Source organism: Actinomadura chokoriensis, assembly GCF_041463665.1.
Lineage (GTDB): Bacteria > Actinomycetota > Actinomycetes > Streptosporangiales > Streptosporangiaceae > Spirillospora > Spirillospora chokoriensis_A.
On sequence record NZ_JAXCEJ010000002.1, the window covers coordinates 397955 to 511147 of the forward strand.

Sequence of the window (113193 nt, forward strand, 5' to 3'; positions counted from 1 at the left end):
CACCGACCCGGACACCTGGGACGAGCCGCCCCTCACCCGGCTCTGCAAGATCAACGTCATGCAGCAGCTCGACAACCTGCTCACCTACCCGTGGCTCCGGGAGCGGGTCGAGGCCGGCGAGATCGAACTGGTCGGCCTCTACCTGGACCTCTCGTCCGCGGACGTCGAGGTCCTCGATCGCTCCACCGGCACGTTCGCCCGCGTCCCGGACGAGGCCCCCGGCTCCCGGACCCTCACCTGAGCGGGTGCGGGCCGTCCCCCCGTCCGGACGACCCGCACGTCTCCGCTCCGCCGCCGACTCCGGTCAGCGCCGGCTCCGGTCAGCGCCGGCTCCGGTCAGCGTCGTGCCCGGGGCCTTGCGAGACCCCGGCCCCGGGGACGCTGACCGGAGATCTCAGCTCGGTCATGGACTTCCTGTCAGCGTCCGACCAGTTCCTCGTCCCGGCGCGCGTAGTCGCGCACGTACATCCCGGTCACCCGGCGTGCGCGTCGCGCGCGACCGTCGGACGCCGGCAGGAACAGCGCGTCGCGCCTGCTGGCGCGCGAGAAGTCCCACAGGTAGGCAAGGCCCCCAAGCAGCCCGGCGAGCGCGAGGGCCATGAACACGATGATGAACATCTGCGCTCCTCTCAACGGGACCCAGCACCTGGTCCCGCCGCATCACCGATCAAGGCGATCAGCTCTTACCAGGACGGTAAGCGCCTTGTTTCTTACCTTCTGTGTCCGGTGACCTGATTCCGCGGAGTCGCGTGCCGCAGCCGGGAGACGTCATGCCGCGGTCGGAGAACGGGTTTCGACCGTGGTCGGATGACCGGGAGACGCGGGCGGCCGAAGCTGGGCGCCATGACATCACGGACGAAGGCCACCCCGGCGATCAGGGTCGAGGGGCTGACGAAACGGTACGGCCGGCGCACGGTCGTCGACGATCTGACGTTCACGGTCAGGCCGGGCGCGGTGACGGGCTTCTTCGGCCCGAACGGCGCGGGCAAGACCACGGCGCTGAAGGCGGTCGTGGGACTGGCGCGGCCGTCCGCGGGCGCGGTATCGGTGCTGGGGGCGCCGGTGGCCTCGATGGCGCCGGACGCGCGCCGGATCGGCTTCCACATCGAGCCGTGCGGCGCGCACCCCGCCCGGTCGGCCCGCGCGCATCTGCGGGCGCTGGCGCTGTCGGCGGGGCTGCCGCGGCACCGCGTCGAGGAGGTCCTGGAGGTCGCCGAGCTGACGGCGGCGGCGGGCCGCCGGGTCGGCGCCTTCTCGCTGGGGATGCGGCAGCGGCTCGGGCTCGCCGCCGCGCTGCTCGGCGACCCGGAGATCCTGGTGCTGGACGAGCCGGCCAACGGGCTGGACCCGCAGGGGATCCGCTGGCTCCGGACGATGCTGCGGGACCGGGCGGCGAACGGCGGCACGGTGCTGCTGTCCAGTCACCTGCTCGCGGAGGCCGCGCAGACGGTCGACGACGTCGTCGTCATCGACCGTGGCAGGCTGCTGCACGAGGGACCGATCAGTGAGGTGGAGTCGCTGGAGGACATGTTCCTCGAGCTCACCGGAGGGTTGGAGCGATGATCGGCCTGCTTCGAGGGGAACTGCTCAAGTCGGTGACGACCCGTGCCGTGTGGGGTTTCGCGGCCGGGGGGACGGCTTTCGCCGTCCTGAACGCGGTGCTCGTCGCCGTGGCGTCGGGAACGCTCGACGAAGTGCCGGAGAAGAAGGAGGCGCTGTCGGGGCTCCCGGTCCTGCTTCTGCTGTGGGGCCTGGTCGGCGCGGCGGGCGAGTACCGCCACCGGACCGCCGCGCCCACGGCGCTGGTGGCCCGGCGCGGCCGCGGAACCGTCCTGGCGGCGCGGATCGCGGCGTACGCGCTGACGGGTCTCGGGCTGGCGCTGCTGATCAACGCGGTCGCGGTAGGCGTGGCGCTGCCGCTGCTGGCGGACCAGCCCGGCCCGGACCTCACGTCCGGGCAGGTGGCCGGGGTCGTGGCGGGCAACGTCCTGGCGCTCGTGCTGGCGACGGTGCTGGGCGCGGCGCTCGGTGCGCTGATCCGCGGCCCGGTCGTCGGCGCGGTGGTCCTGCTGATCCTGGACCTGGTGGTGCAGCCCCTGGTGGGCGGGGCGTGGGAGCGGGAGGCGAACCTCTCGCCGTTCGGCGCGGCGGGCATCATGACGGGCGGGACCCACAACACGACTCTCACGGTCACACAGGCCGGCGCGGTGTTCGCGGTCTGGACGGTGCTCGTGGTGCTGGTGGCGGTCGAGTGCGAACGACGGCGTGACCTGGCGTGAACGTCGCGGAGAGGATCCGGGCGGTGCGGGGCCTGCGGGCCGCGCACCGCGCGGTGCTGTTCGACATCGTGCTCGCCGTGGCGGCGACCATCGTGGAAGTGGGGCTGCTGTTCAACGACGGGACCCAGGCCGCCCCCCTGCCGATCGCGGTGACCGTCCTCACCGGCGCCGTGCTCTTGGCCCGCCGCCGGTTCGGTGTGGCGGTGACCGCGGTGACGGTCGCGGCGGCGGCCGCGGTGACCGCGGCCGGGTACTCGCCCGGAGGAGCGCCGGCCGTCGTGACGCTGTGGTCGCTCGCCGAAACCCGCGAACGGCGCGTCTCGCTCGCGGTGCTGGCGCCGGTGGCCGTGTTCCTGGAAGCCGACAGCGTCTGCAGCCCGCCCGTGTCGATCGGGGCGTGGATGCTGGGCGCCTACATGCAGACGCGCCGCCGCTACGTCCAGGCGGTGGAGGAACGGGCCGCCACCCTCGAACGCGAGCGGGAACAGCTCGACCTGATCGCGGCGCAGCGCGAACGCGAGTCGATCGCCCGCGAGCTGCACGACATCGTCGCCCACTCGGTGACGGTGATGCTGATCGGGGTCCGCGGCGCCCGGGACGTCCTGGAGAGCGAACCGCAGGTGGCCGCGCGGACACTGGAGCGGGTCGAGACCAGCGCCGAGCAGAGCCTGGCCGAGTTGCGCCGGATCCTCGTCCTGCTGCGCGGACGGCATGCGGCGGAGACGCGACCCCAGCCGTCCCTGGCAGACCTGGACGAACTGGTCGCCGGGTACCGCGCGGCGGGAATGCCGGTCCGGCTGGAGATCGCCGGGGAACCGCTGGACCTGCCGAGCGGGGTGGAGTTGTCCGCCTACCGGATCATCGAGGAGGCGTTGACCAACGCACTGAAACACGCGGGGGCGACACTGGTCACGGTGCGGCTGAGCTACGGCGGAACGGAACTGGAGGTGCGGGTGCACGACGACGGGACGGGAACCGGCGAGCCGGGTCCCGGCGGGCACGGCCTGGTGGGGATGCAGGAGCGGGCCGCGGTGCTCGGCGGCGAACTGGAGGCGGGCCGGTCCCCCGGCGGCGGGTTCCGGGTCGCGGCACGGCTGCCGATCGGGGGGCCGGTGTGACGATCCGGGTGCTGATCGTCGACGACCAGGAACTGATCCGGATCGGTTTCCGGCTGTTCCTGCAGACCCGGGCCGACCTTGAGGTCGTCGGCGAGGCCGCGGACGGCCGCGAGGCCCTCGTGCGGGCGGCGGAGCTACGTCCCGACGTCGTCCTGATGGACGTCCGGATGCCGCGGATGGACGGCGTCGAGGCCACCGCCCTCCTCACCGGTAGGGAGCATCCGCCCCGCGTGCTGATCCTCACCACCTACGACCTCGACGAATACGTGTTCGGCGCGCTGCGTGCCGGGGCGTCGGGATTCCTGCTGAAGGACGCGCCCCGCGAGCGGCTCCTGGAGGCGATCCAGGTCGTCCACCAGGGCGAGGCGCTGCTGTCCCCGTCGATCACCCGCCGCCTGATCGAGGACTACGCGGGCCGCACCGACCCGGTCCGGCCGTCACCGGATCTGCTGTCCGCGCTGACCCCGCGCGAGCGGGAGATGCTCCTGCTCGTGGCCCAGGGCCTGTCGAACCAGGAGATCGCGGCGCGGCTCGTCGTGACCGAGGCCACCGTCAAGAGCCACGTCGGCAGCGTGTTCGCCAAGCTCCACCTCCGCGACCGCGTCCAGGCCGTGGTGCTGGCCTACGAGCACGGCATCGTCGTCCCGGGCCGCCGCCCCGACCCTCTCTGAAAGATCGCCGAACGCTCGATTCGCCAACGCCACCGCCTCGCCGGGACCTCTGGCCGTCGCGGGCGAGGGCGGGCAGCTAGCCGCGTCGGTCGCCCCGGGCTGCCGCTACGGGGGGGTACCGATGGCGGCGCAGTTGCTCATCGTCCCGATCACCGATGCGGCGGGCGGGCACGCCGATCCCGGCGATGCTGGCAACGAGCAATGCTCGTGGCCCGGAGTCACTATGAGTGACTGGACGAATCGTCGGCGTCCGGCCCGTCGGTACGACCGTGCTCGGGCGGCCGGGTCTCAGCGGAGGACGCCGTGAGGTCGAGTGCTGTGCGGACGAGCCGGGCGATCCAGGGCGACCGGCTGCCGGACGGCCAGAGGACCAGAGTCTGGTATGGCGCCGCGTCGAGCACCGGGCGGTAAGTCACGTCGGGCCGGACATTCCTCGCGGCCAGCGACGCGGGCACCAGCGCTACGGCCTGGCCCAGGGCGACTACTTCCAGCAGTTGAGCGCTGTCCTGCACATCCGGGCCGTCGGCCGGTCGATTTGGGTTTCCCAGCCAGTAGCCGCGGTCGACGACTGTCGAGTCACGGTACCGGGGCGCCGGTTCGGCGGCCAGGTCGGCGCTACTGAGGGCATCGCGCTCGGCCGGTTCGTGTCCCGAGGCGAGCGCGGCGACGCGTGGTTCGGTCCTCAGCAGCTCCGAGTCCAGGCCGTGGCCGTCGACACAGGCTGCGATCGCCACGTCCGCACGCCCGTCACGAACCATATCGGCCTGCTCACCGAATCCGCTCACCACGACCTTGATCTCAGGCGCGTCCGGCTCCACGCGGAACTGCCCGCGGATAAGGTGCAGCAACTCCGTGGCCACTCCTGGGTAGGCGGTGACCACGAGCCTGTGGCCGGGCAGTCCCGCGCGCTGCGTCCGGCGTACCGCAGAGTCGAGGGCGCCAAGGACGACGGCCGCCTCCTTGACCAGGGTCTCGCCGGCGTGGGTCAGCGCCAGCCGGTGCTCGGTGCGATCGAAGAGCGCAACCCCCAGCCTGCGCTCCAGTTGCCGCATGGCTCGGGATAGCGGCGGCTGGGCGATGCCGAGCCGCGCGGCCGCGCGGGTGATGTTCAGGTCCTCGGCGACCGCGCAGAAGTAGCGCAATTCGCGAATCTCCGGATCGGGGCATACCTCCAGGGTATGAAGCGGCATTCGATCGGTCCTGGCCTTCGGGCGCTCGGACGGCTGGAGTGGGGGCATGGACACGAACGACGTGGCACGAGAGGTAGCGCTCGTCACCGGGCCAACAAAGGCATCGGCCGGGAAATCGTCCGCCAGCTTGCCCTACAGGGCTTCACCGTTTACCTCGGCACCCGCGATCCGGAGCGCGGTCAGGCGGCCGTCGAAGATCTGAGATCGGTGAAGCACACCGGGGAGTCGACCACCCGGCTGCCCTCGATCGATCGGCCGTCAAGGTTGGCCGACAGCGGGGAGCTGCGGCGTGGCAGCTCAGTCAGGACCCGGGCGGACAGGCCACACATCCAGCTTTCGATTCAAGCGTCTTGCGTCAGGAAACACATGCAATCCGAGTTGTGGTGAGCGGCTAAGGGTGCCGATTGTATCGCTTCATTCGTTTTTGGATCTTTTGTTGTGTTGCGGCACCACTTGCAGTGTCTAGCCTGTCGATCGATGGCGGAACCGATTGCCGCCTCGGCTGGTCAAACCGGGGGAAGCGCGCAAGAGAGCGGCAGCCTGGACGCGTGTTCGCGACACCACGAGAGAGGCGACAGTGAATTATCAGACCATAGTATCGGCGTGCGCAATTCTTATCGCAGTATTATCGCTCGCCGTTTCCATTTTTGAGGCACGGGCGGCACGCGCCCATAATCGTTACTCGGTGAAACCGATGCTACAGCTTCGGCACGTCGCAAAATACGGAAGCTCTGAGGCCGGCGTTAAGATCGCGAACATCGGCCTGGGTCCGGCCGTCATCGACGAAACCATTGTGAAGCTTGATGGAAATCATCTCGGCGAGTGGAATCTCGATACTTATCATGCGATATTCGACCAATTTCCGATCCAACCCCAGGTGAGCACCCTGTTTCATGGAGGCTTGATACCGGCCGGACATCAATATTTTCTCGTACGCATAGAGGATTTCGACGAGAAGGAACATGCCTGGTTCTGGGAACTTGTCACAAATCGGCTTTATATCGAAGTTCGATATAAGTCGTTGTATCGAGACGAGGAGCTCTGCGTTGGCCGCGGAGGCGGGTTTCCTCAAATTTTTGCCACTTGAGATTTAAGCCTCTTGGTCTCACCGACGCGGTCTTGGCCTGCTTTGATGTGACCACCGGGGACGCCCCTCCCGTTCAGGCTGATGATACGAACGTCGACCTGGTCGGCCCAAGCCATTGGCCGTGCGTGTAGCGCGCTGGGTCGGGCATTCAAGCCGATGCTCGATGCGCCCTGAGCGATCTGCCCCTAAAACGCCCTTTGAAGGCTGTTAGAAGGCGGACGAGTCGGCCTGTAAGCCGGGTTCTGTGCCCGCCGTCCCTTGCGGGGCGGCGGGTGACGGCCATCCATCTCGGGCCGCCGTTGCCGACGGCCTCCAGCGGTCTACCCGCAGGCTCGGGCGGGCCGCCCTCAGGCACCTGCGCGGGGCCTCTTGCGGGGCCCCTTCTTGACCTTGCTCCGGGTGGGGTTTACCGAGCCGCCCACGTCACCGTGGGCGCTGGTGAGCTCTTACCTCACCGTTTCACCCTTACCACCGGCGAAGCGGTGGCGGTTTGCTTTCTGTGGCACTGTCCCGCGGGTCGCCCCGGGTCGGCGTTACCGACCACCCTGCCCAGTGGAGCCCGGACTTTCCTCGACGGGGATCGCTCCCCGACGCGGCCGTCCGGCCGGCTCGTCCGCCGTACGACAAGGTTAGCGGGTGCGTAAAGCACTCACGCACCCCGTCGGCGGGGCCTCGCAAGGATGCCTCGCGAAGCCCCGGGGAGGACGGTCAGGGCCTCCCCGGCGCCCGTGGGGTCAGCAGGAAAGGTGGTGGACGTCGTTGAAGCCGCGCAGGGTGGCGGGGCCGTCGGCGTACCAGTCGATGGACGAGATCGCCGCCACCTCCAGGTGCATCCGGTAGAGGGACGACATGGGCGCGCCCAGGGCGTCCTTCACCAGGAGCTTGATGGGCGTGACGTGCGAGACCACCAGCACCGTCTGCTCGCGGTAGCGGATCTTGAGCTTGTCCAAGGCCGTGCGGACGCGGCGGGACACCTGGGCGAAGCTCTCCCCGCCGGGCGGCGCCACGTCGGGGTCGGCCAGCCACGCCCTCATCTCGGCGGGCCAGCCCTTGCCCGCCTCGGCGAACGTGAGGCCCTCCCAATCGCCGAAGTCGGTCTCCCGGAAGGCGTCCTCGACGCGGACGTCCAGGCCGGTGGCGGCGGCGACCTCGGCGGCGGTGTCGCGGCAGCGGGCGAGGGGGGAGGTGACGATCGCGTCGAGCCCGCGGTCCTTCAGGGCGAGGGCGGCGGCGCGGGCCTGGGCGACGCCGGTCGCCGTGAGCGGGATGTCGCCGATCCCGGCGAAGCGCTTCTCGCCCGACAGGGGCGTCTCGCCGTGCCGCAGCAGGACCGTGGTCATCGGGGTGGACGACGGGGGCCGCGGCGGCGGCTCGGGCTCCCCCGGTGTCTCCTCGACCTTGCGAGTCCAGTGCTCGCCGCGGGCGGCGGCGTCCATGGCCTCGTTCGCGAGCCGGTCGGCGTGCGCGTTCCGGTTGCGCGGAATCCAGCCGTAGGACACCGAGCCCAGCGTGGAGGCGAGTTCCTTCGCCTCCAGCGCCAGCGGGATCATGTCCGGGTGCTTGATCTTCCAGCGGCCGGACATCTGCTCCACGACGAGCTTGGAGTCCATCCGGACCTCGACGCGGGCGGACGGGTCGATCCCGGCGGCGGCCGTCAGCCCGGCGATCAGGCCCCGGTACTCGGCCACGTTGTTGGTGGCGTGCCCGATCGACTCGGCGACCTCGGCGAGGACCTCGCCGGTCAGCGCGTCCCGGACGAGGGCCCCGTACCCGGCCGGTCCGGGGTTGCCGCGCGAGCCGCCGTCCGCCTCGACGACCAGCTTGCGGGAACCCCCGCGTCCCGCGCCGGCTGCGTTCACAGGCCGGACTCGGGGGTGCGGACGAGGATGCGGCGGCATTCCTCGCAGCGGACGACCTCGTCCTCGGCGGCGGCCCGGATGTTGTTCAGGTCGACGGTGTTGAGGGCCAGATGGCAGCCCTGGCACGCCCCGCGGAACAGCTTGGCGGCGCCCACGCCGCCGAACTGGCCGCGCAGCTTCTCGTAGAGGGCGAGCAGATCGTCCGGGACGTCCTTGGCGACGGCGGTGCGGGCGGCACTGGTCGTCCCGGCCTCCTCGTCGATCTCCCGCTGGGCGGTGTCGCGCCGTCCGGTGAGCCCGGACAGCTCGTCCTGCGCGGCGGAACGGTCGGCGCGCAGGGCGGCGACCTTCCCCTCGGCCGCCTCCGTCCGCTCCATGATCTCCAGCACGACCTCCTCCAGGTCGGACTGGCGGCGATGCAGCGACTCGATCTCCGCCTGCAGGCTGGACAGGTCCTTGGCGGAGGTCACCTGCCCGGAGTCGAGCCGCGTTCGGTCGCGGTCGGCGCGGGTGCGGACCTGGTCGACGTCCTGCTCGGCCTTCTTCTGCTCCCGCTGCAGGTCGCCGACCTCCGTCTCGGCCGCGACGATCGCGTCGCGCAGCTCGGTCAGGCGTCCCTCCAGCCGCTCGATCTCCGCCAGCTCGGGCAGCGTCCGGCGGCGGTGCGCCAGCCGGTCCAGCGAGCTGTCGAGATCCTGCAGGTCGATCAGGCGAAGCTGGGCTTGCGGTGCGGCTTTCACAATGCTCCTTCTGCGTGAAGGCGCCACGCGTCGGTGACGAGCGTGGACACCCGTGTCTCCAACTTGCCCGCTTCCGGGGAGGACGCGGCCAGCCGGCGTTCGGCGTCGGCGAGCCACGGCCATTCGGTCGCCCAGTGCGCGGCGTCCACCAGGGCGGGCCCGCCGTGCTCGGCGAACTCCGACGCGGGGTGGTGCCGCAGGTCGGCGGTGAGGTAGGCGTCGACACCGGCGGCCTGCGCGGTGCCGAGGAGGGAGTCGCCGGCTCCGCCGCAGACGGCGACGGTGCGGACGACGGCTTCGGGGTCGCCCGCCGCCCGGACGCCCCAGGCGGTGGCCGGCAGCCCGGCGGCGGCCCGCTTCGTGAACTCCCGCAGCGTGACGGGCTCGTCCAGTTCCCCGATCCGGCCGAGGCCGCGGCGCGGATCGTCGTCGGCGGGGACCATCGGGCGCAGCTCGCCGGTGAGGCCGACCGCCCGCGCCAGTGCGTCCGAGACCCCGGGATCGGCCCGGTCGGCATTGGTGTGCGCGGTGTGCAGCGCGACCCCGTTAGTGATCATCCGGTGGATCAGCCGTCCCTTGGGGGTGGTGGCGGCGACCGAGTGCACCCCGCGCAGCAGCAGCGGATGGTGCGTGACCACCAGGTCGGCCTCCCACTCCAGCGCCTCGTCGATCACGGCCACGACCGGGTCGACCGCGAACAGGACCCGTCCGACCTCCTGGTCGGGGTCGCCGCAGACCAGGCCGACGGCGTCCCAGGGCTCCGCCCACCCGGGCGGGTACAGCTCCTCCAGAACCGTGATGACATGGGATAGGCGCACGTCCCGCAGGCTACCGCGCCGAGCCGCTCCCAACGAGCCACCGAGCGTCACCACGGAGCGCCGCGGTCTGTAACGATATGGACGGGACAGTGCACGATGGAGGGGAGAACGCCATGTCGGCCACCGGCGCCGCCGAACCGGAGCCCGTCGGACCCGTTGCGGAACGTCCTTACATGCCCGGGTACGGCATCCAGGGACCGGACGAGGGCAGTGGGCTGCTGCCATGGTCGTGGGCCGTGGAACGGTTGCGCGCGGCGCGCAACTTCTGGGTGTGCACGGTGCGGCCGGACGGACGTCCGCACGCCATGCCCGTGTGGGGCGCATGGTCGGGCGAGGCACTGCTGTTCAGCAGCGCCGTCCCGTCCCGCAAGATGGTGAACCTGCGGGCGAACCCGCAGGTCGTGGTGACCACCGAGGAGGCCGAGAACCCGGTCGTCATCGAGGGGCGAGCCGAGATCGTCACCGAGGCCAAGGATCTTCAGCGGTTCATCGACCTGGTCAACTCCAAGTACGCCACCCGCTATCGTGTCGACTTCCTGGACCCGGAGGTGAACGCCACCGTCGCGGTGCGGCCACAGTCGGTGTTCGGGCTCCGCCAGGGAGATTTCACCGGTTCTCCCACCCGGTGGTCGTTCACGACCTGAATGTCCGCTGGGATCAATCTGGAGACTCATCGCGTTGGAGCCTGTGTGAAGTCACCCTTTCGGCGCCGCAAGCGCGTCAAGGGCCGTCCGATGGGCAACCGCCCCGAGGCGGCCGAGCCGGAGATCGTCGAGTGGCCCCGCGAGGGGACGGGCAAGTCGTCCCTAATGGGGGCCATCCGCGGCGACGGAGAGACCGGCGCGGGCTTCGGCGGCGGCATGTTCGAGGATCTCGCGTCGGCGTTCGAGGGCTCCAAGAAGGTCAAGGTCGAGGAGCAGGAGCGGCAGAAGCTGCTGCGCCAGGACGACCACGAGCAGACCGGGAGCGGCGCCTCCCGCGACGATCTCGACTCCGGCAAGATCCGGATCCGGCGCCACCGGCCCGACGAATAGTGTCCGATTTGTATCGAACATAGGTTCGATTACCGGTTATCCTGCCCTCGTGAGCACCTACGTCCCGCCCGGCTGGCCCTCGCAGGTGCACCCACCGGGCACCGACCGTTTCGAGGACACCGCCCTCGGCTGGCTGCTCGAGCTCGTCCCGCCCGAGTACCGACGCTACGGAGTCCTCCGCCGCTACCCCATCGCCCTCGCCCGGATGGCCCGCCAGCACGTGAGGGCGTCCGTCGAGGCGGCCCGCGAGGGCTTCCGCACCGCCCGCGTCGACCTCGGCGACGCCGTCCCGCCGCACGGCGTCGAGTCCGTCCTGGAGGCCTACCGCCGCGAGGGCGCCCGCCTGGTCGCCGTCCTGCGGGCCGTGGAACTCGTCGAGACGGCCCTGCGCGGCCTCGCCGAGCCCGACGATCCGGCCCACCGCCGCCCCTTCACCCCGAAGCTGTGAGCCCGCCCCCTGGGCGGTGACCAGGTTTCGAAAACTGGACGGGCTCTCCCCACCGCGTCAGCGTCTTTCATCTCCGCCCAATGGACGCCGACTCATGCACCATGGACCCATGGGGATTCTTGAGCAGGTGGCACCGAACCTTGTCGACGTCCTCCGCCGCGACGCCTGGTGGATGGGCTGGAACACGTTACTGGCCTGGATTCCGGTCGGTCTCGCCTTCCTGCTCTTCCGCGGTCACCGCCTTTCCCGGTCGCCGTTCTGGTGGGCGGGTCTCATGCTTTTCATCCTGTTCCTGCCGAACGCGCCCTATGTCGTCACCGACCTGGTCCATCTGCGTCACGACATCATGCTCGCCGACCGCGGCGGCCCGGTGGTGACCGCGATCCTGCCCGTGTACGCGCTGCTCGTCGGGTCGGGTTTCCTCGCCTACCACCTGGCCCTGTCAGCCGCGACCCGCCACCTCACCCGGCTCGGCCTCGGCGCCTGGACCGGCCGGGTCACCGTGGCGGCGCACGCCCTCTGCGCGATCGGAGTCTTCCTCGGCCGCTGGGCCCGGCTGAACAGCTGGGAGCCCGTCGTCGACCCGGGCGCCACCATCGAGCGGATCGTCGTCCACCTGACCTGGACGTGGGCGCCGGTGCTGATCCTCGCCACCTTCCTGGTGACCTGGGCGTGCCATTTCATGACGAAGGCCATCGCCGACGCCTCGTTCGACGCCACGCTGAGGAGCGCCCGCCGCCTGCACGCCACGCTCACGTCCTGACCCGGAGGGGCCCTCAGGCGGCGTAGTTGCGCAGGACGCGGAGGGCGTCGGCGGCGCGCGGGCCGTCGGCGGTCAGCGTGGTCTCGCCGGGGGCCACGCGGCGGGCGCCCACGCGGCAGAACTCGGCGGCCGGGCCGGTGATCCGGGAGGGCGCCGCAGGGTCGCCGAACGTCCAGTGCGCGCCGTCCGGGGCGCTGAGGTCGCAGAACACGGGGGCGTCCGGGAGGCCCTCGACGGAGAAGGCGTAGGGCAGCGAGCGGTGGGCCAGCCAGGCGATGTGCCGGATCCGGTCCGTGTCGGGGTAGGGGATGCCCAGCGGGACGACGATGTCCTGGGCGTGGGCCCAGTGCTCGGCGATCCTCGTCGTGGCGAGCGTGCGGGGAGACAGGGGCGTCCTCACCCAGGACAGGCGCGTGCCCGGCGGCTGGGCGCGCAGGACGTTCACGGTGGCGAAGGCGGCCGTGCGCCAGCGCGCCAGCAGGTCGGCCGGCGGCATGCCGCGCTCGGCGGCGACCATGCCGTCGACCACGCCGTCCACCGTCTCGGCGCCGGACGAGAGGAAGGGCGTGCCCTCGGCGATGGACGGTTTGGTGATCACTTCGTTGGTCTGCGCGAGGTGCAGGACGACGTCGGAGACGGTCCACCCCTCGGCGCCGGAGGGGTGCGCCCACTGCTCCGGGGTCAGGGACGCAAGTGTCGCGTCCAGCTGGTGGTACTCCGCGTTCAGGTCGTCGAAGACATCCGCCATGCCGCCACGATACCGAATCCCATTCGGTTTACTCTGTCCGCAGTCGGTCAGGCGAGCTTCTCCAGGCGGTCCGCGGCCTCGGCCGCGCCCCCGGCGGAGGTGAAGGTCGCGCTCGCGGCCTCGGCCGCGGCGCGATGCGGGCCGTCGGCCAGGACGGCCGCGAGGGCGGTGCGCAACTCGCCCGGACGGACGTCTTCGAAGCCGACCGCGATCCCCGCGCCGGCGGCTTCCACCCGGCGTGCGATGACCGGCTGGTCGCCCCGGACCGGGGCCACCACCAGCGGAAGGCCGTGGGAGAGGGACTCGCAGACCGCGGCGTGGCCGCCGTGGCAGACGACGGCCGAGAGCCGTTCGAGGAGCTTGTGCCTCGGGACCCGCTCCCGGACGAGGACGTTCGGCGGCAAGTCGGCGACAGCGTCCGCGGGCGCCACGAAGACCGCCTGGACGTCCATGCCGCGGACGGCCTCGGCGGCGGCCCGCAGGAACCGCGCGGCGGACGGCCCGGCGATCCGGCCCAGCGAGACGAGGACGGCGGCCCGGCCGTCCAGCCGGTCCCACGGGAACGCGCACGGGACGGGACGGGCCGCCACGGGCCCGACGAACGCGAAATGATCCGGGAAGAGGGAGGTGTCCCCGACCAGCGCCGAGGTCGCGAAGATCAGCGTGAGGTGGTCGGAGAAGCGCAGGTCGAGCAGGTCGTCGATGCCGTGGTCGAGCTGGAAGCCGCCGATCAGGTCGCGGATCTGCGCCTCGGCCTCCGGCATGCCCGCGAGCGGGCGGGTGAACTCGGCGGGCGACACGGCGGCGGTGGCCCAGGGGATCTCCCGGCGCCGGGCCGCGACCGGCGCGGCGAGGACGAGCTGGTCGGAGACCACCGCGTCCGGGCGGAACCGGTCGATGGCCTGCTCGACGCCCGGCATCATCGCGTGGCCGAGCGGGACGAGGAAGTCCGCCCACAGGAGGCGGAGCGCGTCGAGGCCGCGCAACTCCAGCCAGCGGTCCCGCATCGCCGTGCAGTCGTCGCCCGCGGCGGTGAAGATGCGGGAGCCGGGCCGCAGGAGCGGTTCCAGGGACGGCCGGTGGCCCGTCCAGGCGATCTTGTGTCCGCGCCGGGCGAGTTCGGCGGCGACCGCGGCCACCGGGGCGACGTGGCCGCTGAGCGGCGGGACCGCGAACAGGAAGCGGCGCTCCGGTGCGCGCGCCCGCCTGATTCCCGGGTCGCCGAGCAGGGACGGTACCTGGACGCGGCGGACGTTCGCTCGGCGCTGGGTCATACTCGGCTTTCCTCCATGTCCGTTCCGCCGGACGCGGTCGTCCAGGCGACGACGTGTCCGTCGAGTTCGCGTGTCTGCACCGTGGTGACCGTGCCGTTGGCGGCGATGAGGAGCCGTTCGGCGTCCGCGACGGTCACGACCAGTTCGGGACGCTCCGCGCTCGTGTTCATCGCGCTCGGCTTCATCGACTGGAGCACCGCCTGCTTGGCCGCACGGACCCTGGCGTTGTGCTCGTTGACGGCGAGCCCGATTCCGGCGGTGTCGCGGCCGGGTCGCACCAGCGCCACGCCCAGTTCGGCGTCCGAGGCGATCGAGACGGTCAAGGGCTCGTCGAAGGGGCCGGTTACGGTCGGCCCGTCTTGGACGGCGAGTTCGGCGGGGAACAGGGGCCCATGGCCGTTGCGCCATAGGTGGTCTCTGACGGCGTCCTTGGCGGCGATCCGTCCGAGCAGCCACGGCCCCTGCGCGACCGGCGGGAGCGCGTCGTACTCGGCGCGCTCCCGGGCGCAGAGGTACTGGCGCATCAGCAGGTCACGGGACGCGGTGCCGTCCCAGCGCTTGCGGGCCAGGGTCCAACCGCCCGGTTGAGGCTCCCCCGTTCCCGACACCTCGGGAGTGAACTTCATCCGCCAGAGGGCTTCGTCCGTGTAGAAGCGGTGCGTCGTCCATCCGTCGATGCGTCCCCATACCGTCCCGTTCTCGCGGACGATCTCCGCCGAGCAGCGCATGGTCGTGTCCGTCAGCGACTGGTTCCAGATGGTCGTCTCAAGGCGCTCCCCGGCGGACGGCAAGGGCCCGTACAGCAGGATCCGTTCGATCCCCACCGGGAACACGGTCTGGTTGGTGTCGCCGTACACCTGGATCCAGTGCGTGCAGAGCTGCCCGGCGCTGTCAAGGAGCGCGCCCGGCGCGGGCAGCGAGGTCAGGACGGCGCGTACCCCGTCCTCGGCCAGGGCCGTGATCTCGCTGATGCCGCGGAAGAGCGGGCCTTGGAACATCCAGCGTTCCTCGTACAGCCGCTCAGCGGTGACTATGGGCGGCCCCTCGATCGTGAGCGGCGTGCGGTCCAGGGCGGGCGGCATGGGGTAGCGCTCGGCGAGCAGGACCGTCCCGTCCACGTGGTCTGGGATGACGACCTTCACCCTGCGCGGCAGGTCGCCGTCGTCGGCGAGGTAGGCGCGGATGTCGACGGTCGTCGGCGGGCTGGCGACGACCCACCGGACGGCGCGGACGTTCTCGAATCCGACGACGACCATGTCGGGCAGCAGTTCGCGCGCGGTTTCGGCCATCACCTCGACCAGCGTGGCCAGCGGGACGATCGGAAACCTGTCCGACATGTCAGGCCAGCCGGGGGCCTGCGGGACCAGGCAGTGGTCGGCCAGATGGGGCATCGCCTCGACGGAGAAGACCCGGGGCACGCTCAGCTCGGCCGTCACCGGGGGCGCCTCGCCCGCCGCGGCCGGCGCCGGCCCGCCACCGAGCGCCTCCAGGACGGACTGCGCTCCGGTCGTCGCGTCGTTGAGCAGCGCCTCCAGCTCCGCCAGGACGGGATCGTCGGCCGGAAGGGACGGGACGCCGGGCATGAGGTGGATCGGCTCCACGGCCCCGTCCAGCCTGACCAGCGGCGTGCCGAGGTCGAGGCGCATGCCGGTGGCGGGCGGGGGCGGCGTGGACGCGCCGTAGCCCTCGGCCCACAGCGCGGCGACGACCCGGCGCAGCTGCGCCATCCCGTCGCGTTTCGGCACGTTGACGGCCATCGCGAGGTGCTCGCGGTCGCCGAGCCGGTCGGCGACGAACTCGGTCAGGCCGCCGGGCCCGATCTGGACGAACGCCCGCACGTGCGCCGCGCCGTACAGTTCCTCGATCAGTTCGCTGAACCGGACGGGTTCGAACAGGTGCCGGACGGCGAGGTCGCGCACCGCCTCGGCCCCGCGCGGGAACGGCGCCGCCGTCGACGCCGACCACAGCGGTACGCGGGGCTCGCGAACGTCCAGGCCCTCGAACGAGTGCCGCACCTGCTTCTCGAACGCCTCGGCGAGCGGCGTGTGGAGACCCGTCCGGAACGGCAGCTCCTGGCCGAGCACGCCTTCGGACGCGAGCCGCCCGAGGATCTCGCGAACCGCGTCCGCCCGGCCGCAGATCACCGACTGATGCGGGCAGTTGTCATGGCTCACGAAGACCCCGGAGTCCCCGGCGACGGCCTCCCGCGCCCGCGCCGCGCCGCAGCCGAGCGCCCCGTACAGGACATCGGGGACGTCCAGCGCGGCCCCGTCGAGGTCCCGGATGAGGGCGCCGGCGTCGCACACCCCCGCGGCGGCCATGGCCGTCCATTCGCCGAGGCTGTGGCCGGCCATGACGTCGGCCTCGACGCCCAGTTCGGCGAGCGCGGCGGCCAGCAGGCACCCGACGCCCATGACGTCGGCCGCGTGGCCGAGCAGGTCGGTGCGGCCGGTGAGACCGGGACAGCGCATGCCGAAGTGCTCCGCGACGTCGTCCACGCGCGGGTCGAAGGCGGGCTCGAAGCCGGGGAACAGGAACGCCAGCCGTCCGCCGTCCGCGAGAAGCGGCCGCGGTGAGAACCACACGTCGCTCCGGCCGCGCCATGCGGTCCCGCGCTGGACGACGGCCCGCGCCAGGTCGAGCCTGCGCGGCGTGGGGCCGACTATCGCGAGACGGTACGGAAGGTCGGGAACGTCCTCGCAGACTTGCGCCAAAAGCTTCTCGTCGGGGGCGGCCAGGGCCTCCACCAGCTCATCGGCCGTGCGCGCTGCGAGCCGCAGCACCGCCTCGTCGGACTGCGGCGTGTCGAGCCTGCGCCGCCGTGCCCGCCGGACGGCCGACTGCGGCGGCTCCTGCAGGACGAGATGCGCGTTGGCGCCGCCGAACCCGAACGCGTTGACCGCGGCCCGGCGCGGCCCGCCGTGCCGCTCCCATTCGGCGGCCTCCCGGACGAGCCGCAGCCTGCCGCCCTCCAGCGCCGGATGCGGGTCGTCCACGTGCAGCGTCGGCGGCAGGACCCCGTCGCGCAGCGCGAACGCGGCCTTGATCAGCCCGGCCATCCCGGCGGCGGGCATCGCGTGCCCGATCATCGACTTGACGGTGCCGAGCCCGACCGGCGGGCCGCCGGCGCCGAGGACGCGGCGCAGCGTCGCCAGCTCCGCCTCGTCCCCCGCCGGGGTGCCGGTGCCGTGCGCCTCGACGAGCCCGACCGCGCCGGGCGCCGCCGGGTCGAGGCCCGCGTCCCGCCAGGCGCGCTGGACCGCGAGGACCTGCCCGTCCACCAGCGGGCTCATGATGCTCGTGGCGCGGCCGTCGCTGGAGGACCCCGCGCCGAGGATGAGGGCATGGATCCGGTCGCCGGCCCGCTCGGCGTCCGACAGCCGCTTGAGCAGGACCATCCCGGTGCCCTCGGCGAGGAGCGTCCCGTCGGCGCCCCGGTCGAACGGGCGGATCGTCTCGCTGGGGCTGAGGGCGCGCAGCTGGCTGAACACGCTCCACAGCGTGGCGTGGTGCACGTGGTGGACGGCCCCCGCCAGCATCGCGTCGGCCTGCCCGGCGCGCAGCGCGCGCACGGCGTGCTCGACCGCCAGCAGCGCCGACGCGCACGCCGCGTCCAGCGTGTAGGCGGGGCCGTGCAGGTCGAACGCGCCGGCGATGCGGGACGCGGCGAGGTTCGGCACCAGCCCGATCGGCGCGTCGGCGCCGTCCGGGCCGAGCCGCTCGCAGAACGCGCGGCGGATCTCCTCCAGCCGCCCCTTCCGAAGTTCCGGCACCAGCTCGGCGAGGATCCCGGTGACCTGGTGGGACGTCCTGACCCGCTGGTCGTAGCGGGCCACGCCGGGGGTGATGTAGCCGCCGCGGCCGATGACGACGCCGATCCGGGACCGGGCGGGCAGCCGCTCGTCGCCGCCCGCGTCCGCGATCGCGTCCCCGGCGGTGCGCAGCGCGAGGAGCTGGTCGGGCTCCATGCCCGGCACCGCCGCCGGCAGGATGCCGAACCGCGCCGGGTCGAACGTCGCCAGCTCGTCGACGAACCCGCCGCGCCGGCAGTAGAACCGGTCGCTCTCCGGGGCGCGCCCGTAGGCGTCGGGGTCGTAGTAGAGCGCGGGGTCCCAGCGTCCGGGCGGCACCTCGGTGATCGCGTCGAACCCGGCGAGGACGTTGCGCCACAGCTCGGCCGCCGACCCCGCGCCGGGGAACACCGCCCCGGCGCCGACGATCGCGATCGGCTCGCGGATGTCGCTCATCAGACCTCTCCGGTCAGTACGACGTGCGTCTCGTCCCCGTGTGCGATCTCCCGCAGCAGCGCCGCCGCGCCGGCGTTCGGGTCGATCAGCGCGGCGCCGTCTCCGGGCGGCTCCGTGCCGCCGCCCGCCCACGGGCCGAGGCCGGCGACGAGCACCCGTCCCCTCAGCCGCCTGCGCCACACGTGCGCGAGCGTGCCGCACGCGTCGTCCGCCGCCGCGTCGCCGGCCCGGCCTCGTTCGCCGTCCACACCGGCGAGGCCACAGAGGACGGCAAAGAACCCGAGGTCCGGCCGGACCGCCTGGGCGAGCGCGGACGCGACGTCCACCTTCGCGCGATACGCCTCTTCGGGGCTGGATTGGTGCTCTTCAAGCCCGGCGCCGTGGATCACGCCGTCAAGGCGCCGGTGGGTCTGGTAGGCGCTCTCGACGACGCTCCGGACTGTCTGCGGGTCCCGCGCGTCCCCGGCGTGATACCGGACGCCCGCCGCATGCTCCCGCAGTGCCCCGAGGTCGGGTTCCGGTGCGCGGCCCATGAGCTCGATGTGGCAGCCGCTCGTCCGGACCAGCTCCAGGGCCGCCCGCGCGGTGACCCGGTGCTCGGCGCCGGTGAGCAGGACGACCCCGTCCCGTCCGAGGTCCAGGGTGCCTCCGCCGGGCGGCTCGGCCGGCAGCAGCTCGAGCCCGTGCCGCAGGCCGCCCTCGTGCCCCACCACGACCGGCGCGCCGGCGGCCGTCAGCTCGGCCATGATCCGCCGGGCGATCGCCCGCGGGGTGTCCTCGGTGTCCATGTCCAGCGCCCGCACCAGCGCCTCGGGGTACTCCTTCGCGACCGTCCGGGCCAGGCCGCGCAGGCCCGCCCCCGGCGCAGGGTCGCCGACGGCTCCGCCGCGGAACCGGCTTCCGAACGTCCCTCCGGAGCCGCCTGCGAGGACGAGCCAGCGCAGCCCGCCGTCCAGGGCCCGCCGGATCCCCGCGAACGCCTGGGGCAGCACGCCCGCCGCCCCCGGCCGGAGCGCCGCCAGGTGGACGAGCCCGTCGCAGGGGCCATCGACGTCCGGCGGTGTCCGTACCCGCGCGCCGTGGCGTTCGAGCAGGTCGCCCAGTTCCGACGCGATGCCGCATCCGTCGTCCACGAGGACGAACCGCCGTCCGGTGAAGGTCGTCCCCGCCTCCGGCGGCGTCGGCAGCGGATCGAGATCCACGACCCGTGGCACCCGCCGCATCACCGTTCGAGTGATCCGGGCCTCGGGACGCGGCCACACCTGCGTGTCGGCCCCACGCATCCGCGGCACGGGGCTCGCCTGCGGTTCGTCCGGCGCGGCCGGGGGCGCGGAGCCTCCGGACATGGGCGACGCGGGGCCTCCGGAAAGGGCCGCGGTCCGCACGTGGGCGCTGGGCCGGGCCTGCGGCGGGACGCTGGGACGCGCCGGCTCCCCGGGCGGGACCGGGCGGGCCGCCGGAACGGCCACCGGGTCGGGCACCCGGTCCGCCACCGGATCGGGCAGCCGGTCGGGTGCCGCGAGATGCCGGAGGACGACCTCGCGCTGTGCCGCGATGATCTCCCGGCTCGTGCGCAGGTACTCCAGCACGGCGGCCTCGGCCGGCTGGACGTCCGGGCGACCACCGCCGGCTGCGCGGACGCGGTGGCCGTTGACCAGGATGTCCGGTTCGCTGGGAGGCCCGGTGAGCGGATCGGCGCCGCGTCCGGCGAAGAGCGGCAGCGGATCGACCGCGACGCCGGCGGCGGCCAGCTCGGCGAGCGTCCCCAACAGCGCGACGAGGCCGTTCTCTCCGGGCACGTCGCAACTCACGGCGGTGTGCGGCCGGTCACCGAGAACCGCGCCAGCGAGTTCGGTCAGGACGCGTCCGGGGCCCGTCTCCACGAAGATACGGGCGCCCGCGCCATACATCGCCTCGATCTGCTCGGCGAGACGGACGGGCGCGGCCGGCGCCGCGGCCAGGTCGGACGGGTCGGTCTCGTACGGGCGGGCCGTCGTGTTCGCCCAGACCGGGAACGCCGGCGAGCGGAGGTCGCGGCCGAGCAGGTCGGCCCGCGCCGGGGACGCGCCGGCGCACGCGGCGCCGACCTCGATCATGTCGGTGTCGTCGATGACGCCGGCGGCGCAGAGCGCGGCGAGTTCCCCGTGGCCGTGGCCCGCGGCGAGGTCCGGATGGACGCCGACGGCGGTCAGCAGGCGGTGGACGGCCAGCCCGGCGACACCGGCGTACCGCCCGCCGGCGAGGCGGAGAAGGCGCTGGAGCCGGGGGAAGGCGACGAAGAGATCGGCGAGCGCGTCCGGCCGTGCCTCCTCGTCCGCGAGCTCTCCGGAACCGGGGAAGAGGAAGGCGACCTGGCCCGGCTCGCCCGCGGCGACGAAGATCCCCGGCGCCGGACGGAACCGCGCGGCGAGCGCGAGCTTCGCACGCAGGTCGTCCAGGCCCGACGCCGCGAACGCGACCTGCACCGGCCCTTCGAGGGAGGCGGCGGTCCGGGCCAGGTCGCGCAGCCGGGGCTCCGCCTCGACCAGGCGCGACAGCCGGTCGATCGCGGCGCGGGCGGCAGCGCGGTCGCCCGCCCTGATCAGGAAAAGCTCGGCGGGCCACTCGGCGAGCCCCGACACCGGCTCGGGAGCGCCCGGATAGCCGGACAGGACGGCGTGGAAGTTCGTGCCGCCTCCCCCGGGCTCGCTCACCCCGGCGCACCGCTCGCCGGGAGGGACGGCCCACGGGCGTGCGCCGCCGTAGGCTCGGACACCCGAATGCAGCGCATGAGCGGTCTTGATGAGCCCGGCGAGACCGGCCGCGCATCCGGCGCGCCCGTCCGCCTCGACCAGGCCGTCGGACGACGGCGCGAGACCGGCTCGTTCCCGCGCACGCTCCAGAGCTAGCCGGCCGCCGGCTCCCGCGACCGACTTGACGACCGCGTAGATCCGGTCGCCGTCGCGTTCGGCGTCCGCGAGGCGCTTGAGGACGACGCACGCGACACCGCCGCTCGGATCGGCGCCCCCGCAGAGCGCCATGGTGCCGGAGCCCGTGACGAGGTCCATGCAGGCGATGTCGAGGGCTGCGAGCGAGGTCGCGCCCACCGTGCAGGCGGTGCCGCCGAGGCCGAGCCGATCGGCGACGGCACCCGCGAGGACGCCGTGGACGCTGCGGCAGGTGCCGCTCAAGGCGAAGATCATTGAGGTCCGGGACCGGTCGAAGGGACGGTCGGCGTAGCCGGCGTCCCGCAGCGCACGGGCGGCGATCTCCAGCGAGAGGAGCTGGAGCGGATCGGCGCCGTCGAGCGCGTCGGGCGAGAACCCGTAGGCGTGCGCGCCGAAGGGGATGTCGGGGAGGGAACCGCCCTCGGCGATCGAATCGGCGCCGCCCACGATACCGGCCCAGTAGGCGTCGGCGTCGCGGGCGCCCGGGAAGACGCAGTCCATTCCGATGATCGCGATGTCGGCCGGGCGCGTAGCCGGGCGCGGCGGCATGGCGGCCTCGCGCGGCGTGCCGACGCCCAGTCCGGCGGCGCGCGCCGCGAGGAAGGCGGTCGCTCCGGAGGTGACCTGCTCGTGCAGGGCCGCGACCCCGGTCGTGGCCGAGCGCAGCGCCGCCACCTGGCCCATCGCGTACAGGCCCTCGGCGCGCTGCCGGGCGGCGTCCACCGGTGCGTCGAGGCGCAGGCCCCGGCTCGCGAGGCGCAGCCGTCCCAGGTTCAGCTTCTCCAGGCGGCGACGCACCTCCCCCTCCGGCGTCCCGGCCTGCTCCAGTTCGCGGCGGGTCTCCTCGAACGTCCCGGCGTACGGGGTGCGGGCGCAGCGGGTCGCCTGGCCGGGGCCCGTCTCCAGCAACGCGGTCCCGTCGCAGGCGAGCGCCTCTCGCTGGTAGCCGGGCAGGATCGCGCCCGTCGCGACGGCCTCGGACGTGAACAGGTACGCCGTGCCCATCAGGACGCGGATGTCGGCACCGCGCGCGGCCAGCGGCCCGGCCAGCGCCGCGACCATCGCGGCGGACCGCTCGTCGTGCACACCGCCCGCGAACATCACCGACAACTCGCTCGCATCGCGGCCGTCGCCGTCGCCACCGTCGCCGCCGTCGAAGAACGCGATCAGCCGTTCGACCTGCGCGTCCCAGAGCGGGAAACTCGCCCGCGGCCCGATCCGGCCGCCGCACTCGCTCCCCACGAAGACGAACCTCCGCGCGCCCTCGTCGAGGAACCGTCCGAGCGTTTCGGGGCACGGGACGTCCAGGTACGCGCGGGTTCCGGCGGCATCGAGCGGCGCGGCCTCCGCCGGGCTCCCCCCGGCGATGATCGCGCACGGGGGCCGGGCGTCCCGGACGGCGGCGAGCTGCTCCGCGCGGAGCTCCGGCGGCGCGGTCCCGAGCATGCCCGCGCCCCAGGGTCGGTCGCCGAGCCGGTCGGCGGTCTCCCGCAGCAGCGCCCGCACCCGCCCGCCGTCCAGCAGGCCGAGCGCGAGGAACGGCAGGCCGCCGTCCTGCGCGACCGCGCCCGCGAACGCCGACCCGTCGCTGATCTGCGCCATCGGCCCCTGCACGGCGGCCGGATCGGCGCGCGGCGCCAGCGGCTCGGCCAGGACGGCGGCCCGGATGTGCGACACGATCTCCTCGCGGACGGCCTGGACCACTCCCCCGGCCGTCTTGTACCGGCCCGCGAGCAGCGCACCCGGCGGGCCGGGCCGCGCCGGGTCGAGCCCGCTCGTCTCCATCTCCCGGACGTGCGCGAGCTGCCCGTCCAGGACCACCCCTGCCGCGCCCCCGGCGACCGCCGCCGCGGCGGTGTGCGGGCCGAGGCCACCGGCCGCGTACACCGGAACGTCGGCCTCGGCCAGCAGACGCTGGAGCAGCATGAAGGTGGTGAGATCACCGGCATGTCCGCCGGCTTCGCGCCCCCGGGCGATGATCCCCACCTCGCCGGTCAGGCCGAGCCCGACCCGGACGGCGGCGGTGGCCCGCGCCGGGTCCGCGACCTCGATCAGCAGGCGGCGCCCGCGGGCGAACCCGGCGATGTCGAGCCAGTCGTCCGACAGCAGTGCGGGTGCGGCCACCACGACGGTGCCGGCGGCGGACGGGATCTCCGCCGGGCGGACCCCGCAACCGGGCTGGACGCGGACGCCGAACGGGCCCGTCCACCAGCGGCGCACGTCCGCGAGCGCGGCGAGGGCCGGCGACCGGTCGGCGCCGAGGTCGAGGACACCCGTCCCGCCCGCGCGCGCGACGGCCACGGCGAGATGGGGCACGGGACGGCCGGACGGCGCGACCCCGATGATCTCCACCGGAGCCGGCTCCCATCGGACCGTGCCGTGCTCGCCCGTGTCCGCCGTCATGCACTGCCCCCCGACGTCCCGTGCGGCAACAACGTTGCGCAACACTACGTTCGGCGACCCGCCGATTACCGAGACGACACACCAGCGGGCGTGTCGACGGCGCAACCGCAAAGGAGATTCGAACGTCCCTTGGCGTCCGGGAGACCTGCGGTGACCCGGGTCAGACGGTGGCGGCCGCGGCACGCTGCGCGCGGATCCCGTGCCGAACGATGCCCTCGTCGAGCCAACGGTCGAGGTGCCGCCACGTGGTCGCCCTGGCCTCGCGCCCGGTCAGCACGCCGAGGTGGCCGCCGGACGCGACCTCGAACCGGACCTGCGGCGACCCGCCGAGCAGGCCGACCAGCGGCCGTACGGCGCGCACCGGCGCGAACACGTCGCCGCGGCCCGCGACGGCGAGCACGGGCACGCGGACGCGGCCGAGATCCACGGTGCGGCCGCCGATCAGCGCGCCGCCGCGCAGCAGCGCGCCACCGCCCGAAAGGGACCGGTAAATCCGCCGGGCGGCGTGCCCCGGATGGGCGATCGCCATGTGCCGGAAATGCTCCATCGCCTCGATCTGCGCGAGGAAATCGGCATTCTCTAGATGGGTCAGGATTTTGCACGGACGCAGGAGGTATCTGTCCATGCCGGCCGGGCGCGGGATCCGGTTCACCGGCGCCCACGCGCGGCGCGCCGCGCCCGCGTCCACCGGCGCGGCGATGGCCGCGACCGACGCGATCGGCAGGCCGGGATCGTCGGCGGCGGCGAGCAGCGCGAGGATCCCGCCGAGGCACCAGCCGACGAGCTGGACGGGCTGGCCGCCCGCGTCCCGGCTGACCGCCCGGATCGCGCCCGGCAGCACGTCCCCGACCCATCGCTGGACGCCCAGGTCAGGGTCGCCGTACCGGGCCGGGCCGTGATCGAGCAGGTAGCTGAGGCGCCCGGCGCGGACGACGTGCTCGGCGAGGCTGCATCCCCGCCGCAGGTCGTAGCAGCGCGCCGGCGCGTCCGGCGGCGGGACGAACAGCACCGGCGGCCCGGCCGGCACCACCCCCTCCGGCGGCCGGTAGCGGCACACCGACCGTCCCGGCGCGTCGTCGATCGTCTCCGCCGGCATCGGGCGCAGATCGGCGACATGACCCGACAGGGCCAGCCGGAGGACATTGGACGTCGCGTCTCGCAGGTCTCGCGGGGAAAGGATCATTTCGTCATCGTCCATCCGCAATCGACGACACCGGCGGAAGCGCATCGGCCAAAGGCGGCATCCGCCGTCCAGGCCATTAATACACCGGCCACCGACCCGGAGAACTCTCCCCGCTGTGAAGCCTGCGTGAATTCGGTTTGACAGCGCGGGCCGGAGGTGGCCTCGGGAGCGGCTCGCGCGGAGACGGCGACATGGCGCATAATGGCGGTCACGGTCCGTGGCGGCGGGAGGCGGCCCGGACCCCGTGCGGGCCGCCGACCGCCACGCCGCGAGCGTTCGTTCATCGACGGCCCATCGACGATCAGCGCCGACCGCGCCTGAACGGACCGTCCCCCCACGGGAACCCCCGGGAGGACGCCACCACCGCCGACAGCAGCACGACCACGGACGTCCCGCCGACCAGGTTGATCCCGGACGTCGCGAGCGCCGCGTCGAGCGGTCCGCGGATCGTCAGCGGCAGGACCGTCAGGAAGACGACGGCGATGGCGCCGATGCACGCGAACGCCCGGACGGGACGAGCCGCCGTCGCGAGCAGCAGATGCATCAGCGCGGTCGCCTGGATCGTCGCCGCCATCGCACAGAGCGCGTAGCTGGTCGCGGCCGGAGTCGCGGCGGCGTGCCCGCCCGCGAACACCGGCACCTCGATGCCGAACATCGTGCGCAGCGCCATCACCGCGGCGAACGCGAGCCCGCCGCCGACCAGCGAGGCGGAGACTCCCGTCCACCAGAGCGGGCGCAGCGGCGGCCCGGAGGCAGCCTCGATCTCCTTGTGCAGCGCGACGAAGTCCTCGTAGCGCTTCGGCGGCGCCTCCAGCGGGCGCCGGCGTGCCGTGGAGGGACACCGGAACGACCGTTCCCAGGGCCGTGGAGCGGGGCGGCCGACGTGCCTGCCGGGCAGGCCGCCGGGGTACCGCCCGGATGGCGAGTCGGGCATGTTCCCTCCCCCGGGTGCGAACGATGTTGTGCTACCCGACCCCGATGGGGGGAACTCGCCCAAGCTCGACAATTTGCAGATGTTTGGTCACGTCCCTCCGGAACCGAAACGACGATCCCCCGGGGAGAGCGTGCTCCCCGGGGGATCGTCGTCTCGTCCGGTCAGGCCCGCGCGGCCCGGCCGGAACCGATGGGTCCGGTCAGACCTGGCCGGCCTTCTCCAGCGCCTCGCAGCAGGTGCCGGTGATCAGCCGGGACACCACGTACGGGTCGACGTTGGCGTTCGGGCGGCGGTCCTCGATGTAGCCCTTCTTCTCCACCTCGACCTGCCACGGGATCCGCACGGACGCGCCGCGGTTCGACACGCCGTAGCTGAACTCGCTCCACGGGGCCGTCTCGTGCATGCCGGTCAGCCGCCGCTCGATGTCGGCGCCGTACCCGGCCACGTGCTCCTGGGCCTTCTCGGCGAGCGCCTCGCACGCCGTGATGATCGCGTCGTAGCCCTCGCGCATGGCCTTGGTCGAGAAGTTGGTGTGCGCGCCGGCGCCGTTCCAGTCGCCCTCGACCGGCTTGGGGTCGAGGGTCGCGGACACGTCGTAGTCCTCGGCGATGCGGTACAGCAGCCACCGCGCGACCCACATGTGGTCGCCGACCTCGACGGGGCCCGCCGGGCCGATCTGGAACTCCCACTGCCCGGGCATGACCTCGGCGTTGATGCCGGAGATCTTCAGCCCGGCGTCGAGGCACGCGTCCAGGTGGCGCTCGACGATCTCGCGTCCGAACACCTCGTCGGCGCCGACGCCGCAGTAGTAGAAGCCCTGCGGGGCCGGGTAACCGCGCTCGGGGAAGCCCAGCGGGCGGCCGTCCTTGAAGAACGTGTACTCCTGCTCGATCCCGTACCAGGAGTCCTGCGCCTCGTAGCGCTCGGCGACCGGGCGCAGCGTGGCGCGCGTGTTGGTCTCGTGGGGCGTCCCGTCCACGAGGTACACCTCGCACAGGACCAGCTTGTGGTCCCCGCCCCGGATCGGGTCGGGGCAGGAGAAGACAGGCTTCAGCACGCAGTCCGAGTGGTCGCCGGGCGCCTGGTTCGTGCTGGACCCGTCGAACCCCCAGTCCGGCAGCTCGGCGCCGTCGGCGAGGATCCGCGTCTTCGACCGCAGCCGCGCGGTCGGCTCGGTGCCGTCGATCCAGATGTACTCGGCCTTGTAGCTCAACGTCGGTCCCTTCGTGTCCGCCTGGCCTCATGGGTTTCGGCCCTACAGAACGTGCCAACCTGGCATTTCACATCTGTTGCCCCTTTGTGAACGCCATGTAACACGCCACCCTGACCTGCCGAGACCTTCGTCACACAAGCCCGCCCCGGACGCCCCGGCGGACCGCCGGGCAGGACGGACGACGCGCGAGCGGGCCAGGACGTTTACCGGAAACGAAAGATTGGCGCAAACCGGCCATTCTCGGCACCCCTTTCACCCTGCGACCAGGGACGAAAATAAATGATCACCCGCGCCGCAAAAATGAGCGTGTACCGGCAAATGACCCGGGTAAGGCAGAAACCCTCTCAGCATCGGACGTGATACTGAAAAGGAGGAATGCGTCCATGAAAAGGATTTTCTTCAGCCTATCTGCGCTCTTGGTCGCGGTACTGACCGCGCTCGCGTTCACCGTCGTTCCGGCCTCGGCCGAGCAGGCCGCCCCGTCCCCGCTCGACAGCGTCCCGGTCGCCGGGACCGCGGCGGACGGGTCGACCTTCACCGGCACGGTCGTGCCCACCACCTTCACCTCGCAGGGGCGGCAACTGCTGCTCAACGGCACGCTCAACGGGACGATGCGTGACGCGTCCGGCGCCACCACCGGCACCGTGGCCGACGCACCCGTCTCGCTCCCGATCGCCCTGCCCACCGGCACCTGCCCGATCCTGCACCTCACCCTCGGCCCGCTGGACCTCAACCTGCTCGGCCTGGCGGTGCACCTGGACCGGGTGGTCCTGGACATCACCGCGATCTCCGGCCCGGGGAACCTCCTCGGCAACCTGCTGTGCGCCATCGCCGGCCTCCTCAACGGAACCGGCGACCTGGGCGCGCTGCCCGCCCTGATCGCCCAGCTGAACGCACTTCTCGGCCTGGGCCGATAACCACTCCCGGCACGATCTCACCCCGTCCGGTCCCGTTCCCGGAGTTTCCCGGGGACGGGACCGGACTGCGGTTGCCGTAAACCCCCCGATTGTTTACTCCGCTGGCACCGCCGGATTACGCCGCCCGTTCCAAGATGATCAGGGAATACCGTCCCGGCGCGTGCCGTGACGGATCCTGACCCAGCAACAGAACGGGGGAAAAGGGATGAGGCGGATTTTTGCGGCCTCGCTCGGCACGGGAGTCGTGCTGGCGGGGCTCGCCTCCGTGGCACCGGCGAGCCAGGCCGACGACCGGAAAGGGCATACGCACGTCGTCCGGCCCGGCCACTCGATCCAGGCGGCCGTCGACCGCGCCAGGCCCGGCGACACCATCCGGCTCGAGGAGGGCCACTACAAGGGGGGCGTCCTCGTCCGCAAGCGCCTCACCATCCGGGGCGAGGGCAACAAGACCATCCTCCGCCCGGGACGGCACGACCACTGCGCGAAGGCCGGGGCGCCCGGCATGGGAATCTGCGTGATCGGGCGGGCGAAGCACCCGGTCGAGGGCGTGACGATCCGGAACCTGACCGTGCAGGGGTTCAAGGGCAGCGGCGTCCACGGCATGTACACCGACCGCCTGACGGTGCTGGCCGTCCTCGCCAAGAAGAACGGCGAGTACGGGATCACGGAGTTCCGTTCCACCCGCGGCCGGTTCGTCTGGAACTGGACCATCGACAACGACGAGGACGCCGGCCTGTACGTCGGGGACACCGCCAACGCGCGCGGAACCGAGGTCGCCTGGAACCACTCGTCCGGCAACACCCTCGGCGTCCTCGTCCGGCACGCCCACCACGTCCAGGTCCACGACAACGAGATCACCGGCAACTGCGCCGGGGTCGCCCTCGTCGACGACGGCCAGAGGGGCGGGCAGGGCCACAACCAGGTCTGGAAGAACAAGATCTTCAAGAACAACCGGCGCTGCGCCGCGCACGGCGACGTTCCGGCGCTCGGCGGCACCGGGGTCCTGTTCTTCGGCGGGGAGCACAACACCGTCGAGAAGAACATCGTGAAGGAGAACCGGGGCAGGCTGCCGTACTCCGGCGGCATCGTCCTCTTCCCGGGCGTGGCCCCCAAGCACGGCTCCGCCCGTCCGGCACGGCACAACCTGATCAAAAACAACGTCGTCCGCCGCAACGCGCCGTTCGACCTGGTCGACAAGAGCGGCAGCAAGACCAACCGCTTCCGCGACAACAAGTGCCGCACCTCGAATCCGCGCGGCCTCTGCTGACCTGACCACGCCGGCACGAAGACCCCTTTCCCACGTCCGGGAACGGGGTCTTCCTGCCTTCCGGGGATCGGCCGGACGGCGATGAGTTCGGCGAACGGGCCTGGTCCACACGTAGAGATCGCAAGCCGTGAACCTCGGAGGAGCCATGACCGCCAAGGCACTACCGCCCGTCGTCGACGCAGAGACCTGGCAACGCGGTCTCGACGAGCTGCGCGCCCGGGAGAAGGCCGCGACCCGCGAACTCGACGCGATCGCCGCCCAGCGTCGCCGCATGCCGATGGTCGAGATGCCCGACTACACGCTGGAGGGCGAGAAGGGACCGGTCAGGCTGGCCGACATCTTCGACGGCAGGTCCCAGCTGATCGTCTACAACCACATGTGGTTTCCCGGTGAGACGTGGCAGTGCCCGGGCTGCACCGGGTTCACGTCGCAGTTCACGCGATTGGAGTTCCTGGAGGCCTACGACGCCGCGTTCGTCATCGTCACCCAGGGCCCCATCGAAGAGGCCCTCGCGTACAAACGACGCGTCGGGAACAAGATGACCTGGTACTCCACCGCGAACAGCCCGTTCGGCACCGACGTGGGCGCACCGCCTGGCGGCGGCTTCGCGGTCAACGTCTTCCTACGCGACGGCGACACCGTCTACCGCACCTGGCACACCAACGGCCGGGGCGTCGAGCAGCTCAGCCACACCTTCCCGCTGATCGATCTGCTGCCGTACGGGCGGCAGGAAGAGTGGCAGGACTCGCCCCAGGGCTGGCCGCAGTCACCCACCTACAGCAGGTGGCCCGCCTCCGAGAACATCGCCGCCCTCTACGGCCCAGACGCGTGACATGGCCTTCACCCGGGTGGGAGGTTCCGCAACGACGGTCTCCCCTCCGCGCGAGGCTTGTGTTGAACTGCACAAGAGGACCCGCAAGCGACGACAGGGTGGCCGCGATGCCTCTTGATGGCGAGTACGAGCCGAGTCCGGCGCAGTGGGTGCGCGAACAAGTCGAGCTGTACGAGAGTTCGGGCGGCACGCAGGGGACGACGCTCTGGGACACGGGCCTGCCCGTCGTCATTCTCACGACGCGCGGCGCGAAGAGCGGCAGGATCCGCAAGATCCCGCTGATGCGCGTGGAGCACGAGGGGCGATACGCGGCGGTGGCCTCGAAGGGCGGCTTCCCGCGTCACCCCGTCTGGTACTTCAACCTAAAGTCCGACCCGCACGTGGAACTCCAGGACGGCGCCACACGCCAGGACATGACGGCCCGTGAGATCACCGGGGACGAGAGGGCCGAGTGGTGGAAGCGCGCCGTCGCCGCGTATCCCCCGTACGCCGAATACCAGGAGAAGACCGACCGCATAATCCCTGTCTTCGTGCTCGAACCCGTGTAGATGACCCTGAACTCCCCACCGCACGGCACGATGGCCTCATGCTCGCCGCCAAGGCCGCCGTTGCCGGAGCCGTCGCGGGTGCGTTCATCCTCGCCGCTCTCTACCTCTTCGCACTGCCGCTATGCGCGATCAGCGACGAAGGCTGCCGACGGATAGATGGGCCCTGTCGGCGGGGCCTGTTGAAATGCGGGGATGAGCGAATCCCCTCAACTGGTCACGCAACTGCTCAAGGCAGTCGTCGCGTACACGTGGTTCTTCGAGACCTGCGATGAGTCGATCTTGGACGACGACACGGCGCTCAAGCAGCAGGAGTACGCCGGTTATCTCCTCAACCAGCTCTCCGAGACGGACGAGCAGCGGGTTGTCTACGGGCTAGCTTCCCAGGCGGGGATGAAACAGATCCGGCGTATCGAGAGTTCGTGGAGACGTTCACCTTCGCCATGGGCCTGGTGGAGTCCACTGAGGGCTGAGGCGGCGGGGCGCCCCGCACCTTATCCAGGCCAACTTGCAACATCCCTCAAACGCCGGGGCAACCCGGTTGGGCCGACCACGCAGGTGGGTGAGCATGGTGGGTATGGACGTTCCCAAGCTCGCCCCTGAGGATGTGGGCTCCCTACTTCGCGACCTCTGCATTCGCCTCGGGTTCTGCCTACCCCCGGAAGACCAGGCGGCGCTTTGCGCATCACCACCGGGAGACGTGGACTCGTTCACAGAGGCGGTCTTTCGAGCTGAGGGTCTGGACGCCTCACGTCACGGGGAGTTGTGGCGCCAGGTCCGGGAGACGGTGGCAAAGGCCTTCGAGGTGGGCGGCGGCGCGACCCCGTGACCGCCGTTCGCCGGCGGATGGAGGGAGGTGTCGCGATGCGCGGCCCGGCGCGGCCGTCCGGTGATCGGCGCCCACGACGCACGCTCGGGGCCGCCTGGCTCGGAGCCGCGCAGCGACCTGAGCGCCGCCGACCCTTGACCTCACTGCGGGGACGGTCACCGTCCGGCCAGTCCAAGTCGAGTTGGACACGGACAAGCTGATCACCGGCCGCCCGAATCACGGGCGGGCCTGCGGGCGGCGGCACTCCCCACTCGGTCACCCCGGGCCTGCGGCGGCGCGACGCTTCGCGACCTCATGGAGCGGAGGGGCCATGACGGCATGCGGGCCGCGATGATCTACCAGCACCGGACAGCGGGCGGTAACCGGGCGATCGCCCAGGCCATGAACAACAAGATCAACAACGCCAACCCGGATGACGACGATGGGGCGGCCGGAACGCTCGCGCTCGTCGGCTAATGGCACGCTAATGGCACGAAGACCCTGTTCCCATGATCGGGAACAGGGTCTTTTCGCTGGTGGGCGCGGACGGTTTCGAACCGCCGACTCCTCGCTTGTAAGGCGAGTGCTCTACCCCTGAGCTACGCGCCCGTGTTGCCGGGAAAGCGTACCCGGTTCGCGGGGGCGATCGCGAAACGGTTTCCGCGGCGCGGGTCAGGACCTGGGGGTGAGGCGGGTCAGGGCGGCGGCCAGGCGGTCGGACGGGGTCGGGACGGGGGAGGGCGGCATGCCGCCGAAGAGGGTGAGGGCGAAGCGCATCAGGGTCGGGTGGGAGAGGCCCTGCCGGGTGGCCAGGCGCATGATGCGCGGGTCGTCGATGGCGCGGGTGAAGGCGCGGCCGAGGGTGAAGGGGGCGCCGTTGGCGCGGCGGACGGCGGCCGGGTAGGTCTGGAGGGTCCGTTCGGGGAAGGGGCCGTGGAAGGCGGTGGTGATCACCTCGGCGGCGATGCGGCCCGCTTCGAGGGAGTAGGCGATGCCCTCGCCGCTGGACGGGTTGACCATGCCGCCGGAGTCGCCGGCGAGGAGGAGGCCGGGCAAGTAGTGCGGGCGGCGGCTGAAGCCCATGGGGAGCGCGGCGCCGCGTAAGGGGCCCACGGCGTGGTCGTCCGACAGGCTCCAGGCCGGGGGGAGGGACGTGAGCCAGCGGGCGAGTATGCGGTGGTAGTCGGGGTGTTCGGTGCGCAGGAGGGCCACGCCGACGTTGCAGGTGCCGTCGCCCATGCCGAAGATCCAGCCGTAGCCGGCGGGGGCGAGGCCCAGCCAGATTTCGAGGTAGGCGTCGTCGTGGCGGGGGCTGCGGTAGTAGCGGCGGCCCGCGATGCCGATGGGACGGTCGCGGCGGGGGCGCAGACCCAGGGCGACCGAGAGGCGGGACGAGGCGCCGTCCGCGGCGATGACCAGGCGGGCCGAGTGGGTTCCGGTGGTGGTGCGCACGCCGGTGACGCGTCCGCGGGAGCGGAGGGGCGCGGTGACCTTGGTGTTCTCCAGGAGTGCCGCGCCTGCGGAGACGGCCTGGCGGGCGAGGAGTTCGTCGAGGTCGGTGCGGGTCCGGGTGAGGCCGTGGCCGGACGGCCACGGGAGTTCCAGGGTGCGGCCCGCGCCGATGAGGCGGACGCCCTCGGTGCGGAACCAGCCGGGGCCGGTGAGGTCGATGTCCAGGCGTTGGAGTTCCCGGACGGCGCGCGGCGTCAGCCCGTCGCCGCAGATCTTCTCGCGCGGGAAGGACGTCTTCTCCAGGACGAGGACGTCCAGGCCGGCGCGGGCCAGGTGGCAGGCGGCGGAGGAACCCGCCGGGCCGGCTCCGACCACGATGACATCGTGCATCACAGGTGCCGATTGAACCAGTCAGCGGCCTGCGTGGTGACCTCTTCGAGGGCACCGGGCTCCTCGAACAGGTGCGTCGCGCCGGAGACGACGTGGATTTCGGAGTGTTCGAGCTTCTTGTGCGCCTGCTCGTTCAGTTCGAGGACCTCCGGATCGCGGCCGCCGACGATCAGCAGCACAGGGGCTTGGACGCGCGGCAGGGACGGGCCGGCGAGGTCGGGGCGTCCGCCGCGGGAGACGACCGCGCCGACCCGGGGGCGGGCCGCGGCGGCGGCGAGGGCGGCGGCGGCGCCGGTGCTGGCGCCGAACAGTCCGATGGGGAGGCCGGCGGTGTGCGGGGCGGCTTCGAGGCCCTCGGCCAGCCGGTCGACCGCGCCGATCAGGCGGAGGGTCAGCAGTTCGATGTCGAAGCGGAGCGCGGCCGTGACGCGGTCGACCTCGTCCTCGTGCGGGGTGAGCAGGTCGATGAGGAGGGTCCCGATGCCGGCGGCGTTCAGGCCGTGGGCCACGGCCCGGTTGCGGGGGCTCAGCCGGGAGCTGCCGCTGCCGTGCGCGAAGAGGACGACGCTGGTCGCTCCGTCCGGTATCACCAGGTCGCCGGCGAGTTCGGCGTCCGGGAGCCTCAGCGTGATCATACGTTGGGCGGTTCCGCGCTGATGTCCGCGAGCGCCGAGCGCTCGTCGCGCTGGACGGCCAGGTCACCGATCGACACCATGCCGATCGGGCGGTCGCCGTCCACGACCGGGATCCGGCGGACGGCGTTCTCGCGCATCAGCCGCACGGCCTCGTCGGCGTCCTCCCCCGGCGCGACCGTGATCAGGTTGGTGCTGCAGATCTCGGCGACGGTCGTGCCGGACATGTCGCGGTGCGCGGCCACGGCGCGGATCACGATGTCGCGGTCGGTCACCAGCCCGCGCAGCCGCCCCTCGTGGACGACGAGGACGTCGCCGATCCCGTGCTGCCGCATGAGGTCGCCGACCTCGACCAGGGACGCGTCCGGGGACACCGCCACCGGCACCGGCGTCATCACCTCGTTCACCTTCTGGGCCATGAGCGAACCCTCCCTCGGGCGCTCGCCTACCCAGCGGCGGGCGGGATATGTCTACCCGGCGGAGTCGGGGCCGTCCTGCTCGGCGAGGAACCGTTCGAACTGGGCGCCGAGCTCGTCGGCGGTGGGCATGTCCTGCGAGTCGGCGAGGAGGTTGTCGCGCTCGGCGGCTCCGGCGAACGCGTCGTACTGCTGTTCCAGGGCCCGGACGACCTTCTCGACCTCGTCGTTGCCCTCGACCTGCTCGGCGATGTCGGCGTCGGTGGCTGCGGCCGCGTCGCGGAGCCGGTCGACGGGCAGCACCAGACCGGTCGCGGTGACGATCGCCTCCAGCGCGGCGACGGCGGCGGCCGGATAGGCGGACTGGGCGAGGTAGTGCGGGACGTGCACGGCGAACCCGACGGCGTCGAGCCCGGCCTCGCCGAGCCGCAGCTCCAGCAGCCCGGCGGCGCTGCCGGGCACCTGGACCTTGTCGAACCACGAGTTCTTGGTGATCAGCTCAGGCCGGGTGGCGTGCGCGGTGGTGCCGACGGGACGGGTGTGCGGGACGCCCATCGGGATGCCGTGGAACCCGACGACGACGCCGACGCCGAGCTTGCCGACCAGGTGCAGGACGGACGAGGTGAACCCCTCCCAGAGCCGGTCGGGCTCCGGCCCCGACAGCATCAGGAACGGGGTGCCGGCCTCGTCGCGCAGCAGCCGGACGACCAGCTCCGGCGCGTCGTAGGAGGCCCAGTGGTCGCGGTCGAACGTCATCGGCGGCCGGCGGGCCCGGTAGTCGATCAGCGAGTCGACGTCGAAGCGGGCGATCACGCGGTGCTCAAGGGACTCCAGGAGGTGCTCGCGCACGAGCTGCCCGGTGGATCCGGCGTCCACGAAGCCGTCGAGGCTGTGCAGCAGCACCGGACCCGTCATCTCCGGCAGGTCGGCGTCAAGCTCGTACAGATCCTCAGGGTTAAGCAACTTCTCCCCCACCTCTACATGTCTTGGAACCACAGTACTCATTGCGTCGCCGTCGGCGGTCGGGCCCTCGGGGCCTTCCCGCGACGGGCGGTGCGGCGGTCGCCGCGCCGCTCCGGCGGGCCCGGCGGCTCGCTGCGCGATCAGTTTCTCGCAAGCTCGAAACCGGCTTCGCACATGATCGCAACGGTGGGGGTCGTGGACATCCGAGGCGGTCGGATCCGGCGCCGCGTCCGCGGCTTCGCGGGCTATTCGAAGACGCGGCTGGCCAGGAAGTCCTGCGGGTGGAGGGTGGTGAGGTCTGCGCGGTCCACTTCGCCGCCGCCGGCGAGGAGCCGGTTGGCGTGGCGCAGGCGGGCGCGTTCGATGGCGTTCCGGACGGAGCGGGCGTTGGCGAAGCGGGGCCGCGCGCGGCGCCGGGCGAGGTAGTCGCGGAAGACCGCCTCCGTCTCGGGGGCGAGGACGTAGCCCTCGCGTTCGGTCATCAGGCGGCCGATGGCCTCCAGCTCGTCCGGCTCGTAGTCGGGGAAGTCGATGTGGTGGGCGATGCGGGAGCTCATGCCGGGGTTGGACGCGAAGAAGGAGTCCATGCGGTCCTTGTAGCCGGCGAGGACGACGACGAGGTCGTCGCGCCGGTTCTCCATGACCTGCAGGAGGATCTCGATGGCCTCCTGCCCGTAGTCGCGCTCGTTCTCCGCCCGGTACAGGTAGTACGCCTCGTCGATGAACAGCACGCCGCCCATGGCCCGCTTCAGGACCTCCTTGGTCTTGGGCGCGGTGTGGCCGACGTACTGTCCGACGAGGTCGTCGCGGGTGACGGAGACGAGGTGGCCGCGGCGGACGTAGCCGAGCCGGTGCAGCAGCTCGGCGAGCCGCACCGCCACCGACGTCTTGCCCGTCCCGGGGCTCCCGGTGAAGCACATGTGCAGGTTGGGACGTCCCGAGTCGATCCCGAACCGGGCGCGGACGCGGTCCACGAGCAGCAGCGCGGCGATCTCCCGGATGCGGGTCTTGACCGGGGCGAGGCCGACGAGTTCGGCGTCGAGGGCGTCCAGGACGGAGTCGACCTGGGAGTCGGCGCGTTCCTTGGCGAGGTCGACGCGCGCGTCCGCGGGGAGCGTCTCCCCGGTCGCGGGAGGGAAGGGCTCCCCGGTGGCGGGAGCTTGGGAGGAGTCCACCGGGGAGCCGTTGTGGCGCATCCCGAAGCCGGGGCGTTCGCTCAACGTCCCGCCCCGTAACGGTCGCCCTCGGGCCGGTCGAGCGCGTACGGGTGGAGCGTGTAGCGGATGCGCCGGTCGGACGTCTCCTCGCGGTCGAGCCGGAAGCCGGGCTCCTCGGCGGGACGCTGGACGATGAACTGCAGCGCCGTCGTCTGCCGCCCGTAGCGGGCGTCGTAGGCGTTCAGCCGGATGTAGTGGCCCGGGTACGCCTTGCGGCACTCGTTGATCTCGTACAGGACGCCGGCCGGGTCGGCGAGGTCGAACATCGGCAGGCCCCACATCTCCCAGTAGGAGTTGCGCGGGTGCGGGTCGTCGGTGAACTCGACCGAGCAGGGCCAGCCCTGGTCGAGGGCGTACGCGACCTGCTTCGCGATCTCCTCGTCGGTGAGGTCGGCCAGGTGGGAGAAGGTGCCTTGTGTGATCCGCATCAGATGCTCACCGGGGTTTCGACGACGTCGGGGGTGTCGGTGGATTCGTAGGTGAAGGTGATGTCGCCCCACGTGGACAGGGCGATGTCCAGCTCGCGGCTGTTCTTGGCGGCGGCGCGCAGGATGTCGGAGCCTTCGGCGAGGTAGTCGCGGCCCTCGTTCCGCGCCTTGATCATCGCCTCGAGCGCGACGCGGTTCGCGGTGGCGCCGGCGGCGATGCCCATCGGGTGGCCGATCGTCCCGCCGCCGAACTGGAGGATGGAGTCCTCGCCCAGGTAGTGCAGGAGCTGGTGCATCTGCCCGGCGTGGATGCCTCCGGACGCGACGGGCATCGTCCCGGGCATCGACGCCCAGTCCTGGTCGAAGTACAGGCCCTTCACCGGGTCGGCCTCCACCTTGTCCAGGCGCAGGGTGTCGTAGTAGCCGCGAACGCTGTTCGGGTCGCCTTCCAGCTTGCCGACGACCGTCCCAGCGTGGATGTGGTCGACGCCGGCCAGCCGCATCCACTTGGCGATGACGCGGAAGTTCACGCCGTGCGACTTCTGCCGCGTGTAGGTGGAGTGCCCGGCACGGTGCAGGTGCAGCAGGACTCCGTTCCTACGCGCCCATTTGGCCATCGACTGGATCGCCGTGTATCCGACGGTGAGGTCGATCATCACGATGACGCTGCCCAGTTCCTTGGCGAACTCGGCGCGCTCGTACATGTCCTCCATCGTCGCGGCGGTGACGTTGAGGTAGTGGCCCTTCACCTCACCCGTGGCGGCCTGTGCCTTGTTGACGCCCTCCATGCAGTAGAGGAAACGGTCGCGCCAGCGCATGAACGGCTGGGAGTTGATGTTCTCGTCGTCCTTGGTGAAGTCGAGGCCGCCACGGAGGGCCTCGTAGACGACGCGTCCGTAGTTGCGCGCCGACAGGCCGAGCTTGGGTTTCACCGTCGCGCCCAGCAGCGGACGTCCGAACTTGCCGAGGTACTCGCGTTCCATGACGATGCCGTGCGCCGGCCCTTGGAACGTCTTCACGTAGTGGGTCGGGATCCGCATGTCCTCCAGGCGGAGCGCCTTCAGCGCCTTGAACCCGAAGACGTTCCCGATGATGGACGACGTCAGGTTCGCGATCGACCCCTCCTCGAAGAGGTCGAGGTCGTAGGCGATGTAGGCGATGAACTGGTTCTCCTGCCCTGGGACGGGCTCCACCTTGTAGCACTTGCCCTGGTAGTTCTCGTAGGACGTGAGCCGGTCCGTCCAGACGACCGTCCAGGTCGCGGTGGACGACTCGCCGGCGACGGCCGCTCCGGCTTCCTCCGGCGGGACGCCGGGCTGCGGCGTGATCCGGAAGGCGGCGAGGATGTCGCTGTCCTTCGGCTCGTAGTCCGGACGCCAGTAACCCATCTCCGCGTAGGGGATCACGCCCGCCGACCATCTGCCCGAGCTCATCGCCGCTCCTTCCTGGACGACGGGGGCGCGGCGCTCCGCCCCGGTGGAGGACGGCATGTCCCAGGGGATTCGGAGCGGAGCACCGCGCCCCGGTCGCGTGCAACCGTGACGCCTCGAAGCTTCGCCTCCCGATACTTGCGACGTCCATCAAGTGTTCTACGGTGACACTTGAGCATTCAGTTGAATGAGCACCCCCACGGGGAATCCCCGTGCCGACTTCGTCGGAATCAGGAGGCCGGACGTGACCGAGGCGCGGCTGCGGACGTTCGCCGCTCTCGCCGACACCGGATCGGTGCGGGCGGCCGCGCGGCGGCTGTACGTGACCGAGTCGGCGGTCTCGGCGGCGGTCGCGGCGCTGACCCGCGACCTCGGGGTGCCGCTCGTCCAGAAGGTGGGCCGGGGCGTCCGGCTGACGCCCGCCGGGACCGTCTACGCCGGGTACGCGCGGCAGGTGCTCGGGCTCCTGGAGGAGGGACGCGCGGCGGCGCGCGGCGCGGCCGATCCGGGACGCGGGCCGCTGCGGCTGGCGGCGGTGACGACGGCCGCCGACCAGGTCCTGCCCGAGCTGCTCGCCTCGTTCCGGGGCCGCTGGCCGGAGGTGGAGCTGACGCTGGAGGTCGGGCCGCGCCGCCAGGTGTGGAGCAGCCTCGCCGCGCACGAGGCCGACCTGGTGCTGGCCGGGCGGCCGCCCGCCGAGGTCGCGGCGACCGTGCTGGCCCGGCGCCCGAACGAGCTGGTGGTGGTGGGCGCGCCCGGCGTGGCCGGCGGTTTCGCGCTGCCCGGCACGCCCTGGGTGATGCGGGAGCCGGGCTCGGGGACGCGGGCGACGGCGGACGCGTACCTGGCCGAACGCGAGGTGGCGCCGCCCCGGCTCGTGCTCGGCTCGAACGGCGCGGTCATCGCGGGCGCCGCGGCCGGGCTCGGGGTGGCACTGGTGTCACGGGACGCGGTCGGCGCCGAGCTGGACGCCCGGCGCCTCGTGGTCGTCGACGCGCCGGGGATGCCGCTCGACCGGCCCTGGCACGCGGTCGCCGGGGCCGCGCCCACCGCGACGACCCTGCTGTTCGTCCGGCACCTGCTCGACGCGCCCGGCTGGCTGCCCGCGCGTCCCGCGCGCGCCGCCGGGCCCGCCTGACCCGCGCCCGTTCGCTAGGGCAGGCTCCACAGCGACACCGACAGCAGGCCCAGGCTGACGCCGATCAGCGCCATCGCGGCGGACCGTCCGCCCTCGTCGCTCCGCGCGCTCTTCCCGCACGCCACCAGCCTCACGAAGAACGCGAGGAACCCCGCGGCGACGACGTCCATCGCCACGGCCAGCCCGGTCACGACACCACCATCCCCGTCATCCGGGCAACCCTAGAGGAGTGCGGTGCCTCACATCGGCGTCCCGCCGAACATCCCCGGCGGTCCAGGGGACAGAATCGGGTTCGGAACTGTGAGAGGGGCCTTCATGACCGCCGACCGCCCGTACGACGCCGACCGCCCGTACGACATCGTCCTGTTCGGCGCCACCGGTTTCACCGGCGCCCTCACCGCCGAGTACCTGGCAGAACACGCCGATCAGGGAACGCGCTGGGCCCTCGCCGGGCGCAATCAGGCCAAACTCGCGGCCGTCCGCGACCGCCTGACGGAGATCAACCCGGACTGCGCCGGGCTGCCGCTCCTGCACGCCGACACCACCGACGCCGCCTCCATCGACGCCATTGCGGAATCGGCGCGTGTCGTCATCACCACGGTCGGCCCCTACGTCAAGTACGGCGAGCCCCTGGTCGCGGCGTGCGCGCGCGCCGGAACGGACTACGTCGACCTCACCGGCGAGCCAACGTTCGTCGACCGGATGTACGTGAAGTACCACCGGGACGCGGTGCGCAGCGGGGCGCGGATCGTGCACGCCTGCGGATTCGACTCGATCCCGCACGACCTCGGCGCCTTCTTCACCGTCAAGCAGCTCCCCGAGGGCGTCCCGCTGCACGTCGAAGGGTTCCTGCGGATCCGCGGGGACGCGTCCGGCGGCACCCTGCACTCGGCCATCGGCATCTTCGGGGACCCCGCCGGGATGCTGCGCGCCGAACGCGAGCGCCGCCGGCTGGAGGGCGGCCCCGCCGGCCGCCGGGTGCGCATCTCGCGCGGCCCCGCTCCGAAGGCCCGGGTCGGGGACGGCTGGGCGCTGCCGCTGCCCACCATCGACCCCCGGATCGTCACCCGGTCGGCGGCGGCCCTCGACCGCTACGGCCCCGACTTCTCCTACGGCCACTACGTCGCGGTCAAGCGCCTCGCCGCCGCGGCCGGCCTGGCCGCGGGCTCGGGCGCCCTGCTCGCCCTGGCCGCGCTACCGCCGACCCGGAGCCTGCTGCTCCGGCTCCGCACGCCCGGCGAGGGCCCGTCGGCGGAGCGGCGCGCCCGCAACTGGTTCAGCGTGAAGTTCGTCGGCGAGGGCGGCGGCAGGCGCGTCGTCACCGAGGTCGCGGGCGGCGACCCCGGTTACTCCGAGACGGCCAAGATGCTCGCCGAGTCGGCGCTGTGCCTCGCCCACGACGACCTGCCCGCGACGTCCGGCCAGGTCACGACCGCGGTCGCGATGGGGAACGCGCTGATCGACCGGCTCGTCGAGGCCGGGATCACCTTCCGGGTGCTCGACTCGAAGTGACGCGGCGGCGCCCCGGGATCGGGACGACGGCCTCGACGATCGTCCCGGCGCCGGGCCTGCTCCTCAGCGCGACCCGGCCGCCGAGCAGTTCGGCGCGCTCCCGCATGCCGCGCAACCCGTAGCAGTCGGGCCGGCGGCCCTGCGCGAGCACGTCCCGGACGGAGAACCCGCTCCCGTCGTCGGCGACCCGCAGCCGGACGCGGTCGAGGGAGTGCTCCAGCAGCAGGTCGACGCAGGTCGCGGACGCGTGCCGCAGGCTGTTGCCGACCGCCTCCTGCGCGATCCGGTACAGCGCGGTCTGCACGTGGTCGGGCAGCTCGTCCTCCAGCTCGCCCTCGACAGTCACCGTCACGTCGATCGCGCCGGACGGCCCCGGGCCGTCCCCGGCCTCCCGGGCGAGGGTGGCGAGCGCCGCCGACAGGCCGAGATCGTCCAGGACGGGCGGGCGCAGGCCCCCGATCGCCGCGCGGGTCTCGGCCGCCGACAGCTCGCACAGCCGCCGCGCCATCATGATCTGCGCCAGCGCCTCCGGATGGTGCTCGGGCAGCGCCCGCTCGGCGGCCGACAGGTGGAAGCCGAGGCTGGCGAGCCGCTGCGCGATGCCGTCGTGGATCTCCCGGCTCAGCCGGGACCGCTCCGCCTCCTGCGCCTCGACGGCCCGCTCGGCGAACCGCTCGGCCGCGTGCTCGCGCTCGCGCGCGGTGCGCAGCCGGCGGCACGACGACAGCACCGGCGCGAACAGCCCGGCGAGCGCGGTGACGAGCGCGAGGTCCTCGGGCGGCGTGGGCCCGGCCGACCGGACGTCCACGACCGCGACCACGCCGGCGTCGCCGTGGACGGGGATCGCGGCGCCGCGCCCGTCCGGGTGCGGGCGGGCCCGGCCGTGCGCGGCGGCCCACCCGGCGTCGCCCTCCCCCAGCGGGACGGGCGGCCCCGACCATTCGAGGGCGCGCTCCTCCTCGTCCAGGACGTACACGTCGCAGAACGTCAGTGCCCGCGCGGACCGGACGACGAGGCCGGCCAGCTCCTCGGCCATCCGCGGCAGCTCGCGGTCGGAGCAGGCCGCGGCGACGACGCGCACCAGCAGGTCGGTCCCGCGGCCGGCGAGCAGCTCCAGCGGGGACGTCACCGGAACAGGCCCTCGCGCAGCGCGACCGCGATTGCCGCCGACCGGTCGGTCACCTCCAGCTTGCGGTACAGGGCGCGCAGGTGGCTCTTCACGGTCTCCTCGCTCAGCACGAGCCGTGCCGCGATCGCCTTGTTCGACAGGCCGCCGACCAGCAGCGACAGCACCTCGCTCTCGCGCTGGGTGAGGCCGCGGTCGGCGCCCGGCCAGAACTCGCCGCGGGTCAGCCGGGCCGCGGTGACGGCCATCCGCCCGGCGAGGGTCGGGTCGACGACCGTCTCGCCCCGCGCGACCTCCTCCAGCCGCCGGACGAGCTCGGGGCCGTCCACCCGCTTGAGGAGGTAGCCGCCGGCCCCGGCCCGCAGCGCCTCGAAGACGTACTGCTCGTCGTCGTAGACCGACAGGAACACCACCCGCGACTCCGGGACCCGCCCGGTGATCAGCCGGCACAGGTCGAGGCCGCTCTCCGGGCCGAGCCGCACGTCCAGCAGAACGACGTCCGGCCGCAGGGCGGTCACCAGCCGGGTCGCCTCGTCCCCCGTCCCCGCCTGGCCGACGACGCGCACCCGCCCGGCGAATCCGGCCAGCATCGCCTGCAGCCCGGCGAGGATCATCTCGTGGTCGTCGACCAGGACGACGCGTACGGGGACGCTCATTCCGGCACGATAACAACCGGAAGCTACTCCTCAGTAGCGCGGCGCGGAGGCTCCCTCCGGCGTTTCACCCCCGCTCTCCCCTGATTGGGGGACGACCCCCGCCGCGTACCGCCGTACTCTTCTCAGCGAAAATGGAATTCCGCAGGACGGAGGAGCAAGGTGCCCCATCGGATCGTGCATATGCTCCGGGCGCGCGGGGCCGGCCGCCGCCCCGTCATGCTCGCCATCGCGGGGGACAGCGCCGCGGGCAAGACCACGCTGACCGGGGGGCTTGTGCGGTGTCTGGGGGCCGACCGGATGACCGCGGTCTGCGTGGACGACTACCACCGCTACGATCGCGCCGAGCGGGCCGGCAAGCCGTTCACGGCCCTGCACCCCGACTGCAACCATGTCGACATCATGGAACAGCATCTCCAGCTGCTGTCGATGGGAGAGCCGATCCTCAAACCCGTCTACGACCACGCGACCGGCGAACTCGTCCGGCCGGAACTGGTCGAGCCCCGCGACTTCGTGATCGTCGAGGGCCTGCTGCCGCTGCACACCCGGATGGCGCGGGCCTGCTTCGACATCACCGTCTACCTCGACCCGCCCGAGCCGCTGCGCCACTCCTGGAAGGTCCGCCGCGACTGCGACAAGCGCGGCTACAGCCCCGAGCAAGTCAGGGCGGAGCTGGCGCGCCGCGAACCGGAGAGCGCCGCCTACATCCGCCCGCAGCGCAAGCACGCCGACATCGTCGTCCGGTTCGCCCCCGTCGCCGGGCGCCTCGACCCGCCCGGGACCCCGCTGTCGGCCGAGCTGCTGCTCCGCCCGACGATCGACCACCCCGAACTGGCGGACGTCCTTCCCGGCGGCGCGGGCGACACCGAGACCGCCATGCACCTGCGGCTGCGCCGCGACACCGACGGCCGTCCCGTCGACGCCCTGCACGTCCACGGATACGTCTCGCCCGAGGAGTCACAGGTCGTCAAGAAGGCCATCTGGGAACGGCTCGGCCCGCGCGCCGGCGCCGCCGTCCCCGCCCCGGACGCGCTCGGCCGCCTCGGCGACGCCGGGACCAGCGATCCCCTCGCGATCACCCAGCTCCTGCTGCTCTACCACCTGCTCGACGCCGACCACCGCCAGGCCGCATGAGCGGCGCGGAGCCGGGGACGCGGGGGTCGCCCCCCGCGCACCGGCACGCATAAGGCTCCGCGGGCGCGCGGGGAGGCCCCGAGGCTTCGGACCTGTGCCTCGGGCCGCGCGCAAGCGGCCGCCGGGAGGGCGCCCAAGCGGGCGCTCGGGCGCCCTCCCGGCAACTCCTCAGAGTTCCCGCCAGGGGATCACCGGGCGGTCCGGAGCGACCACCGCGAGCGACTGGCCGCCCCGGATCGTCTCGTCCGGGACGGAGGTGAGCCGGAACCGGGCGTTCGGCCGGTGCGACTCGCCGACCGCGAGCAGCGTGCTGCCCCGGCGCAGCAGGAAGATCGCCACATCGACGCGGGGCCATTCGCCGGCGTCCTCGGGGACGTCCACGCGGTAGAGGGTGCCGTCGCTGTCGAGCGTGCTGGCGAGGTTGTGGTAGATCCCGGCGACGCCCGGGTTGCGGATCGCGACCGCCACCACCGCCGGGTCGTCGATGTCGACCGGCTCGATGTCCGCGCTGACCAGCTCCAGCGCCTCGGTGATCTCGGCGCGGCGGCCGCCGTCGCGCAGCCCGGCCAGCAGGTGGACGGGCGGCTCCCCGTTCCGCCGCAGGTAGGCCGACACGCCGAGCATGACTCGGACGGTCTCGTCGTCGGAACGCGCCGCAATGAGGACGGTCCGGGCCTTCTCCAGGCACGCCCGCTCGTAGGCGGTGTCGTCGTTGGCGATCACGTCGTACAGATCCGGGTCGGGGTTCTCCCCCGCCAGTTCCTCCGGCCAGAAGAGCGCGACGACGGGCGTCTTCACGAACGCGGGGTCGGCGCGCAACTGGCCGATGATGGCCCGCAGCGCCTCGCGCTCGTAGCCGACGACCACCACATGGCCCCGCTTGTGCAAGTGCGCCCGGCCGTTGGCCTTCATCGTCCTGCCCTTCCCCATCCAGAGCGTGAGCTCGGCGAACATCACGAGCCCCGCGGTGAGCCCGGCCACGATGATGATCACGCCGCCGATCCGGCCGCCCGCCGTCGCCGGGGACAGATCCCCGTATCCGGTGGTGGTGCCGCTGACGACGAAGTACCAGAGGTAGTCGAGCGGGTTCTTGATCTTCGCGCCCGGCTCCTCGAACACCGCGATCAGCAGCCAGCCCGTCAGGAAGGCCGCGGCGAGCACCAGCGCGGGCGCCCGCCAGGAACGCCCGGCGATCCGGTTGACCAGGCGCATCAGCACGATCGGCATCTGCGCAGCGTGACAGCGGACAAATCCCCACGTCAAGCCGGAAATGCGGGAATTTCGGCCACGGTACGCGACGGCCCCCGGCCGGACCCGGCCACCCGCCCGCAGGCGGCTCGCGGGCGGCCCGCCCCTCAGCCGGCCGGGCCGCGTTTCAGGACGCGCGACAGCGCCGCCGCCACCTCCTCCGACAGGCCCCCGTCGGACGGCCGCTCCGCAGTCGTGGACGGACGTTCGGCGCCCGCGGACGGATGCTCGGCGCCGGAGTGCACCAGGTCGGCGCCGCCGAGATCGTCCCGGACCGCGTCGCGGGTGTGCCCGCAGTCGCGGCACTCGACCTCGCCGAGCCGGCACACCAGGGCCGCCGAGCCGCAGGCCGAGCAGCGGTCCAGGTCGCCTGCCCAGTCGTGGGCGGCCTGGCAGCCGGGGCAGATCAGAACCTGGTGGTCCGCCCGGACCCCGCGCCGCCACGGGCTCGCGCCGCGCGCGGGGTCGGTCTGCCGCGCCCCGCAGCGGAAGCAGGGCATCACACCTCCAGAGGTGCGGGGACCGGTTCCGGCCAGCCGTCTCGGGCGGGCCGGAACCGGTCCGTTCGCTCAGAGCCCGGCGAGCGCCTCGCGGTACTCGTCGATGTCACGTGCGTCCGGGATCGCGTTCACGACCTTCCACCGGACCACGCCCTCGGTGTCGATGACGAAGGTGCCGCGCAGCGCCAGCCCCTTCGCCCCGTCGAAAACGCCGTAGCGCTGCGCCGTCCCGCCGTGCGGCCAGAAGTCCGACAGCAGCGGGAACCAGAAGGCCTCCTGGTCGGACCAGGCCCGCAGCGCGAACATCGAGTCGACCGAGACGGCGAGCACCTGCGCGCCGCCCTCGCCCTCGCCGCGGAAGTCGTCCCTGAGCCGGGACAGCTCCCCCGAGCACACCCCGCTGAACGCCAGCGGATAGAACACGAGGAGGACGTTCCTCTTCCCGCGGAAATCCGACAGCCGCACCGGGGTGCCGTGCTGGTCCCTCAGCTCGAAGTCCGGCGCCTCGTCGCCCACACCGACGCCGCCCGCGTTGACGTCCAAGTCCCTTACCGTCCCCGGCTACTTGCGGACCTTGGGCGCGACCAGCCGCGTGCCTGACCACTCCTTGGCGGCGCTGATGCTGCTGGTCTGCGAGAGTCCGGCCGTTTGCGCGGCCTCGCCGATGTCGCTGGGCTCCACGTGCCCGTCCCGGCCCGCCTTGGGCGTCAGCAGCCAGATGTTGCCGCCGCCGGTGAGCGGGATCATGGCGTCGGTCAGTCCCTCGAACAGGTCGCCGTCCTCCTCGCGCCACCACAGCAGCACGATGTCGACCACGTCATCGTAGTCCTCGTCGACCAGCTCGTTCCCCGTGAGTTCTTCGACAGAGCGACGAAGCTCCTCGTCGACGTCGTCATCGAAGCCGATCTCCTGCACCACCTGGCCCGCCTTCAGGCCGAGCCGTTCGGCCAGGCTGCGCTCAGACTGCGCCTGACCCGCGGTCGCGCTCACGAAAGTCCTCCCATTGTCGTCAGTCCGCACGGTGCCGTGCACTGTCGTTCCCAGCCCCCCGGGACGGGTGGCCCGCCCGCACCTGTGCGGTGTTTGCGGGACAGTCCACACAAGTGAGGGCCTCCAGCGCAAGTGTCTTCCGGCCTTTTTGGCGCCCTCATTGGCCCGATCACGGAGATCCGCGTCACCGGACCTCCACGCAGTGTGACCTTCATCCCTTGATGAAGGACAACCTGACCTGCCGGTCGGGGTTGTCCACGTTGAGGTCGACGAGGGCCACCGACTGCCACGTCCCGAGGGCGAGCCGTCCGCCCACGACCGGCAGGGTCGCGAACGGCGGGACGAGGGCGGGCATCACGTGCGACCGCCCGTGCCCCCGGGATCCGTGCGCGTGCCGCCAGCGGCCGTCGGCCGGCAGCAGGTCCCGCAGCGCGGCCAGCAGGTCGTCGTCGCTGCCGGACCCGAGTTCGAGGATCGCCACGCCGGCGGTGGCGTGCGGGACGAAGACGTGCAGCAGCCCGTCGCCGCCCGCCGACGCGGCGAAACGCTCGCACTCGGCCGTGATGTCGTGCACGGCGTCGCTCGTACCGGTGGCCACCCGGACCACGGTGCTCTCCATGATCCCGTGTCTACCCGATCCGCGGCACCGGACGCGTCCGCGTCCGCACGGATCTCACCGGCCGAACCCACCGGCCGGTCCCGGTCGCGCGGCCCCCGGCCGATCCCGGCTAGTGCGAGATGTGCTGCCGGGACTCGATGACCGCGTCCGGCCCCGGGTAGACGAGGGTCTCGTGGCCGTCGTCGAACCTGACCAGGTACGGCGGGCCGCCGTCCTCGCCCCGTACCTCGATGATCTCACCCGTCCGGTCCGGCTGCCCGACGATGTTGCCGTGGACGTGCAGCCGGTCCCCGATTCGTCCGTTCATCATTTCTCCCAAGCTCGTTCGTCCGCCACCGGGACGGACCGTGCCGGGCATGTCGCAGTCTGCTCCCCACCCCTTACGTTCCCCGCACCCCTCCGGGGGCAATCCCCGCGGGTCCGGTCTCCCAAGCTCGTTCGTCCGCCACCGGGACGGACCGTGCCGGGCATGTCGCAGTCTGCTCCCCACCCCTTACGTTCCCCGCACCCCTCCGGGGGCAATCCCCGCGGGTCCGGAAAAACGCCTTGTCCCGGGGTCGGCACCCCGGCTGACCGGGGACAATGGTTACCGGCTGGTAGAGATGCGTTACGCGTCATAAACGGCGACGATGGGATCACCAGACGAGCGACCGACAGTCTGCCGGGACCGGTGGCCTCCCGCGCGGCGGCCACGGGTCTCACCAGCAAAGACGGTAAGGACAGAGGGGACCCCGTGGCTTCCGGACGTCAACGCTTTTCGATCATCAGCGACGGCCTGCCGAGCCAGCTACCGGACATCAACCCGGACGAAACCCGGGAATGGCTGGAGTCGCTGGACACCGTCATCAAGACCGAGGGCCGCGGCAGGGCGCGGTACGTGATGCTCCGGCTCCTGGAGAGGGCCCGCGAGCTGCAGGTCGGGGTGCCCGGCCTGCGCAGCACCGACTTCATCAACACCATCCCGCCGGAGCACGAACCCTGGTTCCCCGGCGACGAGCACGTGGAACGGCGCATCCGCGCCTACATCCGCTGGAACGCCGCGATCATGGTGTCGCGGGCCAACCGCCCCGAACTCGGCGTCGGCGGGCACATCGCCACCTACGCCTCCGCGGCGTCGCTGTACGAGGTCGGCTTCAACCACTTCTTCCGCGGCAAGGAGCACGGCGAGTCCGGCGACCAGGTGTTCATCCAGGGGCACGCGGCGCCCGGCATCTACGCCCGCGCCTTCCTGGAGGGCCGGCTCCCCGAGGGCAGGCTCGACGGGTTCCGGCAGGAGCACTCGCACCCGGGCGGCGGCCTGTCGTCCTACCCGCACCCGCGGCTCATGCCGGACTTCTGGGAGTTCCCCACGGTGTCCATGGGCCTGACCGCGATCGACTCGGTGTACCAGGCCCGGTTCAACCGGTACCTGTACAACCGCAAGATCAAGGACACGTCCCGCTCGCACGTGTGGGCGTTCCTCGGCGACGGCGAGATGGCCGAGCCGGAGTCGCTCGGCGCGATCGGCCTCGCCGCACGCGAGGAGCTCGACAACCTCACCTTCGTCGTCAACTGCAACCTCCAGCAACTGGACGGCCCGGTGCGCGGCAACGGAAAGATCATCCAGGAGCTGGAGTCGTTCTTCCGCGGCGCCGGCTGGAACGTCATCAAGGTCATCTGGGGCCGCGACTGGGACCCGCTCCTCGCGCAGGACGTCGACGGCGTGCTCGTCAACCAGATGAACACCACCCCCGACGGGCAGTTCCAGACGTTCAGCGTCGAATCGGGCGAGTACATCCGGGAGAAGTTCTTCGGCGCCGACCCGCGGCTGCGCAAGATCGTCCAGCATCTCTCGGACGACGAGCTGCGCAAGCTGTCGCGTGGCGGGCACGACTACCGCAAGGTGTACGCGGCGTTCAAGGCGGCCCGCGAGCACGTCGGTCAGCCGACCGTGATCCTCGCCCACACCATCAAGGGCTGGACGCTCGGCTCCGACTTCGAGGCCCGCAACGCCACCCACCAGATGAAGAAGCTCACCAAGGCCGAGCTGAAGGAGTTCCGGGACCGGCTCTACCTGGACATCCCCGACTCGGCGCTGGAGCAGCCGCTGCCGCCCTACTACCACCCGGGCGAGGACTCCGACGAGATCCAGTACATGCGCGAGCGCCGCGCCGCGCTCGGCGGGTTCCTGCCGAGGCGGATCGTGCGGGCCAAGCCGCTCAAACTGCCCGGCGACGCCGTCTACAGCGAGATGAAGCGGGGCTCCGGGAAGCAGAACGTCGCCACCACCATGGCGTTCGTCCGGCTCCTCAAGGACCTGATCAAGGACGAGAACATCGGCGCCCGGTTCGTGCCGATCGCGCCGGACGAGTACCGCACGTTCGGCATGGACTCGCTCTTCCCCACGTCCAAGATCTACTCCCCGCACGGGCAGACCTACGAGGCGGTCGACCGCAAGCTGCTGCTCTCGTACAAGGAGTCCGAAAGCGGCCAGATGCTGCACGAGGGCATCAGCGAGGCCGGCTCGATGGCGTCCACCATCGCGGCGGGCACCGCGTACGCCACGCACGGCGAGCACATGATCCCCGTGTACATCTTCTACTCGATGTTCGGGTTCCAGCGGACCGGCGACCAGATGTGGGCGCTCGGCGACCAGATGGGCCGCGGGTTCCTGCTCGGCGCCACCGCCGGCCGCACCACCCTCACCGGCGAGGGCCTGCAGCACGCCGACGGCCACTCCCCGCTGCTCGCGGCGTCGAACCCCGCCTGCGTCCACTACGACCCGACCTGGGGATTCGAGCTGGGCCGCATCGTCCAGGACGCGCTGCGCCGCATGTACGGCACGTCCGACGAGCACCCGAACGGCGAGGACGTCTTCTACTACCTCACCGTCTACAACGAGCCGTACCAGCAGCCCGCCGAACCGGAAGACCTCGACGTCAACGGGCTCCTCAAGGGCCTGTACCGGTACCGGGAAGCGCCGCAGGCGGCGTCCGGCAACGGCGAGACACCGCGCGCGCAGATCCTCGCGTCCGGCGTCGGCGGACGGTGGGCGCTGGAAGCGCAGCGCCTCCTCGCCGAGGACTGGGGCGTCGCCGCGGACGTATGGTCGGCGACCTCGTGGAACGAGCTGGCCCGCGAGGCCCGCGCGTGCGACGAGTGGAACATGCTCAACCCGGACGCCGAGCAGCGCGTCCCCTACGTCACCCGGACGCTCGACGACGTCGCCGGGCCGATCGTCGCGGTATCGGACTTCACCCGCGCCGTACCCGACCAGATCGCCCCGTGGGTGCACGCGGACTTCACCTCGCTCGGCACCGACGGGTTCGGCTTCTCCGACACCCGCGCCGCCGCCCGCCGGTTCTTCCACGTGGACGCCGCGTCGATCGTCCTCGCGGTGCTCACGCGCCTGGCCCGGCACGGCGAGGTCAAGCCGGAGACCCTGTCCCAGGCGATCGCGCGCTACCGCCTGAACGCCGAGGTCAGCGACGTCTTCGCAGGCGGAATCGGCAGCGCCGAGAGCAACACCGGCGGAGACGCGTGATCTATCGGGGGAGCGACCCCCCGAACCCCCCGGCTGCGCGGCACGGGTCTCCTCGCTCCGGTCGCTGGCGCTCCCGCCACTGCGGGGACGCGGCGCGCCGGGCATGCCCGCTCCGCTCGCCAGGGCTCGCTACGCGTGCCTGCCCGTAACCGGGGGCTGAGTTTCAAGCCGCGGGGGTAGGTCGCCCGGTGATTGCGGAGGTGTAGGCCGCGATGACCGGGACACAGGAGGGCCCCGAGGTTCGCCTCGGGGCCCTTCGCGGTCAGGAAGCCGCGGGAGTGAAGACGCCGAAGGCGTTGCCGGACGGGTCCTGGAGGTAGGCGAACACGAGTCCGGCGTCCGTGGTCAGGGCGGGCATGGCGACCTTGCCGCCGTGCTTCACCGTCTGCTCGCAGGTCGCCTCGACGTCCTCGACCAGGACGAAGAACATCGCGTGGTTGCCGGAGGCGTCCCGCTCGTGCGAGATGCCGCCGCTCGGCATGTCGGCGCCCGGGTAGTTGACCAGGTCGTAGCCGTCGGCGTCCGGGTCGTCCTCGAACTGCCAGCCGAACATGTCGCCGTAGAAGCGGCGGGCCTCCTCCGGCGCGTCGGTGCCGACCTGGAACCACGTGACCGTGTTGAACGCGGGAACACTCATCGATCTCCTCCTTCGAACGCTGCGGGCACCAGCGTCTTGGAGCATTCCGACAGCCCCCTGTCGGTGTTTTCCAGCAAGATTCCGCACGGCGAACGGAACCGAGCCCACACGATGGTGCGGTCCCCGTCCGTCCGGAATCCCCAACTCTCCGTCAGGGCTTCCACGATGCGGAGCCCGCGCCCGCTCTCGGCACCGGTCTCCGCCTTAACGTGCGGACGCCCGCCGCCCGCGCCGTCGTCGGCGACCTCCAGACGGTAGACGTCCCCGCCACCCAGCAGGCTGACCGTCACCCGGCCGCCCTCGCCCGAGGCCGTATGTGCGAGGGCGTTGGAGACGGTCTCGCTCCCGACCGTCACCAGGTCGTCCAGCGCGAGATGTCCCGGAGGCAGCAGGTCCCGCAGGAACTGCCGCGCGTACCCCACCGACCTCCGGACACCCGGAAGCGTGAGCGTGCCGAGCACGACCAGCCCGCCGCTCACCACCACGCCACCAACGGCACACCGCGCCGGGCGACCGGCGTCCTTCTCGTCTCGGACGCTCCCATCGTGCGCCCCCTTTCCATTCGGAGTCGCCCGCCACATTCGCCGCCCGATGCCTTCGCGTCCCGCACCCTGAACGTTTCCCGATTGAACGTTCAGCCCGGCACCGTTCCGTGCGCGAGCGACCACATTCGGTGACACCCTGGAGAGATGCCCTCCGGGAACGCCCCCACCGTTCGCCAGCGCCGGATCGGCTCGGCGCTCCGCAAAGCCCGCGACCACCACAACCTGACCGTCGCCACCGTCGCCCGCCGCTTCGGCCGCTCCCAAGGCTGGATGAGCATGGTCGAGAACGGCCTCCAGGTCATCTCCCCCGACGAACTCGGCGACCTCCTCGACTTCTACGGCATCGAGGACGGCCCCCTCCGCGAATCCCTCCTCCACCTCGCCACTCACACCCGCGGGAAGTGGGAACGCGCCTGGGAAGGCCGCATCTCCGCCGCTGCCTTAGACCTGGCGAGCCTAGAAGAGGACGCCGCCCTGATCCGCACGTTCCAGCCCAGCATCGTCCCGGGACTTCTCCAGATTCCCGACTACACCACCAAGCTCATCGCCGTCGGGCCAGCCAAGAACTCGCCCTATGTCAGGGCGTTGGCCGACTTCCGACTATCCCGCCAACAGGTACTCAGCAAGTCCGAGCCACCGCGTTACGTGCCGATCATCGCGGAGGCCGTCCTTCACAACCAGGTCGGCGGTGACCGTGCGATCATGCGCGCGCAGATCCGGAGACTTGCCGAAGCCGCCCGGCTCGATAATGTGGAGCTGCGAGTGCTCCCTAGGGCGGCAAGTGAGTACCTGGTTCTCATCACTCAATACCATCTTCTCTCCCTGCGCCCTCCTGGAAGGCTTACGGTGTCCGTAAGCGAGCAACTCACCAGGAGCGTCTTCGTAGAGGACGAGAACGAAGTCGCAGCGCATGAGAAGACCTTTGACCTGCTGCTATCTGCGACCCTGACCAGAAGCGCTTCGCTGCAACTCATCGACGGGGTAGCGTCGCAATCATGAACACCCCGGAACAGCTCCAAGCCCGTTGGCGTAAGAGCACCCACAGTGGCGCCGTGGAGAACGAATGCATCGAGGTGGCCGACCTCAACGGGCATGTTGGCATCCGCGACAGCAAGAACCCCACCGCTGGCCACCTCAGCCTCACACGACAGGACTTCGCCGCCATCCTCAACCACCTCACAACACAGCCATGACCCCTTCACCTCACTAGCGCAAGAGCACCCACAGCGGCGGCCACGAAAGCAACTGCGTCGAAGTCGCCGATCTCAACGGACACATCGGCGTCCGCGACAGCTACAATCCCACCGCCCCCCCCACCTGACCCACACCCGTCAACACTTCGCCACCTCCTCACCCGCCTGACATCACAACTTTGAGTCCCCACCCCATTCGTGGAAGAGCACCCACAGCGGCCGCCACGAAAGCAACTGCGTCGTGGTCGCCGACCTCAGCGGACATATCGGCTTCTGCGATAGCAAGAACTCCACCGCCGGACACCTCAACCTCACCCGACGGAGCTTCGCCGCCCTCATCGCCCAGCGGGCGGGTCACTTAGCGGCTGATCTTGGTTGTCGACTGGGAGGCATTGCAGAGTGCCCTCCGCGCATGGTTTACAGCTCCCCGACACTCGTGACCACGCGAAGGCTGCGGCGTCCTCCTGCAGCGGAACGCGCCCCCGCTCAATGCGCCTGCTCAGAACAGGCCGTTGGTCTTTTCCAGGTAACCGGCGATGAGGTCGAGCTGGTCGTCGGTGTAGCCGGCGTTGACCTTTTCCAGGTGGCTGACGTACTCGGCGTACCGGTCGACCAGCGGCTGGACCTTGGTCATATCGAGTTCGAGCCGCGCGCTGCGCCGGTCGTCGGGGTCCGGGACGCGGTGCAGGTATCCGGCTCGCTCCAGGCGGTCGATCACACGGCTGACGGTGCTGGTGGAGATGCCGGTGGCGTCGCTCAGTTGCTTGGCGTTACGGATGTCGTCGCGCAGCACGAGCAGGTGCAAAGCCTGGGTGTCGGTGACCATCAGCCCGGACTCCCTGGCGATGCGGTCGTTGCCCAGCACCGCGTTCACCAAGGCCACCTGGAACGCGCGCTGGATGCGATCGCCATGTGCGTTCGCCATCGGGCCCCCTTGGCAATATCGTCCCATCATGGGATAGTTGCAGCACGCGACTAACCCATCGCGGGAAAGTCGCGTTCCGATTGTAGGTGGAGGTGGCTCGATGGGCAGCGCGGGACGCGGTCGGACAGCGGCAGTGGTGGTACTGCTGCTGGCGTCGTTCATGGACCTGATGGACAACACCATCGTCAACGTCGCGCTTCCGTCGATGGAGCACTCGCTGCACACCACCGCGGCCCAGTTGGAGTGGGTCGTGTCGGGCTACGTGCTGACCTTCGCCGCCATGCTGATCGCGGGAGGCCGCCTGGGCGACATGTTCGGCCGGCGCACCGTGTTCATCATCGGCACCGCCGGGTTCACGGTGGCGTCGTTGTGGGCCGGGCTTTCCTCTTCGGGCACCGAGCTGGTCGTGGTGCGGCTCGCGCAGGGCCTGTTCGCCGGAGCGATGGTGCCGCAGGTGCTCGGCACCGTGCAGGCCCTCTACCCGCCCAAGGAGCGGGCGGGCGTGTACGGGATCGCGGGAGCGGTCACCGGCCTGGCGGCGGTCGCCGGGCCTCTGCTGGGCGGCGCGTTCGTGTCCGGTGACGTGTTCGACCTCGGGTGGCGGACGATCTTCCTGGTCAACGTCCCGGTCGGCGCCCTCGTGCTGATCGGCGCCTTCACTCTCGTCCCGCAGACGAAGGCCGATCATCCGCTCTCCCTGGACTTCCTCGGGACGGTGCTCGCCGCCGGGGGCGTGGTGGCCTTGGTCTATCCCCTCATCGAGGGCCGCCAGGCGGGATGGCCCTGGTGGACGGCGGTCCTGTTCGTGCTCGCACCCGTCCTGCTCGCCGCATTCGTTCTCCATGAACGCGGCCGCGCCCGCGGCGGGCGCGCCCTCCTGCTGCCGCTCCGCCTGTTCACCGACCGCGGGTTCAGCGCCGGGCTGGCCGTCCAGCTCTCCTTCCAGGCCAGCGTGATCGGCTTCTTGTTCGTCCTGAGCATCACCGTGCAGTCGGGCTTCGGCTTCTCCGCCTGGCAGGCCGGGCTCGTGGTACTCCCGTTCAGCATCGCGGCCGCGATCACCAGCGGAGCCGCCGCCGCTCTGGTCGCCAAGGCCGGCAAGACGCTGGTCGGCATCGGCGCACTGTTGCAGGCGATCGGCGCCGGGTGGTCGATCGAGGTCGTCGCCAGCGGCTCCGGCCCGACAGTGGCCGGGCTCATCGTGCCGATGGCGGTCGCCGGCGCCGGGCTGGGCCTGGTCCTGGTCCCGCTGACCGATGTCGTCCTGGCCGCGGTCCCCACCGATGACGCCGGGTCCGCCTCCGGCACGCTCTCGACGTTCCAACAGGTCGGTGGAGCACTCGGCATCGCGATCGTCGGGACGGTGTTCTTCGACTCGGTGTCCTCCAGCGGAGACCTGGGCGACGCCTTCGGCGCCGCCGCATGGATCGTGGTCGCCCTCGGCCTGCTCGCCACTCTCGCGGGCCTTCTGCTTCCCCACGTCAGGCCGACTGCCAGCGCTCCAAACGCGGCCGACTGACCGCCCGCTTCCCCGGGCTTTCCAGGTCCCACACGAAGGAGAAACGATGTCCAGCCGACTCAGCCCCGAAGACAGGTACACGATCCAGGTGGCGGCGCACGGCGTCGTCACGCTGATGGCCTCCAGCGTGCCCGGCGCTCTCACCGCACCCAGGGCCGGGATCGCCGCGGCGAAGGCGATGTCCACCGCGACCGGACTCACCGGCGAGGTCCTGGCCGAAAAGCCCCCGAGGCTGCCGTTCAAGGGCAGCGTGGCCGAGATCGCCAAGACGGTCCTGCCCGCACTCACCAGATCGGTGCGGACACTCGACCGCGTCCAGGACGGCGAGAGCGACAACTTCCGCCGCACGGTGCGGATGATCGCCGAGTCCGCCGCGAACGCCAACGCGGGCGGCCCGACGCCGGCCGAAGCGGAAATGCTGCGCAAGATCGAAGATGCGCTGCGGGCCACCGCGTCATGAGCCGGGGGCCAGCCCCCTTCGCCCGGCCGGACCGCGCTCGCGGGGACGGGCCTCGTGAAGTACTACGGACCCACGGCCGTCCGCACCAAGCCTCGCCCCAGGTGGAGGAAGGCGAGTCGGTCGCCGCCATGGGACCGAGCGGCTCTGGTAGGTCGACCCTTCTGTACTGCTTGTCGGGCATCGCGAAGCCCGACGACGGCGATGTGACCTTCCGTGAGGCTCCCGTCAGCTTTCGGACTCCTGACGCGCCGAGTTGCGACGGTCGGGCTTCGGCTTCGTCTTCCAGTTCCCCGGATTGCTGCCCGAACTGGCGGCGGAGGAGAACACCGCGCTGCCCCTGATGTTGCAAGGAGTCGGCCGCCGGGATGCCGTGGCGCGGGTACGGGCGCTGCTCCGAGGGATCGGTCTGGCCGGGTTGGAGCTGCGCCGTCCCGGAACGTTGTCGAGCGGGCAGGCCCAACGAGTCGGCAGACCTCGCTTTGAGCATCGAACTCGCTGAACCGGGCCTGAGTGGCGGCCTCGGTCGGAGCGGTGTGGATCTGCCGCAGACTAGGCGGCTTGGAGCCGGGGTGGTGGGCGGACGGGGACCGCGCCGGGTGGTGCCGCGATCCGGTAGGTATGGCGTCCGTCAGGGCCGGTGGTGATGTGGATCTTTGTCGGGTTGGCATGTTTCCAGCGGTTGTGCCATCCACAACACAGGGCGAGTCGGTCGATGTCGGTGGGGCTGCGGCCGAGGACCCAGCCGTGGACATGATCAACCTCGCACAGCGTCCCGGGCACCTCGCACTCGTGGACGGCGCAGGTCGGGTACAGGCTTTCCAGGACCTGGCGTTGCGCGGCAGTGGCGAACCGGACGCGGTGGCCGAGGTAGAGCGGCTGGTTCCCGCGTCCCAGGAGCAGGGGTGAGACTCCGGCGGCCAGGGCGATGCGGCGGGCCTGCTCGGCCGGCATCGGCGTCCCGTCGGTCAGCCGCGCCGCAGCGGTGCCGCCGGTCAGGGTGTCCAGGTCGCAGATGACGGTGACCTTGGTGGCCTTGTGGCCGCCCGACAGCACCGAGGTCAGGGCCGCCGCCGTCCGCTCGGGCAGGTCGCGGTGGTCGTCGGTCCCGGCGGGTTTGGCAAGTGGCGCGAGGGTGCCGTCCCAGATGGCGGCGTCTTCGGCGTTCAGCCAGCCCTTGATGTAGCGGCCACCGTCCAGCGAACGCGTCGAGTCGATCCAGGACCGCTCATAGCCGCGCCGCGTGTCGGTGTCAGGGGCCTGCTCACGCCCGTCCCGTTCAGCGATCACGTCGCGGATGCGGCGGCCGAAGGAGGCGACCTTTCCGGCGGAGAAGCCTTGGCCGACCATGTCCAGCAGGATGTCTTCGGCGGCAGCGCAGTCGTGCTCGTCCAGAGGGGTGACGGCGTCGGCGATGGTGGCGGCGTAGCCCGTGGACAGCTGGCCGGCGGCCCAGCGGCTCGACACATCTGTGAGGCGGTGCCGCTGCCGCGCCAGCGTCAGCCGTTCTTTGGCGCGGGCTTCGCGCATCCCGAGCCGGGACCGCAGCCACGCCCGCGTGGAAGGGTACCCCCACCGCTGCACTTCCCGGCCGGCGTCGACGACGCCGATGAGTCCGCTGAGGGCGGCTTCTTGCATGTCACCGGTGGCGGCGAGGGTCTCGGCGAGTTGGATGCAGGCCGGTGCCGATTCTGGCGCGGTACGGCGGGCGAGTTCGGCGGCAATCGCGGAGGCGGCGTTCACCAATTCCAAGGTGGACGCCGCGTCCAGGTCGACCGCGACTGAACTCATACTCGAATTTTACCCGATCGAACACCGGTTCACGCTCCCACAAAGAAGATCAAGGCTGCCAATTTCAAGCTCACCACCAATTGCACAAAATACAAGGAAGCGGTTGGCAGTGATCGAATCGGGCATTTTGAAATGCGCTGGCGGCCGCCCTCTGCCTGGCGCGTGGGGCTCTTGGCGCGTGGCGCTCTTTGACGGGTGGGGGCGGCGCGTCGGGCAGAGGGCAGGCGGAGCCTGCCCGACGAAAGCTGCACTCAGGGGCCGTAGAGGCTCCGAAGTCAAGGGTGGGACGGAGTCCGATCGCGAAGCGACGCGAAGCGCCCTTGACTTTGGAGGGGCGGCCCCGTACGCAGCGCCGCCCCCACCACAATTACGCGAACAGGAATAGTGCCATACAGGAACACCCTGCCCCGAGATCTCGAACACCGCTCAGGTTCTCGAACACCACTCGAGATCTCGAACACCGCCAGATATTTCCGATATTTCGAACACCGTAATGCCCGTTATCCACCGAGGCCCGCAATCTACTTAGACCCGCGATCCCGAGACCGGCCTCCTGGACGAGCTAAAGCTGATCAGCATGCGCCGGCAACGGAAGGGGCACGGCAGCGCTGTGTCGGGGCTTCAGACGAATTCCAAAGGGCGGACGACGTAGTCGGCGGGGATGTCGTCGTGCATGGCCTCGGCGCCGCGGTCGGGGGCGGTCTCCTCCAGCAGGGCGGCGCGGCGGACGCGGTCGGTGCGGAACACGCGGCAGCCGCCCCGCATCCGGCACCAGGCGGTCAGGTACCAGCCCTTACCGGACGCGGTGAACGTGACCGGCTCGATGTCGCGCTCGGTCTCGGCGCCCGATCGGTCGACGTAGGTGAGGCGGACCACCCGGCGAGCCAGGACGGCCTCCTCCAGCACGGCCGGCACGGACGCCGGGTCGTCGTTCCCCGCAGGAGCCAGGAAGCGGATGCGGGCGGCAAGTTCGCGGGCCGAGGCACCGTCGTCCGCCGACATCGCGGCGACGATCTTGTGCAGGGCGGTGCGAGCGGACCGGGAGTACGGCGAACCGCCCGCGCGGGACAGGGTTATCGCCACGGCGACGGCCTCGGCGGGCGTGAAGTTCAGTGGCGGCAGCGTCCGGCTCTTGTCGAGGGTGTAGCCGCCTCCCCGGCCGACGTCCGCGAAGATCGGCACGCCGGCCTGCTGGAGCGCGCTGATGTCGCGCTCGATCGTCCGGACGCTCACCTCGAACCGCGCGGCCAGTTCGCGCGCGGCGAGGCGGCGCGGCGCGCAGGCCCGCAACTCCTCCACCAAGGCGTACAAACGGTCGGTGCGGTTCACGCGGCGACCGTACGCGCCGGCTCCGACATTTCCGGGCTATACGCGTCGGCTCCGACGTTTCCGGGCTATGTGAAGCGCCAGAGGCGCACCTTTCCGTTGAAGCTGCCCGCTCCGGCGGCGAGCAGGTGGCCGTCCGGGCTGAACACAAGGGTCGTGCCGTCCGACTTCTCCCAGTCCAGGGTCGCGAACTGATCGCCGTTACGCAGGTTCCACAGCCGGATCGTCCCGTCCTGGGACGCGCTGGCCAGGACCCGGCCGTCGGGGCTGAACGCCAGCGCCTGCACGCTTCCCTCGTGTCCTCGCAGGTCCCGGTACCGCTTACCGGCTCGCAGGTCCAGGATGCGGACCGTCCACTGGTCGCGGCCCGTCGGGTCCACGACGTCGGACGCGGCGGTCCGGCCGTCCGGGGCGAACGTGAACAACACGTCGACGGGCACGGCCACGGCGTTCGCGATGTCCCGGTGCGCCCGCAGGTCGTGGATCTGGATGTCGCCGCGGCTGCCGACGGCGGCGATCCGGTCACCGGTCGCGTCGAACGTCAGTTGCAGAGTGCCGTTGCTCCGCGGGGAGAACACGCCGGTGCGGCGTCCGGTCGCGGTCTCCCAGAGTTCGATGCCGTTGGCTCCGACGGTGGCAAGCGTCCGGCCGTCCCTGCTCAGCGCCTTGGTGAACGTCCTGCCCTCGGGCATGACCGTCCGGAGGCGGGCACCCGTGACCGCGTCCCAGAGCTGGATCGGCCCCTTCCCCCGCAAGTTCGCCAGCACCCGGCCGTCCCCGCTGAGCGCCGTGAGCTGGTCGGCGCCCTCGTCGCCCAGCTCGTGCGCGGTTCCCCGGCCGGTCGCGACCGTCCACCGCCAGATCTGCTCGGTCCCCGCGCAGACCAGGGTCGCAGAGTCAGGGGTGAACGCCAGCCGGAACGTCGCGACCGGTCCGCCGGCAAGGACGACCGGCCGGGGGTTCCGCAGCGGCGCGGCGTCTTCTCCCGACCACCGCCACAGCAGCGCGGGCACGCCGAGGACGGCCGCGGCACCCGCCGCCGCTCCACCGGCCAGGACGGTGCGGCGCCCCGCCCGGACGGGCGGCGCCGCCAGTAGCCGGGCCGCCTCGGCGGGCGATGGCCGCCGCTCCGGTTCCTTGGCCAGGCACGCCGCGATCGCGGGCCGCAGGTTGGCGGGCACCCCGGTCAAGTCCGGCGGGGCGCTGACGATCCGATGGACGATCCCTGGCACATTGTCGGCGTCGAACGGCCCCCGCCCGGTAGCGGCGAAGGCGAGGACGCAGCCGAGGGAGAACACGTCCGACGCCGGGCCCGCCGTGTCCGCGCGGACCTGCTCGGGCGACATGAACGCGTACGTGCCGACGACCGCGCCGGTGGACGTCAGCGCGGTGGCGTCGGCAGCGCGGGCGATGCCGAAGTCGATGATGCGCGGGCCGTCCGGCGACATGATGACGTTGCCGGGCTTGAGATCACGATGCACCAACCCACTCGCATGAATCGCCGCCAAGCCCTCGGCCAGCGCCGCACCGAGCCGACCCACTTCAGCAAGCGGCAGCGGCGCGGCCTCACGCAACGACGGACCCGCGACATAGGCGGTCGCCATCCACGGCACGTCCGCCTCCGGATCAGCGTCCACCACCTGCGCGGTATAGAAACCACCCACCCTGCGCGCCGCCGCCACTTCACGCGCGAACCGCACCCGAAACTCCGGACGGCTCAAATGCTCACCACGGACCACCTTCACCGCAACACGCCGACCACCCGCCGACACACCGAGGAACACCTCGCCCATCCCCCCGGCACCCAGCCGCCCCTCCAACCGGTACGGGCCGACCTGACGGGGATCGCCGTCGCGCAGCGCGTCCATCAGCGCAGCCTCCACAGGTTCGCTGCGGCCTGTCCGCGGCGTTGGCTGCCGGACGCCACCGTCCGGCCGTCCGGGGCGAGCGCGAGTCCCCGGATCGGTCCGCCGGTCCCGGCCAGGGTGGCGGTCACCCGGCGGGTCGCCAGGTCCCACAGTCGGACCGTGAGGTCGGTGCCGGCAGCGGCCAGCACCGCGCCGTCCGCGCTGACGGCCACCTCGGTGACGTCCCCGGTGCGGCCGGAGTCGAGGACGCCGGTGATGCGGACCCGGGATGCGTCCCACAGCCGGATCGCGGCACCGCCCCCTGCCGTGACCAGGGTCCGGCCATCCGGGGTGAGGGCCAGCGAACTCGTCTTCTTTCCCTGGTCGGCGACGTGGGCGATCGGGTTGCGGGTGCGGGCGTCCCAGACTCGGACGGAGCCCGGCTCCGCGCGGCCCTGAAAGCCGTCGATCCCGGCCATGACCCGGCGGCCGTCCCGGCTGAACACCACGGAGTTCACACCCTCGGCACCGGAGAGGTCGCCCAGGACGCCTCCGGTCGCGGTGTCCCAGAGCCGGTTCGGCCCGGCGAGGATCCGGCCATCCGGACTGAACGCGAGGGCGTCGACAGCGCCCCCCTCGCCGCCGGACAGCGTCCGCAGTCGGCGGGGCGGACGCGTGTCCGCCGACTCGACATCCCACAGGCGGACGGTGGCGTTCGCGTGGCCGGTGGCCAGCAGCTTTCCGTCCGGGCTGAACGCCATCGCGGCCACACCGGCGGGAGCACGTAACTCATGAATGACATGGCCTGCGGCGGGGTCCCAAAGGTAGACGGTCTCCCCCCGCATCCCGCCGCAGACCAGGATCCGGCCGTCCGGGCTGAACGCCACCTTCCCCACCGGCTGCCCGTCCTTGGCGAGCGTCATGGCGGGCGGCAGCATCGCGTCGCCGGACGTTGCTGACGGCGCCGCCCGAGGCGACCCGCCGGTCCGGGTGAGCAGGAACGCGGGCACCCCCAGGGCGGCCGCCGCCGCCGCGCCGGCGAGCACCGTCCGGCGCGGGGTCCCGGCAGCGGGCCGGACGGCGCCCACGACGCGGGTGAACGGCGTCGTGCCTCGCTCCACCGTGCGGTCGGCGGCCTCGCCCGCCGGGCGTGCGGCGTACTCGCCCGCCGGGCGTGCGGCGGCCACCGGCGCGCTGCCCGGGTCGGCGAGGTGGGCGAGGATCTGATTTGTGCCCGGCCGGGCGGCCGGGTCCTTGGCCAGGCAGGCCGTCACGAGCGGACGCAGCGGTCCCGCCAGCCCGTCCAGGCCGGGCGGCTCGTTGAGGACGCGGTGCACGATGGCCGGAATCGTCGCGGCGTCGAACGGGCTGCGCCCCCTCGCGGCGAAGACCAGGACGCAGCCCAGCGCGAACACGTCGGCGGGCGGCCCGGACGGCTCGCCCAGCACCTGCTCGGGCGCCATGTAGGCATACGTCCCGAGGACCGCGCCGTCGGCGGTGAGCGATCCCGCGCCGACGGCTCGGGCGATGCCGAAGTCGATGATGCGCGGGCCGTCCGGCGACATGATGACGTTGCCGGGCTTGAGATCACGATGCACCAACCCACTCGCATGAATCGCCGCCAAGCCCTCGGCCAGCGCCGCACCGAGCCGACCCACTTCAGCAAGCGGCAGCGGCGCGGCCTCACGCAACGACGGACCCGCGACATAGGCGGTCGCCATCCACGGCACGTCCGCCTCCGGATCAGCGTCCACCACCTGCGCGGTATAGAAACCACCCACCCTGCGCGCCGCCGCCACTTCACGCGCGAACCGCACCCGAAACTCCGGACGGCTCAAATGCTCACCACGGACCACCTTCACCGCAACACGCCGACCACCCGCCGACACACCGAGGAACACCTCGCCCATCCCCCCGGCACCCAGCCGCCCCTCCAACCGGTACGGGCCGACCTGACGGGGATCGCCGTCGCGCAGCGCGTCCATGGGGGCGCTCCCGTGTGTCCGTTCAGCTGAGGTCTGGGAAACGATATTGCCGTCCCTCAGAGGCATCCCTCGGTGTGACGAGCCCTCGCTCCCTAGAGGGCGTGGAGGAAGGCGAGCATCGCCTCGTTGACCTCGGCGGGGCGTTCCTGCTGCGTCCAGTGGCCGCATCCGGACAGCCAGACGGTGTCGCGGAGGTTCGGCACGAAGTCGGCCATGGAGTCGATCGCGGCGCGGGCGCCGACGGCGACGACGTCGCGGTCACCGGCGAGGTAGAGCGCGGGCGGGCCGATCGGGGCGCGGTGCCAGGCGGCGGTGAGCTCCCAGTTGCGGTCCAGGTTGCGGTACCAGTTGATGGGACCGGTGAAGCCGCTTTCGGCGTACTCCGCGACGTATGTCGCGATGTCTGCGTCGGTGAGCCAGCCGGGCAGTTTCTCCGGCTCGGGAAGCGTGTCGAGGAAGCCGCCGTTCTCGGGGGCGACCATCGTCGAGGAGGGGCCGTCGCCCGACACGCCGTAGAACGTCCGGCGGAATGTGGCGGCTCGGTCGCGGTCGAGTTCGGCCTCCGGGGCGTCCGGCTCCTGGAAGCGCACCATATAGAAACCGTCGCCGAACAGGCGGCGCATGGACTCGACCGGGGGCCTGCTGGAACGCGGACGGTGCGGGACCGACATCCCGATCACGCCGCGCACCTTGTCCGAGCGCATCTGCGCGACGGCCCACGCGACGGGCGCGCCCCAGTCGTGGCCGACCACGACCGCCCGGTCCGCACCGAGCACGTCGATGAGCCCGACCGCGTCCCCGGCCAGATGCAGGATCGTGTACTGGTCGACCTCGGCGGGGCCGCCCGTGCGGGCATAGCCGCGCTGGTCGGGGGCGACGGCGTGGAAGCCGGCCTCGGCGAGCGCGATCAGCTGGTGCCGCCAGGAGTACCAGCATTCGGGGAAACCGTGCAGGAGCAGGACGAGCGGTCCCTCGCCCGCCTCGGCGACGTGCATGCGCAGGCCGCTCTCCGACTGGACGAAGCGGTGCGTGATGTCGGTCATCGATACCCCTCGCGGTGGGCGGGACCGTGCGAGCCCAACGCTAGCCCCATCGATCTTCGGCCGATACAGGTCGATGTGGATGCGCGGCCTCCATACCGTCCGGTCGTGGATTGTGTGCGCGGGCCACATGGGAGGGGACGGTCGTGCTCCGTAGGTTCTGCGCATGACGAGCGTGAGCCCGCGGCCGGCCGCGGGGACTTCGGGGACGCTGGATCTGACGGGCCGGCGCGCCCTGGTCACCGGCGGCGCGGGCGGCATCGGCCGCGCCTGCGCGCGGCGGCTGGCCGCGGCGGGCGCCGAGGTGGTGGTCGCCGACATGGACGGGGCGGCGGCGGAGCGGACGGCGGCCGAGTTCGGCGGCGTCCCGATCCTCGCCGACCTCACGGATGTGGACGCGATCGGCGGGCTGGCGTCGGGCGTCGACATCCTGGTCAACAACGCGGGCATCCAGCATGTGGCGCCCGTCCACGAGTTCCCGCCGGAGATGTTCGCGCGGATCCTCCGGCTGATGGTGGAGGCGCCGTTCCGGCTGGTGCGGGACGCGCTGCCCGGCATGTACGAGCGGGGCTGGGGACGCATCGTCAACATCTCGTCCGTGCACGGGTTGCGGGCATCGCCCTACAAGTCGGCCTACGTGACGGCCAAGCACGGGCTTGAGGGGCTGTCCAAGGTGATCGCGCTGGAGGGTGCTGCGCACGGCGTGACGTCCAACTGCGTCAACCCGGCCTACGTCCGGACCCCGCTGGTGGAGAGCCAGATAGCCGACCAGGCGCGCGCGCACGACATACCCGAAAGCGAGGTCGTCGAGCGGGTCATGCTCGATCACGCGGCCATGAAGCGCCTGATCGAGCCGGACGAGGTGGCCGAACTGGTCGCCTACCTGTGCTCGCCGCCGGCGTCGATGGTGACCGGCGCGTCCCTCGCACTCGACGGCGGCTGGACGGCCCATTGAGAATGGGCCGTATGACCTGCGGCGTCTTCCTCGAACTGCTGGCCCGAGAGGCCTCCCCCGTCGAGTTCGAGGGTCCTCTCGTCCAGGCGCGGGCGGACGGCGCGCCGCCGTCGGTCCTGGAGGAGCTGGAGGCGGCCAAGCTGGCGGCGCTCCGGGTCCGGACGATCATGCGGCGGCACGCCCGCCGGGAGGCGGAGCTCGCGGCGCTGTTCGACACCGCCGGCGACCTGGCCGGGCTGCGCGACCTCGACGCCGTGCTGGAGGCGATCACCCGGCGCGCCCGCCGGCTGCTGAACGCCGACATCGCCTACCTGACGCTGAACGACGACGAGCGCGGCGACACCTACATGCGGGTGACCGACGGGTCGGTCTCGGCCGCGTTCCGGCGGCTTCGGCTCCCGATGGGCACCGGGCTCGTCGGCCTCGTCGCGCAGACCGCCATGCCCTACAACAGCGCCCACTACCTGGGCGACGAGCAGTTCCAGCATCGCGGCTTCATCGACGAGGCGGTCGCCGAGGAGGGTCTGGTCGCCATCCTCGGCGTGCCGATGCGGCTGGGCAGCCGCGTCATCGGCGTCCTGACGGCCGCGAACCGGAGCGAGCGCCCGTTCGACCAGGAGGAGGTCGCTCTCCTCGGGTCACTGGCCGCGCACGCCGCGATCGCCATCGACAACGCGCGTCTGTTGGAGGAGACCCGTACCGCTCTCGACGAGCTGAGCACCGCCAACGAAGAGGTCAAGGCGCGTAGCGCGGCCGTAGAGCGGGCGGCGCGCGCGCATGACCGGATGACGGCCGTCGTCGTCCGGGGTGGTGGCGTCGAAGACGTCGGCGCGGTCGTCACCGAGTTGCTGGGCGGCACGTTGCACGTCCTGGACGCGGACGGCCGCCAGCTGGCGACAACGGGCACCATGTCGCGCGTCCTTAGCGATGACGAACTCGTCGGGGTGTCGGCCTCGGCGCACTCTGCGCGCGCGCAGGGCCGGACTGTCCGGCGCGGCGAGCTGTGGATCGCGTCGGTCTCCACCGGCGACGAGATGCTCGGGACGCTGGTCCTGCGCACGGCCGACGAGGTGGACGACGCCGACCAGCGCATCCTGGAGCGCGCCGCGCTCGTCACCGCGCTGCTGCTGCTGTTCCAGCGGAGCGTCACCGAGGCGGAGGGACGGGTGCGCGGCGAACTGCTGGACGACCTGCTCTCCGGCCGCCCGGCCGGCGCAGACGCGCTGAAGGCCCGGGCACGGCGCGTGAACGTCGATCTGAGCGCCCCGCACGTGGTGCTGTGCGCGAAGTACGGATCCGAGGACCACCGGCAGCGGGCCGCGTTCTGGGCGTCCTCCCACGCCGCCGTGGAGCAGGGGCTCGCCGCCTCCCGCCCGGAGGAGATCGTGCTGCTGCTGCCGGGCGACCGTCCCGGTGACGCGGCGCGCCGGGTCGCGAAGGAGCTGGGCGCCTCCCTCGGCGTGCCCGCGACGGTCGGCGCGGCCGGTCCGGTCCGCGGGCCGGCCGAGGTCGCCTCCGCACACCGGGAGGCGCAGCGCTGCGCCGACGCCCTGCTCGCCCTCGGCCGCCGCGGCGACGGCGCGGGCGCGTCCGAATTGGGCTTCGTCGGCCTGCTCATCGGCGACGACCGGGACGTGACGGGCTTCCTGACGAGCACGCTCGGGCCCGTCCTCGACTACGACGATCGGCGCGGAACGTCCCTCGTCCAGACCCTCGCGGCGTACTTCGGGACGGGCGGAAGCCTGTCCCGGACGGCGGAGCGGCTCCACATCCACGTCAACACCGTGAGCCAGCGCCTCGACCGCATCGCACGCCTGCTCGGCGAGGACTGGCAGACCCCCGAGCGCGCCCTGGAACTCCAGCTCGCCCTGCGCCTGCATCGCCTCTCACGCTGAAAGCACCGCGTAACCAAAAACACTGCGTAACCAAAAGCACTGCGTAACCAAAAGCACTGCGTAACGGAAAGCACTGCGTAACGGAGAACGCCGCGCAACTGAAAACGCCGTGTAACCAAAACACGGCCTAACCGAAAACACCTCCTAACCAAACACGGTGTGCCGCCCTCGGCTGGGGGCGGCACACCGTGCTTTCAGTTGCTCTTTCAGACGGGGGCGCCCACCGTGGGGGTCGGCTCCGGCTCGGGACGCTTGCGGGACGTGCGGGCGGCGATCAGGTCGCGCGCGGTGCCCCAGACGCCGCGGCGGAACAGCAGCACGACCAGGATGAAGATGGCGCCGGTGATGATCCCGGTCTCCTCGAACCCGGCCGTGGCCAGGTAGTCGTGCAGTTCCACGACCAATGCGGCGCCGATGGCGCCGCCCCACAGGGTGCCGATGCCGCCGAGGACGACCATCATCACGGCCTGGCCCGACGTCGTCCAGTAGACGCCCTGCAGAGACGCGAATCCATGGCCGATGGTGAACAGGCCGCCGGCCAGGCCCGAAAGGAACGCCGACAGGACGAAGGCGAGCAGCTTGTAGCGGTCGATGCTGTAGCCGAGTGCCCGCGCCCTGTTGGGGTTGTCGCGGATGGACATCAGGACCCGTCCGAACGGGGAACGGACGATGCGCCAGGCCACGAACATTCCGGCCAAGATGAACGGCAGGGCCGCGTAGTAGAAGAAGAACGGGTCGGACAAATCGAGCCCGAAGAACTCCCTGGGAATGCCCTGGAGACCGTTCTCACCACCCGTCGCGTCCCTCCACTGGTTGGCGACGAAGTAGACCATCTGGGCGAAGGCCAGGGTGACCATGGCGAAGTAGATGCCGCGCAGCCGCACCGAGAGAAATCCGATCGGAACGGCGAGGAGGCCGGCGAAAACGGCCCCGCCCAGTACGGCCACAGGGAACGGCAACCCGGAGTGCAGGGCGATCAGCCCGGTGGCGTACGCCGACCCGCCCCAGAAGGCCGCGTGCCCGAACGACAGGAGCCCGGTGAAGCCGAGCAGCAGGTCGACCGCGGCGGCGAACAGCGCCCAGCAGACGATGTCCAGCGCGACCGGCGGGTAGATGAACCACGGCAGAACGAGCGCCGCCAGCAGGCCGACGGCCAGCAGGAACGGCCGTCCGGCCAGCTTCGACAAGATCACGGCGTCTCCTCGGTCACGGCGTCTTCTCGGTCGCTCTCCTCGGTCACAGGGCCTCCTCGGTCACAGGGCTTCCTCGGTCACAGGGCTTCCTCGGTCACAGGGCCTCCTCGGTCACAGGGCCTCCTCGCGTCCGAACAGGCCGGCGGGACGCCACAGCAGCACGGCGGCCATCAGGATGAACACCAGCGTCTGCGAGAGCGAGGGGACGTAGTAGTTGCCGAGCGCCGAGACGAGCCCGACCGCGAACCCGGCGGCGACCGAGCCGAACACCGACCCGAGGCCGCCGATCACGACCACCGCGAACACCGTGATGATCAGGTCGGAGCCCATCAGCGGGTTGACCGCCCGCATCGGCGCGGCCAGCACGCCGGCGAACGCGGCCAGCGCGATGCCGAACCCGAACACGGGGGTCACCCAGCGGCCGACGTCGATGCCGAGCGCGCGCGACAGCTCGGGCTTCTCGGTCGCCGCCCGGACGATCATGCCGACGCGCGTCCGGGTCAGCACGACCCACACCGCCCCGCACACCAGCACCGACACCGCCAGGACGAACACCTGGTAGGCGGGGTAGGTGAACAGGCCGAGGTCGATCGACCCTTCGAGCGCGGACGGGCGCGGATACGGCTGCGACTGGACGCCGTACTCCCGTTTGACCAGGTCCTGCAGGATCAGCGCCAGCCCGAACGTGAACAGGAAGTTGTAGAGCGGGTCCAGGGGCGCCAGCCGGCGGATGAACAGCCGTTCCAGCGCCACGCCCGCCCCGCCCAGCACGACGGGGACGAGCGGCAGCGCCAGCCAGAAGTTCACGCCGAACGAGTCGAGCAGCACGTAGGAGCCGAACGCGCCGAGCATGTAGAACGCGCCGTGCGCGAAGTTGACCACGCCGAGCATCCCGAAGATGACGGCCAGGCCGAGGGCGAGCAGGGCGTAGAACGCCCCGCCCACCAGGCCGTTGAACGCCTGTTGCAGCACGTCAGGCCCGCCTCACAGCTTGCACGACGGGTCGGGCTGCTGGAACGCCTCCGCCGCCGGGATCGTCTTGACGATCTTCTCGTAGTCCCACGGCTCCTTGACCTCGCCGGCGGGCTTCACCTGCGCGATGTAGGCGTCGTGGACGAGCAGGTGGTCGTCGGCGCGGATCGTGCCGGTGGAGGTGAACACGTCCTCGACCTTGTGGCCTTCCATCTGCTTCACCACGGCGTCGGACTCGTCGGTGCCGCCGCGCTGGACGGCCTCCAGGTACTGGAGCGCCGCCGAGTAGTCGCCCGCGTGGACGGCGGTCGGGCGGGCGCCCGTCTTGGCCTTGAACTTGTCGGCCCACGCGCGGTTGCCCGCGTTGGCGTTCCAGTACCAGAAGTCGGTGAAGTACGTCCCCGACAGCGCGTCCGGGCCGAGGGAGTGGATGTCGGTCAGGAACATCAGGCCCACCGCGAGGCCGACGCCCTTGTCCCGCAGCTTGTACTCGTTGTACTGCTTCACCAGGTTGACGAGGTCACCGCCGGCCTGCATGGCGCCGAGCACCTGCGGCTTGGGGTCGAGGCCGGGCGCCTTCAGCAGGAACGTGGAGAAGTTGTCGTTCGGGAACGGCGTCGGGTCGCTCTTCACGACCGTCCCGCCGGCGCCCTTCACGGCCGCCGTGAACGTCTTCTGCATGTCCTGCCCGAACGCGTAGTCCGGGTAGACGATGTACCAGTTCTTGGCGCCGTCCTTGGTCACCTCGGTGCCCGTCCCGTGGGCGAGCATGTAGCTGTTGTAGCCGTAGTGGAAGGTGTACTTGTTGCACTGCTTGCCTTCGAGCTCGGTCGTGGCGCCGCCGACGTCGATGAACACCTTCTTCTTGTTCTTGGCGACGGTGGCGACGGCGAGCGCGGCCGACGAGGTGGGCACGTCCACGATCAGGTCGGCCTTCTGCCGGTCGTAGAGCTCCTGCGCCTTGGTGTTGGCGACCTCAGGCTTGTTCTGGTGGTCGGCGGAGACCACCTCGATGTTCTTGCTGACGGCCTTGTCGCCGTACTTGGCCTTGAAGTCGGCGACGGCCATCTTCACCGCCTCGACGGCGTTCTTGCCCGACAGGTCGGCGTAGACGCCGGACTGGTCGGTCAGCACCGCCAGGACGATCTTGTCGTCGCTGATCTTGCCCCCGCCCCCGCCGGGTCCGCCCGCGCAGCCGGCCAGCAGCGCTCCGGCGGTCGCGAGCGCGGCCGAACGTCCGAGAACTTTCATGGGGGTCTCCCTAGATTCCGAGATACTGGAGGAGTTCGCTCTCCCGGGCGCGGACCTCGTCGTTGTCCATGGACTCGACGATCCGTCCCTCGGCGAGCAGGTGGTGGCGGTCGGCGACGGTGGCGGCGAAGTGGACGTTCTGCTCGATGAGCAGGACGGTGACCCCGGCCGCCTTGACCTCGCGGAGGATCTCGCCGATCTGCTGGACGATCAGGGGCGACAGGCCCTCGGTGGGCTCGTCGCACAGCAGCAGCCGGGCGCCGGTCCGCAGCACCCGGGCGAGTGCGAGCATCTGCTGCTCTCCGCCCGACAGCTTCGTCCCGGGGAACCGGCGCCGCTCTTTGAGGCGCGGGAACGTCTCGTAGACGCGCTCCAGCGACCACGGCTGCGGCCCCATCACCGGTGGAAGCGTGAGGTTCTCCTCCACCGAGAGCGTGGCGAAGATGCCGCGGTCGTCCGGGACGTAGCCAAGGCCGCGTCGCGCGCGCTTGTGCGGGCTCAAGGCGGAGATGTCCTCGTCCAGGAACTGGACCGTTCCGGACGTCCCCTTATGGAGCCCCATGAGGGAGCGCAAGAGGGTGGTCTTGCCGGCCCCATTGCGGCCGACGAGCGTGACGATCTCGCCCTCATCGACGTGCAGGGACACGTCACGGAGGGCTTGGGCCTCGCCGTACCAGGCGGACAGCCCGTCAATGCGCAGCATTGGAGTCTCCGAGGTAGGCGGTGACGACGCGAGGGTCGTGACGGATCTCGGCATAGGGGCCTTCGACGAGGACCTGGCCGTGCTGGAGCACCGTGACCCGGTCGGCGAGGCTGGAGACGACGCTCATGTTGTGCTCGACCAGCACAACGGTTCGTCCGGCGCGCACCTTCTTGATGAGGTCGACCGTCCGGCCGACGTCCTCGACGCCCATGCCGGCGGTCGGCTCGTCCAGCAGCAGGACCTTGGGGTCGAGCGCGAGGGCCAGCGCCAGTTCCAGGGCGCGCTTGCGGCCGTAGGCCAGCGCGCCCGCCGCGATGTCCGCGTGCTCGCCGAGCCCGACCTCGCCGAGGAGTTCGGCGGCGCGGCCGGAGTAGCGTCCGAGCGCCCGGTCCGACCGCCAGAACCGCCAGCCGAGCCCGGTCCGCCCGGCCAGCGCCAGCTCCACGTGCTGGCGCGGCGTCAGCTCGGCGAACAGGCTCGTGATCTGGAACGACCTGGCCAGCCCCAGCCGCGCGATCCGCTCCGGGCTCGCGCCGGCCAGCTCGTGGCGGCCGAGCCGGACACTGCCGGCGGTCGGCTTCAGGAACCCGGTGAGCAGGTTGAACAGCGTGGTCTTGCCGGCGCCGTTCGGCCCCACCAGCGCGTGGACGGTACCCTCCCCGATGTCGAGGTCCACGCCGTCCACGGCCCGGAAGCCGCGGAACTCCCTGACCAGGCCCCGAGCCTCCAGAACCGGGGCCCGCCGGACGGGATCGCCCATGCGCCCTCCTCACACTCGCACTCGTCGGCGGTGACCCGGAGCACACCGGGCCGCCGTGACCGGGAACGCTAGGTCGCGCCCGCGGGCCGGACCATGTGAGCCGACCCCACATTCGGACCGCCCGATACGGTTGTGATCCACATCACGTGCAGGTCAAGGCCGCCCGCACATGGCGGCCGTCCGCGATGTGTGGACGAGCCACGTGGTCGTGGTCACAGCAAGACGCTCACCATGGCGGACGTCTGCCGTCCCCTTCCGAGGAGCCCGGAAAATGCCGCTCGTCCGCACCGTCCTGACCGCCGGCGCCGCCGGCGTCGCCGCCGCCGCCCTGGCCGCACCGGCGCACGCGCAAGCGCACAACCCATGCGAGGCCGGGCTGACCGTCCCGGGAGCGCAGAAGCAGGCGGCCGCCTGCCTGGACGACCTCACCACCGCCGGAACCACCGGCTCGGGGCACACCGTCCCCGCCGACTGGGCGGGCCTGCACGCCGCCGGGACGCGCAACCCGACCGGCGTCCCCGGGATCCAGCTCGACGGCTATTTCCCGGACACCTCGACGTTCAACACCAACAACGGCTGGAACCACGACGCGCAATTCGTCATTCGCCTCCCCGAGCGCTGGAACGGCGGCCTCGTCGTCGCCGGCTCCCCCGGAAACCGGCGCCAGTACGCCAACGACTTCACGATCTCCGACTGGGCGCTCGGGAAGGGCTACGCCTACGCCGCGACCGACAAGGGCAACAGCGGAGTGGAGTTCTACAAGGACGGCTCGCGCCCCGGCGACGCCGTCGCCGAATGGAACGACCGCGTGACCCAGCTCACCCGCGCCGCTAAGAAGGTCGTCGCGAAACGCTACGGGCACTCCCCGCGCCGCACCTACGCGGCCGGAATCTCCAACGGCGGCTACCTCGTCCGCTGGCAGCTGGAGAACCGCCCGGAGCTGTACGACGGCGGGATCGACGCGGAAGGCACGCTATGGCGCGCCGACGGCCCCAACCTGCTCACATACCTGCCGACCGTCCTTCGCGCCTACCCGTCCTACGCGGCCACCGGCGACCCGTCCGCCCGCGACTCGCTGCTGAAGGCCGGCTTGGCGCCCGGCTCGGAATTCCTCTGGCCGTTCCACGACCAGGTCTACTGGGGGCTCACCCAGCGCATCTACCGTGCGGAATTCGACCCCGCCTACACGGGTGAAGAGGCCGACTACAACTACGCCGCCCGCCCGAAGGAAGTGCACGACGCTGTGGCTCGCGTCTCCCTCACCGGACGAATCCGCAAACCCCTGATCACCCTTCACGGGACCTATGACTCGCTGCTGCCGATCGGCACGGACTCCGACGTCTACGCGAAACTCGTCCGCGCGCGGGGAAAGGCCCCCCACCGCTATTACCGCCTGGAGGCCGCCAACCACGTCGACGGCCTCCACGACACCTACCCGGACCGCCTGCGCCCACTGCTCCCCTGCATGCGCACGGCGTTCACCGCCCTCGAATCCTGGACGCGAAACGGCGCGACCCCGCCGGAGAGCGCCACACTTCCCCGCCCCGCGTCCGGCGACCTCGTCAACACCTGCTCCTTGAACGGCTGAGCTCCGTGAACGACTGAACTCCCAGAACGGCTGAGCAGGCCCCTTTTGCAGGGTTCGCCCGCGTCCACCGGGTCACGGCTTCGAGCGCGTCCACGCGATCAGGTCGGCGGCCGGGAGGGTGTTGACGACCCGGGACGCGGGCACCCCGCACCGGGCGGCCCGCTCGCAGCCGAAGGGCTGCCAGTCGAGCTGGCCCGGTGCGTGGGCGTCGGAGTCGATCGAGAAGCGGCAGCCGGCCTCGACGGCGAGGCGCAGCAGCCGCTTGGGCGGGTCCAGGCGCTCCGGACGGGAGTTGATCTCGACGGCGACGTCGTAGGCCGCGCAGGCGTCGAAGACGAGAGCGGCGTCGAACTCCGACTCGGGGCGCAGGCCGCCGCGCTTTCCGCCGGCCTTCACGATCCGTCCCGTGCAGTGGCCGAGGACGTTGACGCGCGGGTTCGCGATCGCCGCGACCATGCGCCGCGTCATCTCGACGCGGTCCATGCGGAGCTTGGAGTGGACGCTGGCGACGACGACGTCCAGCCGTTCGAGCAGGTCGGAGTCCTGGTCGAGGGTGCCGTCCTCCAGGATGTCGACCTCGATGCCGGTGAGGATGCGGAACGGCGCGAGGTCCTCGTTCAGCGCTTCCACGACGTCGAGCTGGCGGCGGAGGCGGTCGGCGGACAGGCCGTTCGCCACCTTGAGGCGGGGCGAATGGTCGGTGAGGGCGAGGTACTCGTGACCGAGGCCGCGGGCGGTCTCGGCCATCTCCAGGATCGGCGAGCCGCCGTCCGACCAGTCGCTGTGGGTGTGCAGGTCGCCCTTGAGCGCGGAGCGCAGCGCGGCCGTGGACTCGTCCAGCGGCTCGCCCTCGGTCGCCTCCAGGCGGCGCAGGTAGACGGGGGTCTCGCCGCGCAGCGCCTCCTCGATCACCAGCGCGGTGACCTTGCCGATGCCGGGGAGGGCGGTCAGCGTGCCGTCCCGGGCGCGGTCCGCCAGCTCGTCCGGGGACGTCCGCTCGGCGAGTTCCGCGGCCGTGCGGAACGCCCGGACGCGGTAGGTCGGCTCGTGGGCGCGCTCCAGCAGGAACGCGATCCGGCGCAGGGCTTCGACGGGCTCCACGCCTCGCACCGTACCCAGGTATGTCCCCGTGCGTCCCACCACGGTGTCATCCGCGTAAGACCGGGCTTCTCTAGCCTGGTGCTCATGGCCGGGGAGGATCTATCGCCGCGGAACGTCCTGCGCGACGTGCTGCTGAACGCCCAGCCGGACATCGAGGTCGTCGGCGAGGACGTCAACGGCGAGGACGGCGTGCGCCGGGTCGCCGAGCTGCGGCCCGACGTGGTGCTGATGGACGTCCGCATGCCCGTGATGGACGGCCTGGAGGCGACCCGGCGGCTCCTCGCCGACGCGGGCGAGGAGGCGCCGAAGGTCCTCATGCTGACCACGTTCGACCTGGACGACTACGTGTACGCGGCACTGCGGGCGGGGGCCAGCGGGTTCCTGCTGAAGGACGCGTCCGCGACTGAGCTGGCCGACGCGATGCGGGTCGTGGCGGCGGGCGACGCGCTCCTGTCGCCCTCAGTCACGCGCCGGCTCATCGCTGAGTTCTCCCGGCTCGGCGGGCCGCGCGCTCCGTCCCGCAAGCGGCTGGACGAACTGACCGAGCGGGAGACGGAGGTCCTGGCCCTGGTGGCGCGCGGGCTGTCCAACGGGGAGATCGCCGGGAGGCTCGTGGTCGCCGAGCAGACCGTCAAGACGCATTTCGGGCGGATCCTGATGAAGCTGGGGCTCCGGGACCGTCCGCAGGCGATCGTCCACGCCTTCGAGGTAGGCCTGGTCCGTCCCGGCGACTGATACCGGAGGGTGACCCGTCATACCCGGGTCGCCCGCTGCGAGACCGCACCGCGGGTTGATCCGCGACACGCCGTCCGACTTCTAGCGTCCTGGTCAGTGCATGCCGCCGACACCAGAGCGCACCGTATCGGGCGTCACGACGGTGACACCGGCCACTTGGGTAACCTGCCAGGGACGCCCGCCTGATTCTTGGATGGTGGAAACACGCCCGATGCCGCCGCACCGCACGATGCCGAGGACACCCGTCCGGCGGCCGCGCTCCCGGCGGCTGCGGAGGGCCCTGGCCTGCGCCGCGTCCACCGGCGTGGTCATGCTCGCAACGGCCGGGACCGGGAACGCCGACCCTTATGCCGCGCCCGTCCGCGTCCCCATGCTGGCGCCCTCGACGCTGGACGTCCGGTTCGCCGCGGAACGCCAGGCCATCGAGAAGGCTCTGGAGACCGCGCAGGCGGTCGGCGACGTGGGTCGCGGCAGGGCACTCGGTGCGTTCCTCCAGCCCGCGCGTCGTTTCCTCTACTTCGACGCACGCGGCGGTGGACGCGCGATTGAGGTCATCGGTGACATCACCCGGGCACGGCGGGTCGCGATACTCGTCCCGGGCGCCGACACCACGCTGTCCGCGTTCGACAAGCGGGGCGCCAAGCCGTGGTCGACACTTGGCGGCGGCGCGCGCGCCGTCTACGCGCAGGCCCGGTCCATATCGCCGAGCCCTGGGCTGGCGGTCGTCGCCTGGCTCGGATACGCGGCGCCCAAGACGTTCAGCAGCGAAGTCCTCACCGATGGCAGAGCCTCCGAAGGCGCTGGGAAGCTGCGTCACTTCATGAAGGAACTGCATCGGGTCAACCCCGGCGCAGGTGTAGGTCTGCTGTGCCACAGCTACGGCTCGGTGGTGTGCGGACGTGCCGCATTGGACGCGCCCAACAGCGCGGCCTGGCGCCAGGTCACCGACATCGCCCTCTACGGCAGTCCCGGCACGACGGCGTGGTCGGCCTCCAAGCTGAGCGGCACGGCCCGCATCTGGGCGGGACGAGGCGAGACCGACTGGATGGAAGACGTCCCCCACGTGCGCATCTTCGGGCTCGGGCTAGGCCCCGACCCTGTCTCCCCCGAATTCGGCGCGCGGGTCTTCGACGCCGGGTCCGGCGGGCACAGCGACTACCTCGCCCCTAACTCGCCGTCACTGCGCAACATCACCGACATCGCGCTCGGGCGCACGTCCGAGGTCACTCCAAGCTGACCCTCTTTTGGTCACTCGGTGACAGCTCACTGCCGGTGGAGTGGCACCCTTGGGTGGTGGACACCGCGAGCGAGGCCGAAATCCGCGACCAGACCACCCAGCGCCTGGAGAAGGCGATGGGGACGTTCGGCACCGCGGCCCTGACCAGCATGGAGGAGCAGCTCCCCTGGTTCCGGCGCATGCCGGCCGACCAGCGCTCCTGGATCGGCCTGGTCGCACAGGCGGGCATCGCCGCGTTCGTCGAGTGGTTCAAGAACAACGAGAAGACACGCCCGGCCATCGCCGGCGAGGTGTTCGGCACCGCGCCCCGCGAGCTGCTGCGCTCCATCAAGCTGCACCACACCATCGACATGATCCGCGTCATCATCGAGGTGGTGGAGACCCGGCTGGACGAGCTGGCCACGCCCGGCGGCGAGGCCCAGCTCCGCGAGGCCATCCTCCGCTACACGCGTGACGTGGCGTTCGGCGCGGCCCAGGTCTACGCGCGCGCCGCCGAGACGCGCGCCGCGTGGGACGCGCGGCTGGAGGCACTCGTCGTCAACGCCGTCCTCCGCGGCGAGGTCGACGACGGCATGCACTCCTGGGCCGCCGCTCTCGGCTGGACGTCCAAGCCCGTCACCGTCATCGCCGGGTTCACCCCAGAGGACGAGGAGCCCGAGGTCACCATCGACCAGATGCAGCTGGCCGCGCGCCGCGCGCGCGCCGACGTGCTCGCCGGTGTCCAGGGGCGGCGCGTCATCGTCATCGTGGGCGGCGAGACCGACCCCCTCGAGGCGGCCCGTCCCATCGCCGCCAAGTGCGGCCCCGGGCCCGTCGTCGTCGGCCCGCAGGTCGCCGACCTCTACGAGTCGACCCACTCGGCGCAGGCCGCCGTGGCCGGCCTGCGCGCCGCCGCCGGATGGCCCGACGCGCCCCGTCCCGTCCAGGCCACCGAGCTGCTGCCCGAACGCGCCCTGGACGGCGACCGCGACGCGCGCCGCTACCTGGTGGAAAGCGTCTACAACCCGATGCTCGCCGCGGGCGCGCCCCTTCTCGACACCCTCACCACCTACCTGGAACAGGGCTCGTCGCTGGAGGCCACGGCACGGCTGCTGTTCGTCCACCCCAACACCGTCCGGTACCGCCTCCGCCGCGTCACGGAACTGACCGGCCTGGCGCCCACCGACGGCCGCAACGCCTTCACCCTGCGCATAGCCCTGGTCCTGGGCCGCTTCGACATCCGGGCCGTATAGCCCGGGGCCCCTGGAACCCCTTCCACAACGCAGGGCCTGCGCGGTGTTCCGGTGGCCAGGTGTTCCAGGATTCCGTGACTGGGGTTGTAGGGGTCGTACAAAGGGGTCCGGGCAAACTTCGTGCTGATCGGTATCGAGTCCTGCGAACATCAACGGCAGGCTGGACGCTGTGATACTCCTCGCATCGCCCGGCCAGGGCGCCCAGACCCCCGGCTTCCTGCAGCCATGGCTTGAGATACCCGGAGTCGCCGACCGCCTTGCCTGGTGGTCGGCCGTCACCGGGCTCGACCTGGTCAGGTACGGGACGGAGGCGGACGCCGAGGAGATCCGCGACACCGCAGTGGCGCAGCCGCTGCTGGTCGCCGCCGCGCTCGCCGCGTACGAGGTCCTCTACGACGGCGACCTGCCCGGCGCGGTCGCCGGGCACAGCGTCGGTGAGCTGGCCGCCGCCGCTATCGCCGGGGTGCTGTCCCCGGAGGCCGCGCTGGTGCTCGTCCGGGAGCGGGGCCGGGCGATGGCCGAGGCGGCCCGCGTCACCGAGACCGGGATGACCGCCGTCCTCGGCGGCGACCCCGACGAGGTGCTCGCCGCCATCGACAAGCACGGGCTCACCCCCGCGAACGTCAACGGCGCGGGCCAGGTCGTCGCCGCCGGGACGACACGGCAACTCGCCGAGTTCTCCGACGATCCGCCCGCGAAGGCGCGGCTGCGCTCGCTGTCGGTCGCGGGCGCCTTCCACACCGAGCACATGGCGCCCGCCGTCGACACGCTCCGCCGGCTCGCGTCCGGCGCACCCGTCGCCGACCCGCGCACGAAGCTGCTGCAGAACCGCGACGGCGCCGTCGTCACCGGCGGGCGCGACTTCGTGGCCCGGCTCGTCGACCAGGTCAGCGCGCCCGTCCGCTGGGACTCGTGCATGGCCGCGATGCGCGACCTCGGCGTCACCGGGATCATCGAGCTGCCGCCCGCCGGGACGCTCACCGGCCTCGCCCGCCGCGAGCTGAAGGGCATCGAGCTCGTCGCCCTCAAGACCCCCGCCGACCTGGACAAGGCTCGCGCACTGATCGAGGGGGACGCCTCATGACCGCCGCACTGAAGATCCCCGAGGCGACCGCCGGCGCCCGCATCCTGGCGTTCGGCGACTACCGGCCGGCCCGCATCGTCACCAACGACGAGCTCGCCGAGACCGTCGACACCAGCGACGAGTGGATCCGCAGCCGCGTCGGCATCGCCGAGCGGCGCATCGCCGGCGAGGACGAGGGCATCGTCGAGCTGGGCGTGCACGCGGGCGGCAAGGCGCTCGCGGGCAGCGGCCTCGACCCGTCCGACATCGACCTCGTGATCCTCGCCACCTGCTCGGCGGAGTCGCCGATGCCGAGCCACGCCGCGCTCGTCGCGCACCGCCTCGGCATCGACGCGCCGGGCGCGTTCGACATCAACGCCGCCTGCGCCGGCTTCTGCTACGCGCTCGCCACCGCCAGCGCCGCGGTCCGGGCCGGCAGCGCCCGCAACGTGCTGGTCATCGGCTCGGAGAAGATGTCCCAGTGGATCGACTGGACCGATCGCTCCACCTGCATCATCTTCGCGGACGGCGCGGGGGCCGCGGTCGTCACCGGCAGCGACTCCCCCGGCATCGGCCCGGTCGTGTGGGGCAGCGCCGGCGACAAGTACGACAAGATCATCATCGATGACCGGCACTCCTTCATCCGGCAGGAGGGGCAGGCGGTGTTCCGCTGGGCCACCACCGCCATCGCGCCCATCGCGGTGGAGGCGTGCGAGCGCGCCGGGATCAAGCCGGAGGACCTCGCCGCCGTCGTCCCGCACCAGGCCAACCTGCGCATCATCGAGGCCATCGCCCGCAAGGTGAAGGCCACCAACGCCGTCGTGGCCGACGACATCGTCCAGTCCGGCAACACGTCCGGCGCGTCCATCCCGCTGGCCCTGTCCCGCATGATCGAACGCGGCGATGTGCCGTCCGGCGCCCCGGCCCTGCTGGTCGGGTTCGGTGCCGGACTGTCCTACGCTGCCCAAGTCATCCAGATCCCGTAGGCCGTCACGCCTGCCCGCAGGGCCTGGACCAACCCACCGAAGGAGAACGCAGAACCATGGCAGTCGCGACCGAAGAGCAGATCCTGGACGGCCTCGCCGAGATCATCGATGACATCGTCGGCATCGACAAGTCCGAGGTCACCCCCGAGAAGAACTTCATCGACGACCTCGACATCGACTCGCTGTCGATGGTGGAGATCGCGGTGGCCGCGCAGGACCAGTTCGGCGTCGAGATCCCCGACGACGAGCTGCGCAACCTGAAGACGGTGAAGGACGTCATCAACTTCGTCCAGAACCTGCAGACCTCGGCCAAGAGCTAGATCCGCGGGAAGGCGCGCCGTCGCCCCGGCCGGAGGCGGCGCGCCCGCCCTTCTCCCCCCACAGTCCGCAAGGAGCACCCAGTATGAGCAAGAGCCAGACCAGAGTCGTGGTGACCGGTCTCGGTGCAACGACTCCTCTCGGCGGAGACCTGCCGTCGACCTGGTCCGCCCTGCTCGCCGGAGAGTCCGGGGTCCGCACACTGGACTGGGAGGGCGTCGAGGACCTGCCGGTCCGGTTCGCCGCGACACTGAAGGTCGACCCGTCCGAGATCCTGCCGAAGCAGTCGCTGCGCCGCCTCGACCGCAACCAGGCCATCGCGCTGATCTCCGCGCGGGAGGCGTGGGCCGACGCGGGGTTCGCACCGCCCGCCGGCGGCAAGCCGCAGAAGGGCATGGAGAAGGCCGGCGTGGACGGCGGCTTCACCGTGGACGGTGAGCGCCTCGGCGTGGTGTTCTCCAGCGGCATCGGCGGCCTGCACACCGCCCTCAACAGCTACGATGTGTTCCGCGAGAAGGGCTGGTCCCGGGTCTCGCCGTTCACCGTCCCGATGCTGATGCCGAACGGCGCGTCCGGGCACGTCGGCATCGAGTTCGGCGCGATGGCCGGCTCGCACGCCCTGGTCAGCGCCTGCGCGTCCAGCGGCGAGGCCGTCGGCTACGCCATCGACATGATCCGCGCGGGCCGCGCCGACGTGGTGATCTGCGGCGGCACCGAGTCGTGCATCCACCCGCTGCAGATGGCCTCGTTCGGCGCCATGCGGGCGATGTCGACCCGCAACGACGCGCCGGAGCGCGCGTCCAGGCCCTACGACAAGAACCGCGACGGTTTCGTGCTCGGCGAAGGCTCCGCGGTGCTGATCCTCGAGTCGGAGGAGCACGCCCGCGCCCGCGGCGCGCGGGTCCACGGCATCGCGGCCGGCTGCGGCTACTCCGGCGACGCCTACGACATCGTCCTGCCCGACCCGAGCGGCGCCGGGCAGGCCAAGGCGATGCAGCGCGCCCTCAAGGACGCCGGGCTGGAGCCCGCCGACATCGTGCACATCAACGCGCACGCCACCTCCACGCCGGCCGGCGACGTGGCGGAACTCGCGTCCATCAAGGCGGGGCTCGGCGAGGAGGCCGCCCGGCAAGTGGCCGTCACCGCCACCAAGTCGATGACCGGGCACCTGCTCGGCGGCGCCGGCGCACTGGAATCGGTGTTCACGATCCTCGCGCTGAAGGAGGGCCTCATCCCCTTCGTCGCCAACCTGGAGGACCTCGACGAGGAGGCCGACCTGGACATCGTGCGGGACGAGCCCCGCAAGATCTCCGACGGCCCGGCCGCGGCGCTGAACAACTCGTTCGGCTTCGGCGGCCACAACGTCTCGGTCGCCTTCCAGCGCGCTCTCTGACCCGCGCACATCCGACCCGCGCACGTCCGACCCGCGAACGAAGGAACGGCCCGGCGAGCCTGAACTCGCCGGGCCGTTCTCTTGCGTCATGCGTCCTCGGAGAAGTCCCGGCCCGTCGGCGGGACCGGACCCGTCCGTCGCGGGGCGCGCTCGTCGCGGGGCGGGCACGCTCCCGGGCCGCCGAGGCCGGCGGGCGGGCCTCAGACGGCGGCGTGCAGCCAGCGGACGGGGGCGCCGTCGCCGGCCCTGCGGAAGGGCTCCAGCTCGTTGTCCCACGGGGTGCCGAGGAGGCGGTCGAGCTCGTGCTCCAGCGTGGTCTTGCCGACGGCGGCGTTGGCCATGACGGAGCGGAGCCGGTCCTCGGGGACGAGGATGTCACCGTTGGCCCCGATGACGCCGGAGAACACCCCGAGGGACGGGGTGAAGCTGAACCGGAGACCGTCGGTGCCCGGCGTCGGGTCCTCGGTGGCCTCGAACCGCACGAGCTTCCAATTGCGCAGCGCGGAGGTGATGCCCGCGGCGGTGCCCGGCCTGCCCTCCCAATGGAGCTCTGCGCGCAGCGTTCCAGGTGCGGCCGCCTGATCAGCCCACTCAAGGGAAACGGGCACGCCGAGAACACCTGCGGCGGCCCACTCGATATGCGGGCTCAGCGCAGGCGGCGCTGAGTGGACGTAAAAAACGCCACGTGCGGTCACCGGACCTCCTGGATCTGTACCGAGGCTCGTCTTCCCCTACGGCCTCGTACGTCCCAAGTCGGCGTCCGCGTCCCTCATTGTGCATCATCGGCCCGTCTCGCACCACCGGGAGACGGTTGTTTGTCGAACGCTTGACCGTGCGATGCACGCCGTTCTCCGGGCTCGCGCGACAAGAGTAGGGCCTCGCCGGCCGGTCCGCGGCGAAAGACCGCAAGGCGCCACCGCCTCGGCCGGCCGCGCCGGCGGCGACTTTCCGTCCATTGCCGGTGACCGAACGTCGCCGCATCCGGCACCATGGGCGGGGCCGGGTGGCGGGCGAGAGCGAGGACCGATGTTCGATCAGCAGGCGCGGCTGGAGCGGGTGCTCGCGCGCCATCCCGACGCGCGGGTGGTGGAGGCGCTGCCCGGGCGCCCGGCACTGGTCCGCCGGGACGAGATCCTGGTCGCCGGTCAGGACGCCGGCGCGGCCGAGGACCTCGTCCGCCGCTGGCACGACTCGCGGCAGGACGAGCACGGCGTCACGCGGCTGCGGCTGCGCGCCCCCGCGAAGGTGGACGTGTGCGAGCTCTCCGCACTCCTCACGAAGGGCGGGCGGTTGAGCGTGGCGCCGAACCACCTCGTCCTCGGCCAGCCGATGTGGTGGAGCGGGCCCGCCGACCTGCCCCGTCCGGCCGCGCCCCTGCCCGCGCCCGCCCAGGCCGTCCCGCCGCGCCGGGACGTGACGGTCGCGATCCTCGACACGGGTCTGTCGCCGCACCCGTGGTACGCCGAGGCCGACTGGTATCGCGAGCAGCGCGACGAGGTCGCCGAGGTCCTGGACGCCGACCTCGACTTCGCGCTGGACGCGCAGGCCGGGCACGGCACGTTCATCGGCGGCGTCGTGCTGGCGCAGGCGCCGGCGGCGAGGCTGCGGGCCCGCCGGGTCATCGGCGGAGACGGCGTCGGCGACGAACTGGACGTGATCCGGGCGCTGCGCTGGCTCGCGGCGTGGGGCCGCGCCGATGTCGTCAACATCTCCCTCGGCTGCCACACCTACGACGACCGCCCGTCGCCGGTGCTCGCGCAGGCGGTCGCCGCACTCGGCCGCGCGACGGTCGTGGTGGCGTGCGCGGGGAACGCGGCGACCGATCGTCCCTTCTGGCCCGCGGCGATGAAGCCGGTCGTCGCCGTCGGGGCGCTGGACGGCGACGACCGGGCCTGGTTCTCCAACCATGGCTGGTGGGTGGACGCGTGCGCGCAGGGAGTCGACGTGGCCAGCACGTTCGTGTCGTTCGACGGGAAGCGGGGGCCCGTGCAGGGCATCGATCCCGACCTGTTCCAGGGCTATGCGACGTGGAGCGGGACGTCGTTCGCGGCGCCGGTCGTCGCGGGCCGGATCGCGGGCCGCGCGGCGGCGGACGGTGTGGACGCGGTCACGGCGGCGGACCGCGTCCTCGATCCGGGGTCGCATCCGGCGCTCGCGGATCTGGGCGTGGTCGTCGACTCCCGAAAAGGCACTGACTGTCAGCGCTCGATGGCATAGGGTCAGCAAGCAGCGGGGGGCCTCGGGAGGAGACTTCGGTGGCCCAGAGGGACGGAACGGACGAGCTGGTGGTCCGGGCACGCGACGGCGACGGCGACGCGTGGGCCCGGCTGGTCGAGCGGCACAGCGCGCTGCTGTGGTCGATCGCCCGCTCGCACGGATTGAACGACGCCGATTCGGGCGACGTGGTGCAGACCACGTGGCTCCGGCTGGTGGAACGGATCGACGGGTTGCGCGACCCGTCCGCGATGGGGTGCTGGCTCGCCACGACGGCGCGGAACGAGAGCCTGCGGCTGGTGCGGCGCAGGAGCCGCGACCTGCCGCTGGTGCCCGCGCCGCGGCAGCCGGAGCCGGGCCCCGAACGGGTCGTCGCGGCGCGCGACCGGCTCGGCCGGGTCGGCGCCGCGCTCGACACGCTGCCGCGCCGCTGCCGGACGCTGCTGCGGCTGTTCGCGCTGGCGCCGAGCCACGCCGAGCTGGCCGCCGCGCTCGGCATTCCGGTCGGCAGCGTCGCGCCGACCCGGGCGCGGTGCCTGGACGCGCTGCGGAGGCTGGTCCCGTGAACGACGACGAGCTGATGTCGGGAGTCCGGGACGCGTTCGAGATCCTGGACCCGGTGCCGCCGCACGTGCTGGCGGCGGCGCGCGCGTCGATCGCCTGGCGAACGGCGTCCGCGACGCTGGCGGAGCTGGAGCACGACCGGCCCGTCCGGGCCGCGGCCGGGGTGCGCGGCGCGGCGGGCCGGACGCTGACGTTCACGTGTCCGGGCTCGACGGTGGAGATCGAGATCGCCGAGGACGGCCGGCACCGGGAGATCACCGGGCGGCTCGTCCCGCCCCGCGCGGCGGTCGTCGAGGTCCGGCACCGGGACCTGCCGCCGGACGGCGTCACGGCCCACGCCGAGGCCGCCGGGCTGTTCTGCGTCCCGCGCGTCCCGGAGGGCCTGGTCAGCCTCGTGTTCCGGCTGGAGGACGGCTCCTCCATCGTGACCAGCTGGATCCACCTGTGACCGGGCGGGACGAGCGCGCGCTGCTGTGGATGGCCGCGGTGGATCCGGCGACCGCTCTCACTCGTGCACGGGACCTGCTGGAGAACGGCGGCGGCGTCCTCGCGCTGAGGGTGGCGGGGCTGGCGGCCAAGGAGCTGGGGCGCCTGGAGGAGGGCCTCGCCTACCTGGACCGTGCCCTGCACATGGCCGAGGGCTATGAGGCGGCACAGGTCCGGATGAACCTCGTCGGCCTGCTCACCGCGCGTGGTGCCGTGAATGAGGCGCTCGCCCATGCGCGTGAGGCCGAGGCCGTCCTGCATGGCCCGGACGCAGACCGGCTGGCCGCGAACAAGGCGTGCGCTCTGGCTCGCGCAGGGCTTCTGGACGAGGCAAGGGAAGTGGCCGCGAACGCCTTGCCCCGTCTACGCCAAGGGCATGACCCGGCCGTGCTGAACGGTCTCCTCACCAACCTGGGCCTTGCACTGGCCTTTCGTGGTGACTACGACGGCGCGGAGGAGGCTCTGTCAGAGGCCGTCGCGGTGGGTGAGACCGCTGGGCTTCGTCATCAGACGGCCATGTCCAAGGGCAACCTGGCCTTCGCTGTGTCTCGGCGTGGGGACGTCCCGCGCGCGCTTCACCTCTTCGCCGAAGCGGAACCGGGGCTTACCGGTGAGCGCCTTGCGCAGTGCCGGTTCGACCAGGCGGAGACGCTCATCATGGCCGGTCTGCCGGGTGAGGCACGTCCAGTCCTCACCGCCGCCTTGGACGCGGCCATGGCGAACGGGTACGCGTGCGACGTCGCGGACGGTTTCCTGCTCCTCGCCCACGCCGAACTGGCTGACGGCAACCCGGAACAGGCCACGGACGCGGCCGAGCATGCCCGCACCACGTTCGCCGTGCAGGAACGCCCCGGCTGGATGCTCCTGGCCGAGCACGTACTACTCAAGGCCAGGTGGGCGTCCGGTGAGCGGTCGCCGGTCCTGCTGCGTTCGGCTGCGGCGACGGCCGAGCGGCTGGAGGACGGCGGCTGGCCCGACGCCGCCGACGAGGCCCGCATCGTCGCCGCGCGCGTGGCGCTGACGCTGGGCAGACCTGCCGGGCACCTGCTGTCGTCCGTCGGACGCGCCCGCGGCCGTGCGTCCACCCGGATCGCCGCCTGGCACGCCCTTGCCCTCGAACGCGCGGCGCGGGACGACCACCGGGGCGCGGTGGCCGCCGTCAGGTTCGGGCTCCAGGTCACCGAAGACCACGCGGAGGTTCTCGGTGCGCTCGATCTGCGCGCCCGCGCGGCGGGGCTCGCCACGGAGCTGGCCGAATTCGGTCTCGGCCTCGCCCGTTCGGCGCGGGAGGTGCTCGACGTCGAGGAACGGCGGCGGGCGATCGCGCGCCCGGTGCGGGTGCGTCCGCCGAAGGACCCCGAGCGCGCCGCCGCGCTGGCCACGCTGCGCGTCCTCAGCGTCGACCACACGGCCGACACCGCCCGCGGCGGTGTTCCGTCCGCGCTCTCCCCCGACGTGGCGGAACTGGAGGCGCGGATCCGCTCCCGCACGCGCCGCAGGCCGTCCGGGGCGTCCGCCGCGCCCCGCTCCGCCGGGACATCGGAGATCGCGGCGGCGCTCGGCGAGCGCGCCCTCGTCGAACTGGTCGCGATCGACGGGGAACAGCACGCCGTCACCGTCGCGGACGGCCTGCCCCGCCGCCACCACCTCGGGGCATGCGCCACCGCCCGGCGCGAGATCGACGTCATCCGGTTCGCGGCGCGCCGCCTCGCCGAGGCGGACGACCCGCCGGCGCTCGCCGCCCTCACCGACGCGGCCGGACGCCTCGACCGGCTCCTGCTCGCCCCGCTGCTTCCCGTCCTCGGCGACCGCGATCTCGTCATCGCCCCGACCGGCCCCCTCCACGGACTCCCCTGGGCCGTGCTGCCGTCGCTCGCCGGACGCCCGTTCACCATCGTCCCGTCCGCGGGCGCCTGGCTCCACGCCCGCAAGCCGCCCCCGACCGACGGGCACACCGTCCTCGCGGTGGGTCCCGGCCTGCGGCACGCCGAACGGGAGATCGCCGCTCTCCGGCGCCTGCATCCGCATGCCCTCGTCCTCGATGGCATGGACGCGCGCGCCGAACCCGTCCGGGACGCCCTCGACGGCGCGGCCGTCGCCCACATCGCGGCCCACGGCGAGTTCCGCGAGGGCAATGCCCTGTTCTCCCGGCTCCGCCTCGCCGACGGCCCGCTGATGGTGCACGACCTCGACGAGCTGGCCGCCCCGCCGCACCTGGTCGTCCTGTCCGCCTGCGACATCGGCCGCGCCGACGGGGGCGACGCCGTCCTCGGCATGGCCGGCTCCCTGCTCGCCCTCGGCACCGCCACGGTGATCGCCAGCGTCTCCCCCGTCCGCGACGACGCCACGCCGGAGTTCATGTCCGCCTTCCACACCGCCGTCAAGGGCGGACGGTCCCCGTCCCGGGCGCTGGCGGACCTTCCCCGCAGCCCGGCGACGGCCGGCTTCCTGGTCATGGGCGCCGGCTGACGCCCGGCGGGTCAGTCGTCGCCGGTGGCCACGGGGTTGGACGGGTCGGTCACCCAGTTGGACCAGGACCCGACATAAAGGGCGGCGGGGATGCCGGCGAGGTTGAGGGCGAGGATCTCGTGGGCGGCGGTGACGCCAGAGCCGCAGTAGGCGCCGACGTCCAGGGCGTCGGTCGCGCCGAGCTTCGCGAAGCGCTCGCGCAGCAGTTCGGGCGGCAGGAAGCGGCCGTCCACGCCGACGTTGCCGGACGTGGGCGCGTTGCGGGCGCCCGGGATGTGCCCGGCGACCGGATCGACCGGTTCCTGCTCGCCGCGGTAGCGCTCGGCGGCGCGGGCGTCCAGGAGGACGCCCGCCCTGGCCAGCTCGGCCGCGCCCTCTGCGTCCAGGACGGGCAGACGGCCCGGGTTGGCGATGAAGTCGCCCGGCTTGACCTCGGGTTCGGCGGTGCTCACCCGGTGGCCCGCCTCCGTCCAGGCGCGGTAGCCGCCGTCCAGGACGCGGACCCGCTCATGCCCGAAGTAGCGCAGCGACCACCAGACGCGGGCCGCGGACGTCGAGTCGGCATCGTCGTAGACCACGACCATGCTGTCCTGCGACACGCCGGCGCGGCGCATCGCCGACTCGAAGACGACCGGGCCGGGCAGCGGGTGCCGGCCGCCGGGGCCGGGCGGCCCGGCCACGTCGCGGTCGAGGTCGACGAAGACGGCGCCGGGCAGGTGCCCCCTCCGGTAGGACTCGATCCCCGGCGGCCCCGCCAGATGCCATCGGACGTCCAGCAGGACCACGGGTGTCTGCCGCCGGAGCAGCCGGTCCAGCGCGGGCACTTCGATGAGAGGGTGCACAGGGCCAGTTTGACCGCCGTCGCACGGATTAGGGAGGGGCGAAGCCTGGTTCATCTCACATCCGCGGGGTGTCAGGGACGGGACGTCGTCAGCAGCGGGACGAGCTGCTCGGCCGGGACGAGTGAGCCGTGCATGCCGACCATCCGGTTCAGCCACGGTTCCCGCTCGGACGCGACGATCGCGAGATCGCCGTGCGGGACGGCGATCACGTCGCCGATGCGTTCCGCCATCCCGTCGCCGAGCGGGCCGAACCAGCCGTCCGCCACGGCCTTGTCGCGCGGCAGGACCCAGGCCCGGCCGCCGAGCAGCTCCGTCCAGGCGGCGAGCACGTCGTCGTGGGCGCCCGGCTCGCTGTAGACGTAGCGGCAGCGGGCGTCCCCGCCGAGGAGCGCGACCCCGTCCTGCAGTTCGGGGACGGTGTCGGCGTCGACCCGCTCGGAGGGGTCGACCATGCCGTGGTCGGCCGTCACGTACAGGGCCGAACCGGGCGGCAGGACGGCCGCGATCCGCTGGACGAGCATGTCCACGAACCGGAGCTGGTGCCGCCAGTCGGCGGACCCGGCGCCGAACCGGTGACCGGTCGCGTCGAGGTCGGCGTGGTACACGGTCACGTAGGAGCGGTCGCCCCGGCGCAGCGCCATCTCGGCGCGTCCGACGAGCTGCCCCAGGCCCTCGGCGGACAGGTAGTCGGCGCCGCGGGCCGTCGCGCGGGTCAGCCCGGAACGCCGGTACTGGCGCAGCGACACGTACCCGACCTCGACGCCGTCCGCCGCGGCCCGCTCGTACGCGGTCGGGACGGGCTGGAACGCGGCCGGGTCGGGGTCGTCGTCCTTCCAGTGCAGGCAGTTCAGCAGCCGGCCGGCGCCGGGGATCGCCACCTGCAGGCCGAGCAGCCCGTGCCCGCCGGGCGGCGCGCCGGTCCCCAGCGAGGCGAGGCTGGTGACGGTGGTCGCGGGGAAACCGGCCGTGATCGGGCCGCCGTCCATCGCGTTCAGGTAGGGCGCCTCGTCCGGGTGGGCCTTGAGCTGCTCCCAGCCGAGCCCGTCGACGAGCAGCACGCAGGCGCGCGGCAGGCCGGGCAGGCCCAGCACGTTCACCGTGCCCGGGACGCCCAGCGACGCCAGCACCGAGACCGGCAGGTCAGCGAGCGCGCCGGACCCGTACCGCGGCACGGGCGGCTCCGGAGCCGCTCCACTCACCGCGGACCGCCCTGCTCGTGGGGGGCGACCCCCACACCCCCGACCAAGCAGACCGCCCGGCTCCCTCCGCTCCGCTGGCGCTCCGCTCCGGTCACCGCGCGGTCGCCGCCGACAGCTCCTCGGCGAACGCCAGCACTTGGGCCACCGCGTCCGCGCCGTCCGCCGCCTCGCTGACCCGCAGGGACAGGTCGTCGGCCGTGACGCTGCCGGTGTAGCCGTGGTCGGCCTCGCAGTTCTCGTCGCCGCACGTCGCCGGTTCGAGGTCGATGTGGGCGATGGCGCCCCAGCCGATGGTCAGCACGACCTCGGTGGGCGGCACCCCCGGCACGTAGGACGCGGGGTCCGGGACGACCCGGGTCACCGCGACCGACTGGACGCGTTCCAGCTTGACGGCCTCGGTGGTGGTGGACGCGTGCGGCTGGGCCATTCCCTCGCCGGGCGGGTGCTCGTCGGTGTGGCACACCAGCAGCCGCGCGGCGGACAGCACGAGCACCGTCACGTGCCGCCGCACCTCCATCGCGGGGTCGAACGTCGCCTCGTGGTGGACGACATAGGAGACGACGCGCTCGTCGCCGACGGCCGACTCGACCGCGTCCGCGACCAGGGCCGGGTAGTAACCGCTGCGCTCGATCGCCGTGCGCAACCCGCTCGCGGTCGCTCGGGTTTCCCTCATGGCCCCATCCTGCCCTGTCCGGGACGGACGCGCACATGACCGTCTCGGCACGCGGTCATTCCCGCGCCCGCTGGGTAGGGGGCAGGCATGGACGAGCATCCACTGCCGACCCCGCCTCCCGTGCCGCCGCCCACCCCGGATCCGGCCCCCACACCCCAGCCGCCGGTGCCGCCCGAGCCGCCGCCCGGCCCGACCCCGGGACCCCCGCCGCGGCCGCCCGGCCCCGTCCCGCCGGGGCCCTCGCCTGAGCCCGTGCCGCCCGGACCCGCCCCGGAACCCGTACCGCCCGGCCCCGCCCCGGAGCCGACGCCGCCGGCGCCACCGCCGGAGCCGATTCCGCCGGGCCCCGAACCCGACCCCGTCCCGCCCACTCCGGATCCGCACCCGCCGACGCCACCGGGCTAGGCGGCGGGGGTCAGAGGCGGCGGGGGGCCATCTCGGCGCGCGGGCCGAGGGGGCGCTCCAGCGTCAGCTTCACCTCGCGCACCGTGGCGCCGGACGCGTCCACCACGACCGGGTTCAGCTCCAGCCGCGCCACCTCGGGGAGGTCGTAGCCGAGGCGGGACGCCCGCAGCAGCAGCCGCTCCAGGGCCGCGACGCACACCGGCTCGGCGCCCCGGTGGCCGAGCAGCAACGGGGCGGTGCGGATCGCGCGGATCATCTCCGCCGCCTCCACGTCGGCGAGCGGCGACAGGCGGTAGGCGCGGTCGTCCAGCAGGTCGGCGGTCTCCTCGGCGATGCCGAACGAGATCAGCGCGCCGAACGAGCGGTCCTCCCTGACCACGATGCGGGTCGGCACCCCGTCCCCGCCTTCGCCGGCACCGCTTACACCGACCCCGCCTTCGCCGACCTCGATGCCGTAGCAGCCGAGCAGCTCCGCGGCCTGCTTCGGCGAAACGTCGACCGGTCCGTCGCCGAGCCACTCCGCCACCAGGACGCGCGCGCGGTCGCGGTCCACGTCGTCGAACACCGGCATGCGGCCGGCGGGGCGCTGCCGCCACTGCGCGTACCGGATCACGTACGCCAGGGCGCGGACCGCGTCCTCCGGCGACGGGTAGGACGGCACCGAGCCCTCGGCGGGCATCCCGTCCGGGCCGGGGATGCGCAGGTCGGCGGGCATTCCCTCGCCGCCGAGGTAGGTCGCCACGATCGGCTTGCCGGCGCCGGCGGCCAGCCGGAGGATCTTCCCGGGGACGCGCACGTCGTAGCCGCCGATCGTCGGCGGCGTGAACAGCGCCACGACCGCGTCGACGGTGTCGTCGGCGAGCGCGCCGGCGAGCGCGGCCTCGTAGTCGTCGGCGTCGGCGCTGGGTCCGAGGTCGATGCGCGGCCGGACGTCCAGGCCGAGCGCGGCGGCCTCGTCCTGCGCCAGCAGGCCCAGCGAGTTGGAGTTGTCGATGATCGCGATGCGGTCGCCCGCCGGGAGCGGCTGGTAGGCCAGCACCTGCGCCACGTCGAACAGCTCGGACAGGTCCTCCACCCGGATGACGCCGGCCTGCTCGAACAGCGCGCTGACCGCATGGTCGGGCAGCGTGAGCGCGCGCGCGGCGTGCCCCAGCGGGACGCCCTGCGTGCTGCGGCCGCTCTTCACCGCGACGATCGGCTTGCGTCGGCCGAGCCTGCGCGCCAGCCGCGCGAACTTTCGGGGGTTGCCCAGCGACTCCAGGTACAGCAGGACGGCCTTGGTGGCCGGGTCCTCCTCCCAGTACTGCATGAGGTCGTTGCCGGAGACGTCCGCCCTGTTGCCCGCGGAGACGAAGGTGGACAGGCCGAGGCCGCGTTCGGCCGTCCGCTGCAGGATGGCGATGCCGAGCGCACCGGACTGGGAGAAGAAACCGACCGGTCCGCGTCCCGGCATGGTCGGCGCCAGGGTCGCGTTGAGCCGCACCTCCGGGTCGGTGTTGGCGATGCCCAGGCAGTTGGGACCCACGACGCGCATCCCGTAAGCGCGCGCGAGGCTCACCAGTTCCTTCTGGGCGGCGCGTCCCTCCTCGCCCACTTCGCCGAAGCCCGACGACACCACGACCAGGCCGCGCACGCCCTTGCTCGCACACTGCCCCACGACCTCGTGGACGGCATCGGCACGGACGGCGACGACCGCGAGGTCCACATCGTCCGGGATCTCCAGGACGGACGCGTACGCGCGGACGCCCGCCACCGCCACCGCCGTCGGATGCACCGGGTAGACGGGCCCGCTGAAGTCTCCGGACAGCAGGTTGCGCAGGACGGTCTGCCCGACGCTGTGCTCCGCGCGGCTCGCCCCGATCACCGCGACCGACCCCGGGAACAGCAGCCGCTGGATCGACCGCGACTCGGCCCGGTGCTCGCGGGCCGTCATGACCTCCAGCGAGGTGTCGGTCGGCTCCAGGTCGAGGACGAGCTCGATCACGCCCTCCTCGAACCGCTGCTCCGCCCGGTAGCCCGCCTCCCGGAACACCCGCGTCATCCGGCGGTTGTCGGGCAGCACGCTCGCCACGAACCGCCGCACGCCCCGCTCCCGGGCGGCCGCCGCGATGTGCTCCAGCAGCACCGCCCCGAGGCCGCGGCCCTGGTGCGCGTCCTCCACCAGGAACGCGACCTCCGCGGTCTCCGGCCGGTCGCCGAGCCGGTCGTAGCGGACGACCGCCACCATCACCCCGGCGATCGTGGCGATCAGCGCCACGCGCCGGTCGTGGTCGACGGTGGTGAAGTGCTCGACGTCACGGTCCGACAGGTGCGGGCGCGGCGAGAAGAACCGGTAGTAGATCGACTCCGGGGACAGCCGCTCGTGGAAGGAGCGCAGCAGGTCCGCGTCCTCGGGCCGGATGGGACGCAGATGGGCCGTCCCGCCGTCGCTCAGGACGACGTCGGCCTCCCACTGGTCCGGGTACCGCTCGGTCACGTACCCGAGGGTAAGGCACGGACGCTCCCGGGCCGCTCGGGAAAAATTAAGCTTCCCCGGGTTTCGCTGCGCGTTCGAGACCTAATCCGGGCTCAAGAGCTGTTACGGTCGACCACACGTCCAAGAATTGCCGCTCGCGCGGGCCGTGTTGATCGAGGTGATGACCCCATGACGCGCGTGGTCGTGGTCGGCGATCTTATGACAGACACCGTGGCGCGTGCCGCGTTCCCCCTGGCGAAGGGGAGCGACACTCCCGCCGCCGTGACGACCCACGGGGGCGGCTCGGGCGCCAACGTGGCGGCCTGGCTCGCCCTTGAGGGGGTCGACGTCGCGTTCGTCGGCCGCCGCGGGTCCGACATCGCGGGCCGGAACCGGGACATGGAGATGATGGGGTACGGCGTCGACGCCCGCCTCGTCATGGACCAGGAACGTCCCACCGGCACGTGTGTGATCATGGTCACCCACAAGGGCGACCGGACGATGCTGTCCGATCCGGGCGCCAACGGCGCGCTCCTCCCCGAGGACATCGAGCGCTGCAAGGACCTGTTCTCGCAGGGCACCCACCTGCACCTGTCCGGCTACTCGCTGATGAACGAGGGCTCCCGGAAGGCCGCCATCCACACCCTGGACCTCGCCCGCCAGGCGCAGATGTCGGTGTCGGTGGACGGCGGCTCGTCCTCCCCGCTCAAGCGCATGGGCGCCGAGCCGTTCCTCGAGTGGACGCAGGGCGCCCGCCTCCTCGTCGTCAACGCCAAGGAGGCGGAGATCCTCACCGGCCGCGACACGCCGGAGCAGGCCGCCAAGGTGCTGACCGCCTGGTACCCGCAGGTCGTGATCAAGAACGGCGCCGACGGCGCCATCTGGTACACCAACGGCCGGCCCGAGCCCGTCACGGTCGCCGCCGAGCCCGTCGACAAGGTCGTCGACGGCACCGGCGCCGGTGACGCGTTCGTCGCGGGGTTCCTGCCGCCCTGGCTGGACGGCAAGCAGCCCGCCGACGCCCTCACCGCCGGCTGCCGCCTCGCCGCCCAGGCCATGAAGCACCTGGGCGCCCGCCCCACCCTCGACGTGGTCGACAACCAGATCAAGTAGCGGCCCCGCTACGCGAGCGGGGTGTAGGTGCGGACGTCCTCCTTCACCGCCGCCCAGAGGCGGTTGAGGGGATGCCCCGCGTCGTAGCGCTCCAGGTCGGCGCGGCGGACGAAGGCGCCCGTCATCAGTTCGGCCTTGGGCTCCAGATCGTCGTGGAGCCCGATGGCGCGGAGCGGGACGGCGTCGGGGTCTCCCTGGGCTGCCATCCCGCGGCCGATCGACCCGGTGACGATCATGCAGCCGCGGACGAACCCGGACCGCAGCAGCGACAGCCCGTAGTGGACGTCGTCGATGTCGGCGACGACGTTGAGCCGGTCGCGGAAGTTCGGCCCGTACCAGGTGGCCAGCAGGTCGGCCACCAGGCCGGCGGGCGGAACCACCAGCGGGACGCGGCCGAGCCCGCTGGTCTCGACGGGCGTGTCCGGCAGCTCGTTCTCCGGCAGGTTGGTCAGCAGCAGCGCCTGGCCCCGCGCGTACTCGATGACCTCGTACTCCTTGAGGCGCAGGTCGCCCTCGGGGGTGCTGACGATGCTGCCGCAGATCAGGTCGACCTGCCGGTTCTCCAGGCGTGACCACACGTCCTTGGTGCGGACGTGGGCGACCTTGAACTCCACCTCGCGCTGCCGGAACTCCTCGGAGACGCGGTTCCAGGCCCGGGAGACGATCGGCAGGGTGAACTCGGTGGTGCCGACGGTCAGCATCCGCCCGAGACGGCGCCGGCTCAGATGAATGGACTCCAGCCATTTGTCGAACGTCATGCGCGCCAGTTCGACGGTGCTCTCCCCGGTGGGCGTGAACAGGAAGTCCTTGCCGCGCCCCTGCCGGACGGTGAGCACCTCCCCGCAGAGGCTCTGGCTGTTGCGGTTCAGGATGTCGAGCTGCTTCTGGACGCTCGACTGCTCCCGGCCGAGGGCGCGCGCGGCCCGCAGCGCCGACCCCGTCTCGTGCACCACCAGAAGGGTCCGCAGCTGGTCGAACGTCGTGTCGAGCAGCCCGGACGGGCAATCCAGCAGCGCATCGAGGGTCACGTTGACGGACATTACTACCTGTTTCGACGTGCCGCGGAAATGGCCGAGCGGCCACCCGGGCGGGAAATGATGACATTTCCCGCTGAACTTATCTCAAGATGTTCTTGCAAACAACTGGACAGAGTTTTCTAACCTCTAGAACACTTTCTGCTGTCTCCGCCGCCGTCACCCGTCCCTCTCAGGACGGCGGCGCTCCCGGGCGTGCCCCGGCGGTGCCGGCCGCCGGGGCCGCCGCCCGGCGCCACCGAGCTCCCGTTCGCCGCGGCCCTTCTCCGCCGCGGCGCCGGGACCGGACGCCGGCCCGTGCGCGGGGCCGCGCGCACGGGCCGGCCCGATCGTCCCGCCCGCGCCCACGGGGGCGCGCGGGCGGCCCACGATCACCCCGCTCGCCCGGGTCGCCGGCCGAACTCAGGACCCGGCGGGCCGGGCCCCGGCCGACGGCTTCGTCCGCCGGTATCGCCGGATGCCGTCCGATGGATTCGGGAAGACCGAAGGTTCACCGATGAATAGACGGTGCCCCGGCGGTCTGTACGGAGACCCCAGTGGCCGGGCGGGCGCGGTCGGCGGCGCGGCCGACGCTGAACATGCGACGCCGACATGACGGCCGCGTCCGAGCGACCGCGTCGTCGGCACCGCGTCGTCGGCACCGCCTTTCCCGCACACAACCGATCGGAGTGATCATGAAGAACCCGATTTCCCAGCTCGACGAACGCTTCAGCGACCCCGGCGTCGAGCCGGTCCCGTGGGCGACCACCCTCGAGGCACTGGAATCCGCCCAGCTGTACTGGATCACCACCGTCCGCTCCGATGGACGGCCTCACGTCACTCCCCTCGTCGCCGTGTGGCTGGACGACGCGCTCCACTTCACCACCGGCCCCGAAGAGCAGAAGGCCCTGAACCTCGCCGGCAACCCCAGGGTGGCCCTGACCACCGGCTGCAACCGGTGGGACGGCGGCCTGGACGTGGTCGTCGAGGGCGCGGCCGAACGCGTCACCGCACGCCCCGACCTCGAACGGCTCACCGCCGCCTGGGCGACCAAATGGGACGGCCGGTGGGAGTTCCAGGTGACCGACAGCGGCTTCGGGCACGCCGAAGGCGGGGCCCTCGTCTTCGCCGTCCGCCCCACCAAGATCCTCGCCTTCGCCAAGGGCGCCTCCGCCTTCGCCCAGACCCGCTACACCCCCGCCCACTGACGAAGTGAGTCGGCTGGCGGAGGTCGCGGGCGGGTGGGTGGTGGTGCCCTTCCTAGTTGGGAATCGCCAGGGTTAGCGGAAGGACTGATTCGGCGCCCGCCTCCTTGAGGAGGCGGGTGGCCACGGTCATGGTCCAGCCGGTTTCCACCCGGTCGTCCACCAGGAGGACGGGGCCCGGGTTCCCGGGAAGTGCGGTGGCCAGGCCCTCGGGGACGGCCAGGGCGTGCCAGACGGAGCGCAGGCGTTGGGCGCTGTTGTGCCGGCGGGGGACGGGCTCGCCGAGGGGTGTCAGCTCGCCCAGGTAGGGCAGGCGGCCGATCCGGGCGATGCTCTGGCCGAAGCTGGTGACCAGGCGCGGACGGGAGCGGGAGCCGATCGTGACGACGCCGGTGGGGCGGGCGGACCAGTCCCACGCGGTGAGGACCTTGACGACCGCGTCCACCAGGTCGGCGGGGACGTCCGTGTCGGGGCCGGCGAACAGTTCGCGGAGGCGGTTGCCCCAGCCGATGTCGGTGAGGCGGCCGAGGGCGCGGCCCGTCTCGGCCTGGAGGTCGGGTTTGATGCGGCCGGAGACGCCGAGGTCGTCCTTGACGCCGGTGGGCCACATGCGGCGGGGTGCGATGTCGACGCCGGGACGGTGCAGCCGGTCACGGGCCTGGGTGGTGCTCTCCCGGGTGACGTCGGTGGGCCAGTGGCGGCCCGTGCAGTTGTCGCAGCGGCCGCAGGGGGCGGCGGCGGGGTCGTCCAGCTGGCGGCGTAGGTACTCCTCCCGGCAGGTCTGGGTCGAGATGTAGTCGAGCATCGCCTGCTGCTCGCGGCGGCGTTCGGCGGTGACGCGCTCGTAGCGTTCGCGGTCGTAGGACCAGGGTTCGCCGGTGGACGTCCAGCCGCCCTTGACGCGGCGGGCGGCGCCGTCCACGTCGAGGACCTTGAGCATCATCTCCAGGCGGGACCGGGTGAGGTCGACCCTCGGTTCGAGAGCGCCGGTGGACAGCGGCCGGCCGGCCGCTTCGAGGACGTCCAGGGTCGCGCGGACGGTCTGTTCCGGCGGGAACGCGAGGCTGGCGAAGTAGGCCCAGATGTCGCGGTCCTCCCGGCCGGGGAGCAGGAGGACCTCGGCGCGGTCGACGCCGCGGCCGGCTCGTCCGATCTGCTGGTAGTAGGCCACCGGCGACTGCGGGGCGCCGACGTGGACGATGAAGCCGAGGTCGGGTTTGTCGAAGCCCATGCCGAGGGCGCTGGTGGCGACGAGCGCCTTGAGCTTGTTGTCCTGAAGGTCTTGTTCGGCCTGGAGGCGCTCGGTCTGCTCGGTCTGGCCGGAGTAGGCGGCGACCTCGTGGCCCCGGTCGCGCAGGTATCCGGTGATCTCGTGCGCGGCGGCGACGGTGAGCGTGTAGATGATGCCGGAGCCCGGCAGGTCGGCGAGGTGCTCCTCCAGCCAGGCGATGCGCTGCTCGGCGGTGGGGAGCTTGACGACGGCGAGGTGCAGCGACGCGCGTTCGAGCGTGCCGCGCAGGACGAGGGCGTCGTCGCCGGCGAGCTGCTCGGCGACGTCCTTGGTGACGCGGGCGTTGGCGGTGGCGGTGGTGGCGAGCACCGGGATTCCGGGCGGCAGCTCGGCGAGCAGGGTGCGCAGCCGCCGGTAGTCGGGCCGGAAGTCGTGGCCCCAGTCGGAGATGCAGTGCGCCTCGTCGACGACGACCAGGCCGGCGCCGGCGGCGAGCTTGGGCAGGACGAGGTCGCGGAAGTCGGGGTTGTTGAGCCGCTCGGGACTGACGAGCAGGACGTCGACCTCGCCGGCCTCCACTTCGGCGAAGATCTGCTCCCAGTCGCCGGTGTTGGACGAGTTGATCGTGCGGGCGTGGATGCCGGCCCGGTCGGCGGCCTCGATCTGGTTGCGCATCAGCGCCAGCAGCGGCGAGACGATCACGGTGGGGCCGGCGCCGCGCTCGCGGAGCAGCCGGGTCGCCACGAAGTAGACGGCGGACTTGCCCCAGCCGGTGCGCTGCACGACCAGGGCCCGGCGCCGCTCGACGACGAGCGCGCTGATCGCGGTCCACTGGTCGTCGCGGAGCCGCGCGTGGTCGCCGGCGAGGGCGCGCAGGCAGCGCTCGGCATCGTCCCGGAGCTGGTCTGGAGTGCTCATGCGTCCTTGGTACCAGCGCCGTGGAAGACACCGCACCAGAATCGCGTTCTGTGGAAAAGGTAGGTCCGAAGCCGCTGATTTCGGATGCCCGGGCCATGGGTAGCCTGCCAGTCAAGATCGGTTACAAGGCGGGAAGGGGCACGGGCGGGGGAATGCGCGCGGCCGAACGCTTGCGGCGGACATGGCAGGTCCTGATGGACGGGGCGCCCCCCGAACCGCCCGAGGAGGAGCCTGGCGAGACCGTCGATCCGCGGGCGATCGACCTGGTCCTGCGCGTAGGCGAACTGCTGCTGGCCAGTGGTGAGACCACCGAGCGCGTCAACGAGGCGATGCTCAGTCTGGCCGTCGCCTATGAACTGCCCCGCTGTGAGGTACAGGTCACGCTGACGAGCCTTCTGGTCTCGGCTCACCCCGGGAAAGGCGCGTCGCCCATGACGGGGTCACGGGCCATCCGGCGCCGTACCCCGGCGTACTGGCGGCTCACCGCGCTGCACCAGCTCGTCCAGGACGCGTCCATCGGCATGTTGGAGCTGGACGACGCCCACGAGCGGCTGGGGAAGATAAAAGCGGGCCGCCCCCCGTATCCGGCCTGGCTCATGGTCGTATCGCTGGGTCTCATCGCCGCCTCCGGCAGTGTGCTGTCCGGTGGCGGGCCGCTCGTGGCGACCACCGCGTTCTTCGCCACGCTGCTCGGCGACCGCACCGCCGCCGCCCTGGCGCGGCGCGGCATCGCGGAGTTCTTCCAGCTGACGGTGGCCGCCGGGATCGGCGCCGGGGCGGCGGCCCTGGTGGTGGCGCTGGGCAACCCCAAGGACGCCGCGACGATCGTGACCGGGGCGATCCTGGCCCTGCTGCCGGGACGTCCGCTGGTCGCGAGCATCCAGGACGGCATCACCGGCGACCTGGTCAGCGCCGGGGCCCGGGTGCTGGAGGTCTTCTTCATGATCGCCGCGATCGTCGCGGGGCTCGGCGCGGTCGTCTACATCGGGGTCACGCTGCACGTGCCGATCGACGTCAGCCACCTGCCCACACCTGCTGCGGAGCTGAGACCGGTCGCCGTCATCGCCGCCGCCGCCATCTCGGTGACCTTCGCGATCTCCCTCGCCGCGCCGAGGTACGTGCTCACGGCCGCGGGCCTGGGCGGGGGGCTCATCTGGGTGCTGTTCGTCCTCGCACGCCTGTGGAACGTTCCGCCCGTTCTGGCGGCGGCGGTGGCGGCCACCATCGTCGGTGTGGCGGCGAACTGGCTGGCCCGCAGGAACAGGCAGCCCGTCATGCCGTACGTGGTCCCGGCCATCGGCCCCCTCCTGCCCGGGACCGCGCTCTACCGGGGCATGGTCGAGCTCAACACCGGCTCGCCGAACACGGGCGTGCTGAGCCTGATCGGAGCGGTGTCCGTGGCGCTCGCCCTGGCCGCGGGCGTCAACCTCGGCGGCGAGTTCGTCCGGGCGTTCCAGCGCGTCGGCCTCGGCGCGTCCGGCCGCTGGGCCCGTCCGGCGGCCCGCCGCACCCGCGGCTTCTGAGCGCGCCGCCCGGCGCCGGCGTCATTCTGTCGGTGACGGACGTTACGTTCGCCGCATGTACCGACAGGGAGACATCCTGATCCTGCCCGTGCCCGAGGAGGCGGTCCCCCGGTCCGTCCGCGACCTGCCGCCGGCCCCGCGCGACGGCCGGGGGCGCATGGTGCTGGCGCTCGGCGAGGCCACCGGGCACGCGCACGCGCTGTCCGCGCCCGGGACGCTGCTGCGCGTCCCCGATCCGCTCGCCCCGGACCATCTGCACCTGCCGTCCGGCGGGCGCCTGGTCCACGAGGAGCACGCGGCGATCACCTTGCCCAAGGGGTGGTACCGGGTGATCCGCCAGCGCGAGTACGTGCCCGGCGCGGTCCGCGTCGTGGCCGACTGAAGGGTTACGGGATGCTCACCGGAACGGTACGAGAGACCCACTACGTGGTCGGCGACTGGCAGTCTGCGGCTTTCGGCACCGGTCCCGCCGACCGGCGCCGGGCCGAGGCGGGCGTGGCCGCGGCCTACGCCGCCGCGGGCCTGGACGCCCCCGAACGGTACGTGTGGGTCCCCTCTCCCGCACGCGGCGCCGTCGTCGCGGCCGTCCTGGCCGGGCACGGCGACGCCCTGAAGACGGCGGGGCTGGGCGATCTCCTTGAGGGGGCCCACGCCGACCTGGGCTCGGTCGCGGCGGGCAACAGCGTCCTCGCGGACGTGCGTACGCGCCCCTGGGAGGCGGAACGTGCGGCGGCCTGCTCCGAACAGGGGCCGGAGCAGTGGCCGCGCACGTGGGCCGACACCGGGGGCCTGCTCTGGAACCAGGTCCAGTCGCTCGTCACGCGGGTGCGCGCCGCCGTCGGCGAGCAGGCCCATGCCGCGCTCGGGGCCGGGAGCCCGCTTCCCGCCACCGAGCAGGAGCGCGTCGCCTCCCTGCTGCGCGCCGCCACCCTCGACGCTGTCCTAGGGCAGCACGACGCGCCTTGGCTGGCGCTGTTCGAGTCGCTCGGACGGCTGGACGGCCCGCTTTCCGGCCTCGCGGAGGTCGCCCGCTCGGCCGGCTGGTGGTGGCCCTACGAGCGGCTGGTGATCCTTTCGGAACGTCCCAGCGAGCTGTATCGGGACGAGCCCGGACGGCTGCACCGGGGCGACGGTCCCGCCCTCGCCTATCCGGACGGATTCGCACTGCACGCCTGGCGCGGCATGCCGATCCCGCCCGATTTCGTCTCCTCGCTGACCGGGCTGACGCCGGGCCGCATCTCCTCCGAGGAGAACGCCGAGTTGCGCCGCGTCATGCTGGAGATCTTCGGGTACGACCGCTACCTGGCCGAGACCGGCGCGCGTCCCCTGCACCGCGACGAGACGGGCGTTCTGTGGTCCATCGACCTGCCCGGCGACGAGTCCGTGGTCATGGTCGAGGTCGTCAATTCCACGCCCGAACCCGACGGAACGCATCGCACCTATTATCTGCGCGTCCCGCCCGGCACCCGCACAGCGCGCGCGGGGGTCGCCTGGACGTTCGGTGTGGACGAAGCCGACTACCATCCCGAGAAACAGACCTGAGCCCGCGGGCGTCCCTCGCGCTTCCCCCATCACGAGGGACGCCCGCTCTCCCCCTGTCCCCGCTCAGATCACCTACGACGCCTGTGACGGTCTGCGCTTACGGGAGGGTGAGCAGGGTGGGGATTCGTTCCAAGATGCCGTCGGCGAAGGTGTCGTAGAGGGCCAGCGGTTCCAGGTGGACGTAGCCGATATGGCAGTCGCAGGTGTCGAGCGGGCAGGGGCGCGGGGCCAGAGCGGCCCTGAAGGAGCCGTCGTACAGGTTGCCCAGGACGGACGGTACGAAGTGGCAGCGGCGAACCGTGCCGTCGCCGTCCACGGACACGACCGTCTCTCCCGTACGGCAGGGGAGGCCGCGGCTGGCGTGGGGGCGGCGGCTGAGCGGGAAGAGCGGGTCGATCTCGGTCCAGGAAGCGGCTTCGGCGTCGGAGTAGGTGAGTCCTTCCGCGGCGTTGACCCACAGGTACGTGCCGGTGGGGAGGTCGGCGCGCAGGCGGCGGGCGGCGTCGAGGTGGTCGGGTTGCCCGACGATGCCGACGCTGAAGCGGACGCCGCGTGCCTTCAGGTCGCGGCATTTGCCCAGGAAGCGTTCGTAGGGGACCTGGCCGGGATGGTAGGTCGCCCACAGTGCGAGCCGGGTGAGGTCCGCGCCGGACGTCCACGAGACGCGGTGGCTGAGGTTGGTCTGGATCGCCACCCGTTCGACGTGCGGTAGGTGGCTCAGTGTGGTGAGGGCCTGCCTGTACCAGGAGCGCACCAGGCCCTCGCCCCATGGGGTGAACAGGACGGAGATCGGGTGGTCGCGAGTGGAGACCCATTCTGTGAAGCGCTCGAGCGCGGCACGGTCGGTGCGGAGCTGGGCCGGAGTGTCGCGGCGCTTGGCGAAGGGGCAGTACGGGCAGTCGTAGTCGCAACTGGCGAGGGGGCCCCGGTAGAGCATGGTGAGGTGGTCCATCAGCGAGCCTCGTAGGAGTCCATGAGCGCCTGGACGTGGGAGGAGAAGAGGGCGGGCCCGATGGCGTCGGAGTAGGCGAGCCCTTCCGGGGTGAGACGCACGGTGGTGACGGACGTCTCCAGCCATCCACGGTCGGCGAACGATGCGAGGTCGGCGAAGTCGTCCAGCGGGTCGGTGCCGAAGCGCGCACGGTAAGCCACCCGGTCGACCCCCGGCGCCTGGAGCAACGATTGGACGAGGTGGCGGCGGCGTTCTTCTTCGTCGTCCAGTTCGAATCCCACGCGTGCGGTGGTGAAGTCCGTCTCGCTCACATAGGAGTCGATGATGGAGCGCACCTGGCCGGCGCCGACCGCGTATTCGAATGAGTAGTGCAGGCGGGACGTGTAGGAACGGGCTCCGCATCCCAGGCCGACCATGCCATCGGTCTGGCAGCAGTACTCCGTGCCGTTGGCCCTGCCAGTGGCCCTGTCGTTGGCGCTGACAGTGGCCCGGTCGCCCGCGTTGGCGCCGCTGCCAGGCAGGCGGAACATCCGCATCGACACCTGCTCGTAGCCTTCGGCCAGAAGGCGGTCACGGCCGATGCCATACAGGGTGAGGCGCTGGTCGTCCCAGTCTTGGGCACGACGCCCCAGGCCGGTCAGCGGACGGACGTAGAGGGGATACAGGTAGATCTCCTCTGGGTGCCAGGCAAGGGCAGCCTCCAGGGAGTGCATCCATGTCAGAGGTGTCTGTCCGTCGATGCCGTAGATGAGGTCGATGTTGAGGGTCGGGAAGCCCACCGCCCTGATGCGGTCTAGCGCGGCCTCCACTTCGGCGCGTTTCTGGGGCCGGACGGCGGCGCGGGCCTCTTCGTCCAGGAAACTCTGCACGCCAATGGAGATTCGAGTGGTTCCGCGTTCGGCGAGCACGGTCAGCCGGTCGGTGGTCGCGGTGGCGGGGGAGGTCTCCACGCCCAGCGGAATCGTCCCGAAGCCGTGGAACCGTGCGGCGATGTCGCAGAGCCGCTCCAGTTCCGGTGCGGTGAGGTAGGTCGGCGTTCCCCCGCCGAAGGCGGCCGTGGCGAAGACGGGGGCGTCCAGGGCGTCCAGTACGGCGGTCGCCTGCCGGTCGAGGGCGTCCAGATAGGCGCCGGTCAGTTCTTCAGGAGCGCCCGTGCGGGTGAACAGGTTGCAGAAGCCGCACCTCATCTCGCAGAAGGGCACGTGGAGGTAGAGGAAGAGCGAGTCGACCGACTCCGCCGCCCATACATCGCTAAGCGAAGGGGCAGGGCGCAGCGGACGGTAGGAGGTCTTGTGCGGGTACGCGTAGACGTATCCCTGGTAAGGCTTCACGGTAGAACGAACTCCCCGTACGGAACGGTCCAGACGGCTTCGTGGCCGATGCGGTGCCCCGTGTGGCCGTCCTCGCCGTAGGCCGTCCCGTGGTCGGAGCAGACGATGACGAAGCAGGGGCGGCGCATCAGCGCGAACAGCCGGCCGATGTGGGCGTCGACATGGCGGAGGGCGGCGGCGTGGCTGGCGCGCGTGTCCCCGTCCTCCTGCGTGGCACCGGGCAGGTGGAACCAGTTGGGCTGGTGCAGGGACGCGACGTTCAGCAGCAGGAACAGCCGCCGGTCGGACGGGAGACGTCCCATGATCTCGGCGACGCGGTCGATCTGGTTGGGCAGCGCCTCGGGGTCGGTCACTCCGAACGCTCGCTCCCAGTGGCTCTCGGCGAACAGCGACGGGAGCGCCGACCCGAGCGGCGTCAGCTTGTTGAAGAACCCGACGCCGCCCACGCAGACGGTGTGGTAGCCGGCGGCGGCGAGCCCGGACGGGAGGTCGGCGGCGTCGAACGTCCACGTATGGGGTGCGGTCGTCTCGCTGCCGGGGAACGCTGCGGCGAACAGTCGCGGGTGGGGCCCGGGGGCCGCGGGTGTCGGCATGAACCCCGCCAGCATCGCGGCGTGTGCGGCGTAGGTGAAGCTGCCCGGCGTGTGACGGCGCTCCCAGCGCCCTCCTGGCAGCAGACCGGCGAGCGTGGGCGTCTCGTCCGACGCGGCCAGTTCGGCGGCCACGTCGTAGCGCAGCGTGTCGAGGGTCACCAGCAGCAGATCGTGGCTGCCGATGACGTCGTTCATGTCGCGCATGTGAGCGACACGATCTGCGCGGCATAGGTGTCGAGCCCTTCGGCGGGCCCACCGGGGAGGCCGGTCAGCCCTGGGAGCAGGTCACCGAACGCGTTCACCTCGCACACCGCGAACCGTTTCAGCCCCGCCCCCACAAGGAGGTCAACGCCGACCATCGGACTGCCGGGGAAACAGGCCGCGGCCCGCGCGCACACGTCGAGTGCCCGCTGCCATCCATCTTCGCCAAGCATGTGCTGGACCGCTCCCAGGTCTCCCCTGGCACCGCCCAGATGCAGGTTGGTCATCGGCGTACGGCTCGTCCGGACGACCGCATGCGTGGGTTCGCCGTCGATGACGACGACCCGCAGGTCGAACACGCGGCCGTCAAGCGTGGCCTTGGGCAGCCACCGCTCCACGTGGAGGCCGTCCGGCGCGAGCAGGCCGATCAACGCCGCAACCTTCTCCTCGGTCTCGTAGGAGCGCACGCGCAGCGAGTTGAACAGCCGGTCCCCCGCCATGAACGCCGAGCTCACGGCCCGGACCCGGCCCGGCGCGGTCTGCAGCGCGACGACCCCGGACGCGGACGAGCCGTGCGCCGGCTTGACGAACACGCGCCGCTCCCCCGCCTCCTCCATCCGCGAACGAAGCGCCGCATACCCGTTGATGTCCGGCAGGGCGGCGGGGACGGGCACCCCGGCGGCGAGCAGCCGGGCATGCGACAGCCGCTTGTCGAACATGACCGCTATGTCCTCGATGTCGCCAAGAACGCTCGCCCCCGCCGCCGACGCCGCCCCGGACAGCCGCCGCAGCCCCGCCGTGAACGTCGCGTACCAGCGCGCGCCGCCGCCCACCCGGGACGGCTCGCCGGGACCGCGCAGCAACGCGTCGGCTTCGCGATCCTCCCCTGGCGAGTCGATGCGCACCAGATCGCCCGCCCGCAGCGGGAGCGGTGCACCGCTCAGCACGTCCGTCCAGGGAACGAGCCGCGGCTCGGGGAGACCGGCAGACCGGCACGCCTGCGCGAACAGCGCGGGACGGCGGTCGCCGGGCGTCCCCACAACGACGAGGTTCATTCCGCGACCGCGATGTAGGAGGCGCTCAAGTCGAGCTCGTACCGGCGCCACTTGGGCTTCAGCCACTCCGGCCGCCCTTGCGGCTCGTCCAGATTCACCCGGACGCCCGGCAGCGCCTCCCGCACCCGTCCGGCCATCGCGTCGGACAGGAAGTGGTGGTGCAGATCGAGTTCGCCGAGGTGGCCGAGCGGGTGCCCGGCCAGCAGCGCCTCCGCGCCCGCGTCACTGAGCGCGCCCCTCGCCAGGCTCAGCGACTCCAGCCGCGCGACGACCGGCGCGTCCGCGACGGCCTCGGCGATCCGGTCCTGAAGGGCGGCGTTCTCCAGGCCGAGCCGCCGCAGCGACGGCAGCCGGTCACCCGCCAGGATCGGCGCGAGGTCGTCGACCGACGCACACCCGTCCACCTGGTTGACGCCGATCCACATGTCGAGGTGGCGCAGCGCGGGCAGGTCGCTGTCGGCCACCGCCGAGACGATCTCCGCCGGGAGCATGGTCGCCTCGAACCGCAGCGTCCGCAGCCGCGAGCCGCGCAGCGGCTCGAACCACAGCCCGTCGGAACCGCGGATCTCGAAGTGCTCCAGCTCCGGGAACGCCTCGAACAGCGGCGACACGTCGGACTGCTTGATCCACGAGAGATGGAGGTCCCAGTCGCGGATGTCGCCGAGGAACAGCGCCCGCAGATTCGGAAGCCGGTCGGCGGCGTCCACCAGCCGTTCCACCGGGTCGAACTCCTCGCAGTCGAACCCCCAGTAGCCGATGACGAGATGGGTGACCCGCGTCGTGTCGACCGTCCGGAGGAAGAGGTCGAAGTTCTCGGGGACCTCCGCCCCCCACGCGCCGTTGTCCTGGACGTGGTGATAGATGCCCCACGCCACGCCGTCCGGGGCGGGCAGCGGGCCCTCCGGTTCCCCGTCGAACGTGTGGACGGGCAGGCCGGCGAACGTCGAGAGGCGTTCCTGGATCATTCGGATACCGCGATGTAATGCCAGTCGCCGTCCGGCTTCTCCTGGTCGTCCAGATTGACCTGGACACCGGGCAGCGCCGCCCTCACCCGCTCGACCATGGCGTCGGACAGGAAGTGATGGTGCAGGTCGAGTTCGCGCAGGTGGGTGAGCGGCTGCCCGGCGAGCAGCGCCTCCGCGCCCTGGTCGGTGAGGACGCCCATCGCCAGGCTGAGCGACTCCAGCCGCGCCACGACGGGCGCGCCAGCGACCGCCGCGGCGATCTCGTCCTGGATCTCGCTGTCCTCCAGGCCGAGGTGGCGCAGCGCGGGCAGCCGCTCGCCGCCGAGGAAGGGCGCGAGGTCGGCGACCGTCGCGTCGCCGCCGTAGTTGTCCTCGCCGAGCCACAGGTCGAGGTGCTCCAGGTTCGGCAGCTCGCTCGCCCCGACGGCCCGGACGACCCCGGCCGGCAGCCCGCCCGACTCGAACCGCAGCACCTTCAGCCGGTCGCTCTTGATCGGGTCGAGGCCGAGGCCCTGCGCGCCGCGCACCTCGAACCGCTCCAGGTCGGGGAACGCGGCGAACAGCGGCGTGATGTCGGAGTGCTCGATCCAGGAGATCTCCGACTCCTCACCGGTGATGTCGCCGAGGAACAGGGCCCGCAGCTTCGGGAAGGAGCCGGCGACCTCGGTGAGCAGCGCCACCGGGTCGGCGGCGCCGGAGTCGTAGGACGCCCCCCAGTAGCCGATGATCAGCGCCGTGACCTCGGCGGTGTCGACCGTCCGCAGGAACCGCGCGAAGACGTCGCCGAACGCCTCCTCGTCGAAGGACGTCCCGACGGACCAGGCGACCTCGCCCGCCGGCGGCAGCGGGTCGCCGCCGGCGCCGTGGCCGTCGCCCTCGCCGTCGCCCTCACCGGTCTCCGCCACGTCCGTGTCCTCGTTGAACGTGATGACCGGCAGGCCGACATATTCCTCAAGGTGCTGATAAACGCCCATGGGTTCCCTTCGCGAGTTCGTCGGCACATGTCCTATCAGGACCGGCGGACAAACGCGGCGGTTTCCCCGTACGGCGACCCCGGCACCGGTACCGGCGCAGGCGTCGGCACGCGTCAGGAGGCGATCAGCACCGACCCCTTGTACTTGTCCTCGACGAACTTCTTCACCTCGGGACCCTGCAGCAGCTGGACGAGCTTCTTCACGCGCGCGTCGTCCTCGTTCTCCGGCAGCGTGACGACGCCGTTGGCGTACGGGTTGCCCTCGGCCTTCTCGGCGGCGAGCGCGTCCTTGTTCGGCGCCAGCCCGGCCTCGATGGCGTAGTTGCCGTTGATGACCGACAGGTCCACGTCGTCCAGCGACCGGGGCAGCTGCGCCGCCTTGACCGGCTTGAACTTCAGGCCCTTGGGGTTGCTCGCGATGTCGCGCGGGGTCGCGGTCGTCGGCGCGTCCGGCTTCAGCGTGAGCAGGCCGTTGTCGGCGAGCAGCTTCAGCGCGCGGCCCTCGTTGGCGGGGTCGTTCGGGACGGCGACCTCCGCGCCCTGCGGAACGTCCTGCAGGTTCTTCACCTTCTTGGAGTAGACGCCGAGCGGCTCCAGGTGGACGGGCGCGACGAACGTCAGCTTCGTCCCCGTCTGCTTCTCGAACTCCTGCATGAACGGCACGTGCTGGAAGTAGTTCGCGGTGACCTGCTTCTCCTTCAGCGCGGTGTTCGGCTGCTGGTAGTCACTGAACTCCACGATCTCGATCTTGAGGTCGGACTTGGCCGCCAGATTGTCCTTGACGTAGGTCAGGATGTCGCCGTGCGGGACGGGGTTGACCGCGACCTTCAGCGGGGCGTCCGGATCGTCCGACGCCGCCGAGGAGCCGCAGGCGGTCAGCCCCGCGAGGAGACCGACGGAGGCCAGCGCGACAGTGAACTTGCGAAGCACGACAAGTGCCTTTCTGTGGGTTACCTGTGGGTCAGCCGACGGGCGAGGAGATCCCCCGCGGCCTGGATGAGCAGGACGAGGACGATGAGCAGGCCGACGGTGGCGAGCATGACCTTGGTCTCGAAGCGCTCGTAGCCGTAGACGACGGCGAGGTTGCCGAGCCCCCCGCCGCCGACCGTCCCCGCCATGGCCGTGTAGCCGATCAGCGCGATGACGGTGACGGTCAGGCCGGACACGAGGCCCGGCCGCGCCTCGCGCAGCATGACCTTGCCGACGATCTCCCGGCGGGTGGCGCCCATCGCGTGCGCCGCGGCGATCACGCCCGGGTCGACCTCGCGCAGCGCGATCTCGACGAGCCGCGCGTAGAACGGGATGGCGCCGATCGTCAGCGGGACGATCGCGGCGGCGTTGCCGATGCTGGTGCCGACGACGATCCGGGTGAAGGGGATGATCGCCACCATCAGGATGAGGAACGGTAGCGAGCGGCCGATGTCGACGATGACGCCGAGCGCCCGGCCGGCCGGCGGCGCGGGCAGCAGCCCGCCGCGCTCGGTGACCACCAGCAGCACGCCGAGCGGCAGGCCGAGGACGACGGTGAACAGCGTGGCCACGCCGGTCATGTAGAGGGTGTCCACGGTGGCGGGCCACAGCAGCGGGGCGACCTCGTTCCAGGTCATCGGGCGTCCTCCCGGTTCTCGGTGCCGGAGCGGTCCCCGATGCGGGCGACGGCGTCGGCGCCGAACTCGGCGTCTGTGCGGTTCCGGACATCGACGGTCAGGCCGGACTCCCGGAGGAAGGCCAGCTGCGTGGCGTTCGTCGCGGGGTCGCCGGGCAGTTCGAGCTGGAGCCGCCCGACGCGCTCGCCGCCGACCGTCTCCACCGCGCCGCCGAGGATGTTCACGTCCAGCGAGTACTTGCGGGCCAGGGCCGACACGAACGGCTCGTCGGTGGTGTCGCCGGTGAAGGTGACCTCGACGAGGGTCCACCCGGCGCGGGGCTCCGCCGGCGGCAGCGGGAACAGGTCCCGCGCGAGCTCCGAGCCCGGGCGGGCGAGCAGCCGCGTCACCGGTCCCGACTCGGTGAGGCGGCCGTCGCGCATCACCGCGGCCGAGTCGCAGATGCGCTTCACCACGTCCATCTCGTGGGTGATCAGCAGGATGGTGAGGCCGAGCCGCCGGTTGAGGTCGCGCAGCAGCTCCAGGATCGACGCGGTGGTCTCCGGGTCGAGCGCGGACGTCGCCTCGTCCGACAGCAGCACCTTCGGACGTCCGGCGAGGGCGCGGGCGATGCCGACCCGCTGCTTCTGCCCGCCGGAGATCTGCGCCGGATACGCCCGAGCGTGCCCGCCGAGCCCGACCAGCTCCAGCAGTTCGGCCACGCGCCGCGCCCGCTCGGCGCGCGGGACGCCCATGACCTCCAGCGGGAACGCGACGTTCCCGGCGACCGTCCGGCTGCCGAGCAGGCCGAAATGCTGGTGGATCATGCCGATGCCCTGGCGGGCCCGGCGCAGGCTCCCGCCGCGCAGCGCGAGCAGGTCCTGCCCGCCGACCACGACGCGGCCCTCGTCGGGGCGTTCCAGCAGGTTCACGCAGCGCAGCAGGGTGCTCTTGCCGGCGCCGCTGCGTCCGAGCACGCCGAAGACCTCGCCCTCGGCGATCGTCAGATCGACCCCGTCGACGGCGATCACCTCGCGGCCGCGGTCACGGTAGCTCTTTCGAAGTTTTTCGATCTGAATCACAGGAAATCATCCAGGCTGGCAGGGGGTGCCGAACAAGCGGCGGCGGTCAGCGGGGAACGGCACGCGGCGCGACGCGACGCGTGGAGCGCGCGAGCGCTCAGGAAAGGCCGGGCGGGAAGGGCGCGTGGCTCAGCAGATGGCGTTCGAAATGCATGTGCGGCTCGGGGAGGTCGCGGACGGCTCGCTTCGGGGCGCGAGGCTCAGGCAGGGGCCCTCAGCGGTCACACATTCGCCGGCAACACGTACGCCGCATGGCCCGCGGCATCGGCGGGCGGTGCTCGCGGCACAGGCGTACGGAAGGCATGTCAGCAGTTAACCGGCTCCACACCAGTGACGCAAATCCACACGGTGTGATGTCGATCGCGGTGAGTCGCGGTGATCCATACGGCCGCCGGCCGATCCATACGGGCGTCGGCCGCCGCGCTACTCGTCGCGGTAGTCCACGTACGTGCTGCCCGACCCGCTGTGGACGGAGATCGACCGGGTGGAGCCCTCGTCGATGACGGCCGGGTTGAGGTGGGTGCTGCCGGAGCCCGTCCACCCCCGGACGCGGTAGTACGACCCCGGCGGCACGATGACCTTCGCCGTGCCCGATCCGGCCGCCGCGTCCACGACCTCCGGCGGCTCGGCGAAGCGGAGGTCGAGGAAGCCCGACGACACCCGCGCCAGGGTCTTCGGCGACGCCAGTCCCGTCGCGGTGATCGCGCCGGACCGGGCCTGCAGCCGCAGCCGGCCGCGCGCGCCGGCGACGCCGATCTCGCCCGATCCCGTCCGCAGATCGAGGTCGCCGGTCAGCCCCCGGACGTTGATCTCGCCCGCCCCGGACACCGCGGACACGCGCGTGCCCGCCGGTACCCGGACGTCGATGTCGGCGCCGCAGCCGCCGGCCACGTCCGTGCCCCCGCAGCGGAACGTGACGAACAGCACGTCGTCGACCAGCGACTCGGTGACGTCGGGCTTGCTCAGCCCCCACCGGAGGGCCTTGCGGACGCGCGCCTCGCCGTCCGGTCCGGGGCCGACCGAGACGCCGGCGCCGTCCAGGTCGAGCCGCAACTCCCTGATCGCGTGGTGGTAGGGCGTCACGGACGCCGAGGTCTGGCGGACGGCCCGTCCGAGCGCCGCCAGCAGGACGGGCGTCACCACGGCCAGCGCGGTCACGATCGCCAGCACGACCCACACGCCGCGCCGCCGGGGCCGGTCGGGGGCTTCGACGGTCACGTCTCGCCGTCCAGGAACCGGAGGACGGCGAGGACCCGGCGGTGGTCGCCCTCGGCATGCGGCAGGTCGAGCTTGGCGAAGATGTTGTTGATGTGCTTGGCGACCGCGCTCTCGCTCACCACCAGCTCCGCCGCGATCCCCGCGTTGGAGCGGCCCTCCGCCATCACCGACAGGACCTCCCGCTCGCGCGGGGTGAGCCGGTCGAGCGGGTCGCGGTGCCGGCGCAGCAGGAGCTGCGAGACGACCTCGGGGTCCAGGGCGGTGCCGCCGGACGCGACCCGGCGCAGTGCGTCCAGGAAGACCGAGACGTCCGCGACGCGGTCTTTGAGCAGGTAACCGATGCCGCCGGCACTGATCGCCAGCAGGTCGGCGGCGTACCGCTCCTCGACGTACTGCGACAGCAGCAGGACGGCGACCTCCGGCGCCTCCCGGCGCATGACCAGCGCCGCGCGGACGCCCTCGTCGGTGAAGCCCGGCGGCATCCTGACGTCCACGATCGCCGCGTCGGGACGGTGCTCGCGCACCGCGGCGAGCAGCCCTTCGGCCTCGCCGACGGCCGCCGCGACCTCGAACCCGGAGGTCTCCAGCAGCTTGATCAGCCCGGCTCGCAGCAGGACCGAGTCCTCGGCGATCACAACGCGCACGGCAGCTCCACGGTGACGGTCGTCGGGCCCCCGGCGGGGCTGGTGATCCGGAACGTACCGTCCACGGACCCGACGCGGCGCGCGAGCCCCGTGAGGCCCGTCCCGCCGGACGGGTCGGCGCCGCCCACGCCGTCGTCGCGGACGGTCACGCGCAGCACGTCCCCGCGGCGGACGACGGCGATGTCCACCTCGTCCGCCTTGGCGTGCCGGACGGCGTTGGTGAGCGCCTCGGAGACCACGAAGTAGGCGACGGCCTCCACGGTGGACGAGGCGCGCGGCTCCGCCTCGACCCGCAGCCGGACGGGCAGCGGCACCCGGGCGGCGACGCCGGACAGCGCGGCGTCCAGGCCGCGGTCCTCCAGCACGGCCGGGTGCAGGCCGCGGATCAGCGTGCGCAGCTCGGTCAGCGCCTCCTTGGCCTCCTCGTGCGCCGCGACGATCACCTGCATGGCCTCGTCCGGGACGCCGGTGAGCGTCTCGCGGGCGAGGCCCAGGTTCAGCGCGAGGGAGACGAGCCGCTGCTGCGCGCCGTCGTGCAGGTCCCGCTCGATGCGGCGGCGCTCGATGTCGGCGGCGTCCACCACGCTGGCGCGCTTCTCGGCCAGATCCTCGACGCGCCGCTCCAGTTCCCTGGCGCGGTCCGGGCCGAGGAGCGCGGCGGCGGCGCGGGCGTCCAGCCTCCGGACGGCCGCCGCGATCCACGGCGCCGCCGCGAGGAGCAGCAGGCCGAGCAGGGTGAGCGCCCCGATGCGGACGGAGTGGGCCTTGTCCACCATGCTCAGGGGGCTGGAGCCGGGCAGGGCCCACGCGTACGCGCCGCTGGTCGCGAGGACGAGGCCGCCCGCCCACGCCGCGATCACGGCGAGCCCGCCCACGGCGAGCGCCGGCCCGGCGAGCAGGTGGTACTGGACCGCCCGCCACAGTTCGGGCGAGCGGAGGTCGCGCAACGCGTCCCAGGGACGCCCGTCGTCGAAGTCCGGCATGCGAGGAACGTGCAGGCCGAGCATCGCCCAGCACCGCTCCCGCTGCCAGGACGTCAGCGGACGCAGCGCGAGGAGCAGCAGGACGATCGACGCGGCAGTCATGATCAAGACCGGTGTCACGCGCGCCGGCGTCCAGACCGCCCAGGGCAGGAGCAGGAGCAGCCAGCCCGCGAACTGCAGCGGCACCCCGGAGACGGCGAACACCGTGTCGCGCCACGCGGCCGCCGACCACGGAGCGCGCACGCGGGCACGGCGGACCGCGCTGATGGATGCCACGAAGCAACCGTATTGCCGCAGTTCGTCCGCGACCATGGACCGGGCTGCAGATCCAGGGGTGAACCTAATGCCACCCCAAGTCGGATACGGAGGCTAATGACGGTGATCAGCGCTGCGGCAAGGCTTTGATCACGCATCCGAAAGCGGATGCGCATCGTT

The 113193-nt window shown here is 72.0% G+C and carries 106 protein-coding genes, 1 tRNA gene, 1 other RNA gene and 2 pseudogenes (1 of these 110 running past the window's edge); 47 read left to right on the top strand and 63 right to left on the bottom strand.

Features of this window, described 5'->3' with window-relative positions:
• A protein-coding gene (locus tag SM418_RS05265) for a SulP family inorganic anion transporter (protein WP_371939670.1) crosses the window boundary here: on the top strand, nucleotides 1–241 show its 3' end. Its footprint begins 2000 nt before the window's first position; only the last 241 of its 2241 coding nucleotides appear in the window; its start codon lies beyond the left edge, outside the window; it ends in the stop codon at nucleotides 239–241.
• A gap of 176 nt (nucleotides 242–417) precedes the next feature.
• Here the strand turns inward: SM418_RS05265 and SM418_RS05270 are convergent, their stop codons facing one another.
• Nucleotides 418–618: a hypothetical protein gene (locus tag SM418_RS05270; protein WP_371939421.1), complete on the bottom strand. Its 201-nt coding sequence runs from the start codon at nucleotides 616–618 to the stop codon at nucleotides 418–420.
• Between the two features lie 225 nt (nucleotides 619–843).
• Between SM418_RS05270 and SM418_RS05275 the strand changes: the two genes are divergently transcribed.
• From SM418_RS05275 to SM418_RS05290, 4 genes are read left to right on the top strand one after another with little or no spacing between them, the layout of a single operon-like run.
• The gene (locus SM418_RS05275; protein ID WP_371939422.1) at nucleotides 844–1563 is read left to right on the top strand and encodes an ABC transporter ATP-binding protein; all 720 of its coding nucleotides are present in this window, start codon (nucleotides 844–846) and stop codon (nucleotides 1561–1563) included.
• Nucleotides 1560–2279: a hypothetical protein gene (locus SM418_RS05280; protein WP_371939423.1), complete on the top strand. Its 720-nt coding sequence runs from the start codon at nucleotides 1560–1562 to the stop codon at nucleotides 2277–2279. Before SM418_RS05275 ends, SM418_RS05280 begins: the two co-directional genes overlap by 4 nt.
• Nucleotides 2276–3397, top strand: a complete 1122-nt coding sequence (locus SM418_RS05285; RefSeq protein ID WP_371939424.1) for a sensor histidine kinase — start codon at nucleotides 2276–2278, stop codon at nucleotides 3395–3397. The genes SM418_RS05280 and SM418_RS05285 overlap by 4 nt, the downstream gene beginning before the upstream one ends.
• Nucleotides 3394–4068: a response regulator gene (locus tag SM418_RS05290; protein ID WP_371939426.1), complete on the top strand. Its 675-nt coding sequence runs from the start codon at nucleotides 3394–3396 to the stop codon at nucleotides 4066–4068. The genes SM418_RS05285 and SM418_RS05290 overlap by 4 nt, the downstream gene beginning before the upstream one ends.
• A 221-nt stretch (nucleotides 4069–4289) precedes the next feature.
• On the opposite strand, the gene SM418_RS05295 is transcribed toward SM418_RS05290, so the two are convergent.
• Complete coding sequence (locus SM418_RS05295; RefSeq protein ID WP_371939427.1) at nucleotides 4290–5258, bottom strand: LysR family transcriptional regulator; 969 nt, start codon at nucleotides 5256–5258, stop codon at nucleotides 4290–4292.
• Between the two features lie 577 nt (nucleotides 5259–5835).
• On the opposite strand from SM418_RS05295, the gene SM418_RS05300 reads away from it, so the two are divergent.
• Nucleotides 5836–6345: a hypothetical protein gene (locus tag SM418_RS05300; protein WP_371939428.1), complete on the top strand. Its 510-nt coding sequence runs from the start codon at nucleotides 5836–5838 to the stop codon at nucleotides 6343–6345.
• 215 nt (nucleotides 6346–6560) lie between these two features.
• Here the strand turns inward: SM418_RS05300 and rnpB are convergent.
• The 4 genes from rnpB to SM418_RS05320 all read right to left on the bottom strand — a co-directional run bounded on the left by rnpB (nucleotide 6561) and on the right by SM418_RS05320 (nucleotide 9762).
• Nucleotides 6561–6957, bottom strand: an RNA gene (rnpB, locus tag SM418_RS05305) — RNase P RNA component class A.
• 122 nt (nucleotides 6958–7079) lie between these two features.
• On the bottom strand, nucleotides 7080–8204 hold the full coding sequence (locus SM418_RS05310) for a bifunctional RNase H/acid phosphatase (protein ID WP_371939429.1): 1125 nt from the start codon (nucleotides 8202–8204) through the stop codon (nucleotides 7080–7082).
• Nucleotides 8201–8944, bottom strand: a complete 744-nt coding sequence (locus SM418_RS05315) for a zinc ribbon domain-containing protein (RefSeq protein ID WP_371939430.1) — start codon at nucleotides 8942–8944, stop codon at nucleotides 8201–8203. The genes SM418_RS05310 and SM418_RS05315 overlap by 4 nt, the downstream gene beginning before the upstream one ends.
• Complete coding sequence (locus SM418_RS05320; protein WP_371939431.1) at nucleotides 8941–9762, bottom strand: Nif3-like dinuclear metal center hexameric protein; 822 nt, start codon at nucleotides 9760–9762, stop codon at nucleotides 8941–8943. Before SM418_RS05320 ends, SM418_RS05315 begins: the two co-directional genes overlap by 4 nt.
• 113 nt (nucleotides 9763–9875) lie before the next feature.
• Here SM418_RS05320 and SM418_RS05325 point away from each other — a divergent pair, with 113 nt between their 5' ends.
• From SM418_RS05325 to SM418_RS05340, 4 genes are all read left to right on the top strand, one after another.
• On the top strand, nucleotides 9876–10406 hold the full coding sequence (locus SM418_RS05325; protein WP_371939432.1) for a pyridoxamine 5'-phosphate oxidase family protein: 531 nt from the start codon (nucleotides 9876–9878) through the stop codon (nucleotides 10404–10406).
• A 45-nt stretch (nucleotides 10407–10451) separates the two neighbouring features.
• Nucleotides 10452–10796 carry a DUF6191 domain-containing protein gene (locus tag SM418_RS05330; RefSeq protein WP_371939433.1) on the top strand — a complete coding sequence of 115 codons (345 nt, stop codon included), beginning with the start codon at nucleotides 10452–10454 and terminating at the stop codon, nucleotides 10794–10796.
• A 49-nt stretch (nucleotides 10797–10845) separates the two neighbouring features.
• Nucleotides 10846–11244: a hypothetical protein gene (locus SM418_RS05335; protein WP_371939434.1), complete on the top strand. Its 399-nt coding sequence runs from the start codon at nucleotides 10846–10848 to the stop codon at nucleotides 11242–11244.
• Nucleotides 11245–11371: 127 nt separating this feature from the next.
• Entirely contained in the window at nucleotides 11372–12007 is a 636-nt protein-coding gene (locus SM418_RS05340) for a DUF1361 domain-containing protein (RefSeq protein ID WP_371939435.1), read from the top strand.
• Nucleotides 12008–12020: 13 nt separating this feature from the next.
• Here SM418_RS05340 and SM418_RS05345 read toward each other — a convergent pair whose 3' ends face one another.
• From SM418_RS05345 to glnII, 7 genes are all read right to left on the bottom strand, one after another.
• Entirely contained in the window at nucleotides 12021–12755 is a 735-nt protein-coding gene (locus SM418_RS05345) for a maleylpyruvate isomerase family mycothiol-dependent enzyme (protein WP_371939437.1), read from the bottom strand.
• Between the two features lie 47 nt (nucleotides 12756–12802).
• Nucleotides 12803–14029 carry a glycosyltransferase gene (locus tag SM418_RS05350; protein WP_371939438.1) on the bottom strand — a complete coding sequence of 409 codons (1227 nt, stop codon included), beginning with the start codon at nucleotides 14027–14029 and terminating at the stop codon, nucleotides 12803–12805.
• Nucleotides 14026–18276: a beta-ketoacyl synthase N-terminal-like domain-containing protein gene (locus SM418_RS05355; protein WP_371939439.1), complete on the bottom strand. Its 4251-nt coding sequence runs from the start codon at nucleotides 18274–18276 to the stop codon at nucleotides 14026–14028. The genes SM418_RS05350 and SM418_RS05355 overlap by 4 nt, the downstream gene beginning before the upstream one ends.
• On the bottom strand, nucleotides 18276–23606 hold the full coding sequence (locus SM418_RS05360; RefSeq protein WP_371939440.1) for a beta-ketoacyl synthase N-terminal-like domain-containing protein: 5331 nt from the start codon (nucleotides 23604–23606) through the stop codon (nucleotides 18276–18278). The genes SM418_RS05355 and SM418_RS05360 overlap by 1 nt, the downstream gene beginning before the upstream one ends.
• Before the next feature lie 160 nt (nucleotides 23607–23766).
• Entirely contained in the window at nucleotides 23767–24789 is a 1023-nt protein-coding gene (locus tag SM418_RS05365) for a polyhydroxyalkanoate synthase family protein (protein WP_371939441.1), read from the bottom strand.
• A 301-nt stretch (nucleotides 24790–25090) separates the two neighbouring features.
• Entirely contained in the window at nucleotides 25091–25723 is a 633-nt protein-coding gene (locus tag SM418_RS05370) for a hypothetical protein (protein WP_371939442.1), read from the bottom strand.
• Between the two features lie 199 nt (nucleotides 25724–25922).
• Entirely contained in the window at nucleotides 25923–26936 is a 1014-nt protein-coding gene (gene glnII / locus SM418_RS05375; RefSeq protein WP_371939443.1) for a glutamine synthetase, read from the bottom strand.
• A gap of 383 nt (nucleotides 26937–27319) precedes the next feature.
• Between glnII and SM418_RS05380 the strand changes: the two genes are divergently transcribed.
• The 6 genes from SM418_RS05380 to SM418_RS05405 all read left to right on the top strand — a co-directional run bounded on the left by SM418_RS05380 (nucleotide 27320) and on the right by SM418_RS05405 (nucleotide 31782).
• Entirely contained in the window at nucleotides 27320–27853 is a 534-nt protein-coding gene (locus SM418_RS05380; protein WP_371939444.1) for a hypothetical protein, read from the top strand.
• Between the two features lie 205 nt (nucleotides 27854–28058).
• The gene (locus tag SM418_RS05385; RefSeq protein ID WP_371939445.1) at nucleotides 28059–29120 is read left to right on the top strand and encodes a right-handed parallel beta-helix repeat-containing protein; all 1062 of its coding nucleotides are present in this window, start codon (nucleotides 28059–28061) and stop codon (nucleotides 29118–29120) included.
• Between the two features lie 145 nt (nucleotides 29121–29265).
• On the top strand, nucleotides 29266–29952 hold the full coding sequence (locus SM418_RS05390; RefSeq protein ID WP_371939446.1) for a DUF899 domain-containing protein: 687 nt from the start codon (nucleotides 29266–29268) through the stop codon (nucleotides 29950–29952).
• Between the two features lie 107 nt (nucleotides 29953–30059).
• A complete protein-coding gene (locus SM418_RS05395) occupies nucleotides 30060–30500 on the top strand; it encodes a nitroreductase family deazaflavin-dependent oxidoreductase (protein ID WP_371939447.1) in 441 nt (146 codons plus the stop codon).
• A gap of 192 nt (nucleotides 30501–30692) precedes the next feature.
• Nucleotides 30693–31100, top strand: coding sequence for a hypothetical protein (locus SM418_RS05400; protein WP_371939448.1), 408 nt, complete (start codon nucleotides 30693–30695; stop codon nucleotides 31098–31100).
• A gap of 544 nt (nucleotides 31101–31644) precedes the next feature.
• Complete coding sequence (locus SM418_RS05405) at nucleotides 31645–31782, top strand: hypothetical protein (protein WP_371939449.1); 138 nt, start codon at nucleotides 31645–31647, stop codon at nucleotides 31780–31782.
• 57 nt (nucleotides 31783–31839) lie between these two features.
• Here SM418_RS05405 and SM418_RS05410 read toward each other — a convergent pair.
• From SM418_RS05410 to SM418_RS05445, 8 genes are all read right to left on the bottom strand, one after another.
• Nucleotides 31840–31914, bottom strand: a tRNA-Val gene (locus tag SM418_RS05410).
• 63 nt (nucleotides 31915–31977) lie between these two features.
• A complete protein-coding gene (locus SM418_RS05415; protein ID WP_371939671.1) occupies nucleotides 31978–33147 on the bottom strand; it encodes a geranylgeranyl reductase family protein in 1170 nt (389 codons plus the stop codon).
• Entirely contained in the window at nucleotides 33147–33782 is a 636-nt protein-coding gene (locus SM418_RS05420; RefSeq protein WP_371939451.1) for a dienelactone hydrolase family protein, read from the bottom strand. Before SM418_RS05420 ends, SM418_RS05415 begins: the two co-directional genes overlap by 1 nt.
• Nucleotides 33779–34198 (bottom strand): CBS domain-containing protein, encoded by a 420-nt coding sequence (locus SM418_RS05425; RefSeq protein WP_371939452.1) that lies wholly within the window; start codon nucleotides 34196–34198, stop codon nucleotides 33779–33781. Before SM418_RS05425 ends, SM418_RS05420 begins: the two co-directional genes overlap by 4 nt.
• A gap of 51 nt (nucleotides 34199–34249) precedes the next feature.
• Nucleotides 34250–35158: a PAC2 family protein gene (locus SM418_RS05430; RefSeq protein WP_371939453.1), complete on the bottom strand. Its 909-nt coding sequence runs from the start codon at nucleotides 35156–35158 to the stop codon at nucleotides 34250–34252.
• 245 nt (nucleotides 35159–35403) lie between these two features.
• Nucleotides 35404–36378 (bottom strand): CbbX protein, encoded by a 975-nt coding sequence (gene cbbX / locus SM418_RS05435; RefSeq protein ID WP_371939454.1) that lies wholly within the window; start codon nucleotides 36376–36378, stop codon nucleotides 35404–35406.
• On the bottom strand, nucleotides 36375–36803 hold the full coding sequence (locus SM418_RS05440) for a ribulose bisphosphate carboxylase small subunit (protein ID WP_371939455.1): 429 nt from the start codon (nucleotides 36801–36803) through the stop codon (nucleotides 36375–36377). The genes cbbX and SM418_RS05440 overlap by 4 nt, the downstream gene beginning before the upstream one ends.
• Complete coding sequence (locus SM418_RS05445) at nucleotides 36803–38236, bottom strand: form I ribulose bisphosphate carboxylase large subunit (RefSeq protein ID WP_371939456.1); 1434 nt, start codon at nucleotides 38234–38236, stop codon at nucleotides 36803–36805. Before SM418_RS05445 ends, SM418_RS05440 begins: the two co-directional genes overlap by 1 nt.
• Before the next feature lie 184 nt (nucleotides 38237–38420).
• Between SM418_RS05445 and SM418_RS05450 the strand changes: the two genes are divergently transcribed.
• Entirely contained in the window at nucleotides 38421–39371 is a 951-nt protein-coding gene (locus SM418_RS05450) for a LysR substrate-binding domain-containing protein (RefSeq protein ID WP_371939457.1), read from the top strand.
• 14 nt (nucleotides 39372–39385) lie between these two features.
• Here SM418_RS05450 and SM418_RS05455 read toward each other — a convergent pair whose 3' ends face one another.
• Nucleotides 39386–39562: a hypothetical protein gene (locus SM418_RS05455; protein ID WP_371939459.1), complete on the bottom strand. Its 177-nt coding sequence runs from the start codon at nucleotides 39560–39562 to the stop codon at nucleotides 39386–39388.
• A gap of 124 nt (nucleotides 39563–39686) precedes the next feature.
• Here SM418_RS05455 and SM418_RS05460 point away from each other — a divergent pair, with 124 nt between their 5' ends.
• The gene (locus SM418_RS05460) at nucleotides 39687–40883 is read left to right on the top strand and encodes a saccharopine dehydrogenase family protein (protein WP_371939460.1); all 1197 of its coding nucleotides are present in this window, start codon (nucleotides 39687–39689) and stop codon (nucleotides 40881–40883) included.
• Here SM418_RS05460 and SM418_RS05465 read toward each other — a convergent pair.
• Nucleotides 40855–42012 (bottom strand): sensor histidine kinase, encoded by a 1158-nt coding sequence (locus SM418_RS05465; RefSeq protein WP_371939462.1) that lies wholly within the window; start codon nucleotides 42010–42012, stop codon nucleotides 40855–40857. The two genes, SM418_RS05460 and SM418_RS05465, sit on opposite strands and share 29 nt — an antisense overlap.
• Nucleotides 42009–42665 (bottom strand): response regulator, encoded by a 657-nt coding sequence (locus tag SM418_RS05470; protein ID WP_371939464.1) that lies wholly within the window; start codon nucleotides 42663–42665, stop codon nucleotides 42009–42011. Before SM418_RS05470 ends, SM418_RS05465 begins: the two co-directional genes overlap by 4 nt.
• A gap of 159 nt (nucleotides 42666–42824) precedes the next feature.
• Between SM418_RS05470 and SM418_RS05475 the strand changes: the two genes are divergently transcribed.
• Nucleotides 42825–43796: a phosphoribulokinase gene (locus tag SM418_RS05475; RefSeq protein ID WP_371939465.1), complete on the top strand. Its 972-nt coding sequence runs from the start codon at nucleotides 42825–42827 to the stop codon at nucleotides 43794–43796.
• 168 nt (nucleotides 43797–43964) lie between these two features.
• Here SM418_RS05475 and SM418_RS05480 read toward each other — a convergent pair whose 3' ends face one another.
• The 6 genes from SM418_RS05480 to SM418_RS05505 all read right to left on the bottom strand — a co-directional run bounded on the left by SM418_RS05480 (nucleotide 43965) and on the right by SM418_RS05505 (nucleotide 47460).
• Nucleotides 43965–45023: an ion channel gene (locus SM418_RS05480; RefSeq protein ID WP_371939467.1), complete on the bottom strand. Its 1059-nt coding sequence runs from the start codon at nucleotides 45021–45023 to the stop codon at nucleotides 43965–43967.
• Nucleotides 45024–45151: 128 nt separating this feature from the next.
• Nucleotides 45152–45544, bottom strand: a complete 393-nt coding sequence (locus SM418_RS05485) for a hypothetical protein (protein WP_371939468.1) — start codon at nucleotides 45542–45544, stop codon at nucleotides 45152–45154.
• Nucleotides 45545–45613: 69 nt separating this feature from the next.
• On the bottom strand, nucleotides 45614–46087 hold the full coding sequence (locus tag SM418_RS05490; protein WP_371939470.1) for a peroxiredoxin: 474 nt from the start codon (nucleotides 46085–46087) through the stop codon (nucleotides 45614–45616).
• 18 nt (nucleotides 46088–46105) lie between these two features.
• Nucleotides 46106–46534 (bottom strand): DUF3052 domain-containing protein, encoded by a 429-nt coding sequence (locus tag SM418_RS05495; protein ID WP_371939472.1) that lies wholly within the window; start codon nucleotides 46532–46534, stop codon nucleotides 46106–46108.
• Between the two features lie 211 nt (nucleotides 46535–46745).
• Nucleotides 46746–47153: a secondary thiamine-phosphate synthase enzyme YjbQ gene (locus SM418_RS05500; RefSeq protein ID WP_371939474.1), complete on the bottom strand. Its 408-nt coding sequence runs from the start codon at nucleotides 47151–47153 to the stop codon at nucleotides 46746–46748.
• 109 nt (nucleotides 47154–47262) lie between these two features.
• Nucleotides 47263–47460 (bottom strand): DUF1918 domain-containing protein, encoded by a 198-nt coding sequence (locus SM418_RS05505; RefSeq protein WP_371939476.1) that lies wholly within the window; start codon nucleotides 47458–47460, stop codon nucleotides 47263–47265.
• Nucleotides 47461–47886: 426 nt separating this feature from the next.
• Between SM418_RS05505 and aceE the strand changes: the two genes are divergently transcribed.
• Entirely contained in the window at nucleotides 47887–50676 is a 2790-nt protein-coding gene (gene aceE, locus SM418_RS05510; protein ID WP_371939477.1) for a pyruvate dehydrogenase (acetyl-transferring), homodimeric type, read from the top strand.
• Between the two features lie 262 nt (nucleotides 50677–50938).
• Here the strand turns inward: aceE and SM418_RS05515 are convergent, their stop codons facing one another.
• Entirely contained in the window at nucleotides 50939–51313 is a 375-nt protein-coding gene (locus SM418_RS05515) for a VOC family protein (protein WP_371939478.1), read from the bottom strand.
• On the bottom strand, nucleotides 51310–51792 hold the full coding sequence (locus SM418_RS05520; RefSeq protein ID WP_371939480.1) for an ATP-binding protein: 483 nt from the start codon (nucleotides 51790–51792) through the stop codon (nucleotides 51310–51312). The genes SM418_RS05515 and SM418_RS05520 overlap by 4 nt, the downstream gene beginning before the upstream one ends.
• 210 nt (nucleotides 51793–52002) lie before the next feature.
• Here SM418_RS05520 and SM418_RS05525 point away from each other — a divergent pair, with 210 nt between their 5' ends.
• The 4 genes and pseudogenes from SM418_RS05525 to SM418_RS05540 all read left to right on the top strand — a co-directional run.
• Complete coding sequence (locus SM418_RS05525) at nucleotides 52003–52857, top strand: helix-turn-helix domain-containing protein (RefSeq protein WP_371939482.1); 855 nt, start codon at nucleotides 52003–52005, stop codon at nucleotides 52855–52857.
• On the top strand, nucleotides 52854–53051 hold the full coding sequence (locus tag SM418_RS05530; protein ID WP_371939483.1) for a DUF397 domain-containing protein: 198 nt from the start codon (nucleotides 52854–52856) through the stop codon (nucleotides 53049–53051). The genes SM418_RS05525 and SM418_RS05530 overlap by 4 nt, the downstream gene beginning before the upstream one ends.
• 29 nt (nucleotides 53052–53080) lie before the next feature.
• Nucleotides 53081–53179, top strand: a pseudogene (locus SM418_RS05535) (DUF397 domain-containing protein); the annotation flags it as partial.
• Nucleotides 53180–53265: 86 nt separating this feature from the next.
• Nucleotides 53266–53382: pseudogene (locus tag SM418_RS05540) on the top strand (DUF397 domain-containing protein); the annotation flags it as partial.
• Between the two features lie 168 nt (nucleotides 53383–53550).
• On the opposite strand, the gene SM418_RS05545 reads toward SM418_RS05540, so the two are convergent.
• Entirely contained in the window at nucleotides 53551–53976 is a 426-nt protein-coding gene (locus tag SM418_RS05545; RefSeq protein ID WP_371939485.1) for a MarR family winged helix-turn-helix transcriptional regulator, read from the bottom strand.
• Between the two features lie 136 nt (nucleotides 53977–54112).
• Between SM418_RS05545 and SM418_RS05550 the strand changes: the two genes are divergently transcribed.
• Genes SM418_RS05550 through SM418_RS05565 form a run of 4 tightly spaced genes read left to right on the top strand, consistent with a single transcriptional unit; the run spans nucleotide 54113 to nucleotide 56454 of the window.
• The gene (locus tag SM418_RS05550; protein WP_371939487.1) at nucleotides 54113–55495 is read left to right on the top strand and encodes an MFS transporter; all 1383 of its coding nucleotides are present in this window, start codon (nucleotides 54113–54115) and stop codon (nucleotides 55493–55495) included.
• A gap of 46 nt (nucleotides 55496–55541) precedes the next feature.
• The gene (locus tag SM418_RS05555; protein ID WP_371939489.1) at nucleotides 55542–55955 is read left to right on the top strand and encodes a hypothetical protein; all 414 of its coding nucleotides are present in this window, start codon (nucleotides 55542–55544) and stop codon (nucleotides 55953–55955) included.
• Nucleotides 55952–56296 carry an ATP-binding cassette domain-containing protein gene (locus SM418_RS05560; protein WP_371939490.1) on the top strand — a complete coding sequence of 115 codons (345 nt, stop codon included), beginning with the start codon at nucleotides 55952–55954 and terminating at the stop codon, nucleotides 56294–56296. The genes SM418_RS05555 and SM418_RS05560 overlap by 4 nt, the downstream gene beginning before the upstream one ends.
• Nucleotides 56209–56454 carry an ATP-binding cassette domain-containing protein gene (locus SM418_RS05565; RefSeq protein WP_371939491.1) on the top strand — a complete coding sequence of 82 codons (246 nt, stop codon included), beginning with the start codon at nucleotides 56209–56211 and terminating at the stop codon, nucleotides 56452–56454. Before SM418_RS05560 ends, SM418_RS05565 begins: the two co-directional genes overlap by 88 nt.
• A gap of 50 nt (nucleotides 56455–56504) precedes the next feature.
• Here the strand turns inward: SM418_RS05565 and SM418_RS05570 are convergent, their stop codons facing one another.
• From SM418_RS05570 to SM418_RS05590, 5 genes are all read right to left on the bottom strand, one after another.
• The gene (locus tag SM418_RS05570) at nucleotides 56505–57743 is read right to left on the bottom strand and encodes an HNH endonuclease signature motif containing protein (RefSeq protein ID WP_371939493.1); all 1239 of its coding nucleotides are present in this window, start codon (nucleotides 57741–57743) and stop codon (nucleotides 56505–56507) included.
• Nucleotides 57744–58364: 621 nt separating this feature from the next.
• The gene (locus SM418_RS05575) at nucleotides 58365–59072 is read right to left on the bottom strand and encodes a helix-turn-helix transcriptional regulator (protein WP_371939494.1); all 708 of its coding nucleotides are present in this window, start codon (nucleotides 59070–59072) and stop codon (nucleotides 58365–58367) included.
• A 65-nt stretch (nucleotides 59073–59137) separates the two neighbouring features.
• Entirely contained in the window at nucleotides 59138–60937 is a 1800-nt protein-coding gene (locus SM418_RS05580; protein ID WP_371939495.1) for a WD40 repeat domain-containing serine/threonine protein kinase, read from the bottom strand.
• A complete protein-coding gene (locus SM418_RS05585) occupies nucleotides 60937–62901 on the bottom strand; it encodes a WD40 repeat domain-containing serine/threonine protein kinase (protein WP_371939496.1) in 1965 nt (654 codons plus the stop codon). The genes SM418_RS05580 and SM418_RS05585 overlap by 1 nt, the downstream gene beginning before the upstream one ends.
• 92 nt (nucleotides 62902–62993) lie before the next feature.
• Entirely contained in the window at nucleotides 62994–63944 is a 951-nt protein-coding gene (locus tag SM418_RS05590) for an alpha/beta fold hydrolase (protein WP_371939497.1), read from the bottom strand.
• A 163-nt stretch (nucleotides 63945–64107) separates the two neighbouring features.
• Between SM418_RS05590 and SM418_RS05595 the strand changes: the two genes are divergently transcribed.
• Nucleotides 64108–64896, top strand: a complete 789-nt coding sequence (locus SM418_RS05595; RefSeq protein ID WP_371939498.1) for a 3-hydroxybutyrate dehydrogenase — start codon at nucleotides 64108–64110, stop codon at nucleotides 64894–64896.
• An 11-nt stretch (nucleotides 64897–64907) separates the two neighbouring features.
• Nucleotides 64908–66791, top strand: a complete 1884-nt coding sequence (locus tag SM418_RS05600; protein ID WP_371939499.1) for a helix-turn-helix domain-containing protein — start codon at nucleotides 64908–64910, stop codon at nucleotides 66789–66791.
• 206 nt (nucleotides 66792–66997) lie between these two features.
• Here SM418_RS05600 and SM418_RS05605 read toward each other — a convergent pair whose 3' ends face one another.
• The 5 genes from SM418_RS05605 to SM418_RS05625 all read right to left on the bottom strand — a co-directional run bounded on the left by SM418_RS05605 (nucleotide 66998) and on the right by SM418_RS05625 (nucleotide 71670).
• Complete coding sequence (locus SM418_RS05605; RefSeq protein ID WP_371939500.1) at nucleotides 66998–67984, bottom strand: branched-chain amino acid ABC transporter permease; 987 nt, start codon at nucleotides 67982–67984, stop codon at nucleotides 66998–67000.
• A gap of 111 nt (nucleotides 67985–68095) precedes the next feature.
• Nucleotides 68096–68956: a branched-chain amino acid ABC transporter permease gene (locus SM418_RS05610; protein ID WP_371939502.1), complete on the bottom strand. Its 861-nt coding sequence runs from the start codon at nucleotides 68954–68956 to the stop codon at nucleotides 68096–68098.
• Between the two features lie 12 nt (nucleotides 68957–68968).
• Nucleotides 68969–70207 carry an ABC transporter substrate-binding protein gene (locus SM418_RS05615; RefSeq protein ID WP_371939503.1) on the bottom strand — a complete coding sequence of 413 codons (1239 nt, stop codon included), beginning with the start codon at nucleotides 70205–70207 and terminating at the stop codon, nucleotides 68969–68971.
• Nucleotides 70208–70217: 10 nt separating this feature from the next.
• Nucleotides 70218–70910, bottom strand: coding sequence for an ABC transporter ATP-binding protein (locus SM418_RS05620; RefSeq protein ID WP_371939504.1), 693 nt, complete (start codon nucleotides 70908–70910; stop codon nucleotides 70218–70220).
• Complete coding sequence (locus SM418_RS05625; protein WP_371939505.1) at nucleotides 70897–71670, bottom strand: ABC transporter ATP-binding protein; 774 nt, start codon at nucleotides 71668–71670, stop codon at nucleotides 70897–70899. The genes SM418_RS05620 and SM418_RS05625 overlap by 14 nt, the downstream gene beginning before the upstream one ends.
• Before the next feature lie 271 nt (nucleotides 71671–71941).
• On the opposite strand from SM418_RS05625, the gene SM418_RS05630 reads away from it, so the two are divergent.
• Nucleotides 71942–73258, top strand: a complete 1317-nt coding sequence (locus SM418_RS05630) for an alpha/beta hydrolase family protein (RefSeq protein WP_371939506.1) — start codon at nucleotides 71942–71944, stop codon at nucleotides 73256–73258.
• A 72-nt stretch (nucleotides 73259–73330) separates the two neighbouring features.
• Here SM418_RS05630 and SM418_RS05635 read toward each other — a convergent pair whose 3' ends face one another.
• On the bottom strand, nucleotides 73331–74359 hold the full coding sequence (locus tag SM418_RS05635) for a PHP domain-containing protein (RefSeq protein WP_371939507.1): 1029 nt from the start codon (nucleotides 74357–74359) through the stop codon (nucleotides 73331–73333).
• An 84-nt stretch (nucleotides 74360–74443) separates the two neighbouring features.
• On the opposite strand from SM418_RS05635, the gene SM418_RS05640 reads away from it, so the two are divergent.
• The 7 genes from SM418_RS05640 to SM418_RS05670 all read left to right on the top strand — a co-directional run bounded on the left by SM418_RS05640 (nucleotide 74444) and on the right by SM418_RS05670 (nucleotide 81323).
• Nucleotides 74444–75094 carry a response regulator gene (locus tag SM418_RS05640; RefSeq protein WP_371939508.1) on the top strand — a complete coding sequence of 217 codons (651 nt, stop codon included), beginning with the start codon at nucleotides 74444–74446 and terminating at the stop codon, nucleotides 75092–75094.
• A gap of 193 nt (nucleotides 75095–75287) precedes the next feature.
• Nucleotides 75288–76331 carry an alpha/beta hydrolase gene (locus SM418_RS05645; RefSeq protein ID WP_371939509.1) on the top strand — a complete coding sequence of 348 codons (1044 nt, stop codon included), beginning with the start codon at nucleotides 75288–75290 and terminating at the stop codon, nucleotides 76329–76331.
• Nucleotides 76332–76387: 56 nt separating this feature from the next.
• Nucleotides 76388–77563: a PucR family transcriptional regulator gene (locus SM418_RS05650; RefSeq protein ID WP_371939510.1), complete on the top strand. Its 1176-nt coding sequence runs from the start codon at nucleotides 76388–76390 to the stop codon at nucleotides 77561–77563.
• Nucleotides 77564–77732: 169 nt separating this feature from the next.
• Complete coding sequence (locus SM418_RS05655; protein WP_371939511.1) at nucleotides 77733–78647, top strand: ACP S-malonyltransferase; 915 nt, start codon at nucleotides 77733–77735, stop codon at nucleotides 78645–78647.
• Nucleotides 78644–79612 (top strand): beta-ketoacyl-ACP synthase III, encoded by a 969-nt coding sequence (locus SM418_RS05660; protein WP_371939512.1) that lies wholly within the window; start codon nucleotides 78644–78646, stop codon nucleotides 79610–79612. Before SM418_RS05655 ends, SM418_RS05660 begins: the two co-directional genes overlap by 4 nt.
• Nucleotides 79613–79668: 56 nt before the next feature.
• Nucleotides 79669–79932 carry an acyl carrier protein gene (locus SM418_RS05665; RefSeq protein ID WP_371939514.1) on the top strand — a complete coding sequence of 88 codons (264 nt, stop codon included), beginning with the start codon at nucleotides 79669–79671 and terminating at the stop codon, nucleotides 79930–79932.
• Between the two features lie 83 nt (nucleotides 79933–80015).
• Nucleotides 80016–81323 (top strand): beta-ketoacyl-[acyl-carrier-protein] synthase family protein, encoded by a 1308-nt coding sequence (locus SM418_RS05670; protein WP_371939515.1) that lies wholly within the window; start codon nucleotides 80016–80018, stop codon nucleotides 81321–81323.
• A 200-nt stretch (nucleotides 81324–81523) separates the two neighbouring features.
• Here SM418_RS05670 and SM418_RS05675 read toward each other — a convergent pair whose 3' ends face one another.
• Complete coding sequence (locus SM418_RS05675; protein WP_371939517.1) at nucleotides 81524–82018, bottom strand: DUF3145 domain-containing protein; 495 nt, start codon at nucleotides 82016–82018, stop codon at nucleotides 81524–81526.
• A gap of 331 nt (nucleotides 82019–82349) precedes the next feature.
• On the opposite strand from SM418_RS05675, the gene SM418_RS05680 reads away from it, so the two are divergent.
• Genes SM418_RS05680 through SM418_RS05695 form a run of 4 tightly spaced genes read left to right on the top strand, consistent with a single transcriptional unit; the run spans nucleotide 82350 to nucleotide 87056 of the window.
• Nucleotides 82350–83540, top strand: coding sequence for a S8 family peptidase (locus SM418_RS05680; RefSeq protein ID WP_371939518.1), 1191 nt, complete (start codon nucleotides 82350–82352; stop codon nucleotides 83538–83540).
• 38 nt (nucleotides 83541–83578) lie between these two features.
• On the top strand, nucleotides 83579–84103 hold the full coding sequence (locus SM418_RS05685; RefSeq protein ID WP_371939519.1) for an RNA polymerase sigma factor: 525 nt from the start codon (nucleotides 83579–83581) through the stop codon (nucleotides 84101–84103).
• The gene (locus tag SM418_RS05690) at nucleotides 84100–84549 is read left to right on the top strand and encodes a hypothetical protein (RefSeq protein WP_371939520.1); all 450 of its coding nucleotides are present in this window, start codon (nucleotides 84100–84102) and stop codon (nucleotides 84547–84549) included. The genes SM418_RS05685 and SM418_RS05690 overlap by 4 nt, the downstream gene beginning before the upstream one ends.
• Entirely contained in the window at nucleotides 84546–87056 is a 2511-nt protein-coding gene (locus SM418_RS05695) for a CHAT domain-containing protein (protein ID WP_371939521.1), read from the top strand. The genes SM418_RS05690 and SM418_RS05695 overlap by 4 nt, the downstream gene beginning before the upstream one ends.
• A gap of 11 nt (nucleotides 87057–87067) precedes the next feature.
• Here SM418_RS05695 and SM418_RS05700 read toward each other — a convergent pair whose 3' ends face one another.
• The 4 genes from SM418_RS05700 to SM418_RS05715 form a co-directional block, all read right to left on the bottom strand.
• Nucleotides 87068–87898, bottom strand: a complete 831-nt coding sequence (locus SM418_RS05700; protein WP_371939523.1) for a sulfurtransferase — start codon at nucleotides 87896–87898, stop codon at nucleotides 87068–87070.
• A gap of 71 nt (nucleotides 87899–87969) precedes the next feature.
• Nucleotides 87970–89070, bottom strand: a complete 1101-nt coding sequence (locus SM418_RS05705; protein WP_371939524.1) for an alkaline phosphatase family protein — start codon at nucleotides 89068–89070, stop codon at nucleotides 87970–87972.
• A 118-nt stretch (nucleotides 89071–89188) separates the two neighbouring features.
• Complete coding sequence (locus SM418_RS05710) at nucleotides 89189–89770, bottom strand: DUF5998 family protein (RefSeq protein ID WP_371939526.1); 582 nt, start codon at nucleotides 89768–89770, stop codon at nucleotides 89189–89191.
• Nucleotides 89771–90185: 415 nt separating this feature from the next.
• Nucleotides 90186–92651 (bottom strand): bifunctional acetate--CoA ligase family protein/GNAT family N-acetyltransferase, encoded by a 2466-nt coding sequence (locus SM418_RS05715; protein ID WP_371939527.1) that lies wholly within the window; start codon nucleotides 92649–92651, stop codon nucleotides 90186–90188.
• Nucleotides 92652–92819: 168 nt separating this feature from the next.
• Here SM418_RS05715 and SM418_RS05720 point away from each other — a divergent pair, with 168 nt between their 5' ends.
• Entirely contained in the window at nucleotides 92820–93743 is a 924-nt protein-coding gene (locus tag SM418_RS05720; RefSeq protein WP_371939528.1) for a carbohydrate kinase family protein, read from the top strand.
• An 8-nt stretch (nucleotides 93744–93751) separates the two neighbouring features.
• On the opposite strand, the gene SM418_RS05725 is transcribed toward SM418_RS05720, so the two are convergent.
• Nucleotides 93752–94771, bottom strand: coding sequence for a LysR family transcriptional regulator (locus SM418_RS05725; protein ID WP_371939529.1), 1020 nt, complete (start codon nucleotides 94769–94771; stop codon nucleotides 93752–93754).
• A 680-nt stretch (nucleotides 94772–95451) separates the two neighbouring features.
• Here SM418_RS05725 and SM418_RS05730 point away from each other — a divergent pair.
• Entirely contained in the window at nucleotides 95452–95964 is a 513-nt protein-coding gene (locus SM418_RS05730) for a pyridoxamine 5'-phosphate oxidase family protein (RefSeq protein WP_371939531.1), read from the top strand.
• Between the two features lie 52 nt (nucleotides 95965–96016).
• On the opposite strand, the gene SM418_RS05735 is transcribed toward SM418_RS05730, so the two are convergent.
• Nucleotides 96017–98110 carry a RecQ family ATP-dependent DNA helicase gene (locus tag SM418_RS05735; RefSeq protein ID WP_371939533.1) on the bottom strand — a complete coding sequence of 698 codons (2094 nt, stop codon included), beginning with the start codon at nucleotides 98108–98110 and terminating at the stop codon, nucleotides 96017–96019.
• 95 nt (nucleotides 98111–98205) lie between these two features.
• On the opposite strand from SM418_RS05735, the gene SM418_RS05740 reads away from it, so the two are divergent.
• From SM418_RS05740 to SM418_RS05750, 3 genes are read left to right on the top strand one after another with little or no spacing between them, the layout of a single operon-like run.
• Nucleotides 98206–99633, top strand: coding sequence for a threonine/serine exporter family protein (locus SM418_RS05740; RefSeq protein WP_371939534.1), 1428 nt, complete (start codon nucleotides 98206–98208; stop codon nucleotides 99631–99633).
• Nucleotides 99634–99688: 55 nt separating this feature from the next.
• A complete protein-coding gene (locus SM418_RS05745) occupies nucleotides 99689–100015 on the top strand; it encodes a DUF8820 family protein (RefSeq protein ID WP_371939536.1) in 327 nt (108 codons plus the stop codon).
• Nucleotides 100016–100026: 11 nt separating this feature from the next.
• Complete coding sequence (locus tag SM418_RS05750; RefSeq protein ID WP_371939537.1) at nucleotides 100027–101175, top strand: DUF6745 domain-containing protein; 1149 nt, start codon at nucleotides 100027–100029, stop codon at nucleotides 101173–101175.
• Between the two features lie 97 nt (nucleotides 101176–101272).
• Here SM418_RS05750 and SM418_RS05755 read toward each other — a convergent pair whose 3' ends face one another.
• The 12 genes from SM418_RS05755 to SM418_RS05810 form a co-directional block, all read right to left on the bottom strand.
• Entirely contained in the window at nucleotides 101273–102127 is an 855-nt protein-coding gene (locus SM418_RS05755; protein ID WP_371939539.1) for an STM4011 family radical SAM protein, read from the bottom strand.
• Nucleotides 102127–103458 carry an STM4012 family radical SAM protein gene (locus SM418_RS05760; protein ID WP_371939540.1) on the bottom strand — a complete coding sequence of 444 codons (1332 nt, stop codon included), beginning with the start codon at nucleotides 103456–103458 and terminating at the stop codon, nucleotides 102127–102129. The genes SM418_RS05755 and SM418_RS05760 overlap by 1 nt, the downstream gene beginning before the upstream one ends.
• The gene (locus tag SM418_RS05765) at nucleotides 103455–104255 is read right to left on the bottom strand and encodes an STM4013/SEN3800 family hydrolase (RefSeq protein ID WP_371939542.1); all 801 of its coding nucleotides are present in this window, start codon (nucleotides 104253–104255) and stop codon (nucleotides 103455–103457) included. The genes SM418_RS05760 and SM418_RS05765 overlap by 4 nt, the downstream gene beginning before the upstream one ends.
• Nucleotides 104243–105307, bottom strand: coding sequence for an STM4014 family protein (locus tag SM418_RS05770; protein WP_371939543.1), 1065 nt, complete (start codon nucleotides 105305–105307; stop codon nucleotides 104243–104245). The genes SM418_RS05765 and SM418_RS05770 overlap by 13 nt, the downstream gene beginning before the upstream one ends.
• Nucleotides 105304–106272: an STM4015 family protein gene (locus tag SM418_RS05775; RefSeq protein ID WP_371939544.1), complete on the bottom strand. Its 969-nt coding sequence runs from the start codon at nucleotides 106270–106272 to the stop codon at nucleotides 105304–105306. Before SM418_RS05775 ends, SM418_RS05770 begins: the two co-directional genes overlap by 4 nt.
• The gene (locus tag SM418_RS05780; protein WP_371939545.1) at nucleotides 106269–107246 is read right to left on the bottom strand and encodes an STM4015 family protein; all 978 of its coding nucleotides are present in this window, start codon (nucleotides 107244–107246) and stop codon (nucleotides 106269–106271) included. Before SM418_RS05780 ends, SM418_RS05775 begins: the two co-directional genes overlap by 4 nt.
• A gap of 113 nt (nucleotides 107247–107359) precedes the next feature.
• On the bottom strand, nucleotides 107360–108175 hold the full coding sequence (locus SM418_RS05785; protein WP_371939546.1) for a MetQ/NlpA family ABC transporter substrate-binding protein: 816 nt from the start codon (nucleotides 108173–108175) through the stop codon (nucleotides 107360–107362).
• 20 nt (nucleotides 108176–108195) lie between these two features.
• Nucleotides 108196–108852 carry a methionine ABC transporter permease gene (locus SM418_RS05790; protein WP_371939548.1) on the bottom strand — a complete coding sequence of 219 codons (657 nt, stop codon included), beginning with the start codon at nucleotides 108850–108852 and terminating at the stop codon, nucleotides 108196–108198.
• Nucleotides 108849–109913 (bottom strand): methionine ABC transporter ATP-binding protein, encoded by a 1065-nt coding sequence (locus SM418_RS05795; protein ID WP_371939550.1) that lies wholly within the window; start codon nucleotides 109911–109913, stop codon nucleotides 108849–108851. Before SM418_RS05795 ends, SM418_RS05790 begins: the two co-directional genes overlap by 4 nt.
• Before the next feature lie 423 nt (nucleotides 109914–110336).
• Nucleotides 110337–111131 (bottom strand): DUF4097 family beta strand repeat-containing protein, encoded by a 795-nt coding sequence (locus SM418_RS05800; RefSeq protein ID WP_371939551.1) that lies wholly within the window; start codon nucleotides 111129–111131, stop codon nucleotides 110337–110339.
• Nucleotides 111128–111775 (bottom strand): response regulator, encoded by a 648-nt coding sequence (locus SM418_RS05805; protein WP_371939552.1) that lies wholly within the window; start codon nucleotides 111773–111775, stop codon nucleotides 111128–111130. Before SM418_RS05805 ends, SM418_RS05800 begins: the two co-directional genes overlap by 4 nt.
• The gene (locus tag SM418_RS05810) at nucleotides 111763–113034 is read right to left on the bottom strand and encodes a sensor histidine kinase (RefSeq protein WP_371939553.1); all 1272 of its coding nucleotides are present in this window, start codon (nucleotides 113032–113034) and stop codon (nucleotides 111763–111765) included. The genes SM418_RS05805 and SM418_RS05810 overlap by 13 nt, the downstream gene beginning before the upstream one ends.
• Nucleotides 113035–113193 lie beyond the last annotated feature (159 nt).

What these genes read in the sequence shown, in the direction of transcription:
- SM418_RS05790 (WP_371939548.1), bottom strand. Translation starts at nt 108,852, where the DNA reads ATGACCTGGAACGAGGTCGCCCCGCTGCTGTGGCCCGCCACCGTGGAC.
- SM418_RS05440 (WP_371939455.1), bottom strand. Translation starts at nt 36,803, where the DNA reads ATGCGGATCACACAAGGCACCTTCTCCCACCTGGCCGACCTCACCGAC.
- SM418_RS05680 (WP_371939518.1), top strand. Translation starts at nt 82,350, where the DNA reads ATGTTCGATCAGCAGGCGCGGCTGGAGCGGGTGCTCGCGCGCCATCCC.
- SM418_RS05740 (WP_371939534.1), top strand. Translation starts at nt 98,206, where the DNA reads ATGGGTAGCCTGCCAGTCAAGATCGGTTACAAGGCGGGAAGGGGCACG.
- SM418_RS05580 (WP_371939495.1), bottom strand. Translation starts at nt 60,937, where the DNA reads ATGGACGCGCTGCGCGACGGCGATCCCCGTCAGGTCGGCCCGTACCGG.
- SM418_RS05560 (WP_371939490.1), top strand. Translation starts at nt 55,952, where the DNA reads ATGAGCCGGGGGCCAGCCCCCTTCGCCCGGCCGGACCGCGCTCGCGGG.
- SM418_RS05730 (WP_371939531.1), top strand. Translation starts at nt 95,452, where the DNA reads ATGAAGAACCCGATTTCCCAGCTCGACGAACGCTTCAGCGACCCCGGC.
- SM418_RS05755 (WP_371939539.1), bottom strand. Translation starts at nt 102,127, where the DNA reads ATGGACCACCTCACCATGCTCTACCGGGGCCCCCTCGCCAGTTGCGAC.
- SM418_RS05360 (WP_371939440.1), bottom strand. Translation starts at nt 23,606, where the DNA reads ATGACGGCGGACACGGGCGAGCACGGCACGGTCCGATGGGAGCCGGCT.
- SM418_RS05355 (WP_371939439.1), bottom strand. Translation starts at nt 18,276, where the DNA reads ATGAGCGACATCCGCGAGCCGATCGCGATCGTCGGCGCCGGGGCGGTG.
- SM418_RS05570 (WP_371939493.1), bottom strand. Translation starts at nt 57,743, where the DNA reads ATGAGTTCAGTCGCGGTCGACCTGGACGCGGCGTCCACCTTGGAATTG.
- SM418_RS05365 (WP_371939441.1), bottom strand. Translation starts at nt 24,789, where the DNA reads ATGATCCTTTCCCCGCGAGACCTGCGAGACGCGACGTCCAATGTCCTC.
- SM418_RS05615 (WP_371939503.1), bottom strand. Translation starts at nt 70,207, where the DNA reads ATGAAAGTTCTCGGACGTTCGGCCGCGCTCGCGACCGCCGGAGCGCTG.
- SM418_RS05515 (WP_371939478.1), bottom strand. Translation starts at nt 51,313, where the DNA reads ATGAGTGTTCCCGCGTTCAACACGGTCACGTGGTTCCAGGTCGGCACC.
- SM418_RS05525 (WP_371939482.1), top strand. Translation starts at nt 52,003, where the DNA reads ATGCCCTCCGGGAACGCCCCCACCGTTCGCCAGCGCCGGATCGGCTCG.
- SM418_RS05600 (WP_371939499.1), top strand. Translation starts at nt 64,908, where the DNA reads ATGACCTGCGGCGTCTTCCTCGAACTGCTGGCCCGAGAGGCCTCCCCC.
- SM418_RS05480 (WP_371939467.1), bottom strand. Translation starts at nt 45,023, where the DNA reads ATGCCGATCGTGCTGATGCGCCTGGTCAACCGGATCGCCGGGCGTTCC.
- SM418_RS05370 (WP_371939442.1), bottom strand. Translation starts at nt 25,723, where the DNA reads ATGCCCGACTCGCCATCCGGGCGGTACCCCGGCGGCCTGCCCGGCAGG.
- SM418_RS05670 (WP_371939515.1), top strand. Translation starts at nt 80,016, where the DNA reads ATGAGCAAGAGCCAGACCAGAGTCGTGGTGACCGGTCTCGGTGCAACG.
- SM418_RS05270 (WP_371939421.1), bottom strand. Translation starts at nt 618, where the DNA reads ATGTTCATCATCGTGTTCATGGCCCTCGCGCTCGCCGGGCTGCTTGGG.
- SM418_RS05295 (WP_371939427.1), bottom strand. Translation starts at nt 5,258, where the DNA reads ATGCCGCTTCATACCCTGGAGGTATGCCCCGATCCGGAGATTCGCGAA.
- SM418_RS05735 (WP_371939533.1), bottom strand. Translation starts at nt 98,110, where the DNA reads ATGAGCACTCCAGACCAGCTCCGGGACGATGCCGAGCGCTGCCTGCGC.
- SM418_RS05280 (WP_371939423.1), top strand. Translation starts at nt 1,560, where the DNA reads ATGATCGGCCTGCTTCGAGGGGAACTGCTCAAGTCGGTGACGACCCGT.
- SM418_RS05545 (WP_371939485.1), bottom strand. Translation starts at nt 53,976, where the DNA reads ATGGCGAACGCACATGGCGATCGCATCCAGCGCGCGTTCCAGGTGGCC.
- SM418_RS05590 (WP_371939497.1), bottom strand. Translation starts at nt 63,944, where the DNA reads ATGACCGACATCACGCACCGCTTCGTCCAGTCGGAGAGCGGCCTGCGC.
- SM418_RS05460 (WP_371939460.1), top strand. Translation starts at nt 39,687, where the DNA reads ATGACCGCCGACCGCCCGTACGACGCCGACCGCCCGTACGACATCGTC.
- SM418_RS05780 (WP_371939545.1), bottom strand. Translation starts at nt 107,246, where the DNA reads ATGGGCGTTTATCAGCACCTTGAGGAATATGTCGGCCTGCCGGTCATC.
- SM418_RS05625 (WP_371939505.1), bottom strand. Translation starts at nt 71,670, where the DNA reads ATGGGCGATCCCGTCCGGCGGGCCCCGGTTCTGGAGGCTCGGGGCCTG.
- SM418_RS05345 (WP_371939437.1), bottom strand. Translation starts at nt 12,755, where the DNA reads ATGGCGGATGTCTTCGACGACCTGAACGCGGAGTACCACCAGCTGGAC.
- SM418_RS05385 (WP_371939445.1), top strand. Translation starts at nt 28,059, where the DNA reads ATGAGGCGGATTTTTGCGGCCTCGCTCGGCACGGGAGTCGTGCTGGCG.
- SM418_RS05500 (WP_371939474.1), bottom strand. Translation starts at nt 47,153, where the DNA reads ATGGAGAGCACCGTGGTCCGGGTGGCCACCGGTACGAGCGACGCCGTG.
- SM418_RS05390 (WP_371939446.1), top strand. Translation starts at nt 29,266, where the DNA reads ATGACCGCCAAGGCACTACCGCCCGTCGTCGACGCAGAGACCTGGCAA.
- SM418_RS05395 (WP_371939447.1), top strand. Translation starts at nt 30,060, where the DNA reads ATGCCTCTTGATGGCGAGTACGAGCCGAGTCCGGCGCAGTGGGTGCGC.
- SM418_RS05425 (WP_371939452.1), bottom strand. Translation starts at nt 34,198, where the DNA reads ATGGCCCAGAAGGTGAACGAGGTGATGACGCCGGTGCCGGTGGCGGTG.
- SM418_RS05620 (WP_371939504.1), bottom strand. Translation starts at nt 70,910, where the DNA reads ATGCTGCGCATTGACGGGCTGTCCGCCTGGTACGGCGAGGCCCAAGCC.
- SM418_RS05750 (WP_371939537.1), top strand. Translation starts at nt 100,027, where the DNA reads ATGCTCACCGGAACGGTACGAGAGACCCACTACGTGGTCGGCGACTGG.
- SM418_RS05445 (WP_371939456.1), bottom strand. Translation starts at nt 38,236, where the DNA reads ATGAGCTCGGGCAGATGGTCGGCGGGCGTGATCCCCTACGCGGAGATG.
- SM418_RS05275 (WP_371939422.1), top strand. Translation starts at nt 844, where the DNA reads ATGACATCACGGACGAAGGCCACCCCGGCGATCAGGGTCGAGGGGCTG.
- SM418_RS05530 (WP_371939483.1), top strand. Translation starts at nt 52,854, where the DNA reads ATGAACACCCCGGAACAGCTCCAAGCCCGTTGGCGTAAGAGCACCCAC.
- SM418_RS05405 (WP_371939449.1), top strand. Translation starts at nt 31,645, where the DNA reads ATGCGGGCCGCGATGATCTACCAGCACCGGACAGCGGGCGGTAACCGG.
- SM418_RS05450 (WP_371939457.1), top strand. Translation starts at nt 38,421, where the DNA reads ATGAGCACCCCCACGGGGAATCCCCGTGCCGACTTCGTCGGAATCAGG.
- SM418_RS05420 (WP_371939451.1), bottom strand. Translation starts at nt 33,782, where the DNA reads ATGATCACGCTGAGGCTCCCGGACGCCGAACTCGCCGGCGACCTGGTG.
- SM418_RS05350 (WP_371939438.1), bottom strand. Translation starts at nt 14,029, where the DNA reads ATGACCCAGCGCCGAGCGAACGTCCGCCGCGTCCAGGTACCGTCCCTG.
- SM418_RS05325 (WP_371939432.1), top strand. Translation starts at nt 9,876, where the DNA reads ATGTCGGCCACCGGCGCCGCCGAACCGGAGCCCGTCGGACCCGTTGCG.
- SM418_RS05745 (WP_371939536.1), top strand. Translation starts at nt 99,689, where the DNA reads ATGTACCGACAGGGAGACATCCTGATCCTGCCCGTGCCCGAGGAGGCG.
- SM418_RS05645 (WP_371939509.1), top strand. Translation starts at nt 75,288, where the DNA reads ATGGTGGAAACACGCCCGATGCCGCCGCACCGCACGATGCCGAGGACA.
- SM418_RS05765 (WP_371939542.1), bottom strand. Translation starts at nt 104,255, where the DNA reads ATGCGCGACATGAACGACGTCATCGGCAGCCACGATCTGCTGCTGGTG.
- SM418_RS05710 (WP_371939526.1), bottom strand. Translation starts at nt 89,770, where the DNA reads ATGAGGGAAACCCGAGCGACCGCGAGCGGGTTGCGCACGGCGATCGAG.
- SM418_RS05595 (WP_371939498.1), top strand. Translation starts at nt 64,108, where the DNA reads ATGACGAGCGTGAGCCCGCGGCCGGCCGCGGGGACTTCGGGGACGCTG.
- SM418_RS05665 (WP_371939514.1), top strand. Translation starts at nt 79,669, where the DNA reads ATGGCAGTCGCGACCGAAGAGCAGATCCTGGACGGCCTCGCCGAGATC.
- SM418_RS05400 (WP_371939448.1), top strand. Translation starts at nt 30,693, where the DNA reads ATGAGCGAATCCCCTCAACTGGTCACGCAACTGCTCAAGGCAGTCGTC.
- SM418_RS05485 (WP_371939468.1), bottom strand. Translation starts at nt 45,544, where the DNA reads ATGCCCTGCTTCCGCTGCGGGGCGCGGCAGACCGACCCCGCGCGCGGC.
- SM418_RS05775 (WP_371939544.1), bottom strand. Translation starts at nt 106,272, where the DNA reads ATGATCCAGGAACGCCTCTCGACGTTCGCCGGCCTGCCCGTCCACACG.
- SM418_RS05505 (WP_371939476.1), bottom strand. Translation starts at nt 47,460, where the DNA reads ATGAACGGACGAATCGGGGACCGGCTGCACGTCCACGGCAACATCGTC.
- SM418_RS05415 (WP_371939671.1), bottom strand. Translation starts at nt 33,147, where the DNA reads ATGCACGATGTCATCGTGGTCGGAGCCGGCCCGGCGGGTTCCTCCGCC.
- SM418_RS05470 (WP_371939464.1), bottom strand. Translation starts at nt 42,665, where the DNA reads ATGAGCGTCCCCGTACGCGTCGTCCTGGTCGACGACCACGAGATGATC.
- SM418_RS05630 (WP_371939506.1), top strand. Translation starts at nt 71,942, where the DNA reads ATGCCGCTCGTCCGCACCGTCCTGACCGCCGGCGCCGCCGGCGTCGCC.
- SM418_RS05555 (WP_371939489.1), top strand. Translation starts at nt 55,542, where the DNA reads ATGTCCAGCCGACTCAGCCCCGAAGACAGGTACACGATCCAGGTGGCG.
- SM418_RS05770 (WP_371939543.1), bottom strand. Translation starts at nt 105,307, where the DNA reads ATGAACCTCGTCGTTGTGGGGACGCCCGGCGACCGCCGTCCCGCGCTG.
- SM418_RS05585 (WP_371939496.1), bottom strand. Translation starts at nt 62,901, where the DNA reads ATGGACGCGCTGCGCGACGGCGATCCCCGTCAGGTCGGCCCGTACCGG.
- SM418_RS05720 (WP_371939528.1), top strand. Translation starts at nt 92,820, where the DNA reads ATGACGCGCGTGGTCGTGGTCGGCGATCTTATGACAGACACCGTGGCG.
- SM418_RS05380 (WP_371939444.1), top strand. Translation starts at nt 27,320, where the DNA reads ATGAAAAGGATTTTCTTCAGCCTATCTGCGCTCTTGGTCGCGGTACTG.
- SM418_RS05660 (WP_371939512.1), top strand. Translation starts at nt 78,644, where the DNA reads ATGACCGCCGCACTGAAGATCCCCGAGGCGACCGCCGGCGCCCGCATC.
- SM418_RS05640 (WP_371939508.1), top strand. Translation starts at nt 74,444, where the DNA reads ATGGCCGGGGAGGATCTATCGCCGCGGAACGTCCTGCGCGACGTGCTG.